At 71.1% G+C, this 113,605-nt stretch carries 106 protein-coding genes and 1 riboswitch (2 of these 107 cut by a window edge); of the genes, 44 read left to right on the top strand and 62 right to left on the bottom strand.

Annotated elements, in window-relative coordinates; translation table 11 throughout:
- The 6 genes from MQP27_RS39095 to MQP27_RS39120 all read right to left on the bottom strand — a co-directional run.
- On the bottom strand, positions 1-136 hold the 5' end (the start) of the coding sequence (locus MQP27_RS39095) for an enoyl-CoA hydratase/isomerase family protein (RefSeq protein WP_242774348.1). 668 nt of this gene lie to the left of the window's left edge; 136 of the gene's 804 nt are visible here — the first part of the coding sequence; it begins with the start codon at positions 134-136; its stop codon lies off the left edge, out of view.
- 122 nt (positions 137-258) lie between these two features.
- Entirely contained in the window at positions 259-477 is a 219-nt protein-coding gene (locus MQP27_RS39100) for a helix-turn-helix domain-containing protein (RefSeq protein ID WP_019758351.1), read from the bottom strand.
- Between the two features lie 323 nt (positions 478-800).
- Positions 801-2,399 carry an ABC-F family ATP-binding cassette domain-containing protein gene (locus MQP27_RS39105; protein WP_242774350.1) on the bottom strand — a complete coding sequence of 533 codons (1,599 nt, stop codon included), beginning with the start codon at positions 2,397-2,399 and terminating at the stop codon, positions 801-803.
- A gap of 147 nt (positions 2,400-2,546) precedes the next feature.
- Positions 2,547-3,956: a hypothetical protein gene (locus MQP27_RS39110; protein ID WP_242774352.1), complete on the bottom strand. Its 1,410-nt coding sequence runs from the start codon at positions 3,954-3,956 to the stop codon at positions 2,547-2,549.
- Positions 3,957-4,125: 169 nt separating this feature from the next.
- Complete coding sequence (locus MQP27_RS39115) at positions 4,126-5,244, bottom strand: alpha/beta hydrolase (RefSeq protein ID WP_242774353.1); 1,119 nt, start codon at positions 5,242-5,244, stop codon at positions 4,126-4,128.
- A 100-nt stretch (positions 5,245-5,344) separates the two neighbouring features.
- Positions 5,345-6,076 carry a class II aldolase/adducin family protein gene (locus MQP27_RS39120; RefSeq protein WP_242774354.1) on the bottom strand — a complete coding sequence of 244 codons (732 nt, stop codon included), beginning with the start codon at positions 6,074-6,076 and terminating at the stop codon, positions 5,345-5,347.
- A 196-nt stretch (positions 6,077-6,272) separates the two neighbouring features.
- Here MQP27_RS39120 and MQP27_RS39125 point away from each other — a divergent pair, with 196 nt between their 5' ends.
- The 10 genes from MQP27_RS39125 to cobI all read left to right on the top strand — a co-directional run bounded on the left by MQP27_RS39125 (position 6,273) and on the right by cobI (position 19,674).
- The gene (locus MQP27_RS39125; RefSeq protein ID WP_242774355.1) at positions 6,273-7,022 is read left to right on the top strand and encodes a lysozyme; all 750 of its coding nucleotides are present in this window, start codon (positions 6,273-6,275) and stop codon (positions 7,020-7,022) included.
- A 98-nt stretch (positions 7,023-7,120) separates the two neighbouring features.
- A complete protein-coding gene (locus tag MQP27_RS39130) occupies positions 7,121-8,356 on the top strand; it encodes an inorganic phosphate transporter (protein ID WP_242774356.1) in 1,236 nt (411 codons plus the stop codon).
- A 34-nt stretch (positions 8,357-8,390) separates the two neighbouring features.
- Positions 8,391-8,612, top strand: coding sequence for a hypothetical protein (locus MQP27_RS39135; RefSeq protein ID WP_242774357.1), 222 nt, complete (start codon positions 8,391-8,393; stop codon positions 8,610-8,612).
- Positions 8,613-8,672: 60 nt separating this feature from the next.
- A riboswitch (cobalamin riboswitch) is annotated at positions 8,673-8,812 on the top strand.
- Positions 8,813-8,913: 101 nt separating this feature from the next.
- Positions 8,914-9,855 carry a cobalamin biosynthesis protein gene (locus tag MQP27_RS39140; protein ID WP_242774359.1) on the top strand — a complete coding sequence of 314 codons (942 nt, stop codon included), beginning with the start codon at positions 8,914-8,916 and terminating at the stop codon, positions 9,853-9,855.
- Positions 9,852-11,360 carry a cobyric acid synthase gene (locus MQP27_RS39145; RefSeq protein ID WP_242774360.1) on the top strand — a complete coding sequence of 503 codons (1,509 nt, stop codon included), beginning with the start codon at positions 9,852-9,854 and terminating at the stop codon, positions 11,358-11,360. The genes MQP27_RS39140 and MQP27_RS39145 overlap by 4 nt, the downstream gene beginning before the upstream one ends.
- Positions 11,357-15,013 (top strand): cobaltochelatase subunit CobN, encoded by a 3,657-nt coding sequence (gene cobN, locus MQP27_RS39150; protein WP_242774362.1) that lies wholly within the window; start codon positions 11,357-11,359, stop codon positions 15,011-15,013. The genes MQP27_RS39145 and cobN overlap by 4 nt, the downstream gene beginning before the upstream one ends.
- Complete coding sequence (locus MQP27_RS39155) at positions 15,010-16,998, top strand: putative cobaltochelatase (protein ID WP_242774364.1); 1,989 nt, start codon at positions 15,010-15,012, stop codon at positions 16,996-16,998. The genes cobN and MQP27_RS39155 overlap by 4 nt, the downstream gene beginning before the upstream one ends.
- Complete coding sequence (cobO, locus tag MQP27_RS39160) at positions 16,998-17,597, top strand: cob(I)yrinic acid a,c-diamide adenosyltransferase (protein WP_242774366.1); 600 nt, start codon at positions 16,998-17,000, stop codon at positions 17,595-17,597. Before MQP27_RS39155 ends, cobO begins: the two co-directional genes overlap by 1 nt.
- Entirely contained in the window at positions 17,591-18,940 is a 1,350-nt protein-coding gene (locus MQP27_RS39165; protein WP_242774368.1) for a cobyrinic acid a,c-diamide synthase CobB, read from the top strand. Before cobO ends, MQP27_RS39165 begins: the two co-directional genes overlap by 7 nt.
- Positions 18,925-19,674, top strand: a complete 750-nt coding sequence (cobI, locus tag MQP27_RS39170; RefSeq protein ID WP_242774369.1) for a precorrin-2 C(20)-methyltransferase — start codon at positions 18,925-18,927, stop codon at positions 19,672-19,674. The genes MQP27_RS39165 and cobI overlap by 16 nt, the downstream gene beginning before the upstream one ends.
- Positions 19,675-19,685: 11 nt before the next feature.
- On the opposite strand, the gene MQP27_RS39175 is transcribed toward cobI, so the two are convergent.
- Positions 19,686-20,420, bottom strand: a complete 735-nt coding sequence (locus MQP27_RS39175; RefSeq protein WP_242774370.1) for a ZIP family metal transporter — start codon at positions 20,418-20,420, stop codon at positions 19,686-19,688.
- A 105-nt stretch (positions 20,421-20,525) separates the two neighbouring features.
- On the opposite strand from MQP27_RS39175, the gene cobM reads away from it, so the two are divergent.
- From cobM to MQP27_RS39215, 8 genes are all read left to right on the top strand, one after another.
- Complete coding sequence (gene cobM / locus MQP27_RS39180; protein WP_242774371.1) at positions 20,526-21,362, top strand: precorrin-4 C(11)-methyltransferase; 837 nt, start codon at positions 20,526-20,528, stop codon at positions 21,360-21,362.
- Between the two features lie 5 nt (positions 21,363-21,367).
- On the top strand, positions 21,368-22,669 hold the full coding sequence (gene cbiE, locus MQP27_RS39185) for a precorrin-6y C5,15-methyltransferase (decarboxylating) subunit CbiE (RefSeq protein ID WP_242774881.1): 1,302 nt from the start codon (positions 21,368-21,370) through the stop codon (positions 22,667-22,669).
- Entirely contained in the window at positions 22,666-24,366 is a 1,701-nt protein-coding gene (gene cobJ, locus MQP27_RS39190) for a precorrin-3B C(17)-methyltransferase (RefSeq protein WP_242774372.1), read from the top strand. The genes cbiE and cobJ overlap by 4 nt, the downstream gene beginning before the upstream one ends.
- Positions 24,363-24,953 (top strand): precorrin-8X methylmutase, encoded by a 591-nt coding sequence (locus tag MQP27_RS39195; protein WP_242774373.1) that lies wholly within the window; start codon positions 24,363-24,365, stop codon positions 24,951-24,953. The genes cobJ and MQP27_RS39195 overlap by 4 nt, the downstream gene beginning before the upstream one ends.
- Positions 24,947-25,870, top strand: a complete 924-nt coding sequence (locus MQP27_RS39200; RefSeq protein WP_242774883.1) for a sirohydrochlorin chelatase — start codon at positions 24,947-24,949, stop codon at positions 25,868-25,870. Before MQP27_RS39195 ends, MQP27_RS39200 begins: the two co-directional genes overlap by 7 nt.
- Positions 25,860-26,918, top strand: a complete 1,059-nt coding sequence (cobC, locus tag MQP27_RS39205) for an Rv2231c family histidinol phosphate aminotransferase CobC (RefSeq protein ID WP_242774374.1) — start codon at positions 25,860-25,862, stop codon at positions 26,916-26,918. Before MQP27_RS39200 ends, cobC begins: the two co-directional genes overlap by 11 nt.
- A gap of 172 nt (positions 26,919-27,090) precedes the next feature.
- Positions 27,091-27,531, top strand: a complete 441-nt coding sequence (locus tag MQP27_RS39210; RefSeq protein WP_242774376.1) for a DUF2690 domain-containing protein — start codon at positions 27,091-27,093, stop codon at positions 27,529-27,531.
- A 58-nt stretch (positions 27,532-27,589) separates the two neighbouring features.
- A complete protein-coding gene (locus MQP27_RS39215) occupies positions 27,590-28,318 on the top strand; it encodes a hypothetical protein (protein WP_242774378.1) in 729 nt (242 codons plus the stop codon).
- A gap of 19 nt (positions 28,319-28,337) precedes the next feature.
- On the opposite strand, the gene MQP27_RS39220 is transcribed toward MQP27_RS39215, so the two are convergent.
- The 5 genes from MQP27_RS39220 to MQP27_RS39240 all read right to left on the bottom strand — a co-directional run bounded on the left by MQP27_RS39220 (position 28,338) and on the right by MQP27_RS39240 (position 33,105).
- On the bottom strand, positions 28,338-29,264 hold the full coding sequence (locus MQP27_RS39220) for an SCO1860 family LAETG-anchored protein (protein ID WP_242774384.1): 927 nt from the start codon (positions 29,262-29,264) through the stop codon (positions 28,338-28,340).
- Positions 29,265-29,481: 217 nt separating this feature from the next.
- Entirely contained in the window at positions 29,482-30,573 is a 1,092-nt protein-coding gene (locus tag MQP27_RS39225; RefSeq protein WP_242774386.1) for an amidohydrolase family protein, read from the bottom strand.
- Positions 30,574-30,623: 50 nt separating this feature from the next.
- Positions 30,624-31,415, bottom strand: a complete 792-nt coding sequence (locus MQP27_RS39230; RefSeq protein ID WP_242774388.1) for an amino acid ABC transporter ATP-binding protein — start codon at positions 31,413-31,415, stop codon at positions 30,624-30,626.
- Positions 31,412-32,245: an amino acid ABC transporter permease gene (locus tag MQP27_RS39235; protein WP_242774389.1), complete on the bottom strand. Its 834-nt coding sequence runs from the start codon at positions 32,243-32,245 to the stop codon at positions 31,412-31,414. Before MQP27_RS39235 ends, MQP27_RS39230 begins: the two co-directional genes overlap by 4 nt.
- Complete coding sequence (locus MQP27_RS39240) at positions 32,242-33,105, bottom strand: transporter substrate-binding domain-containing protein (protein WP_242774390.1); 864 nt, start codon at positions 33,103-33,105, stop codon at positions 32,242-32,244. The genes MQP27_RS39235 and MQP27_RS39240 overlap by 4 nt, the downstream gene beginning before the upstream one ends.
- 105 nt (positions 33,106-33,210) lie before the next feature.
- Between MQP27_RS39240 and MQP27_RS39245 the strand changes: the two genes are divergently transcribed.
- From MQP27_RS39245 to thpD, 6 genes are all read left to right on the top strand, one after another.
- A complete protein-coding gene (locus MQP27_RS39245) occupies positions 33,211-34,257 on the top strand; it encodes a pyridoxal-phosphate-dependent aminotransferase family protein (RefSeq protein ID WP_242774391.1) in 1,047 nt (348 codons plus the stop codon).
- Between the two features lie 105 nt (positions 34,258-34,362).
- Complete coding sequence (locus tag MQP27_RS39250) at positions 34,363-34,887, top strand: DinB family protein (RefSeq protein WP_242774392.1); 525 nt, start codon at positions 34,363-34,365, stop codon at positions 34,885-34,887.
- Positions 34,888-35,205: 318 nt separating this feature from the next.
- Complete coding sequence (ectA, locus tag MQP27_RS39255; protein ID WP_242774393.1) at positions 35,206-35,724, top strand: diaminobutyrate acetyltransferase; 519 nt, start codon at positions 35,206-35,208, stop codon at positions 35,722-35,724.
- Between the two features lie 32 nt (positions 35,725-35,756).
- Entirely contained in the window at positions 35,757-37,028 is a 1,272-nt protein-coding gene (gene ectB / locus MQP27_RS39260) for a diaminobutyrate--2-oxoglutarate transaminase (RefSeq protein WP_242774394.1), read from the top strand.
- A gap of 31 nt (positions 37,029-37,059) precedes the next feature.
- The gene (locus MQP27_RS39265; protein ID WP_242774395.1) at positions 37,060-37,458 is read left to right on the top strand and encodes an ectoine synthase; all 399 of its coding nucleotides are present in this window, start codon (positions 37,060-37,062) and stop codon (positions 37,456-37,458) included.
- A gap of 2 nt (positions 37,459-37,460) precedes the next feature.
- Positions 37,461-38,348 (top strand): ectoine hydroxylase, encoded by an 888-nt coding sequence (gene thpD / locus MQP27_RS39270; RefSeq protein WP_242774397.1) that lies wholly within the window; start codon positions 37,461-37,463, stop codon positions 38,346-38,348.
- Between the two features lie 30 nt (positions 38,349-38,378).
- Here thpD and MQP27_RS39275 read toward each other — a convergent pair whose 3' ends face one another.
- The 6 genes from MQP27_RS39275 to MQP27_RS39300 all read right to left on the bottom strand — a co-directional run bounded on the left by MQP27_RS39275 (position 38,379) and on the right by MQP27_RS39300 (position 43,587).
- Positions 38,379-39,398: a maleylpyruvate isomerase family mycothiol-dependent enzyme gene (locus MQP27_RS39275; protein WP_242774399.1), complete on the bottom strand. Its 1,020-nt coding sequence runs from the start codon at positions 39,396-39,398 to the stop codon at positions 38,379-38,381.
- A gap of 58 nt (positions 39,399-39,456) precedes the next feature.
- Positions 39,457-40,074, bottom strand: coding sequence for an RNA polymerase sigma factor (locus tag MQP27_RS39280; RefSeq protein ID WP_242774402.1), 618 nt, complete (start codon positions 40,072-40,074; stop codon positions 39,457-39,459).
- Positions 40,075-40,119: 45 nt separating this feature from the next.
- Positions 40,120-41,223 carry an aminotransferase class V-fold PLP-dependent enzyme gene (locus MQP27_RS39285; protein WP_242774404.1) on the bottom strand — a complete coding sequence of 368 codons (1,104 nt, stop codon included), beginning with the start codon at positions 41,221-41,223 and terminating at the stop codon, positions 40,120-40,122.
- 59 nt (positions 41,224-41,282) lie between these two features.
- On the bottom strand, positions 41,283-41,999 hold the full coding sequence (locus tag MQP27_RS39290; RefSeq protein WP_242774406.1) for a DsbA family oxidoreductase: 717 nt from the start codon (positions 41,997-41,999) through the stop codon (positions 41,283-41,285).
- Between the two features lie 68 nt (positions 42,000-42,067).
- A complete protein-coding gene (locus tag MQP27_RS39295) occupies positions 42,068-42,574 on the bottom strand; it encodes a GNAT family N-acetyltransferase (protein WP_242774408.1) in 507 nt (168 codons plus the stop codon).
- Positions 42,571-43,587 (bottom strand): GlxA family transcriptional regulator, encoded by a 1,017-nt coding sequence (locus tag MQP27_RS39300; protein WP_242774410.1) that lies wholly within the window; start codon positions 43,585-43,587, stop codon positions 42,571-42,573. The genes MQP27_RS39295 and MQP27_RS39300 overlap by 4 nt, the downstream gene beginning before the upstream one ends.
- Positions 43,588-43,636: 49 nt before the next feature.
- On the opposite strand from MQP27_RS39300, the gene MQP27_RS39305 reads away from it, so the two are divergent.
- Positions 43,637-45,010, top strand: coding sequence for an MFS transporter (locus MQP27_RS39305; RefSeq protein ID WP_242774412.1), 1,374 nt, complete (start codon positions 43,637-43,639; stop codon positions 45,008-45,010).
- On the opposite strand, the gene MQP27_RS39310 is transcribed toward MQP27_RS39305, so the two are convergent.
- Both MQP27_RS39310 and MQP27_RS39315 read right to left on the bottom strand, forming a co-directional pair.
- Positions 44,985-45,593, bottom strand: a complete 609-nt coding sequence (locus tag MQP27_RS39310; protein WP_242774415.1) for a DUF1349 domain-containing protein — start codon at positions 45,591-45,593, stop codon at positions 44,985-44,987. The two genes, MQP27_RS39305 and MQP27_RS39310, sit on opposite strands and share 26 nt — an antisense overlap.
- 26 nt (positions 45,594-45,619) lie before the next feature.
- A complete protein-coding gene (locus tag MQP27_RS39315; protein WP_308290080.1) occupies positions 45,620-47,149 on the bottom strand; it encodes an aldehyde dehydrogenase (NADP(+)) in 1,530 nt (509 codons plus the stop codon).
- 153 nt (positions 47,150-47,302) lie between these two features.
- Between MQP27_RS39315 and MQP27_RS39320 the strand changes: the two genes are divergently transcribed.
- Together MQP27_RS39320 and MQP27_RS39325 are read left to right on the top strand one after the other, a co-directional pair.
- Positions 47,303-48,076: an IclR family transcriptional regulator gene (locus tag MQP27_RS39320; RefSeq protein ID WP_242774417.1), complete on the top strand. Its 774-nt coding sequence runs from the start codon at positions 47,303-47,305 to the stop codon at positions 48,074-48,076.
- A gap of 18 nt (positions 48,077-48,094) precedes the next feature.
- Complete coding sequence (locus tag MQP27_RS39325; RefSeq protein ID WP_242774419.1) at positions 48,095-48,574, top strand: GNAT family N-acetyltransferase; 480 nt, start codon at positions 48,095-48,097, stop codon at positions 48,572-48,574.
- Positions 48,575-48,728: 154 nt separating this feature from the next.
- On the opposite strand, the gene MQP27_RS39330 is transcribed toward MQP27_RS39325, so the two are convergent.
- Positions 48,729-49,040, bottom strand: a complete 312-nt coding sequence (locus tag MQP27_RS39330; RefSeq protein WP_242774422.1) for an ArsR/SmtB family transcription factor — start codon at positions 49,038-49,040, stop codon at positions 48,729-48,731.
- A 261-nt stretch (positions 49,041-49,301) separates the two neighbouring features.
- On the opposite strand from MQP27_RS39330, the gene MQP27_RS39335 reads away from it, so the two are divergent.
- On the top strand, positions 49,302-50,753 hold the full coding sequence (locus tag MQP27_RS39335) for a peptidoglycan D,D-transpeptidase FtsI family protein (RefSeq protein WP_242774424.1): 1,452 nt from the start codon (positions 49,302-49,304) through the stop codon (positions 50,751-50,753).
- Positions 50,754-50,772: 19 nt separating this feature from the next.
- Here MQP27_RS39335 and MQP27_RS39340 read toward each other — a convergent pair whose 3' ends face one another.
- Positions 50,773-52,224 (bottom strand): NCS2 family permease, encoded by a 1,452-nt coding sequence (locus MQP27_RS39340; protein WP_242774426.1) that lies wholly within the window; start codon positions 52,222-52,224, stop codon positions 50,773-50,775.
- 232 nt (positions 52,225-52,456) lie between these two features.
- Here MQP27_RS39340 and MQP27_RS39345 point away from each other — a divergent pair, with 232 nt between their 5' ends.
- The 3 genes from MQP27_RS39345 to MQP27_RS39355 all read left to right on the top strand — a co-directional run bounded on the left by MQP27_RS39345 (position 52,457) and on the right by MQP27_RS39355 (position 55,634).
- Positions 52,457-53,023 (top strand): SigE family RNA polymerase sigma factor, encoded by a 567-nt coding sequence (locus tag MQP27_RS39345; protein ID WP_242774428.1) that lies wholly within the window; start codon positions 52,457-52,459, stop codon positions 53,021-53,023.
- Positions 53,020-53,865: a hypothetical protein gene (locus MQP27_RS39350; protein ID WP_242774430.1), complete on the top strand. Its 846-nt coding sequence runs from the start codon at positions 53,020-53,022 to the stop codon at positions 53,863-53,865. The genes MQP27_RS39345 and MQP27_RS39350 overlap by 4 nt, the downstream gene beginning before the upstream one ends.
- A gap of 86 nt (positions 53,866-53,951) precedes the next feature.
- Positions 53,952-55,634 (top strand): rhamnogalacturonan lyase B N-terminal domain-containing protein, encoded by a 1,683-nt coding sequence (locus MQP27_RS39355; protein WP_242774432.1) that lies wholly within the window; start codon positions 53,952-53,954, stop codon positions 55,632-55,634.
- A gap of 92 nt (positions 55,635-55,726) precedes the next feature.
- Here the strand turns inward: MQP27_RS39355 and MQP27_RS39360 are convergent, their stop codons facing one another.
- Entirely contained in the window at positions 55,727-56,881 is a 1,155-nt protein-coding gene (locus tag MQP27_RS39360; protein WP_242774434.1) for a right-handed parallel beta-helix repeat-containing protein, read from the bottom strand.
- Between the two features lie 203 nt (positions 56,882-57,084).
- On the opposite strand from MQP27_RS39360, the gene MQP27_RS39365 reads away from it, so the two are divergent.
- On the top strand, positions 57,085-59,304 hold the full coding sequence (locus MQP27_RS39365; RefSeq protein WP_242774438.1) for a glycoside hydrolase family 43 protein: 2,220 nt from the start codon (positions 57,085-57,087) through the stop codon (positions 59,302-59,304).
- On the opposite strand, the gene MQP27_RS39370 is transcribed toward MQP27_RS39365, so the two are convergent.
- The 20 genes from MQP27_RS39370 to MQP27_RS39465 form a co-directional block, all read right to left on the bottom strand.
- The gene (locus MQP27_RS39370; RefSeq protein WP_242774441.1) at positions 59,297-60,094 is read right to left on the bottom strand and encodes an HAD family acid phosphatase; all 798 of its coding nucleotides are present in this window, start codon (positions 60,092-60,094) and stop codon (positions 59,297-59,299) included. The genes MQP27_RS39365 and MQP27_RS39370 overlap by 8 nt on opposite strands.
- A 109-nt stretch (positions 60,095-60,203) precedes the next feature.
- Positions 60,204-61,316 (bottom strand): right-handed parallel beta-helix repeat-containing protein, encoded by a 1,113-nt coding sequence (locus MQP27_RS39375; RefSeq protein WP_242774444.1) that lies wholly within the window; start codon positions 61,314-61,316, stop codon positions 60,204-60,206.
- 41 nt (positions 61,317-61,357) lie between these two features.
- The gene (locus MQP27_RS39380; protein WP_242774446.1) at positions 61,358-62,416 is read right to left on the bottom strand and encodes a dienelactone hydrolase family protein; all 1,059 of its coding nucleotides are present in this window, start codon (positions 62,414-62,416) and stop codon (positions 61,358-61,360) included.
- Complete coding sequence (locus MQP27_RS39385; RefSeq protein ID WP_242774448.1) at positions 62,403-63,440, bottom strand: pectinesterase family protein; 1,038 nt, start codon at positions 63,438-63,440, stop codon at positions 62,403-62,405. The genes MQP27_RS39380 and MQP27_RS39385 overlap by 14 nt, the downstream gene beginning before the upstream one ends.
- Before the next feature lies 1 nt (position 63,441).
- On the bottom strand, positions 63,442-64,572 hold the full coding sequence (locus MQP27_RS39390) for a pectinesterase family protein (protein WP_242774450.1): 1,131 nt from the start codon (positions 64,570-64,572) through the stop codon (positions 63,442-63,444).
- Positions 64,573-64,665: 93 nt separating this feature from the next.
- Positions 64,666-65,979, bottom strand: a complete 1,314-nt coding sequence (locus MQP27_RS39395) for a pectate lyase family protein (protein ID WP_372511427.1) — start codon at positions 65,977-65,979, stop codon at positions 64,666-64,668.
- 17 nt (positions 65,980-65,996) lie between these two features.
- Entirely contained in the window at positions 65,997-66,782 is a 786-nt protein-coding gene (locus tag MQP27_RS39400; protein WP_242774454.1) for a rhamnogalacturonan acetylesterase, read from the bottom strand.
- A 94-nt stretch (positions 66,783-66,876) separates the two neighbouring features.
- On the bottom strand, positions 66,877-68,214 hold the full coding sequence (locus MQP27_RS39405) for an ABC transporter substrate-binding protein (RefSeq protein ID WP_242774456.1): 1,338 nt from the start codon (positions 68,212-68,214) through the stop codon (positions 66,877-66,879).
- 65 nt (positions 68,215-68,279) lie between these two features.
- Positions 68,280-70,271 (bottom strand): pectinesterase family protein, encoded by a 1,992-nt coding sequence (locus tag MQP27_RS39410; protein WP_242774458.1) that lies wholly within the window; start codon positions 70,269-70,271, stop codon positions 68,280-68,282.
- A gap of 67 nt (positions 70,272-70,338) precedes the next feature.
- The gene (locus MQP27_RS39415; protein ID WP_242774460.1) at positions 70,339-71,838 is read right to left on the bottom strand and encodes a glycoside hydrolase family 43 protein; all 1,500 of its coding nucleotides are present in this window, start codon (positions 71,836-71,838) and stop codon (positions 70,339-70,341) included.
- Positions 71,835-72,680: a DUF6807 domain-containing protein gene (locus tag MQP27_RS39420; RefSeq protein ID WP_242774462.1), complete on the bottom strand. Its 846-nt coding sequence runs from the start codon at positions 72,678-72,680 to the stop codon at positions 71,835-71,837. The genes MQP27_RS39415 and MQP27_RS39420 overlap by 4 nt, the downstream gene beginning before the upstream one ends.
- Positions 72,680-73,825: a Gfo/Idh/MocA family protein gene (locus MQP27_RS39425; protein ID WP_242774464.1), complete on the bottom strand. Its 1,146-nt coding sequence runs from the start codon at positions 73,823-73,825 to the stop codon at positions 72,680-72,682. Before MQP27_RS39425 ends, MQP27_RS39420 begins: the two co-directional genes overlap by 1 nt.
- Positions 73,822-75,111, bottom strand: coding sequence for a pectate lyase family protein (locus tag MQP27_RS39430; RefSeq protein ID WP_242774466.1), 1,290 nt, complete (start codon positions 75,109-75,111; stop codon positions 73,822-73,824). The genes MQP27_RS39425 and MQP27_RS39430 overlap by 4 nt, the downstream gene beginning before the upstream one ends.
- A complete protein-coding gene (locus MQP27_RS39435; protein ID WP_372511428.1) occupies positions 75,108-75,992 on the bottom strand; it encodes a carbohydrate ABC transporter permease in 885 nt (294 codons plus the stop codon). Before MQP27_RS39435 ends, MQP27_RS39430 begins: the two co-directional genes overlap by 4 nt.
- Entirely contained in the window at positions 75,989-76,924 is a 936-nt protein-coding gene (locus MQP27_RS39440; protein ID WP_242774468.1) for a carbohydrate ABC transporter permease, read from the bottom strand. Before MQP27_RS39440 ends, MQP27_RS39435 begins: the two co-directional genes overlap by 4 nt.
- A gap of 132 nt (positions 76,925-77,056) precedes the next feature.
- Positions 77,057-78,793 (bottom strand): L-arabinonate dehydratase, encoded by a 1,737-nt coding sequence (gene araD / locus MQP27_RS39445; RefSeq protein WP_242774471.1) that lies wholly within the window; start codon positions 78,791-78,793, stop codon positions 77,057-77,059.
- Positions 78,790-79,701, bottom strand: coding sequence for a dihydrodipicolinate synthase family protein (locus MQP27_RS39450; RefSeq protein WP_242774474.1), 912 nt, complete (start codon positions 79,699-79,701; stop codon positions 78,790-78,792). Before MQP27_RS39450 ends, araD begins: the two co-directional genes overlap by 4 nt.
- Positions 79,698-80,378 (bottom strand): GntR family transcriptional regulator, encoded by a 681-nt coding sequence (locus tag MQP27_RS39455; RefSeq protein WP_242774476.1) that lies wholly within the window; start codon positions 80,376-80,378, stop codon positions 79,698-79,700. Before MQP27_RS39455 ends, MQP27_RS39450 begins: the two co-directional genes overlap by 4 nt.
- 427 nt (positions 80,379-80,805) lie before the next feature.
- On the bottom strand, positions 80,806-81,393 hold the full coding sequence (locus MQP27_RS39460) for a TIGR03086 family metal-binding protein (RefSeq protein ID WP_242774478.1): 588 nt from the start codon (positions 81,391-81,393) through the stop codon (positions 80,806-80,808).
- 101 nt (positions 81,394-81,494) lie between these two features.
- A complete protein-coding gene (locus MQP27_RS39465) occupies positions 81,495-81,929 on the bottom strand; it encodes a DUF6010 family protein (protein ID WP_242774480.1) in 435 nt (144 codons plus the stop codon).
- Between the two features lie 156 nt (positions 81,930-82,085).
- Here MQP27_RS39465 and MQP27_RS39470 point away from each other — a divergent pair, with 156 nt between their 5' ends.
- Positions 82,086-83,339 carry an MFS transporter gene (locus MQP27_RS39470; protein ID WP_242774482.1) on the top strand — a complete coding sequence of 418 codons (1,254 nt, stop codon included), beginning with the start codon at positions 82,086-82,088 and terminating at the stop codon, positions 83,337-83,339.
- On the opposite strand, the gene MQP27_RS39475 is transcribed toward MQP27_RS39470, so the two are convergent.
- Complete coding sequence (locus MQP27_RS39475; protein WP_242774485.1) at positions 83,276-84,439, bottom strand: hypothetical protein; 1,164 nt, start codon at positions 84,437-84,439, stop codon at positions 83,276-83,278. The two genes, MQP27_RS39470 and MQP27_RS39475, sit on opposite strands and share 64 nt — an antisense overlap.
- Positions 84,440-84,487: 48 nt before the next feature.
- On the bottom strand, positions 84,488-85,429 hold the full coding sequence (locus MQP27_RS39480) for a 5-dehydro-4-deoxyglucarate dehydratase (protein ID WP_242774488.1): 942 nt from the start codon (positions 85,427-85,429) through the stop codon (positions 84,488-84,490).
- A gap of 228 nt (positions 85,430-85,657) precedes the next feature.
- Here MQP27_RS39480 and MQP27_RS39485 point away from each other — a divergent pair, with 228 nt between their 5' ends.
- From MQP27_RS39485 to MQP27_RS39515, 7 genes are all read left to right on the top strand, one after another.
- Positions 85,658-86,482: an NAD-dependent epimerase/dehydratase family protein gene (locus MQP27_RS39485; protein ID WP_242774492.1), complete on the top strand. Its 825-nt coding sequence runs from the start codon at positions 85,658-85,660 to the stop codon at positions 86,480-86,482.
- Positions 86,483-86,788: 306 nt separating this feature from the next.
- Positions 86,789-87,556 carry a DeoR/GlpR family DNA-binding transcription regulator gene (locus MQP27_RS39490; RefSeq protein ID WP_242774495.1) on the top strand — a complete coding sequence of 256 codons (768 nt, stop codon included), beginning with the start codon at positions 86,789-86,791 and terminating at the stop codon, positions 87,554-87,556.
- Between the two features lie 77 nt (positions 87,557-87,633).
- Positions 87,634-89,007, top strand: a complete 1,374-nt coding sequence (locus MQP27_RS39495) for an ABC transporter substrate-binding protein (protein ID WP_242774498.1) — start codon at positions 87,634-87,636, stop codon at positions 89,005-89,007.
- On the top strand, positions 89,004-89,942 hold the full coding sequence (locus MQP27_RS39500; RefSeq protein ID WP_242774501.1) for a carbohydrate ABC transporter permease: 939 nt from the start codon (positions 89,004-89,006) through the stop codon (positions 89,940-89,942). Before MQP27_RS39495 ends, MQP27_RS39500 begins: the two co-directional genes overlap by 4 nt.
- A complete protein-coding gene (locus MQP27_RS39505; protein WP_242774504.1) occupies positions 89,939-90,766 on the top strand; it encodes a carbohydrate ABC transporter permease in 828 nt (275 codons plus the stop codon). The genes MQP27_RS39500 and MQP27_RS39505 overlap by 4 nt, the downstream gene beginning before the upstream one ends.
- Positions 90,763-91,752 carry a zinc-dependent alcohol dehydrogenase family protein gene (locus MQP27_RS39510; RefSeq protein WP_242774506.1) on the top strand — a complete coding sequence of 330 codons (990 nt, stop codon included), beginning with the start codon at positions 90,763-90,765 and terminating at the stop codon, positions 91,750-91,752. The genes MQP27_RS39505 and MQP27_RS39510 overlap by 4 nt, the downstream gene beginning before the upstream one ends.
- Before the next feature lie 71 nt (positions 91,753-91,823).
- Positions 91,824-93,035 carry a TerD family protein gene (locus MQP27_RS39515; protein WP_242774889.1) on the top strand — a complete coding sequence of 404 codons (1,212 nt, stop codon included), beginning with the start codon at positions 91,824-91,826 and terminating at the stop codon, positions 93,033-93,035.
- A 51-nt stretch (positions 93,036-93,086) separates the two neighbouring features.
- On the opposite strand, the gene MQP27_RS39520 is transcribed toward MQP27_RS39515, so the two are convergent.
- Positions 93,087-93,656, bottom strand: a complete 570-nt coding sequence (locus tag MQP27_RS39520; RefSeq protein WP_242774508.1) for a TetR/AcrR family transcriptional regulator — start codon at positions 93,654-93,656, stop codon at positions 93,087-93,089.
- 160 nt (positions 93,657-93,816) lie between these two features.
- Between MQP27_RS39520 and MQP27_RS39525 the strand changes: the two genes are divergently transcribed.
- Positions 93,817-95,250, top strand: a complete 1,434-nt coding sequence (locus tag MQP27_RS39525; protein ID WP_242774510.1) for an MFS transporter — start codon at positions 93,817-93,819, stop codon at positions 95,248-95,250.
- Positions 95,251-95,289: 39 nt separating this feature from the next.
- Here the strand turns inward: MQP27_RS39525 and MQP27_RS39530 are convergent, their stop codons facing one another.
- The 7 genes from MQP27_RS39530 to MQP27_RS39560 all read right to left on the bottom strand — a co-directional run bounded on the left by MQP27_RS39530 (position 95,290) and on the right by MQP27_RS39560 (position 104,304).
- Entirely contained in the window at positions 95,290-96,306 is a 1,017-nt protein-coding gene (locus MQP27_RS39530) for a 1-aminocyclopropane-1-carboxylate deaminase (protein WP_242774512.1), read from the bottom strand.
- Positions 96,307-96,325: 19 nt separating this feature from the next.
- On the bottom strand, positions 96,326-96,973 hold the full coding sequence (locus MQP27_RS39535; RefSeq protein ID WP_242774514.1) for a GntR family transcriptional regulator: 648 nt from the start codon (positions 96,971-96,973) through the stop codon (positions 96,326-96,328).
- Positions 96,974-97,056: 83 nt separating this feature from the next.
- Positions 97,057-98,637 (bottom strand): TROVE domain-containing protein, encoded by a 1,581-nt coding sequence (locus MQP27_RS39540; protein WP_242774516.1) that lies wholly within the window; start codon positions 98,635-98,637, stop codon positions 97,057-97,059.
- A gap of 313 nt (positions 98,638-98,950) precedes the next feature.
- Complete coding sequence (locus MQP27_RS39545; RefSeq protein ID WP_242774520.1) at positions 98,951-100,390, bottom strand: alkaline phosphatase PhoX; 1,440 nt, start codon at positions 100,388-100,390, stop codon at positions 98,951-98,953.
- A gap of 327 nt (positions 100,391-100,717) precedes the next feature.
- Positions 100,718-101,647 (bottom strand): hypothetical protein, encoded by a 930-nt coding sequence (locus tag MQP27_RS39550; RefSeq protein ID WP_242774523.1) that lies wholly within the window; start codon positions 101,645-101,647, stop codon positions 100,718-100,720.
- Positions 101,648-101,873: 226 nt separating this feature from the next.
- Positions 101,874-102,593, bottom strand: coding sequence for a Crp/Fnr family transcriptional regulator (locus tag MQP27_RS39555; protein ID WP_242774526.1), 720 nt, complete (start codon positions 102,591-102,593; stop codon positions 101,874-101,876).
- A 283-nt stretch (positions 102,594-102,876) separates the two neighbouring features.
- Positions 102,877-104,304 carry a hypothetical protein gene (locus tag MQP27_RS39560; RefSeq protein ID WP_242774529.1) on the bottom strand — a complete coding sequence of 476 codons (1,428 nt, stop codon included), beginning with the start codon at positions 104,302-104,304 and terminating at the stop codon, positions 102,877-102,879.
- Positions 104,305-104,598: 294 nt separating this feature from the next.
- Here MQP27_RS39560 and MQP27_RS39565 point away from each other — a divergent pair, with 294 nt between their 5' ends.
- Positions 104,599-106,425, top strand: a complete 1,827-nt coding sequence (locus tag MQP27_RS39565; protein ID WP_242774532.1) for a DUF8508 domain-containing protein — start codon at positions 104,599-104,601, stop codon at positions 106,423-106,425.
- 10 nt (positions 106,426-106,435) lie between these two features.
- On the opposite strand, the gene MQP27_RS39570 is transcribed toward MQP27_RS39565, so the two are convergent.
- The 7 genes from MQP27_RS39570 to MQP27_RS51235 all read right to left on the bottom strand — a co-directional run bounded on the left by MQP27_RS39570 (position 106,436) and on the right by MQP27_RS51235 (position 110,570).
- The gene (locus tag MQP27_RS39570; RefSeq protein WP_242774534.1) at positions 106,436-107,167 is read right to left on the bottom strand and encodes an SRPBCC family protein; all 732 of its coding nucleotides are present in this window, start codon (positions 107,165-107,167) and stop codon (positions 106,436-106,438) included.
- A gap of 13 nt (positions 107,168-107,180) precedes the next feature.
- The gene (locus tag MQP27_RS39575) at positions 107,181-107,777 is read right to left on the bottom strand and encodes an ArsR/SmtB family transcription factor (RefSeq protein WP_242774536.1); all 597 of its coding nucleotides are present in this window, start codon (positions 107,775-107,777) and stop codon (positions 107,181-107,183) included.
- 89 nt (positions 107,778-107,866) lie between these two features.
- Entirely contained in the window at positions 107,867-108,571 is a 705-nt protein-coding gene (locus MQP27_RS39580) for an antibiotic biosynthesis monooxygenase (protein ID WP_242774538.1), read from the bottom strand.
- Positions 108,572-108,739: 168 nt separating this feature from the next.
- Positions 108,740-109,234 (bottom strand): DUF3618 domain-containing protein, encoded by a 495-nt coding sequence (locus MQP27_RS39585; RefSeq protein ID WP_242774540.1) that lies wholly within the window; start codon positions 109,232-109,234, stop codon positions 108,740-108,742.
- Positions 109,231-109,650 (bottom strand): phage holin family protein, encoded by a 420-nt coding sequence (locus tag MQP27_RS39590; RefSeq protein ID WP_242774542.1) that lies wholly within the window; start codon positions 109,648-109,650, stop codon positions 109,231-109,233. Before MQP27_RS39590 ends, MQP27_RS39585 begins: the two co-directional genes overlap by 4 nt.
- Positions 109,651-109,749: 99 nt before the next feature.
- Complete coding sequence (locus MQP27_RS39595) at positions 109,750-110,445, bottom strand: hypothetical protein (protein WP_242774544.1); 696 nt, start codon at positions 110,443-110,445, stop codon at positions 109,750-109,752.
- A complete protein-coding gene (locus tag MQP27_RS51235) occupies positions 110,442-110,570 on the bottom strand; it encodes a hypothetical protein (protein WP_278197086.1) in 129 nt (42 codons plus the stop codon). The genes MQP27_RS39595 and MQP27_RS51235 overlap by 4 nt, the downstream gene beginning before the upstream one ends.
- A gap of 155 nt (positions 110,571-110,725) precedes the next feature.
- Between MQP27_RS51235 and dapA the strand changes: the two genes are divergently transcribed.
- The gene (dapA, locus tag MQP27_RS39600) at positions 110,726-111,610 is read left to right on the top strand and encodes a 4-hydroxy-tetrahydrodipicolinate synthase (protein WP_242774546.1); all 885 of its coding nucleotides are present in this window, start codon (positions 110,726-110,728) and stop codon (positions 111,608-111,610) included.
- On the opposite strand, the gene MQP27_RS39605 is transcribed toward dapA, so the two are convergent.
- Positions 111,611-112,822 (bottom strand): YncE family protein, encoded by a 1,212-nt coding sequence (locus tag MQP27_RS39605; protein WP_242774548.1) that lies wholly within the window; start codon positions 112,820-112,822, stop codon positions 111,611-111,613.
- Complete coding sequence (locus tag MQP27_RS39610; RefSeq protein ID WP_242774891.1) at positions 112,819-113,379, bottom strand: SigE family RNA polymerase sigma factor; 561 nt, start codon at positions 113,377-113,379, stop codon at positions 112,819-112,821. Before MQP27_RS39610 ends, MQP27_RS39605 begins: the two co-directional genes overlap by 4 nt.
- Before the next feature lie 166 nt (positions 113,380-113,545).
- Between MQP27_RS39610 and MQP27_RS39615 the strand changes: the two genes are divergently transcribed.
- Positions 113,546-113,605, top strand: the 5' end (the start) of a protein-coding gene (locus tag MQP27_RS39615; RefSeq protein WP_242774550.1) for a hypothetical protein. It continues 444 nt past the right edge of the window; 60 of the gene's 504 nt are visible here — the first part of the coding sequence; it begins with the start codon at positions 113,546-113,548; its stop codon lies beyond the right edge, outside the window.

Consider the following 113,605-nt stretch of genomic DNA (forward strand, 5'->3'; position numbering starts at 1 on the left):
CACGCCACATCGCGGGGCTCTGCGCGTTGCGCTTGGCCGGGTTGGTCAGGGTCACCGTGGCGATCGCGTCGTCGACGGTGAGCCGTACGCCGTCCTTGTCGAGTACCGGACCGAGGTCCTTCGCGGGCGTGGCCATGGAAGCCTCCGATGAGTGCGGTCAGCAGAGCAAAACTACTAGCTAAGCGACTGCACAGTAACCACCCGGCCGATCGGACGACCGACCGGGTGGCCACCATCGAAGCCGATGGCCGCCCGCGATCAGCCTGCGGCCTTCTTGCCCCGTGTAGCCCCGCCACGCCCACGCAGCGTGACGCCGGACTCGCTGAGCATCCGGTGGACGAAGCCATACGAGCGGCCGGTTTCCTCGGCCAGCGCCCGAATGCTCGCACCGGAGTCGTACTTCTTCTTCAGGTCTGCCGCGAGCTTGTCGCGCGCGGCGCCGGTTACCCGGCTGCCCTTCTTCAGAGTCTCGGCCACCCGTGCCTCCTCATGGGAAGTGCGCTCTGGTCTCCTCATGATCACCCCTCCCGGGCTTCATGGCCACCCATTCGGCAAGGTCCGTGAGACAGGGTTTTGACGACAGGAGCGCGCCCCCACAAGCGGAACCTGTAATTCCACCATGTGGCGTTCGTACCGCCGAACGGGTTCTTTCGCGAAGTACCAGGTCAGGGATGCGGGACGGCCGAGCCCTTGTCGATAAAGGACTCGGCCGCGAAATGGATGTAGGACACACCTCGGTACGAGGAGATCTCACACAGATGGTGGATCACCGATAAGCCGAATGATCCATACGCCGTTGATCAAGCAAGGGCGACGAGATCCGCGTAGTCGGCGCCCCACAGGTCCTCGACGCCGTCCGGGAGCAGGATGATCCGCTCCGGCTGGAGCGCCTCGACGGCGCCCTCGTCGTGGGTGACCAGGACGACGGCGCCCTTGTAGGTTCGCAGCGCGCCGAGGATCTCCTCGCGGGAGGCCGGGTCGAGGTTGTTCGTCGGCTCGTCGAGGAGCAGGACGTTCGCCGAGGAGACGACCAGGGTGGCCAGGGCGAGCCGGGTCTTCTCGCCGCCGGAGAGGACGCCGGCGGGCTTGTCGACGTCGTCGCCGGAGAACAGGAAGGAGCCGAGCACCTTGCGGACCTCGACGAGGTCCATGTCGGGGGCGGCCGAGCGCATGTTCTCCAGGACGGTGCGGTCGGCGTCGAGGGTCTCGTGCTCCTGGGCGTAGTAGCCGAGCTTGAGGCCGTGGCCGGGGACGACGGCGCCGGTGTCCGGGGTCTCGACACCCGCCAGGAGCCTCAACAGGGTCGTTTTTCCGGCGCCGTTGAGACCGAGGATGACGACCCGCGAGCCCTTGTCGATGGCCAGGTCGACGTCGGTGAAGATCTCCAGCGAGCCGTACGACTTCGACAGCCCCTCCGCGGTGAGCGGGGTCCTGCCGCAGGGCGCGGGCTCGGGGAAGCGCAGCTTGGCGACCTTGTCCTGCATCCGCACCGCCTCAAGGCCCGCGAGGAGCCTGTCGGCGCGCTTGGCCATGTTCTGCGCGGCGACCGTCTTGGTGGCCTTGGCGCGCATCTTGTCGGCCTGCGAGTGCAGGGCCGCGGCCTTCTTCTCGGCGTTCTGCCGCTCGCGCTTGCGGCGCTTCTCGTCGGCCTCGCGCTGCTGCTGGTAGAGCTTCCAGCCCATGTTGTAGATGTCGATCTGGGCGCGGTTGGCGTCCAGGTAGAACACCTTGTTGACGACCGTCTCGACGAGGTCGACGTCGTGGGAGATCACGATGAAGCCGCCGCGGTACGTCTTGAGGTAGTCCCGCAGCCAGATGATCGAGTCGGCGTCGAGGTGGTTCGTCGGCTCGTCGAGCAGCAGCGTGTCCGCGTCCGAGAACAGGATCCGGGCCAGTTCGATACGGCGGCGCTGGCCGCCGGAGAGGGTGTGCAGCGGCTGGCCGAGCACCCGGTCGGGCAGGTTCAGCGCGGCGGCGATGGTGGCGGCCTCGGCCTCGGCGGCGTAACCGCCCTTGGTGAGGAACTCCGTCTCCTGGCGCTCGTACTGCTTGAGGGCCTTCTCCCGGGTGGCGCCCTGGCCGTTCGCGATCCGCTGTTCGTTGTCGCGCATCTTGCGGATCAGTACGTCGAGGCCGCGCGCGGAGAGGATGCGGTCGCGGGCGAGGACGTCGAGGTCGCCGGTGCGGGGGTCCTGCGGGAGGTAGCCGACCTCGCCGGAGCGGGTGATGGTGCCGGCGGCGGGGATGCCCTCGCCGGCGAGGCACTTGGTGAGCGTGGTCTTGCCCGCGCCGTTACGGCCGACCAGGCCGATGCGGTCGCCCTTGGCGACACGGAAGTTGGCGGACTCGATGAGGACTCGGGCGCCGGCGCGCAGCTCGATACCGGTGGCGGAGATCACGGACAGACTCCAAGGCGGACATGAGGTTGACGGATGGGCGGCTGAGGCGTTCCCGCCGTCTAATGCGCGAGGAGAATGGCCATGGGACAAGTCTAACGGTGGCGTGCAAGCACTTTTTCTACGTCCGGGTGTTCGTTACGGCACTCCTCAGTTCCCCCCGGTGTGCACCTGGAAGGCCGCCCTGCGGACCGCCTTCGCCAGGGCGGGGTCGGGGTGGGCCGCGGCGAGGGCGACCAGGACCTGGACGGTGCGGGGGTGGCCGACGGCGCGCACCTCGTCGAGGAGCATCGGCACGGTGGGCTGCACCGCGGACTCCAGGTGCCGTACCAGCATCGGGGCCTCGCCGTGGTCGGTGACCGCGGCCGCCGTGTCGACCCACAGCCAGGTGGCCTCTTCCCGGGTGAGCACCTCGTGGGCGTCCTCCGGGTCGATGCCGTCGTGCTCCGCCAGCCAGAGCAGGGCGTACGGCCGCAGGGTGGGCTCGTCGGCGACCGCGCGGACGTCCGGCTCGGCGGGGGCGCCGACCACGCGCAGCGCCTCGAAGGCGAGGCCCCGCAGCAGGGCGTCGTCGCCGCGGGCGGCGTCGATGAGCTCGCTGACGGCGCTGGAGACGGTGCGGGCGGCGAGCCAGGCGCGGTACTCGGCGCGGGCCGCGTTCGGGCGCAGCTGGGCGCAGCCGCGGAGCATCTCCTCGGCTGCGACCTCGATGTTGCCGGCCGGGCTCTGCGCGGCCACGCAGATCTGCTCCAGCTTGACCCACACCGCCCAGCTGCCGAGCGGGGTGAGCGTGGCCTGCGCCGCGTCGTAGGTGAGGGCGCCGACGGAGGCGAGGGCGTGCAGGGCCCATTCGAGGAGGGGGGCGAGGGGGGCGAGCGGCGCGTCGGTGGGCGCCGGCTGCTCGACGGGCTCCGGCTGGGGGCCGTACGGGATCTCGCAGCGTTCCGTGCGCAGTTCTGTGACGCGCTGCTCCAGGAGGTCCAGGAGCTGCTCGACCGGGACCGGTCCGGCGGACAGCTGGAGGAAGGAAAGCACCTGCGGCATGGCCGAGACGACCTCGGCGACGGCGGCGGGCTCGTGGTCCGCGGGCTCCGGGTGGGCCAGCGACCAGGCGTCGAAGAGGGCGACCCAGCCGCGCAGTACGGCGCTGTCGTCGCGGTCCCAGGCGCGCAGCCGCCAGCCGGGGCGGGCGCTGTCGCCGTGCACCTCGACGAGTCCGGCGAGCCGGGCGGTGTCCCAGTCGGCGCGGACCTGAGCGGCGGTCAGGCCCAGGTCGGCGGCGGCCCGTTCGGCGGTGGCGTCGGAGAGGGTGGCCTTGCCGTCGGCGGTGGCGCCGTCCCGGCCCGGGCCGAGCGAGGCGTCGGCCCAGTGGGCGACGCGGGCCGCGGCGGCCAGTCGGGAGCGCGCCATTCTGGCCAGCTCCGCGGGGGCCGGTGTGCCCTCCGGAGGGCGGGGTGCGGGGCGGCGTGGGCGCCGCTGGTTCACAGCTGAGGGGGCGGCGGCCAGGGGTCGCGGGCGGACGAGTCGAAGCCTGGAGTCGCGCGGGATACGGGACGTCACGGGTGCAGTCTTCCGGTTGACGGTCCGAAAACCCAAACGGAATGTCACCGGGGGCGACGGGACTGGCCAACGCCGGGCCCTTGAGGGGGCCCCGGGGACGGGTTCAGGCCAGCGGTTCGGCGTTAAACGGAATCAGGGCGACCGTCCAGTGCGGCGCTGCCGCGAGGGCTCACATCAGGGGGGTCAGGAAGCGTCGCAGAGCCTCTTCGTACGCCTTCGGGTCGGCGTTCCACATGGCGCCGTGCGGGGCGTCGCGGACGGTGTGGAGGGCGACGAGGTTCGGGCGGGCGTCGGCGAGGCGGCGGGAGTACGCCCAGGGGGCGAGGTGGTCGTCGGGGCCGTGGAAGATCAGCGTCGGGACGGTCAGCCGGGTCGCCTCGCGGGCGCGGTCGCCCTCCAGGCCCGTGCGCCCCTGTGCGGCCCGGACGGCGAGCGGCAGCAGGGCGCCCGGGGTGCGGCGGGCCGAGGCGAGGGCGCGCAGGGTGGTCGGCCAGCTGAGCACCGGGGAGTCGAGGATCAGCCCGGAGACACGGTCGCGCAGCCCGGAGTGGGCGGCGGCGCGCAGGGCCATGGTGGCGCCGGTGGACCAGCCGTACAGGACGACCTCGTCGGCGCCCTGCTGGACGGCGTGGCGGATCGCCGCGTCCAGGTCGCGCCACTCGGTCTCGCCGAGGTGGTTCAGGCCGTCCGGGGAGCGAGGGGCGCCGGGGTCGCCGCGGTAGGCGAGGTCGAGTACCGGGAAGCGCTGCTCGTGCAGGAACTCCATGACGTTCATGGGGTGTTCGCGGGTGGCGCCGAGGCCGTGCACGGTGATCACCCAGGTGTCGCGCAGGCCGGGCACGAACCAGGCGGGCAGGGTGCCGAGTTCGCCGAGGATCTCGACGTCCCGGTGGTCGAGGCCGAGGGCGGTGCGCGGGGTGCCGACGTGGGTGTTCGGGGTGAGCCACACCTTGTCGCCGGGTTCGAGGGTGCCGGTCGTGACGCGTTCCAGGCGGCGTACGACGGTGTCGGCGGAGTGGCTGGCGGTGCCGAGGACTGGGCCGACCACGGCGTGGGTGGCGTCGCCGGTGAGGCCGTACACGCCGGGGCGCATTGCCGCCAGGTCGCGGGTGAGGGCGATCTGGCCGGCGGCCGTGGCGTGCACGGTGAGCCGGGGTTCGGTGGGCAGGGGCCGGCCCGGGGGCGCCTTGAGCGCGGCGTCGCTGGCGAACCGGCCGACCGCCACGGAGGCTGCGCCGGCGGCCAGGGCTACGGTGACGGCGGCGGCCGTCGCTTTGACAGTGCGCACCCGTCCAGTGTCCTGGCCAAGGGCGCGACCGGCCAGCGGGAGGGAGGGGCGGGGTGACGGGAGACGTGGTCTGCTCACGGGGTGCGGGTACCCCGCGACCTCACTTCCGCTGCCCGTACCCCCGTAGCTTCTCGCCCACCTCGGCCAGCTGTTCCCGGGACAGCAGGTGGGGCGTCAGCCCCGGTACCGAGGTCGCCGTCAGCCACAGCCGGCACATCCACTCCAGTTGGGCCGTGCGGTCGTAGGCCTGGTCGAGGGTGGTGCCGTACGCCATCGTGCCGTGGTTCTGGAGGAGGCAGGCCGTGCGGTCGGTGAGGGCACGGAGCATGTTCTCGGCCAACTCGTCCGTGCCGTACGTCGCATAAGGGGCGACTCGGACAGGTCCGCCGAGGGCGGCGGCCATGTAGTGGATCAGCGGGAGCTCGGGGACGAGGGTCGAGACGGCCGTCGCGTGCACGGCGTGGGTGTGGACGACCGCGCGGGCGTCGGTCGTGCGGTACACGGCGAGGTGCATGGGCAGCTCGCTGGTCGGGACCAGGGTCCCGAGGAGCTGTCGCCCGTCGAGGTCGACGCCGGTGATGTCGTCCGGCGTGAGCCGGTCGTACGGGACGCCCGAGGGTGTGACCAGCACGGTGTCGCCGACGCGCACGGAGACGTTGCCGGAGGTGCCGACGACCAGCCCGTCGGACACGGTGCGGCGGGCGGTCGCGACGAGCGTCTCCCAGGCGCGCGCCTCCTCGGGGAGCGCACCCCTCCCCCACTCCGGGGGCACATCCTGTGCGCCCTCCCCGGCACCCCGCCCGTCCCGCTGGTCCCGCCGCTGCTCAGCCATGCCGCGATCCTGCCAGGGACGCCCTCAAGTCGCCGTGGGGCGGGCGCACTTTAGGGCGGAGGGCGCACTTCCGGGAGAGGACGTTATCTGACATATCCCTCTCTTCTCATGCTTGGCCGGAGATCAGCAAGCATTCGACGATCTTCCAGTAATCTCCCCGTGATTTGTCGTGCACGTCGCCATTCCGGGGGGAAACATGGCCCGTGATCGCAAACCGTTCCGCCGCCGCACCCGCGTGATCGCGGTCGCCGTCGCGGCACTCACCGCCGGCGGGACCGCCCTCGCCGAGTCACCGGCCTCCGCGGCGAGCCTGCCGAAGGGGCACGACGTCTCCTCGCACCAGAAGAACGTCAACTGGTCCAAGGCGAAGGCCAAGGGGTCCAAGTTCGTCTACATCAAGGCGACCGAGTCCACGAACTACAAGAACCCGTACTTCGGGCAGCAGTACAACGGCGCCCGCGACGCCGGCATCATCCGCGGCGCCTACCACTTCGCCCTGCCGAACAAGTCGTCGGGCCGGACGCAGGCGGCGTACTTCGTACACAACGGCGGCGCCTGGACCGCGGACGGCTGGACGCTGCCGCCGGCGCTCGACATCGAGTACAACCCGTACGACAAGAAGCACAAGTGCTACGGGATCAGCAAGGCCGCCATGGTGAACTGGATCACCTCGTTCAGCAACGAGGTGAAGCGGCTCACCGGTCGTCGCCCGGTGATCTACACGACGGCCCACTGGTGGAACACGTGCACCGGCGGCAGCCGCGCCTTCGCCGCTAATCATGCGCTGTGGATCGCCCGGCACGACTCGGCGGACGCGGGGTCGCTGCCGGCCGGCTGGTCGTTCTGGACCTTCTGGCAGTACGACAACAGCGGCAGCCTGCCGGGTGATCAGAATCTCTTCAACGGGTCGCAGGCCCAACTGAAGCGGTTCGCGCGCGGTTACTGACGGGTCTGGACACCGCGAAGCCCGCCGCAGTTCATCTTCCGTTTACCCAGGTTGCCTACGGTCAACCGACCGATGACTTCGAACGATTGCCTGGGTAAATGGAAAACTTCTCGCTGATCCTCGCGATTGTGGTCGTAACCGCACTCGCGTTTGATTTCACGAACGGTTTCCACGACACCGCCAACGCGATGGCCACGACCATCTCGACCGGTGCGCTCAAGCCCAAGGTCGCGGTGGCCATGTCCGCCGTGCTCAACCTTGTGGGTGCCTTTCTCTCCGTGGAGGTCGCCAACACGATCTCCAAGGGTCTCGTCGACGAGACCGGCATACGTCCCGAGGTCATATTCGCCGCCCTGGTGGGCGCGATCCTCTGGAACCTGGTGACCTGGCTGGTGGGCCTGCCCTCCAGCTCCTCGCACGCCCTGATGGGCGGTCTGATCGGCGCCACCATCGCCTCCGCGGGCATGGGCGCGGTCCACGGTGACGTGCTGGTCACCAAGGTGCTGATCCCGGCGCTCGCCGCCCCGGTCGTGGCGGGCGTCGCCGCGATGCTGGCGACCCGCTTCTCCTACACCCTCGGCAAGAAGGCCGACGGCAAGGCCGCGGAGAAGGGCTACCGCGCCGGCCAGATCGCCTCGGCCGGCCTGGTCTCCCTCGCGCACGGCACCAACGACGCGCAGAAGACGATGGGCATCATCACCCTCGCCCTGGTCGCCGGCGGCGCCGTCGCGCCCGACTCCGACCCGCCCACCTGGGTCATCCTCTCCGCGGGCCTGGCCATCGCGCTCGGCACGTACATCGGCGGCTGGCGCATCATCCGCACGATGGGCAAGGGCCTGACCGACCTCCAGCCGCAGCAGGGCTTCGCCGCCCAGACCAGTGCGGCCACCGCCATCCTGGCCTCCTCCCACCTCGGCTTCTCCCTCTCCACCACGCACGTCGTCTCCGGTTCGGTGATGGGCGCGGGCCTGGGCCGCAAGGGCGGCGCGGTCCGCTGGTCGACGGCCACCCGGATGTTCGTGGCGTGGGGCCTGACGCTCCCGGCCGCGGCCCTGGTGGGCGCGCTGGCCGAGTCGGTCACCGACCTCGGCGACTGGGGCACGGCGGTCGTCGCCGTCTTCCTGGTCGCTTCGAGCGCCGCGATCTGGAAGGTCTCCCGCCGCGAGGTCGTCGACGCGTCGAACGTCGTCGGCACGGAGGAGCCGGCCGGCGTGGTCACCACGGCGATCGCGGCCGTCACGCCGCCGCCGGCGGGCTCGGTCGCCGAGGACCTGACGGCCACGATCCCCGCTCCCGCCACCACGACCCCGGCCACCCCGCCGGCCGCCGTCTGAGCCCCGCGCACCGGTAACGAAGGAAAGCAGCAGCATGAGCATCGACTGGTCCGCCCTGGCCTCCGTCTTCGGCGTCAGCCTCGCGGTCACCGTGGGTCTCGTCGCCCTGTTCACCCTCGGCGTCATGGGCCTGTCCCGCCGCGAGCGCGCGGTGGCCCAGGGCGACTCCGCGACTCTCGCGGTCACCGGCGCGTACGTCTGCTTCGCGGGGTGCGCGGCGGCGGTGGCGTACGGGATCTCACTGATCGTGGCCTGACTCGTATCGCTCTGTGGGCCTCAGCACACTCCCCCGTCGCAGGTCAACGGCAAGTTGACTGCCGTTCGGGGGCGTGGTGGACTGCCGGAGCCATGTACGGCGGCAAGGGAGGAAGCCGGTGTGAGTCCGGCGCGGTCCCGCCACTGTCACCGGGGTAGGTAGCCCCGGGAGCCAGGAACTCCCACCGCCGGTCTCGTCGAACCAGGGCGTGGACACCCTGAGTGAGGACATATCGCCATGCGCGGCTGCCTGTTGAGCGTCAACGCCCGAGCGCTGCCCCATCCCACGGCCGGTTGAGCCGATGCGTGCCGATCGCGTTTTCGCGTACGGCGCCGCTGCCGGACTCCTCGGTGACCAGCTGCTCGGCGATCCGCGCCGCGGGCATCCGGTCGCCATCTTCGGGCGGGCCGCGGGCGCCGTGGAGCGGGTGCTGTGGCGCGACCACCGCGGGTGGGGTGCGCTGCACACCGCCGTGTGCGTCGGCGGGGCGGTGGGGCTCGGTGCCGTGGCGGAGAGAGTCGTACGACCGTCCCGTACCGCCTCCGTCGCGCTGACCGCCGCCGCCACCTGGGCCGTTGTCGGGGGGACTTCGCTGGCGCGTGAGGCCCGGGGTGTCGGGCGGGCTCTGGAGGCCGGGGACGTCGAGGGGGCGCGGGCCCGGCTGCCTCACTTGTGCGGGCGGGATCCGCAGGCGCTGGACGCCGACGGGATCGCGCGGGCTGTTGTGGAGTCCGTCGCCGAGAACACGTCGGACGCCGTCGTCGGGGCGCTGGTGTGGGGGGCCGTCGGCGGGGTGCCGGGGCTCGTCGGGTTCCGGGCCGTGAACACCCTCGACGCCATGGTCGGACACAAATCCGCCAAGTACCGGCGCTACGGCTGGGCTTCCGCCCGGCTGGACGACCTCGCCGGGTGGCCGGGGGCGCGGCTGACCGCCGCCCTCGCGACCGTGGCGGGCGACGACCCCCGGGGTGCGGTACGGGCCTGGCGTGCCGACGCCGCCAAGCATCCGAGCCCCAACGCCGGGCCCGTGGAGGCCTCCTTCGCGGGGGCGCTCGGCGTGCGGCTGGGCGGGACGCTGTCGTACGGCGGCCGCGTCGAGCACCGGCCCGTGCTGAACACCCAGGGACGCGCCGTCGCCGTACACGACATCGAGCGGGCGGTACGGCTCTCCCGGCGCGTCGGTCTGCTCGCGCTCGGCGTCAGCGTCGCCGCGCGGCTGCTGCTGAAGGGACGTACGACATGAGCGGGGGGCTGCTCGTCGCCGGTACCACCTCCGATGCCGGCAAGAGTGTCGTCACCGCGGGGATCTGCCGGTGGCTGGTGCGGCAGGGGGTCAAGGTCGCGCCCTTCAAGGCGCAGAACATGTCCCTGAACTCCTTCGTGACCAGGGAAGGCGCCGAGATCGGGCGGGCTCAGGCCATGCAGGCGCAGGCCTGCCGGATCGAGCCGACCGCGCTGATGAATCCCGTACTGCTCAAGCCGGGCGGCGAGCAGAGCAGTCAGGTCGTGCTCATGGGCAAGCCCGTGGGCGAGCTGAGTGCGCGCGGCTACCACGGCGGGCGGCAGCGGCAGTTGCTCGGGACCGTGCTGGAGTGCCTCGCCGAACTGCGGGGCACGTATGACGCGGTGATCTGTGAGGGGGCGGGCAGTCCGGCCGAGATCAACCTGCGCCGGACCGACATCGTGAACATGGGGATCGCCCGGAACGCCGGGCTGCCCGTGCTCGTGGTCGGGGACATCGATCGCGGGGGCGTCTTCGCCTCCTTCTTCGGGACCGTCGCGCTGCTGTCGCAGGAGGACCAGAGGCTTGTCGCCGGGTTCCTCGTCAACAAGTTCCGGGGGGATGTCTCCCTGCTGGAGCCCGGGCTCGACATGCTGCACGGGCTCACCGGGCGGCGGACGTACGGTGTGCTGCCCTTCCGGCACGGGCTCGGCATCGACGAGGAGGACGGGCTGCGCGTCTCCCTGCGCGGGACCGTGCGGGAGTCCAGCACCGCACCGCCGGTCGGGGAGGACGTGCTGCGGGTCGCCGTCTGCGCGATCCCCCTCATGTCCAACTTCACCGACGTGGACGCGCTGGCCGCCGAACCGGGTGTCGTGGTGCGGTTCGTGGACCGGCCCGAGGAGCTCGCCGACGCCGATCTCGTCGTCGTTCCGGGGACCCGGGGGACGGTGAAGGCCCTGGAGTGGCTGCGGGAGCGGGGACTTGCCGACGCCCTGGTCCGCAGGGCCGCCGAGCAGCGGCCCGTGCTCGGCATCTGCGGTGGCTTCCAGATTCTCGGTGAGCGCATCGAGGACGAGGTCGAGAGCCGGCGGGGGCGGGTGGAGGGTCTCGGGGTGCTGCCCCTAAGGGTGCGGTTCGCCCCCGACAAGATCCTTACCCGGCCGGAAGGACAGGCACTCGGCGAACGGGTCGAGGGATACGAGATCCATCACGGGGTCGCCGAAGTCACAGGTGGGGAACCGTTCCTGGACGGCTGCCGGGTCGGGCAGACCTGGGGTACCCACTGGCACGGTTCGCTGGAGTCGGACGGGTTCCGGCGGGCGTTCCTGCGGGAGGTGGCGGCCGCCGCGGGCCGCCGTTTCGTGCCGGCCCCCGACACCTCGTTCGCCGCGCTGCGCGAGGAGCAGCTCGACCGGCTCGGCGATCTGATCGAACAGCACGCGGACACGGACGCGCTGTGGCGGCTCATCGAGTCCGGCGCGCCGCAAGGACTGCCTTTCATTCCACCGGGAGCGCCCGCATGAGCACAGTGTTGTTGTTGTCGACCGCCGACACGGACCTGCTGGCGGCCCGCGCCGCCTCCGGTGCCGACTACCGGATCGGCAACCCGACGCGCGTGGACGTCGAGGGCGAGCTGCCCGCGCTGCTCGACGGCGCGGACATCGCCGTCGTACGGCTGCTCGGTGGCAAGCGCGCCTGGGAGGACGGGCTGGCCGCGCTGAAGGCGTCCGGTGTGCCGACCGTGCTGCTCGGCGGGGAGGCCGTCCCGGACGCGGAGTTGATGGCCGAGTCGTCGGTGCCCGCGGGTGTCGTCGCGGAGGCGCTGAAGTACCTCGTCGAGGGCGGGCCCGCGAACCTGGTGGAACTCTCCCGGTTCCTCTCCGACACCGTGCTGCTGACGGGCGAGGGGTTCGTCGAGCCGCAGAAGATGCCGGAGTACGGCGTCCACGGCGAGCGGGAGTTCGTGGCGGGCCGGCCGACCGTGGGCGTGCTCTTCTACCGGGCCCATGAGCTGAGCGGCAACACCGCCTTCGTCGACACCCTGTGCGACGCGATCGAGGCGCGGGGCGTCAACGCCCTTCCCGTGTACTGCGGTTCGCTGCGCGGCGCGGACGCGGGGCTGTACGAGATCCTCGCCAAGGCGGACTCCCTGGTCGCCACCGTCCTCGCCGCGGGCGGCACGCACGCCTCGCAGGCCTCGGCCGGCGGCGACGAGGAGGCCTGGGACATCGGGGCACTCGCGGACCTCAACATCCCTGTGCTGCAAGGACTTTGCCTCACGTCGTCGCGGGCGGCCTGGGAGGGGTCGGATGCCGCCCTCTCCCCCATGGACGCGGCGATGCAGGTCGCGATCCCGGAGTTCGACGGGCGGCTCATCACCGTGCCGTTCTCGTTCAAGGAGCAGGGTCCGGACGACGTTCCGGTGTACGTCGCCGACCCCGAGCGGGCCGCGCGGGTCGCCGGAATCGCCGTACGGCACGCGCGGTTGAAGCACAAGCCGAACGCCGACAAGAAGCTGGCGCTGGTCTTCACGGCGTACCCGACGAAGCACTCGCGGGTCGGCAACGCGGTGGGTCTGGACACGCCCGCTTCGGCGGTGCGGGTGCTGGACGCGCTCCGGGATGCCGGGTACGTCGTCGAGGGGCACCCCGACAACGGTGACGAGCTGATCCACCGGCTGATCAACGCCGGTGGTCACGATGTCGAGTGGCTGACCGAGGAGCAGCTGGCCGCCGCGCCCGCGCGGGTGCCGCTCGCGGACTACCGGGCGTGGTTCGACAAGCTGGACCCGGAGCTGCGGGACGGGATGCTGGAGGCGTGGGGCGAGCCGCCGGGCAGTCTCTATGTCGACGGGGACGACATCGTGCTCGCGTCCCTGCAGTTCGGGAACGTCGTCGTGATGATCCAGCCGCCGCGCGGCTTCGGCGAGAACCCGATCGCGATCTACCACGACCCGGACATGCCGCCGTCGCACCACTACATGGCGGCGTACCGGTGGTTGGAGAACTCGTTCGGCGCCGACGCCATCGTCCACATGGGCAAGCACGGCACGATGGAATGGCTGCCCGGCAAGGGACTTGGGCTCAGCGGCGGCTGCGCGCCGGACGCCGTCCTCGGTGAACTGCCGCTGGTCTACCCGTTCATCGTCAACGACCCCGGCGAGGGCACCCAGGCCAAGCGGCGCGGGCACGCCACGGTCGTCGACCACCTCGTGCCGCCGATGGCCCGGGCCGACACGTACGGCGACCTGGCCAAGCTGGAGCAGCTGCTCGACGAGTACGCGCTCGTCTCCGACCTGGACCCGACGAAGGCGCCTGCCGTGCGGGCGCAGATCTGGACGCTGGTCAAGGCGGCCGAGCTCCATCACGACCTGCATGTCGACGAGCAGCCGGACGACGGTGACTTCGACGAGTTCGTGATGCACATCGACGGCTATCTGTGCGAGATCAAGGACGTGCAGATCCGGGACGGGCTGCACATCCTGGGTGGCGGGCCGGTCGGTGAGCCGCGGGTGAACCTGGTGCTCGCCGTGCTGCGCGCCTCGCAGGTGTGGGGCGGGCAGGCGAACGCGCTACCGGGGCTCAGGGCTTCCCTGGCGGCCCATTTCGGGCTCAGCGAGAAGGAGTTGCTCGCCGAGCCGGGCGCCGGGGTGAAGGTCCCGGTCGAGCTGACGGACCTCGTCGAGGGTCCGTCCCGTACGGCGGCTGACGCGATCGACCTGCTGGAGCAGCTGTGCCGGCGGATCGCCGAGGGGATGGAGGAGCGCGGTTGGGTCACGGCCGAGAGCCGTGCCCTCGTGTCCGAGGTCCTCGGCATCGAACTCCCGGACGCCGTGGCGGTGTTGGAGTTCGCGTGCAATGAGGTCGTGCCGCGGCTGGCGCGGACCTCCGACGAGATCGGCCACATCCTCAAGGCGCTTGACGGCGGTTACGTCCCGGCGGGCCCGTCCGGTTCGCCGACGCGCGGGCTGGTCAACGTCCTGCCGACCGGACGGAACTTCTACTCGGTAGACCCCAAGGCGATTCCTTCCAGGCTGAGTTGGGAGGTCGGTCAGTCCCTCGCGGACTCGCTGGTGCAGCGGTACCTCCAGGACACGGGCGAGTACCCGAAGTCGGTCGGCCTCACGGTCTGGGGCACCTCGGCCATGCGTACGCAGGGCGACGACATCGCCGAGATCCTGGCGCTGCTTGGCTGCCGGCCGGTGTGGGACGACGCCTCGCGGCGGGTGACCGGCTTCGAGGTCGTGCCGTTGGACGAGCTCGGGCGACCGCGCATCGACGTCACCGTCCGCATCTCCGGGTTCTTCCGGGACGCGTTCCCGCACGTCGTCGGGCTCATCGACGACGCCGTGCGGAAGGTCGCCGAGCTGGACGAGCCCGCCGACCGGAACTTCGTCAAGGCGCACGCCGACGAGGACACCGCCGCGCACGGCGACCGGCGGCGCGCCACCGCCCGTGTCTTCGGCTCGAAGCCGGGCGCGTACGGCGCCGGGCTGCTGCCGCTGATCGACGCCCGCAACTGGCGCTCCGACGCCGACCTCGCCGAGGTGTACGCGGTGTGGGGCGGTTACGCGTACGGGCGCGGACTCGACGGGCGGGCGGCGCGGGGGGACATGGAGACGGCGTTCCGGCGCATCGCCGTGGCCGCCAAGAACGTCGACACCCGCGAGCACGATCTCGTCGACGCCGACGACTACTTCCAGTACCACGGCGGCATGGTCGCGATGGTCCGGCATCTGACGGGCGCGAGCCCGGAGGCGTACGTCGGCGACTCGGCGACCCCCGACCAGGTGAAGACGCGCACGCTCGGCGAGGAGACGCACCGCGTCTTCCGCGCGCGGGTGGTCAACCCGCGCTGGATGGCGGCCATGCGGCGGCACGGCTACAAGGGCGCCTTCGAGATGGCGGCGACCGTCGACTACCTCTTCGGCTACGACGCCACGGCCGGGGTCGTGGACGACTGGATGTACGAGAAGCTCAGCGCCGAGTACGTGTTCGCCCCGGAGAACCGGGAGTTCATGAAGAAGTCCAACCCGTGGGCGCTGCGCGGGATCACGGAGCGGCTCCTTGAGGCCGCCGAGCGCGGGCTGTGGGCCGAGCCGGACGCGGACACGCTGGAGCGGTTGCGTGCCACGTATCTGGAGCTTGAGGGCGACTTGGAGGGCGACGACCAGTGACAACCCCCTTTCCCTTCACGGCCGTTGTCGGCCAGGACGATCTGCGGCTGGCGCTGCTGCTGAACGCCGTCTCCCCGGCGGTCGGCGGGGTGCTGGTGCGCGGCGAGAAGGGCACCGCCAAGTCGACGGCCGTGCGCGCCCTTTCGGCGCTGCTGCCCGAGGTCGCGATCGTTCCCGGGTGCCGTTTCTCCTGCGACCCCGCGGCGCCGGACCCGTCCTGCCCGGACGGCCCGCACGAGCAGGGGCCCGGGGCCCGACGCCCGGCCCGCATGGTCGAGTTGCCGGTCGGTGCCTCCGAGGACCGGCTGGTCGGCGCCCTGGACATCGAGCGGGCGCTGGCCGAGGGCGTGAAGGCCTTCGAGCCCGGCCTGCTCGCCGACGCGCACCGCGGGATCCTCTACGTCGACGAGGTCAACCTCCTCCACGACCACCTCGTCGACCTGCTGCTGGACGCGGCGGCGATGGGCGCCTCGTACGTGGAGCGCGAGGGCGTGTCGGTCCGGCACGCCGCCCGCTTCCTGCTCGTCGGCACGATGAACCCCGAAGAGGGCGAGCTGCGGCCGCAGTTGCTCGACCGGTTCGGCCTGACCGTCGAGGTCGCGGCCTCGCGGGAGCCCGACCAGCGGGTGGAGGTCGTACGGCGCAGGCTCGCCTACGACGACGATCCGGCCGGTTTCGCGGCGCGTTGGGCGGACGAGGAGACGGCGGTACGTCAACGGATCGTCGCCGCGCGGGAGTTGCTGCCGTCGGTGCGGCTGGGCGACGGGGCGCTGCGGCAGATCGCGGCGACCTGTGCCGCCTTCGAGGTGGACGGCATGCGGGCCGACATCGTGATGGCGCGTACGGCGACGGCGCTGGCGGCCTGGGCCGGGCGGACCGACGTGCTCGCCGAGGACGTACGGCAGGCGGCGCTGCTCGCGCTGCCGCACCGGCGGCGCCGTAACCCCTTCGACGCGCCGGGGCTGGACGAGGACAAGCTCGACGAGACGCTGGAGGAGTTCGCCGAGCCGGAGGACGACGACCCCGGTCCGGACGGTGGCCCCGGCGGCGGTGGCGGGCAGCCTCCGTCCGAGCCGGACGGTCCGCAGGGCGGCGACACCGGTGCCCGGCCCGAGGCCGGCGAGGACGGGCAGCCGCAGGCCTCGGGGGCTGCCGAGCAGTCCCCCGTGCGGGCCTCGGAACCGTTCCGGACGAAGGTGCTGAGCGTGCCCGGGATCGGGGAGGGTGCGGCCGGGCGGCGTTCGCGGGCGCGCACCGAGCACGGGCGGACCACCGGGGCCCGGCGGCCCCGGGGGGCGCTGACCAAGCTGCACTTGGCGGCGACCGTGCAGGCCGCGGCGCCGCATCAGCGGGCGCGCGGCCGGTCGGGGCGCGGGCTGGTGGTGCGGCGGGACGATCTGCGGCAGGCGACCCGGGAGGGCCGCGAGGGGAACCTCGTGCTGTTCGTGGTCGACGCGTCCGGGTCGATGGCGGCCCGGCAGCGGATGAGCGCCGTGAAGGGCGCTGTGCTGTCGCTGCTGCTGGACGCCTACCAGCGGCGGGACAAGGTGGGCCTGGTGACGTTCCGGGGGTCGGCGGCCGATGTGGCGCTGCCGCCGACCTCGTCCGTGGACGCGGCGGCCGTACGGCTGGAGTCGTTGCCGACCGGTGGGCGTACGCCGCTCGCGGCCGGGCTGCTGAAGGCGCACGACGTGCTGCGGGTGGAGCGGTTGCGGGATCCGGCGCGGCGGGCGCTGGTCGTCGTGGTGACCGACGGGCGGGCCACGGGCGGCCCTGAGCCGGTCGCGCTGGCCTCGCGGGCGGCGCGGCTGTTCGCGGCCGAGGGGGTCGCGTCCGTGGTCGTCGACTGCGAGTCCGGGCCCGTGCGGCTGGGGCTGGCCGGGCAGCTCGCGGGTGAACTGGGGGGCCCGGCGGTCACCTTGGACGAGTTGCGGGCCGACTCGATCGCCGGGCTGGTCAAGGACGTACAGAGGAGGGCCGCGTAATGCCGCAGGGGCAGCCGAGTGTCGTACCGGACGATGGACTGACGACCCGTCAGCGCCGTAACCGGCCGCTTGTGGTCGTGCACACGGGAGTTGGGAAGGGCAAGTCCACGGCCGCCTTCGGGCTCGCGCTGCGGGCCTGGAACCAGGGGTGGCCGATCGGGGTGTTCCAGTTCGTCAAGTCGGCGAAGTGGAAGGTGGGCGAGGAGAACGCGCTGCGGGTGCTCGGTGCCAGCGGCGAGGGCGGCTCCGTCGACTGGCACAAGATGGGCGAGGGCTGGTCGTGGGTCCAGCGCGACGCCCAGATGGACAACGAGGAGAAGGCCCGGGAGGGCTGGGAGCAGGTCAAGCGGGACCTGGCGGCACAGACGTACCGGCTGTACGTGCTCGACGAGTTCGCGTACCCGATGCACTGGGGCTGGGTCGACACCGACGAGGTGATCGACGTGCTGCGCGACCGGCCGGGCACCCAGCATGTGGTGATCACCGGGCGGAACGCGCCCGAGAAGCTCGTCGGCTTCGCCGACCTCGTGACCGACATGTCCAAGGTCAAGCACCCGATGGACGCGGGCCAGAAGGGCCAGAGGGGCATCGAGTGGTGACTGCCGTACCCCGGTTGGTGATCGCCGCGCCGGCCTCCGGCAGCGGCAAGACCACCGTCGCCACGGGGCTGATGGCCGCGTTCGCCGCGCGGGGGCTCGCCGTGTCCCCGCACAAGGTGGGGCCGGACTACATCGATCCCGGGTATCACGCGCTCGCGACCGGGCGGGTGGGGCGCAATCTCGACGCGTACATGTGCGGGCCGGAGTCGATCGGGCCGCTGTTCGCGCACGGCGCTCGCGGGTGCGACGTCGCCGTCGTCGAGGGTGTGATGGGGCTGTACGACGGGGCCGCCGGGGAGGGTGAACTGGCGTCCACCGCGCATGTCGCGAAGTTGCTGCGGGCGCCGGTCGTGCTGGTCGTCGACGCGTCGTCGCAGTCCCGGTCGGTGGCCGCGCTGGTGCACGGGTTCGTGTCCTGGGACCCGGAGGTCCGGATCGGGGGCGTGATCCTCAACAAGGTCGCCTCGGACCGGCACGAGGAGCTGCTGCGGGAGGCGCTGGACCAGACGGGGGTGCCGGTTCTCGGCGTGCTGCGGCGGGTGGCGCAGGTGGACACGCCTTCGCGGCACCTGGGGCTGGTGCCGGTCGCCGAGCGGCGGGCCGAGGCCGTGGACGCGGTGGCGGCGATGGCCGCGCAGGTACGGCAAGGGTGCGATCTGGAAGGGCTGTTGGAGCTGGCGCGGAGTGCGGGGGCGCTGTCCTGTGCTCCGTGGGAACCGCCCGTCGTCGAGGCGGAGCGGCGTGCGGTGGTGGCCGTCGCCGGTGGCCACGCCTTCACCTTCGCCTACGCCGAGCACACCGAACTGCTCACCGCCGCCGGTGCCGAGGTCGTCACCTTCGATCCGCTGCGTGACGAGCAACTGCCCGACGGGACACAGGGGTTGGTCATCGGGGGCGGGTTCCCGGAGGTCTACGCGTCCGAGCTGTCCGCGAACGAGCCGCTGCGCAAGGCCGTCGCCGCGCTCGCCGAGAGCGGTGCGCCCGTCGCCGCCGAGTGTGCCGGGCTGCTGTATCTGTGCCGGGAACTCGACGGGCGGCCCATGTGCGGGGTGCTGGACGCCACCGCGCGGATGAGCGAGCGGCTCACCCTCGGCTATCGGGACGCCGTCGCCGTCAGTGACAGTGTGCTGGCCGTCGCCGGGACGCGGCTGCGGGGGCACGAGTTCCACCGGACCGTCGTCGAGCCCGGCGCGGGCACGGCTCCCGCCTGGGGGGTGCGCGCCGCCGACCGGCGGGTCGAAGGTTTCGTGGAAAAGGGCGTGCACGCGAGTTATCTGCACACGCACTGGGCTGCCGAGCCCGGTGTGGCCCGTCGGTTCGTGGAGAGGTGCCGGACGTCATGAGCAACAGCAGCAGGCTGATCGGGGTCGGGGTCGGGCCCGGTGATCCGGAGCTGGTGACCGTCAAGGGCGTCAACGCCCTGCGCGCCGCCGACGTCGTCGTCGTACCCGTGATGGACAGCGGGGAGCAGGGGCGGGCCGAGGCCACCGTGCTGCACTACGTGCCCGCGGAGAAGGTCGTCCGGGTCGTGTTCGCGCTCAACGAGCGCAGTGACCGCGGGCGGCGGGAGGCCGCCTGGGACGCGGCCGGGGAGCGGGTCGCCGCGTTGCTGCGGGCCCACTCCGCCGTCGCGTTCGCGACCATCGGCGATCCCAACGTGTACTCCACCTTCACCTACCTCGCGCAGACCGTCGCCGAGCTCGTGCCGGGGACCGTGGTCGAGACCGTGCCCGGCATCACCGCCATGCAGGATCTGGCGGCCAGGTCGGGCGCCGTGCTGACCGAGGGGACCGAACCGCTCACGCTCGTGCCGGTCACCGCGGGGGCCGCCGTGCTCAAGGACGCGCTGGCCGGGCCCGGCACGGTCGTCGCCTACAAGTTCGGGCGGCAGGCCGGTGAGGTCGCCGAGGCGCTGCGGGAGACCGGGCGGATCGACGACGCGGTGTGGGGGTCGGCGCTCGGTCTCGACGCCGAGTCCATCCGGCCCGCCGCGGAACTCGACGGCACCCCGCTGCCGTACCTCTCCACGCTCATCGCGCCCGCGCGGCGCGACGGCGGACGGGGCGGCAAGTTGTGACCGGTCGCAGCTCAGCCGGCCAGGCCGACGACCAGCCAGATGAACGCCGCCCCGGCGACCGTGCACAGCAGGGTCGAGCGGGCGGGGTGTTCGTGGTGGGCCTCGGGGAGGATCTCGGCGGCGGCCAGGTAGAGCAGTACGCCGCCGAAGAGGCCGAGATAGCCGCCGAGCAGGCCCTCGGGGATGGTGACGAAGGCCGTGGAGGCGGCGCCCACGACGGGGGCCGCCGCGTCCGCGAACAGCATGGCCAGGGCCCTGCGGCGGGCGTTCCCGTACAGGCTCGTGATCGTGTACGTGTTGAAGCCGTCCGCGAAGTCGTGGGCGACCACGGCCAGGGCGACGGCCGTGCCCATGCCGCCGCCGACCTGGAAGGCCGCGCCGATCGCCACGCCGTCCATCGCGCTGTGGCCGACCATCGCGGCCGCGGCCGTCAGGCCCACCTCGGGCGCCCGGCCGTCGGCCTCGGTCTCCTCGCCGCCGTGCGCGGCCTGACGGGCGGCGAGCAGGCGTTCGACCAGGTGGGCGAGGAGGAAGCCGGCCACGAACAACAGCAGGGCGGCGGGTACGCCGAAGACCTCCTCGCCGGCCGCCTCCAGCGCCTCCGGCAGCAGATCCAGGCCGACCACGCCCAGCATCAGGCCACCGGCCAGACCCAGGACGAGATGGCGACGGTCGGTCACGCGCTGTGCCGTCCAGCCGCCGGCCAGCGTCATCAGGAACGCGCCGAGCGCGACGAAGACCGCCATGGGGCCTTGTTATCCGATCAACCGTCGTTCGCGCACATCGGACGGCCACGGCGGCAGCACCCGTAAGAGCTTTTGTACTACTTGTTCACGAGAGGACCGAATTCCATGGCCGACGCCGCCGTCTCGACCGGTGCCCCCACCGGCAAGGTGACCTTCGTCGGTGCCGGCCCCGGCGCCGCCGACCTTCTCACGTTCCGTGCCGCGCGCGCCATCGCCGAGGCCGACGTGGTGATCTGGGCCGCGAGCCTGGTTCAGGCGAAGGTCCTCGAACACGCGCGCGAGGGTGCTGAGATCCTCGACTCGGCGACGATGTCGCTGGAGGACGTGGTGGCCGTGTACGAGCGGGCGCGGGCGGAGGGCCTGCGGGTCGCCCGCATCCACTCCGGCGACCCGGCCCTGTGGGGCGGTACGCAGGAGCAGCTGGACCGGTGCGCGGGGATCGGAATCGCCACGGAGGTCGTGCCCGGTGTCTCCGCCTTCTCCGCCGTCGCCGCGCTCGCGCAGCGCGAGCTGACCATTCCCGAGGTCGCGCAGTCCGTGGTCCTCACCCGGCTCGGCGGCGGCAAGACGCCGATGCCGCCGGGCGAGGAGGTGCGGGAGTTCGCCAAGCACGGAACGACCATGGCGATCTTCCTGTCCGCGGCGCGCAGCGGGCAGCTGGTGCGGGAGCTGCTGGAGGGCGGCTATCCGACGTCCACGCCGGTCGTCGTCGCCTACCAGGCGACCTGGCCGGAGGAGCTGGTCGTGCGGTGCACGGTCGGGACGCTGGAGGAGACGGTCAAGGAGCACAAGCTCTGGAAGCACACGCTGTTCCTGGTCGGCCCGGCGCTCGACGCCGAGGGCACGCGTTCGCACCTCTACCACCCCGGCCACTTCCACGGGTACCGCAAGGCCGACCCTCAGGCCCGTCGGGCGCTGCGCGAGCGAGGGGCCAGTACGTGAGTGGCCTGATCACTGTCGTCGGTACGGGGACGGGGGCGCCGCTTCCCGCCGGGGTGCTGGCCGGTGCCCGCCTCGTCGTGGGCGGCCGACGGCATCTGACGGCCGCCCCGGTGCCGGAGGGGGCCGAGCAGGTCGTGCTCGGGCCGCTGGCGCCGGCGCTGGACGTCATCGAACGGCACCTGGAGAAGGACGGCCGGGTCGTGGTGCTGGCCTCCGGTGATCCCGGGTTCTTCGGGATCGTGCGGGTGCTGGCGGAGCGGTTCGGGCCCGGGGCGCTGGATGTACGGCCCGGTGTCTCCTCCGTCGCCGCCGCGTTCGCGCGGGTGGGGGTGCCGTGGGACGACGCGGTCGTGGTGAGCGCGCACGGGCGGGATCTGCGGACGGCTGTGAACGTGTGCCGGGCGCGGGCGAAAGTGGCGGTGCTGACGGGACCGGGGGCGGGGCCTGCGGAGTTGGGGGCTGCGCTCGCAACAGGGGGTGCCGAGGAATGCAGTCGGGCGGGTGCGGCAGCGTCGTGGCCGGTCGCGCAGTTCCCCGCGCCCCTTGGGCGCGTCCTTGTGGTCGCCTCTGATCTGGGTACCGGTGACGAGCGTGTCGAATGGGTCAGCCCCGCCGAGGCCGCGGCCCGGGACTGGGGTACGGCGGTCAGTGTCGTGCTGTGTCTCGACGAGTCGCGGGCTCTCGGTGTCGTGCGCACGGTTGCCGGGCCTGCTCCCGCCCCCTCCCGATGGGCCCTGGAAGAAAGCGAGTTCGCGCACCGCGACTCGATGATCACCAAGTCCGAGGTACGGGCCCTGGCGCTGGCCCGGCTGGGGCCGCGGCTCGGGGACCTGGTGTGGGACGTCGGCGCGGGGTCCGGTTCCGTGGCCGTGGAGTGCGCGCGGTTCGGGGCCGCCGTCGTCGCCGTGGAGAAGGCCGCCGACGGGGTGGAGCGGATCACCGCCAACGCCCGCGCGCACGGGGTGTACGTGGACGCCGTGCACGGCTCGGCGCCCGGCGCGCTGGACCGGCTCCCCGACCCCGACGCCGTGTTCATCGGCGGCGGCGGGCACGAGCTGCCCGGGATCGTCACCGCGTGCGCTCGGCGGGCCCGGCGGACGGTCGTCGTCGCCATGGCCGCGCTGGACCGCGTACCGGCCGCCCGTGCCGCGCTCGCCGATGCCGGATTCACCTGCGACGGCGTGCTGTTGCAGTCGTCGCGGCTCGCGCCCCTGCCGGGGGACGTGACGCGGCTGGCCGCGACCAATCCCGTTTTCCTGTTGTGGGGCGACCGAACCCCCGTATCCGACGAAGGAGTTGCTCAGTGATCGGCCTCATTTCCGCCACCGCGGCGGGGGCGGCTGCGCGCGACCGGCTGGCCGCGGCGTGGCCGGAGCGGACGCGTGTGTACGAGGGTCCCGTGGGGGACGCCGTACGGGCCGCGTTCGCGGAGTGCGAGCAGCTCGTGTGCTTCCTCGCCACGGGGGCGGTCGTACGGCTCCTGGCGCCGCTGCTGGCGGACAAGGCGACCGACCCCGGTGTGGTGTGCGTCGACGAGGGCGGGCGGTTCGCCGTGTCGCTGGTCGGCGGACACGGGGGCGGGGCCAATGAACTCGCCGGTGAGGTCGGGGAGTTGCTGGGGGCGACCCCGGTGGTGACCACGGCCACGGACGCGGTGGGCTTGCCGGGCCTCGACACGCTCGGGATGCCGGTGGAGGGGGACGTCGCCGGGGTGTCGCGGGCGCTGCTCGACGGTGAACCGGTGGCTCTCGACGCCGAGTCGGCCTGGCCGCTGCCGCCGCTCCGGGCAGCCGCCGAGGGTTCGTATGTGATCCGTGTGTCGGATCGTCTCGTCGAGCCCGCCCCGCACGAGGTCGTGCTCCGGCCCCGGTCCATCGTCGTCGGCGTGGGCGCCTCCAAGGGCGCGTCCGTCGACGAGGTGCTGGAGTTGGTCGAGGGCGCCCTGCGCGACGCCGGACTGTCGGCGAGGTCCCTCGCCGAGCTCGCCACCGTCGACGCCAAGGCCGCAGAACCCGGGATCGTCGAGGCCGCCGCGCGGCTCGGTGTTCCTCTTGTCACGTACTCCGCCGAGGAGTTGGCGAAGGTCGAGGTGCCCAACCCCTCCGACGCGCCGCTCGCCGCCGTCGGCACCCCCTCCGTCGCCGAGGCCGCCGCTCTCGTGCGCGGTGGTGAACTCCTGGTCCCCAAGCGGAAGTCGGCGCGTGCGGACGGGCACGCCTCGATGGCGACCTGTGCCGTCGTACGGCGGCCCGGGCGCGGGCGGCTCGCGGTCGTCGGGCTCGGGCCCGGCGCACGGGACCTCGTGACCCCGCGGGCCACGGCCGAACTCCGGCGCGCCTCCGTACTCGTCGGGCTCGACCAGTACGTCGACCAGATCCGCGATCTGCTGCGTCCCGGCACCCTGGTCCTGGAGTCCGGGCTCGGCGCCGAGGAGGAGCGGGCGCGGACCGCCGTCGCCGAGGCCCGCAAGGGGCAGGCCGTCGCGCTCATCGGCAGCGGGGACGCCGGGGTGTACGCCATGGCGTCCCCCGCGCTCGCCGAGGCCTCGGACGACATCGACGTGATCGGCGTACCCGGTGTGACCGCCGCGCTCGCGGCCGGGGCGATCCTCGGTGCGCCGCTCGGGCACGACCACGTCTCCATCAGCCTCTCGGACCTGCACACGCCGTGGGAGGTCATCGAGCGGCGGGTGCGCGCGGCGGCCGAGGCGGACCTCGTGGTCACCTTCTACAACCCCCGCTCCCGGGGCCGGGACTGGCAGTTGCCGAAGGCGCTCGCGATCCTGGCCGGACACCGGGAGCCGGGCACGCCGGTCGGGGTCGTGCGGAACGCGTCGCGGCCGGACGAGTCCAGTCGGCTGACGACGTTGGCCTCGCTGGATCCGGCGACGGTCGACATGATGACGGTGGTGACCGTGGGCAACACGGCGACCCGCGAGATCGCGGGGCGCATGGTGACCCCGCGCGGCTATCGCTGGCAGACGTCGGAGGAGGGCGCCAAGTGAACCGTGTCGTCCACCCGATCGAGCAGGAGTCGTACCGGCGGCTGCGCGCCCGGCTCGACACCTCGCGCTTTCCGCCGCTGACCCGGGCGGTCGTGGAACGGGTCATCCACTCCGCGGCCGATCTGGAGTACGCGAGCGATCTCGTCATGGACGAGGGCGAGTTGGCGACGGCGCATGCCGCGCTGCACGCCGGTGCGCCCGTCGTGGTCGACGTGGAGATGGTCGGGGCCGGGATCACCCGGCGCGAGACCGTCTGCCGGCTGCGGGACGCCAGGGCCGAGGCCGGGCTGACCCGTTCGGCGCACGCGATACGGCTCGCCTACGAGCAGGTCGGGCCCGGCGCCCTGTGGGTGATCGGCAACGCCCCCACCGCGCTGGAGGAGTTGCTGACCCTCGACGCCTCCCCCGCGCTCGTCATCGGCCTGCCCGTCGGCTTCGTCGGCGCGGTCGAGTCCAAGGCCGCGTTGCGCGAGAGCGGGCTGCCCGCCGTGAGCAACGTGTCCGAGAAGGGCGGCTCGGCGGTCGCCGCTGCCGCGCTCAACGCCCTGCTGTACCACCCCACTTCACCGTCCGAGGAGAAATCGTGACCACCCCGCCCGCCCTGCTCATCGCCGGCCACGGCACCCGGGACGAGGCCGGAGCCGAGGCGTTCCGCGACTTCGTACGGCAGCTGCAGCTCCGGCTGTCCGACGTGCCCGTCGCGGGCGGCTTCATCGAGCTCTCCCCGCCGCCGCTGGGCGACGCCGTCGCCGGAATGGTGGCCCGGGGCGTACGCCGTTTCGCCGCCGTGCCGCTGATGCTGGTGTCCGCCGGGCACGCCAAGGGCGACATCCCGGCGGCGCTGGCCCGCGAGAAGGAACGGCACCCGGGGATCTCGTACACCTACGGGCGTCCGCTGGGGCCGCATCCGTCGCTGCTCGCGGTGCTGGAGCGGCGGCTGGACGAGGCGCTGGGCGGCACGGCCCGTACGCCCGAGGACCGGGCCGACGTGACCGTGCTGCTGGTGGGGCGCGGGTCGACCGACCCCGACGCGAACGCCGAGGTGCACAAGGCGGCGCGGCTGCTGTGGGAGGGGCGCGGTTACGCGGGCGTGGAGACGGCGTTCGTGTCGCTCGCGGCGCCGGACGTGCCGAGCGGGCTCGACCGGTGCGCGAAGCTGGGGGCGCGGCGGATCGTCGTACTCCCCTACTTCCTCTTCACCGGCATCCTGCCGGACCGGGTGAAGCAGCAGACCGAGGGGTGGGCGGCCGCGCACCCGGACGTCGAGGTGCGGTCCGCGGAGGTCATCGGGCCGGAGCCGGAGCTGCTCGATCTGGTGGTGGAGCGGTACGAGGAGGCGGTGCGCGGTGATCTGCGGATGAACTGCGACTCGTGCGTGTACCGGATCGCGCTGCCCGGGTTCGAGGACAAGGTCGGACTGCCGCAGCAGCCGCACTTCCACCCGGACGACGACGGCCACCACCACGGGCACCACCACCACGGCGGTCACGCCCATGCACACTGAGCACGATCTGCGGCACCACGGCGACTCCGAGACGCGCGACGAGGGTTCCACGCTGGTCGACCTGGCCGTGAACGTCCGCGCGGACACTCCCCCGGCCTGGCTGCGCGAGCACCTCGCCCGCTCGCTGGGCGGGCTCGCCGCGTATCCCGACGGGCGCGCCGCCCGGGCCGCGGTGGCGGCACGGCACGGGCTCGAAGCGGAGCGGGTGCTGCTGACGGCGGGGGCCGCCGAGGCCTTCGTCCTGCTCGCACGGGCCCTGAAGGTCCGTCAGGCGGTCGTCGTGCACCCGCAGTTCACCGAGCCGGAGGCCGCGCTGCGGGACGCCGGGCACGCGGTGGAGCGGGTGCTGCTGCGGGCGGAGAACGGTTTCCGGCTCGATGCCGCGGCCGTCCCCGAGGACGCGGACCTGGTGGTGATCGGCAACCCGACGAACCCGACGTCCGTGCTGCACCCGGCCGGGTCGATCGCCCGACTGGCGAGACCTGGGCGGACGTTGGTGGTCGACGAGGCCTTCATGGACGCCGTGCCGGGCGAGCGGGAGGCGCTGGCCGGGCGGCGGGACGTGCCCGGTCTCGTCGTGCTGCGCAGCCTGACGAAGACGTGGGGCCTGGCCGGGCTGCGGATCGGTTACGTCCTCGCCGCCCCGGAGACCGTCGCCGAACTGGAGCGGGCCCAGCCGCTGTGGCCGGTGTCCACGCCGGCGCTGGCCGCCGCCGAGGCCTGCATGGGCGCTCGGGCGCAGGCCGAGGCCGGCCACGCGGCACACCGCATCGCCGCGGACCGGGCCCATCTGGTCGCGGGGCTCAGTGAGTTCGCCTCGGACGGGCTGCGCCTGACCGAGCCCGCCGAGGGCCCCTTCGTGCTCATACGGCTGCCCCGGGCCGCGGCCGTGCGCAGGCACCTGCGCGACCTGGGGTTCGCGGTGCGGCGCGGCGACACGTTCCCGGGCCTGGACGAGGAGTGGCTGCGGATCGCGGTGCGGGACCGGGGGACGGTGAACCGTTTCCTCCAGGCGCTCGACCAGGCGGTGACGCTGGCGCAGGGATGAGCGGGGGATTCCCGCGAGCAAAGCAAGTACACAGGCACTTCACAGTAAGTGCTGCCCCTTGATGGTCACTTGATCACGCACGGGGGCGGGAAAGCGCGTGATCTCCGGAGACTTGGCGTGCCGCCGCCCGCTGCAGGGATTCAACCGGTTTCCTCTGCGCAAAGGGTTGATCATGCTCTGGCGAAGACATTTACTCCGCTCCGTCCCGCAGACCGCGTCGGCGGTCGGCTGCGACGGGGCCGACTGCACGGGTCTGAGTCCGGTCACCGAAGGATGTGACGGGGACGCGCTGCTGCTCGACGAGTACGACCAGGGGACGTCGATCAGCGTCAAGTTCTTCCGCTCGCCCGCCTGCGACGCCTCCTGGGCGAAGGTCACGCTCGACACCACCGACGGAAGTCTGTACCGCCAGTACGTGAGTCTCTTCTACGTGCCGCAGCTCGGCGGCAGCGAGACCCTGCTCTCCGGTGGCTCGGTGTCATCGGACGGCTACATGCAGGCCGACAACACCTCCTTCCCGAGCCAGAGCGGCGATCTGGACGTCGCCTACGACGCGGTGGTCTTCCAGCCGTCCGCGGCACCCGTCGACGGCATCTGCTTCGACGGCACCTGATCCCGACCCGCACCGCCGTCCGCACAGCGACACGTCCCGCTTCCCGACGGAGCCCCCCATGCGCCTCCCGACCGTCCGCCGCCGGTACGCCACCGCCGTACTCGCCCTCACCGCGCTGTCCCTGACCGGCTGTTCGTCCGGTCATGACACCGACAGCACCGGATCGTCCGCCTCGCCGGGCGCGACCTCCACCGCTCAGGCCTCGCCCGGCGCCTCCCCGGTGGCCGCCGGTCCGTCGGCCCGCCCCACGAGCATCGACGACTGGCCGACGACCCCCGGGCCTCCGCCGAACTTCCCCGTGAGCGTGCCGACTTCCGTCATCGTGAAGGGCTACACCGGGCAGAGCTTCCTCAAGCGGCTCGCGGCCGACTGGGACATCACGCTCAAGAAGCGGGAAACGCTCACCGGTGCCGGCGCCACGGTCCGGCGCGTCCTGGGCGAAGGACACCCGACGAAGGACGGCGAGCTGACGGTGGCGGCCTTCTGGGACCTCTCCGGCGACCTCAAGTCGCTTGAGTGCACGACGACCGGGAACGCCCCCAGGTACGAGGAGTTCCTGCGCGCCTGCACCGGCCTCGACTTCCCGGGCGCCGACCCGAAGGCCGCGGCGACCTGGCTCGACGGTATGAAGCCCCGGGTGGACAAGGTGTACGCCAAGTCCAAGGTGCCCATCATGAGCCCGCTGCTGCGCTCGGGCCCCACGGCGACCAGCCTTCTGAAGGGCCCCTACTCCACGTCGGGCACGTACGAGCTGAGAGTCTTCGGCACCGCCGACGCCGAGAAGTGACCCGGGGCCCCACGCGGTCTCAGCCCCGCCGCCGCGCCAGTACGACCGCGCCCCCGCCGGCCACGAGCAGGGCGACGGCCCCACCCGCGAGATACGGCGTCATCGAGCTGCCTCCGGTCTCGGCCAGGCCCGCCTCCTCGGCGGGCGCCCCCTGCGCCTTGACGTCACCGGCGGGCGACTCGGACGGGTCCGCGCTCGGATCCGCGCCGGGCTGGGAGGCGGCCACCGCCGGAGACTCGCAGCTGGCCTTCGCGAGGGTCAGGGTGCCCTCGACCTCGGCCACGTTGAGCTTCAACGGGTTGACGGAGACGGTGAGTTGGAGGGCGGTCGCGGCGGCCGTACGCGAGGTGGTCTCGGTCTTCGACAGGTCGAGGCGGACCTCGCCGACGCCCGGCACCTTGACGTCGGTCGTGCCGCCGGTCGTCACCGTGACCTTCTTGCCGAGCACGGTGACCGCGCCGAGCAGGTTGGAGGTGGCGACCGGCTCCTTGCCCGCCTCACAGGTCGCCTTGGAGGTGACCTGGCCGACCTCGATGAGGGAGAGGAGCGGCAGGCCGGGGACGTGCAGCCGCGCGTGGGCCAGGTTGGTGTAGCCCTCGGCCTTCGTGGCGGTCGCGGTCGCCTTCGCCGTCGCCACCTCCGCGTCCAGCACGTTGAAGGGCTTTCCGCCGTCCACGCCGTCCAGCGTGGCGGTGAGCGCGGTCTTCTCGGCGCTCCGCGGCGCCTCGACCTGGTTGAGCGAGACCGCGAGCGGGACGTTCACGGTCTTGTTGAGCAGCGACACGTCGAGCCCGGTGCGCAGGACGACGGCGCTCGCGCGGCCCTGGTCGGTCGTCGCGTGCGCGGTGCCCGCGGCGGCCAGGGCCGCGGGACCTGCGGCCAGGGCCGTGGCCGTCGCGACGGTGGCGAGACGGCGTGCGGGCATACGGAAGTTCTTGCCGTTCAAGGTGGGGACCCCTCAGAGGAGACTTGCTCGGGACCCGACAAGAATTGCGTATGAGGGGTGAACTGATGGCGTTACAGCGCCAGTTCACCCCATCGTGCGTTCTACGCGCACGTTTTCGAATCGCCCGGCACGGCTGTTCCACTCTTTCACCGCGATATCGCCGCCTGTTCCACAGTCCGCGCCGCGGTGGCGCACAGGGCGGTGTGCAGGGCGTCGGCTAGTCGACGACCCGTCCGTTGAGCACTACCCGCCGTGGAGCCGCCAACACCCGTACGTCGGCCCGCGGATCGCTCTCGTAGACGACCAGGTCGGCCGGCGCGCCCTCCTCCAGGCCCGGCCGTCCGAGCCACTCGCGCGCACCCCATGTCGTCGCCGACAGGGCCTCCAGGGCGGGGATGCCGGCGGTGACCAGTTCCGCCACCTCGGCCGCCACCAGGCCGTGGGCCAGGTGGCCGCCGGCGTCGGTGCCGACGTACACCGGGATGCCGGCGTCGTAGGCGCCCCGCACGGTGTCGTAGCGACGCTCGTGCAGGCGCCGCATGTGCGCCGACCAGCGCGGGAACCTGCTCTCGCCGCCCGCCGCGAGCTGCGGGAAGGTCGCGATGTTCACGAGGGTCGGGACGATCGCGACGCCGCGCTCGGCGAACAGCGGGATCAGGTCGTCGGTGAGGCCGGTGGCGTGCTCGATGCAGTCGATGCCCGCCTCGACCAGGTCCTGGAGGGAGTTCTCGGCGAAGCAGTGGGCGGTGACGCGGGCGCCGAGCCGGTGCGCCTCCGCGATCGCCGCCTCGACCGCGCCGCGCGGCCAGCTCGGGGCGAGGTCGCCGAGGTCGCGGTCGATCCAGTCGCCGACCAGCTTGACCCAGCCGTCGCCCCGGGTCGCCTCCCGGGCGACGTACGCGACGAGATCCTCCGGCTCGATCTCGTGCGCGTAGCCGCGCATGTAGCGGCGGGTGCGGGCGATGTGCCGGCCCGCCCTGATGATCTTCGGGAGGTCCTCGCGGTCGTCGATCCAGCGGGTGTCCGACGGGGAGCCGGCGTCGCGGATGAGGAGGGTGCCGGCGTCCCGGTCGGTGAGGGCCTGCTTCTCGGCGACGTCCTGGTCGACCGGGCCGTGCGGGCCGAGGCCGACATGGCAGTGGGCGTCGACCAGGCCGGGGAGGGTCCAGCCCTCGACGGTACGGATGTCCCGGGCGCCGGCGGGGCGGTCGTAGGAGACACGGCCGCCCACCACCCACAGCTCGTCGCGGATGTCCTCGGGTCCCACGAGGACCCGGCCCTTCACGTGCAGCACCGCCTGATCGCTCATGGCGTCAGCCTAGGACGACGGGCGGTCCCTGCTCGATCCGGGCGCCCGGGTCAGGTCTCGTCCGCCTCCACCTCCTCCACCTCCGCCATCGCCGGGTCGAGCAGCCGGGACAGGAAGTGGCGGGTGCGTTCGTGGGCGGGGTTGCCGATGACCCGGGCCGGGGAGCCGTCCTCGACGACGACCCCGCCGTCCATGAACACGACCCGGTCGGCGACCTCGCGCGCGAACGTCATCTCGTGCGTGACGACCATCATCGTCATGCCCTCGTTCGCCAGCATCCGCATCACCGCCAGCACGTCCCCCACCAGCTCCGGGTCGAGTGCCGAGGTCGGCTCGTCGAAGAGCATCACCTCGGGGCCCATCGAGAGGGAGCGCGCGATCGCCACCCGTTGCTGCTGGCCGCCGGAGAGGGAGGCGGGGTAGGCGTCGGCCTTCTCGGCCAGGCCCACGCGCTCCAGGTTCTCGGCGGCCACCCGTGCCGCCTTCGCCTTGTCCCGCTTGAGGACCCGGCGCTGCGGCAGTGTGAGGTTCTCGGTCACCGTCAGGTGCGGGAAGAGGTTGAACTGCTGGAAGACCATGCCGATACGGCGGCGTACGGCGTCGATGTCGACATCGGGGTCGGTGAGTTCGGTGCCGCCGACGAAGACCTGGCCCTTGGTGGGCTCTTCGAGGAGGTTCACGCAGCGCAGCAGCGTGGACTTGCCCGAGCCGGACGGGCCGATGACGCACACGACCTCGCCCTGGCCGATCTCCAGGTCGATGCCGCGCAGCACCTCGTTGTCGCCGAAGGACTTGTGCAGGCCCCGCACTTCGATCTCCGGCCGGCTCGTGTCAGGGCTCATCTCACGGCCTCCTGGGCCTTCGCCTCCATACGGCGCACGACGAAGCCGAGCGGGATGGTCACCAGCAGGTAGCACAGGCCGGCGACCAGGATCGGCGTGGAGTTGGCGGTCGTACTGGCCAGGTCGCGGCCGTACTTGGACAGTTCGCGCTCCTCCAGGGTGACGCCCAGGAACAGTACGAGGGAGGAGTCCTTGAACAGGAGCACCAACTCGTTGGTCAGGGGCGGGAGGATGATCCGGAACGCCTGCGGGATGATGATCGAGACCATCGCGCGGGCGGGCGAGAAGCCCAGTGAACGGGCCGCCTCCATCTGGCCCTTGGGGACCGCCTGGATGCCCGCGCGGATCGTCTCGGCCATGTAGGCGGCGGCCACCAGACCGAGCGCCAGGGCCACCTTGCCGTAGGTGCCGCCGACGATCTCCGTGCCGGGGAAGGCCAGCGGGACGGCGACGCCGATGAAGATGAAGATCAGCAGGGCGGGCAGACCGCGGAAGATCTCGATGTAGACACCGGCCAGCCAGCGGTAGGGGCCCACCGACGACAGCCGCATCAGCGCGATCACCATGCCGAGCGCCAGGCCCACGACGAAGCCGGACAGCGTGTACAGCACGGTGTTCTTCAGCGCCATGGTGATGACGTCCGGGAACATCTGCTTGGCGATGGACCACTGCGCGAACTGGTTCTTCAGCCGCCCCCAGTCGGCGCCGACCGCGAAGGCGATCACGGCGGCGACGAAGACGACGTACTGCACACCCCGTGACAGGCTGCGCTTCTGACGTCGGGTCAGGCCCTTCTTGCGGGGCTGGAGTTGTGCGTCGGCCGCGGTCATGAGGCAGAGGGAGAGGCCGCGGACTCGTCGTACGGGCCGATCCACTTCTCGTACAGCTTCTTGTACGTCCCGTCGGCCTTCGCGTCCTTGATGGCCTTGTTGATGGCGGCGAGGAGTTTCGTGTTGCCCTTCTTGACCGTGAAGCCGTACTGCTCACCGGTGTTGATGTTGTCGGCGAGCTTGAAGGCGTCCGCGTTGGCCTTGTCCTTCAGCCAGCCCTGGACCACCGGGTAGTCGATGATCACGGCCTTGACCTGGCCGGTGCGCAGGCCGTTGAGGACCGCGTCGGAGGACTCGAAGGAGACGGGGTCGAAGCCCTGGCTCTTGGCGTAGTCCTCGCCGGTGGTCTGCGCCTGGGCGCCGAGCTTGACCTTCTTGGCCTTGGCGTCGGCGAGCGAGGTGATGCCGCTCTTCTTGTCGACGAGCAGGGCCTGGGTGGCGTCGAAGTACGGGTCGGAGAAGTCGACGTTCTTCTTGCGCTCGGCGGTGATGGTCATGCCGGCCGCGGCCAGGTCGCACTCGCCGGAGTTGAGGAAGGCGCCGGTCTTGAAGTTCTCGAAGGGCGTGTCGAGGATCTGCTGCTTCACCCCGAGGTCCTTGGCCACCAGGTCGATCAGCGAGACGTCGAAGCCCTGCACCTTGCCGTCGATCTCCGACTGGAACGGCGGGTACGGCAGGTGCGTGCAGGTGGTGAGCTGTCCGGCCTTGACCAGCTCGACCCCTCCGGCGGCGGTCTTGCTGCCGCTGCCTCCGCTGTCGCTGGAGGTGCAGGCGGCCACGAGCAGCAGCCCGGCCGTGACGGTGGTGGCGGCCAGGGCGCGGGGCAGGGCGTGGTTTCTGCGGCCGGGGACGGTGTACACGGGGACCTCCGGTGGGGCGGGAGTGCGCAGTCACCGGCAGGGATGGATGTGGGGTGCCGGTTACTCTCGACACCTGTACCCCATGACCGAGGAGAAGGCACCGCCGTGACACACCCGTTCCTTGACCTGGCCCCGCTGAGCGCCGCCCGTTTCGCCGAGATCGAGGACCGGGTCGCCCGTTTGCTGGACACCCGGCAGGACGTCGTGATCATGCAGGGCGAGGCGCTGCTGCCGCTGGAGGGGGCGATCCGGGGGACGGCCGGTCCCGGCAATACCGCGCTGAACGTCATCACCGGGCCGTACGGGCAGACCTTCGGGAACTGGCTGCGGGACTGCGGGGCGACGGTGATCGACCTGTCGGTGCCGTTCCACACGGCGGTGACCGCGGAGCAGGTCCGGGAGGCCTTCGCCGAGCACCCGGAGATCGACTTCGTGTCGCTCGTCCACGCGGAGGCGGCGACCGGGAACACCAACCCCGTCGCGGAGATCGGGGAGGTCGTACGGGAGCACGGCGCGCTCTTCTACCTGGACGCCGTGGCCTCGATCGGGGCCGAGCCGGTGCTGCCGGACGCGTGGGGTGTGGACCTGTGCGTGATCGGGGCGCAGAAGGCGATGGGCGGGCCGGCCGGGGTGTCGGCGGTGTCCGTGAGCTCGCGGGCGTGGGCGCGGATGGCGGCGAATCCGCGGGCGCCGAGGAGGTCGTACCTCTCGCTGCTGGACTGGAAGGAGCGGTGGGTCGACGGCGGCCGCAAGGCGCTGCTGCACGCGCCGGCGCAGCTGGAGATGCTGGCGCTGGAGGCGTGCGTGGAGCGGATCGAGACGGTGGGTCTTGAGGCGGTGATGGGCCGGCACCGGGCCGCGGCGGAGGCTGCGCGGGCGGGGGCGCCGGGGGTGGGGCTCGAACCGTATGTGTACGAGGCCCGGGAGGCGGCGCCGGTCGCGACGACCTTGCGGGCCCCTTCCGGGGTTGTGGCGTCGGAGTTGGTGGCTCGGGCGTTGGAACGGGACCCCGCGCTGCCGCTGGCCGCGGGTGGGGGTGCGTTGGCCAAGGAGATGATCCGGGTCAACCACTACGGGATCGATGCGCGGGTGGAGGTTGTGGAGGCGTGTCTGGCGGCGCTGGGTGGGGCGCTTGCGGTGGTGGGTGGCTGAGGTTCCTGGGGGCTGCGCCCCCAGACCCCCGTCGGCCCTGAAGGGGCCTCGTCCTCAAACGCCGGACGGGCTGATAAACGAATCGACCGATGACATGCTCGGCCCATGACCACTCCGACACTTCCCGACGGCCGTCCCATCCCCCACTTCTCCGGTGACGAGCGCGCCATGCTCGACAGCTGGCTCGACTTCCATCGGGCCACGCTGGAGCTCAAGGTCAGGGATCTGGACGACGCCCAGGTGCGGGCCGCCGTGGCCGAGCCGTCGGAACTCACGCTGCTCGGACTCGTGCAGCACCTCGCGGAGGTCGAGCGGAACTGGTTCCAGCGCACGGTGGCCAGGCTGGACGTGCCGCCGGTGTACGGGGCGGAGAACGAGAGCGGGTACGGGCTGGATCCCGGGCGTGGGCTCGACGAGGCGCTGGACGTGTGGCGCCGGGAGGTCGCGCGGGGGCGGGAGCTGTGTGGTGGGCTGTCGCTGGAGCACACGGGGCGGATCCCCGAGGGGCCGATGGCCGGTGTGGAGGTCAGCTTCCGGTGGGTGCTCATTCACCTGATCGAGGAGTACGCCCGGCACAACGGCCACGCGGATATCCTGCGCGAGCGTATCGACGGAGTGACCGGAGCCTGAATTCCGACCTATTGCTGGCTTTATTCGAGTATCCTTTTCCGGAGCAGCTTCCCGTCTTCTTCTGCCCGCTTTTCCCCGTCCTAAACGCAAAGATTCCGCGAACGCCGAGGGGGGTAATTCGGGCAGATCTCGTGAGGGTTACACGCCTGTGACGCGTTACACATCAGGCCCGTTTTGTACGGTATTTACCGGACAGAGCGGGCCATTTCGCGCCCCTGCCACACCCCTGCTCGCGCCCGCGTGATAACACATGCACCCCGCACACGTAACCCCATTCAGCCATGCATTTTTGAATTTCCCTCGGTAAGTTCAATTCGCATGACTGCCGCTCAAGCAGACACGTCAGCAGAACTTGAAATCGACCGTCCGTCGGTGACGGACGGTGCCTCGCTGTGGCGGATCGCCCGGGACTCGAAGGCACTCGACCTGAACTCGTCGTACAGCTATCTGCTCTGGTGTCGCGACTTCGCGGCCACCTCGGCCGTGGCGCGTGACGGCCATGGGCAGCCGGTCGGCTTCGTCACCGGTTACGTACGGCCGGACCGCCCGCGCACCCTGCTCGTCTGGCAGGTGGCGGTGGACGAGGCGTACCGGGGCCGGGGTGTCGCGGCCGCGCTCCTCGACGGGCTGGTCGCGCGGACCTCCGGCGAGCACCGGATCACCGCCGTCGAGACCACCATCACGCCCGGCAACACCGGCTCCGAACGCCTGTTCACCTCCTTCGCCGCGCGGCACGGCGCCGGGGTGGAGCGCGAGGTGCTGTTCGACACGCGCCTGTTCCCCGACGGGCCGCACGACCCCGAAGTCCTGTACCGCATCGGTCCCCTCTCCCTCTGACCCCCCACGCACCCAAAGAGGAGCGATTCGTCGTGACCATCACCCAGCCCGACCTCAGCGTCTTCGAGACCCTCGAGTCCGAGGTGCGCAGCTACTGCCGAGGCTGGCCCACCGTCTTCGACCGCGCGCAGGGCAGCCGCATGTACGACGAGGACGGCCACGAGTACCTGGACTTCTTCGCCGGGGCCGGCTCCCTCAACTACGGGCACAACAACCCCGTCCTGAAACGGGCGTTGATCGACTACCTGGAGCGGGACGGCGTCACGCACGGGCTCGACATGTCGACCACCGCCAAGCGGGCCTTCCTGCAGACCTTCCAGGACCTGGTGCTGCGGCCCCGCGACCTGCCCTACAAGGTCATGTTCCCGGGCCCGACGGGGACGAACGCCGTGGAGTCCGCGCTCAAGCTCGCCCGGAAGGTGAAGGGGCGCGAGGCGATCGTGTCGTTCACCAACGCCTTCCACGGCATGTCGCTCGGCTCGCTGGCGGTGACCGGCAACGCCTTCAAGCGGGCCGGGGCCGGCATCCCGCTGGTGCACGGCACGCCGATGCCCTTCGACAACTACTTCGACGGCACGGTCGAGGACTTCCTGTGGTTCGAGCGGCTCCTCGAGGACCAGGGCTCCGGGCTCAACAAGCCGGCCGCGGTGATCGTCGAGACCGTGCAGGGCGAGGGCGGCATCAACGTGGCGCGGCCGGAGTGGCTGCGGGCGCTGGCCGAGCTGTGCGAGCGGCAGGACATGCTGCTGATCGTCGACGACATCCAGATGGGGTGCGGAAGGACCGGTGCCTTCTTCTCGTTCGAGGAGGCGGGCATCACCCCCGACATCGTGACCGTCTCGAAGTCCATCAGCGGCTACGGACTGCCCATGTCCCTCTGCCTGTTCAAGCCCGAGCTGGACATCTGGGAGCCGGGCGAGCACAACGGCACCTTCCGCGGGAACAACCCCGCCTTCGTCACGGCCACCGCCGCCCTGGAGGCGTACTGGGCGGACGGCTCCGTGATGGAGAAGCAGACCCGCGCGCGCGGCGAGCAGATCGAGCAGGCGCTCGTCGCCGTGGCCGAGGAGAACCGCGCCGAGGTCAAGGAGCACCGCGGGCGCGGGCTCGTGTGGGGCCTGGAGTTCCACGACAAGGAGCGGGCCGGGCGAGTGGCGCGCCGCGCCTTCGACCTCGGGCTCCTCATCGAGACGTCGGGCCCGGAGAGCGAGGTCGTCAAACTCCTCCCGGCCCTGACCGTGACGGCCGACGAACTCGACGAGGGGCTCAGCGTCCTCGCCCGGGCCGTCCGCGAAACCGCCTGACCGCCATCCACCGAGGAGGAAGAGCAGCACCGTGATCGTCCGTTCGTTCAAGGAGATCGAGGGCACCGACCGGCATGTGAAGGCCGCGTCCGGCACCTGGGAGAGCAAACGCATCGTCCTCGCCAAGGAGAAGGTCGGCTTCTCCGTGCACGAGACGATCCTGTACGCGGGTACGGAGACGTCGATGTGGTACGCGAACCACATCGAGGCCGTCGTCTGCGTCGAGGGCGAGGCCGAGCTGACCGACGACGAGACCGGGCGGAAGTACACGATCACGCCCGGCACCATGTACCTCCTCGACGGGCACGAGCGGCACACGATGCGGATCAAGGAGGACTTCCGCTGCATCTGTGTCTTCAACCCGCCCGTGACCGGCCGGGAGGACCACGACGAGAACGGTGTCTACCCCCTGCTGACGGAGGAGGTCTGAGCATGACCACGATCACCGACCTGTACCCGAGCCGCGGCGCCACCGAGGTGTCGATCCCGCGCAAGGACCCCGTCGTCTGGGGCTCTCCGGACACCCCGGGCCCGATCGCGACCGCCGACCTGCAGTCCTTCGAGCGGGACGGCTTCCTCGCCATCGACCAGCTGATCGGCCCGGACGAAGTCGCCGTCTACCAGCGGGAGTTGGAGCGGCTCGTCACCGACCCGGCGATCCGCGCCGACGAACGCTCGATCGTCGAGCCGAAGTCCAAGGAGATCCGCTCCGTCTTCGAGGTGCACCGGATCAGCGAGGTGTTCGCGAACCTGGTGCGCGACGAGCGGGTCGTCGGGCGGGCCCGGCAGATCCTCGGCTCGGACGTGTACGTCCACCAGTCGCGGATCAACGTCAAGCCCGGTTTCGGGGCGAGCGGCTTCTACTGGCACTCGGACTTCGAGACCTGGCACGCCGAGGACGGCCTGCCCAACATGCGCACGGTGTCCGTCTCGATCGCGCTGACCGAGAATTACGACACCAACGGCGGGCTCATGATCATGCCGGGCTCGCACCGGACGTTCCTGGGCTGCGCCGGTGCCACGCCCGAGGACAACTACAAGAAGTCGCTCCAGATGCAGGACGCGGGCACGCCCTCGGACGAGGCGCTGACGGCCATGGCGAGCGAGTACGGCATCAAGCTCTTCACGGGCAAGGCCGGTTCGGCGACCTGGTTCGACTGCAACTGCATGCACGGGTCCGGCGACAACATCACGCCGTTCCCGCGCAGCAACGTCTTCATCGTGTTCAACAGCGTGGAGAACCAGGCCGTGGAGCCGTTCGCGGCTCCGGTACGGCGGCCGGAGTTCATCGGGGCGCGGGACTTCACGCCCGTACGGTGATCTCTCCCGGAGCGGGCGGCGTCACCGGCTTCACAGCCACGACAGTGACGCCGCCCGCTCCAGTACGTTCCTGACCGCGCCCTGGTCTCCCGCGGCGCGGCGCGGCACCTCGGCGGGGGTGTGGCGGCCGCCGACCAGGAGGCAGAAGTCGACCGGGTCCAGGGTGAGTTCGGCGCGTACCGGTTCGGCCTCGGAGCCGAGTATCCACTCCTCGCCGCCGGTGACCGCGAACAGCACCGGCGGTGCGGTGGGGCCGAGGGCCAGGCCGAGGATGCGGACGGCGAGGCGGACCAGCCGCCACAGGTGCTCGGCGGGCGGTGGCGGTACGGCGAGGCCCAGGGCGCGGCCGATGTCGTCGGTGTGGATCCACGCCTCGAAGGCCCGCACCACGAAGTGGTCGGCAACGGGCAGCCGTACCCCCATCAAGGTCGTGGCGCGAGCGGCCGGTTCGGGGTCGCGGGCCTCGGGCGCGGCGAGCAGCGCGGCGGCCTGCGCGGCCCAGTCGGCGACGGTCTCCTCGGGGGTACGGGCGTGCTCCTGCGCGATGACCTCGGCGGTACGCCGGTTCCAGGCGTCCGTCCAGTCCACCGACGCGTCTTCCCCGGCGTCCGGCACCCGCGCCCCGACACCGAGCCGCCCGGCCAACGGCTCGTCGGCGGCCAGCAGATGGGCGACGGTGGCGTGCACGTCCCAGTCGTGCACCACCGGCGTGGACCACCGCCCCTCGGCCTCGGGCAGCAGCGCCTGGAGCCCGGCGACCGAGGCGGCGTAGGCGGCGGCGTGCGGGGCGACCCGGGCGGCGCCGGGGCGGGCGCGCAGGGCGGCAGTCAGGGCACGGGGCGTACCACCGGCGGGCACCGTGCCCTCGGCCCGTCCAGCCCTCGGCGGCCCGTCCAACAGCCGTACCGTCTCCCGCAGTTGCTCCGCCTCCGCCGCGCAGCTCTCGCAGCGGGCCAGGTGGCGTGGGACCGCCCTCTGTTCCGCGGGGGGCAGGGCGCCGAAGGCCCAGGCGGCCAGCAGGTCGCGTACGCCGTCGTGGTCGTCGGTCATCGCGCGCCTCCTTCCGCCCGTTCCGTCGGGAAACAGCCTCCCATGCGCCTTCTCGCCATCATGCGCCCCTTTCCAGCGCGGGATCGGGCGGGTCGGCCAAAGACTCGGCCAAGGTGCGTAAGGCAGTGCGGAGCCTGGTCTTGGCCGTGCCCTCTGGAATGCCGAGTTCCACGGCGGCCTGGCGGTAGGTGCGGCCGGCGAAGTAGGCGAGGTGGATCACTTCCCGCTGGGTCTGCGGGAGTTCGGCGAGGGCGGTGTGCAGCAGGAGGGAGCGTTCGCGGTCGACGACCGTCTCGTCGGGGCCGGGCGCCGCGTCCGGGATGGCGTGCAGCGCGGAGTCGTCGGCGCGGGCGTCCTTGCGGTGCCGGGCCTCGCTGCGCACCCAGTCCACGGCCCGCCGGTGGGCCAGCATGGACAGCCAGGTGCGCAGCGAGCCACGGCGCGCGTCGAAGGCGTAGGGCCGGCTCCACAGCTGGGCGAAGACCTCCTGCGCCACGTCCTCGGCGGCGCCCGGACTGCGGGTGACCCGCACGGCGACGCGCCGCACCAGCTCGCCGTATGCCGTGTACGCCTCGGCCAGCGCGGACTCGTCCCCGTACACGAGCCGCCTGTGCAGCTCCGCGTCGACGGGAAGCTGGACGGACGTATCGCCCGTGGACTCCACCGGCACCACCACCCCTGGTGCCTTTCCTAGCGTCCCGGCGGGGCCCGCGCCAGTGGTTCAGGAAGACAGCACGTCCAGCAGGCGATCGACATCGGACGGTGTGTTGTAGAGGTGGAAGGCGGCGCGGAGGTTGCCCGCGCGGTCGGACACCTGGACTCCGGCCTCGCTCAACTCGCCCTGACGGTGGCCGAGTTGGGGCACGGAGACGATCGGTGAGCCCGGCGCCGGGACGGGCTCGTGGCCCAGGGTCGCGAGCCCGGCGCGGAAGCGGTCGGCGAGCTCCAGGTCGTGGGCGCGTACGGCGTCCACGCCGAGCTCCTCCAGGAGTTCGAGGGAGCGGCGGGCACCGGCGTAGGAGAACAGGGCGGGGCTCTCGTCGAACCGGCGTGCGGAACGGGCGAGTTCGGCGATCGGGCCGTAGCAGGCGTCCCAGGGATGCTCCCCCGCCACCCAGCCCGCGAACAGCGGAGTGAGCCGGCCGAGGTCCGCCGGGACGACCAGGAAGGCCACGCCCCGCGGCGAGACGAGCCACTTGAAGGCGACGCAGGCGGAGTAGTCGTACGCGTCCGCGTCGAAGTCCAGCCAGCCGGCGGCCTGGGACGCGTCGATGTACGTACGCGCCCCGTGCTCGCGCGCCGCGGCCCGGATCGCGGGCAGGTCGGCGACCCTGCCGTCGGCGGACTGGGCGGCGCTGACCGCGACCAGGGCGGTGCCGGGGCGCACGGACTCGGCGACGCGCTCCAGGGGGACGGTGCGCACCTTGAGGTCGGTGCGGACGTGGAAGGGGTTCACCACGGAGCTGAAGTCGCCCTCGGCGGTGAGGACTTCGGCGCCCTCGGGCAGGGAGGCGGCGATCAGGCCGCTGTAGACGGCGACCGAGGCACCCGCCGCCACGCGCGACGCCGGTACGCCGGCGAGCCGCGCGAAGCAGGCGCGGCTCGCCTCGACGTCCCCGAACATGTCGGTCGGCGCGCCCGCGGCCGCCGCCTCGACGGCGGTCCGCATGGCGGCGACGGTGCGGGCGGGCAGCAGCCCGGTGCTCGCGGTGTTGAGGTAGGTGTTCCTGGGGGCGAACTCGGCTCGGACGAGGTTCTCGAAGGTCTCCACGTTCTCCACGGTCTCCATGGGTCCACTGTGGGCCCGGGAGAACTCGTAGTCCATTGCCGATTTTTACGTGGATTCGCTAAGCGATCCTTATGGATCGGCCCCGACCTGCGCTTTTACTTCTGCGGTACGGCGCATCCGTCCGGGCCGCAGGCGTCCGCGTCGCCCTGGTCGAGCAGCTGGAGCGGGGAGCGCTCGCCCCAGGCCTGGGTCAGCGCCTGCTCGAAGACCTCGGCGGGCTGGGCGCCGGAGACGCCGTACTTGCGGTCGAGGACGAAGAAGGGCACGCCGTTGGCGCCGAGCTGAGCGGCCTCGCGCTCGTCGGCGCGGACCTCGTCGGCGTAGGCGGTGGGGTCGGCGAGGACCTTGCGGGCGTCGTCCGCGTCCAGCCCGGCGGCGACGGCGATCTCCACGAGCCGCTCGTCGCCCTCGGTGAACAGGGAGCGCTCCTCGGCGAAGTTGGCCTTGTAGAGGAGCTGGATCAGCTCGTCCTGGCGGCCCCGCTCCTTGGCGAAGTGCAGCAGGCGGTGCATGTCGAAGGTGTTGCCGTGGTCGCGGCCGCGGGTGCGGTACTCCAGGCCGATCGCGGCGGCCTGCGCGCCGAGGTTGTCCTCGCCGGCCTCGGCCTGGGCGGCGCTCATGCCGTACTTCTTGGTGAGCATGCTGATCACGGGCTGGACGTCGCCCTTGGCGCGGCCGGGGTCCAGCTCGAAGGAGCGGTGCACGACCTCGACCTGGTCGCGGTGCGGGAAGGCCTCCAGCGCCTGCTCGAAGCGGGCCTTGCCCACGTAGCACCAGGGGCACGCGATGTCCGACCAGATCTCGACCTTCATGTCCACTCCACCTCGTACGGTTACGGAGGCACCCTCCGCCAGAAGCGTGAACGTTCAAGCAGCCGCGATCATTCCCCGGCCACGGAGTACCTCAGGTACAGGTGATGGTCGTCCTCGGCGGGCGGGTTCTCCGGGTCCGGCACCCAGCCCTGGCGGGCGTAGAAGGCCTGGGCGCGCTCGTTGCCGGCATGCACGTCGAGTACGGCGGTGCGCCGGCCGTCGGCCCGCCACTGCTCGACACAGGCGGCGTGCAGGGCCGTACCGACTCCGCCGCGCCAGCGGTCGGGGTCGACGTGGAACTGGAAGAGCTTGACCGTTTCCGCGGAGGTGTCCGGCGGGGTGCGGAAGGAGGCGATCCCGATCAGGCGGGAGTCGCGGACGGCGCACAGGACGTGCCCGTCGGGGCGCTCGATGGCCTCACGCCACAGGGCGGGCCAGTCGAGGCCGTCGTCCGGGAGGCCGTCCGGGTAGTAGGTCGCCCGGGCCCGCAGGTGCAGCTCGGCCACGGCGGCCGCCTCGGCGGGCAGGGCCGTTCTGATCACCAGGGAGTCGACGGTTCGGTTCGCTTCGATCATGCAGCCGAGGACGAGTCCGCCTCGCCCACGGTTCCCAGGCGGCTGAACTGGGCCCGGTAGGCGCTCGGGGTCAGGCCCGTGCGGCGGACCACGTGGGCGCGCAGGGAGTCGGCGGTGCCCAGGCCGCAGGCGCGGGCCAGTTGGTCCATGGGGAGGGTGGTGGTCTCCAGGAGTTCCTTGGCACGCTCGATGCGCTGGTGGAGGAGCCACTGGAGGGGGCTCACGCCGCTCTCCGCGTGGAAGCGGCGGGTGAGCGTGCGCACCGAGACGCCCGCGTGGCGGGCCAGGTCGGCGAGGGTGAGCGGCTTGTCGAGGTTGCGCATGGCCCAGCCCCGGGTGTCGGCGCAGGCCGTGCCGCGCTCGGGCGGCAGCGGGGTGTGCGTGAACTGGGTCTGGCCGCCCGGGCGGACCGGTGCGACCAGGGCGAGCCGGGCGACCTCGTTGGCGACGGCGGCGCCGTAGTCGGTGCGGATGACGTGCAGGCAGAGGTCGATCCCGGCGGCGTAGCCGGACGCCGTGACGTAGGGGCCGTCCTGGACGTAGAGGACGTCTCCCTGGAGGTCGACGCCCGGGTAGCGGGCGCGCAGCGCCTCGGCGTGCGCCCAGTACGTCGTGGCCCGCCGCCCCTCCAGCAGGCCCGCCTCGGCGAGCTGGAAGGCGCCCGTGCACAGGGACGCGATCCGCTTCCCGGCCTCGGCCGCCTCGCGCACCGCGGCCACGATCCGCGGGTCCGGCTCGTAGGGCGCCCCGGTGCCGGCGACGACCACGGTGTCGGCCTCCCGCACGGCCTCCAGCCCGTGCCGCACGTACAGGTCGAGCCCGCCGCTGGTGGGCACGGGTCCCGGTTCGGCGGCGCAGATGACCACCTCGTAACCCGGCCGTCCGGCCAGCTCTACCTTGCCGAACAGCAGCTCGGGGATGGCCAGGTTGAACATCGAGACCGGCGAGGGCGCGATCACGGCGATGCGGTGCGGGGCGAGCCGCTCGGACATGGCCAGAACCTCCGGATGCATGGCATTCAGGTCACTACTGTACGCCGACGGAGATCCGCAGCATGGAGGCATGTCTACCGACCAGATCCTCGGGAGCGGACAACTCCCCCTTGCCGGGCGCGACTTGGCAGCCAAGAGGTCCTCCCCCGCGCTCACTCTCACCGCCGCGCTCCTCGGCTTCGCGCTGATCTGTCTCGACGCGTCCGTGGTGAACGTGGCCCTGCCCGCGATCGGCTCCACCCTCGGCGTCGGGATGTCGGGGCTCCAGTGGGTGGTGGACGCGTACACGCTGGCCTTCGCCGCGCTGATGCTGTCCACCGGGGCCTTCGCGGACCGGGCCGGGGCGAGCCGTGCGTTCGCGCTGGGGACCGCCGTGTTCACCCTCGCCTCGGCGGTCTGCGGGCTGGCGCCGAACCTGCCGTCCCTGATCGGGGCGCGGGTGGTGCAGGGCGTGGCGGCCGCCGTGGTGCTTCCGGCCTCGTTGGCGCTGGTGCGGCAGGCGTATCCGGAACCGGCGCGGCGGGCGCGTGCGGTGGCCGCCTGGGCGGCGGGCGGTTCGGCGGCGGTGGCGCTGGGTCCGGTGGCGGGTGGCCTGCTGACCACGGTGTGGGACTGGCGTGGGATCTTCTTCGTCAATCTGCCGGTGGGCGCGTTGATCCTGGCGCTGCTCGTCCGGGCCCCGCGCTCCGAACGCCGCCCGGCGCCGCTGGACCTGCCGGGGCAGGCGACGGCGGTGGTGGCGCTCACGGGCCTGACCTTCGCGGTGATCGAGGGCGGCACCGCGGGGTGGGCGGCCCTCGCGGTGGCCGTCGTGGCGGCCGTGGTCTTCTTCCGGGTGGAGGCGCGCAGCCCGCACCCGGTCGTCCCGCTCGGTCTCTTCCGCAATCGGACGGTGGCCGTGGCGGTGGCGGCGGGCGCGGCGGTGAGCGTGGCCTTCTACAGCGTGGTGTTCGTCTTCTCGCTCTTCTTCCAGCAGGTCCAGGGCCTGTCCGCGCTGCGCGCCGGGCTGGCGTTCCTGCCGATGACGGGCCTGATCGCGGTGACGAACGTGGTCGCGGGCAAGCTCGCGGGACGGTACGGGGCGAGGCTGCCGATGCTGATCGGGCAGGCCCTGGCCGTCGTGGGACTGCTCGTGCTGCTGTACGTCGACGCCGGGACGTCGTCCGCCCTGACGGCCGTGCTGCTCGTGCCGCTGGCGCTCGGGTGCGCGCTGACGGTGCCGCCCCTGACCGCCGCGATGATGGACGCCGTACCGGCGGAGCGGGCCGGACTCGCGGCGGGGGTGCTCAACTCGGCGCGGCAGGTGGCGGGCGGGCTGGGGATCGCCGTCTTCGGGACGCTGGTCTCCGGCGGTTTCGTCGACGGCATGCGGTTGAGCCTGGCCGTCGGCGCGGCCCTGCTGCTGGTGACCTTCGGGCTCAGCTTCCGTCTCGCAGGTCGCTAGGCCAGTTGGGCCGGAACTCGATGTGGTCGTACGTCACCACGCACCCCTCCCCCATCGGCGACTGCGTCATGAAGCCGACCAGGGCCGCGTCCGTCTCCTTCTCGCTGCCCAGGGTGAACAGGCGGACGAAGGTCCAGCGCCGGCCGTCGCGGGAGGCGTGGAAGGCGAAGGCACGCCCGGTGCGGCTGACCCGCAGCCACACCGAACTGCCGTCCACCGTGAAGGAGTTGGCGTCGTCGGAGTGTCCCCGGGTGACCACCGTGCAGACGGTGGGCACGTCCGGGGAGTTCTCCAGGCAGAGCTTGGCCCAGGCGTGCTCGCCGACATGGACGTAGAACACCCCCGCGTCGAAGGCCGCCGCGAAGCCGACGGTGACCCGGGCGATCAGCTGGAAGTCCCCTTCGGGCCAGCCCAGCAGCCGGGGCGCGTCGGAGGCGGGCTCCAGCGCCTCCCCGGTGGGCGGGACGAAACGGTCCTGCCGGGGTCCGGCCCAGCCGGTGAGGATGCCGTCCTCGTAGGACCAGTTGCCCTCGGGGCCGTATGTGCGGAGGGCGAAGGGGAGTTCGGGAAGTTCCACGTCCATGGAGGGAGTGTGTCAGGTGCCGGTGGTCACCGTTCCAGGCGGCCGTTGAATCGGCGCGGGAGGCCGAGCGGGTTGTCGTCGCGCAGCTCGGGCGGCAGCAGCGCCTCGGGGGCGCCCTGGTACGTCACCGGCCGCATCCACCGCTCGATGGCGGTGCCGCCGACGGAGGTGGAGGTCGAGGTCGTCGCCGGGTACGGGCCGCCGTGGTGCTGGGCCGGGGCCACCGCGACGCCGGTCGGCCAGCCGTTGACCAGCACGCGCCCGGCCAGCGGCGTCAGTTCGGCCAGCAGCTCGGGGCCGCGGCCCTCGCCGGCCGCCTCCTCCGTCGACAGGTGGACGGTCGCCGTGAGGTTGCCCGGCAGCCGGGAGAGCACGGCCTGAGCCTGGGCCTCGTCCTCGTACCGGGCGACGACGGTGACCGGCCCGAAGCACTCCTCCAGGAGCAGGTCGTACGCCCCCTCCTCGGCCAGCTTGTCCGCGCCCACCGTCAGGAAGCCCGCGCTCACCGTGTGCTCGCCGCCCGCCCCGGGGGTCACCGGCGACTCGACGTCGGGCAGTTCGGTGCGCTCGGCGACGCCGGCGAGGAAGTTGTCGCGCATGCGGTGGTCGAGCAGTACGCCCGCGTCGGTGTCGCTGACCGCGTCCGTCAGGGACTTGACCAGCCGGTCGCCGGCCGCGCCGCTCGGCGCGAGCACCAGACCGGGCTTCACGCAGAACTGTCCGACGCCCAGCGTCATGGACCCGGCCAGGCCGGTGCCGATGGCCTCAGCGCGCTCGGCCGCCGCGGCCTCCGTGACGAGCACGGGGTTGAGGGAGCCCAGCTCGCCGTGGAAGGGGATCGGGACCGGGCGCGCGGCGGCCGCGTCGAAGAGGGCGCGGCCTCCTCGTACCGACCCGGTGAAGCCGGCCGCGGCGACCAGCGGGTGCTTGACCAGCTCGACGCCCGCCTCGAAGCCGTGCACCAGGCCGACCACGCCCTCGGGGATGCCGTGCGCGGCGGCGGCGCGGCGCAGCACCTTGGCGACGTACTCGGACAGGGCCGGGTGGTCGGGGTGGGCCTTGACGACGACCGGGCAGCCCGCGGCCAGGGCGCTCGCGGTGTCGCCGCCGGCGACGGAGAAGGCGAAGGGGAAGTTGGAGGCCGAGTAGACGGCGACGACGCCGAGCGGCACCTTGTAGCGGCGCAGGTCCGGGATGGGCGGGGTCGCGGTGTCGTCGGGATGGTTGATGATCACGTCGAGGAAGGCGCCCTCGTCGACGATGTCCGCGAAGGCGCGCAACTGGTAGCAGGTGCGGGCGAGTTCGCCGGTGAGCCGGACCGGGCCGAGCGCGGTCTCCGCGTCGGCGGTCTCCACGAGCCCGTCCTTGGCGGCCTCCAGCTGCTCGGCGGCGGTGCGCAGGAAGGCGGCGCGGACGGCGCGGTCGGCGAGCGAGGAGCGCGCCGCGTGCGCCGCGCGGACGGTGGCGTCCACCTCCTGGGCTGTGGCCTCCACCGCAACCTGTTCCCGCTGCTTCCCGGTTCGGGGGTCGACACTCCAGACTGGTGCTGCTGCCACCGCGGGTCCCTCCACGTATGTCTTGCGCTCGTCATTGCCGCAGTATCGGGTCATCCACCAGGCTCGTTCGATATACTGAACGCTGTCTCTGATGATGAATATGCTGTCGGAGACTATAACTCTGTGTCTCGTCGAACGAAGGGGTCAAGGGCGATGTCGGCAGTCGAGACAGGCGGCGGGGCGCAGGTCAAGTCGGCGGTGCGCACCGTGGAATTGCTGGAGTACTTCGCCGGCCGCCCCGGTATGCACTCGCTCGCCTCGGTCCAGGAGGCCGTCGGCTATCCCAAGTCCAGCCTCTACATGCTGCTGCGCACGCTGGTCGAGCTGGGCTGGGTGGAGACGGACGCGACGGGCACGCGGTACGGCATCGGAGTGCGGGCCCTGCTGGTCGGCACCTCGTACATCGACGGCGACGAGGTGGTCGCGGCGGCCCGGCCCACCCTGGACCGACTCTCGGACGACACCACGGAGACCATCCACCTCGCGCGTCTGGACGGCACGAACGTGGTCTACCTGGCCACCCGCCAGTCGCAGCACTACCTGCGCCCCTTCACCCGGGTCGGCCGCCGCCTCCCGGCCCACTCGACCTCCCTCGGCAAGGCGCTGCTGAGCACGTACTCGGACGAGCAGGTCCGCAAGATGCTCCCGGAGACGCTGCCGGCCCTGACCGAGAACACGATCACCGACCGCGAGAAGCTGATCGAGGAGCTGCACCAGGTCCGCGAGCAGGGCTTCGCCGTCGACCGCGAGGAGAACACGCTGGGGCTGCGCTGCTTCGGCGTGGCGATCCCGTACCGCACCCCGGCCCGCGACGCGATCAGCTGCTCGGTGCCGGTGGCCCGGCTCACCCCGGCCCACGAGCAGATGGTGAAGGACGCCCTGTTCGACGCGCGCGACCGCCTCACCCTGGCGACCCGGAGGCTCTGACTCATAGGGTCGGGTCCCATGGACGTCGTACTCCGCGAAGTGCACGACAGCGATCTGCCCGTCTTCTTCCGGCAGATGAACGATCCCGAGGCCCTGCACATGGCCGCCTTCACCGCGAAGGACCCGGCCGACCGGGACGCCTTCGAGGCCCACTGGAAACGGATCCGGGCCTCCGAGGCCGTACTGCGCACGATCCTGGCGGACGGTGACGTGGTGGGCAGCGCGGCGGTGTACGGGGAGCCGGGCGAGCGCGAGGTCACCTACTGGGTGGACCGGGCGTACTGGGGGCGGGGCGTGGCCACGGCCGCGCTGCGGGGGCTGCTGGCGGAGGTGCCGGAGCGCCCGATGTACGCGCGCGCCGCCGCCGACAACACCGCCTCCCGGCGGGTCCTGGAGAAGTGCGGCTTCCGGATCACGGCCACGGCGACCGGGTTCGCGAACGCGCGGGGCGCGGAGATCGACGAGGTGGTGCTGACACTGAAGGCCGAGGACGGCTAGGGAGTGTCCGGCGGATCGGGCCGGCACCGAGCAGCGGTGGTTTGTCAGCGCACGTGAGCGGGGGCTGCAAGGCGGAGGACGGCGCCGACGCGGTGGGGCACCTCCCGGCCGAAGGCCAGCCCCCGCGACACCGGCATGATCCGCCGGACAGGCTCTAGCCCGCGGCCACGACCGCCTCGATCAGGCCCGGGAATCTGTGGTCCAGGTCCTCCTTGCGCAGGCGCATGTACAGCCCGTTGCCGGCGTCGCGCTGGTACACCAGGCCCGCCTCGCGCAGCACGCGCCAGTGCCGGGTGCGGCTGGACTTGCTCACCGGCAGGTCGAAGGAGGCGCACAGCCGCTCCTCGTCGGGGCGCTCGGCCAGTTCGGCCACGACGCGGCGCCGGTTCGGGTCGGCCAGCGCCAGGAGGACGGGCCCCACTTCGAGTTCCTCGGCGCGTGGATGCGCCAACTCGCCTTCTGTCATGCCGACTCCCTCGACAAGGTACGCACACGCGCGTACCTTCATAGAGGTACGCGCCTTGGCGTACCTTACCGCTTCCGGGGGAGTCATGTCCGCGCCCGTATCACCGCGCCGCCGTGTCCTGTCACGCATCGGCCTGTCGCTTCGCAGGCTCCTGCTCGCCGAGCACTCACCCTTCATGACCCTCTGACTTCCATGAACACCCGATGAGAAATCAGGTCGGACGGGAACGATCCGGACCGCACCGCTCGTCTTCCCAGCGGGATGAACAAGACGATCAGGCGGACCTCCGTCTTCGTGCTGCTGCTCGTGTTCGCGCTGCTGGTCAGGGCGACATGGGTGCAGTTCTACGACGGCAAGGCCCTAGCGGACGACAAGGACAACCGGCGCAACGCGATCGAGACGTACGCGGAGCCGCTCGGGAACATCATCGTGGCCGGGGAGTCGATCACCGGCTCGGCGCGCACCAGCGGCGGCGACCTCGCGTACAAGCGCACGTACAAGGACGGCAAGCTGTACGCGGCGGTGACGGGCTACGCCTCGCAGGCGTACGCGCCGACGCAGCTGGAGGGCATCTACCAGGACCTGCTCAACGGCACGGACAGCAGCCTGAAGACGGTCATGGACACGATCACCGACAAGCGCGCCGATCCGGGCAACGTGGTCACGACGATCGACCCGGACGTGCAGAAGGCCGCCTATGACGCGCTCGGCGACAAGAAGGGCGCGGCCGTCGCGATCGACCCCAAGACCGGCAGGATCCTGGGCGTGGTGTCGACACCGTCGTACGACCCCTCGTCGCTGACCGACGCCAACACGGCCGGTACCGCCTGGAAGAAGCTCAACGCCGACCCGGACAAGCCGCTCACCAACCGCGCGCTGCGGCAGCCGCTGCCGCCGGGGTCGACGTTCAAGCTGGTCGTGGCAGCGGCCGCGCTGGAGGACGGGCTGTACTCGTCGGTGGACGAGAAGACGGACAGCCCGGACCCCTACACGCTGCCGGGCACGGTCACGCCGCTGAGCAACGAGAGCAAGTCCGCGCCCTGCGAGAACGCCTCGATCCGCGTCGCGCTGCAGTACTCGTGCAACACCGTCTTCGCGAAGATGGCCGTCGACCTCGGCCAGGACAAGGTGCGGGCGATGGCCGAGAAGTTCGGCTTCAACGACACCGAGCAGGACGTGCCGGTGCGGGCCTACACCAGCGTCTACCCCAAGGACATGAACAAGTCGTCGACGGCCCTGACGGGCATCGGCCAGTACGACGTCACGGCGACGCCGCTCCAGATGGCCATGGTGTCCGCCGCTATCGCCAACGGCGGCAAGCTGGTCTCGCCGCACATGGTCTCGCAGATCACCGACAGCGGCGGTGACGTGCTGAAGAACTACGACGACAGCGCGAGCACGAAGGAGATCGTCAGCTCCTCGACCGCGGAGCAGCTCCAGTCGGCGATGCAGACGGTCGTCGAGCAGGGCACCGGTACGAACGCGCGGATATCGGGCGCGACGGTGGGCGGCAAGACGGGTACGGCCCAGCACGGCGAGAACAACAGCCAGACGCCGTACGCCTGGTTCACGTCCTACGCCAAGGCCGGCGACAAGGAGGTCGCCGTGGCGGTGGTGGTCGAACAGTCGAACGCGGCCCGCTCGGAGGTGAGCGGCAACGGACTGGCCGCCCCCGTGGCCAAGGCCATGATGGAGGCGGCGCTCAAGAACTAACCAGGAACTGTCCGGTCGCCTACTTCACGCCGAGGATCTGCTCCACCGGGTCGATCGCGAAGTACACCAGGAACAGGGCGGACACGCCCCACAGCAGCCAGTGCACCTCCTTCGCCTTGCCCAGGACCGCCTTGATGACGACGTAGGCCAGGAAGCCCGCGCCGATGCCGTCCGTGATCGAGTACGTGAACGGCATCGCGGCGATGGTCAGGAACGCCGGGATGGCGATCTCGTACCGGTCCCAGTCGATGTGCTTGACGTGGGTCATCATCAGGAACCCGACCGCGATCAGGGCGGGCGCGGCGGCCTGGAGCGGGACGATCGTCAGGATCGGTGTCAGGAAGAGCGCGAGGCCGAAGAGGCCGCCGGTGATCAGGTTCGCGAAGCCGGTGCGGGCGCCTTCGCCGACGCCCGCCGCCGATTCGATGTACGCGGTGTTGGAGGAGGCCGACCCGAGTCCGCCCGCGACCGCCGCCGCGCCGTCGATGAACAGCACGCGCCCGATCCCCGGCACCTGACCCTGCTCGTCGAGCAGCCCGGCCTCCGCGCTGATGCCGACGATCGTGCCCATGGCATCGAAGAAGTCGGACAGGATCAGCGTGAAGACGAGCAGTACGGCGGTGAGGATGCCGGCCTTCGCGAAGCCGCCGAACAGGCTGAAGTGACCGACCAGTCCGAAGTCGGGCGTGGAGACGATCTTGTCGGGCACGTGCGGGGTGGTCAGGCCCCAGCTCTTGATGTCGGCGACCGCGTCGATGATGATCGCGACGATCGTCATGGTGACGATGCTGATCAGGATCGCGCCCTTCACCTTGCGCGCGAGCAGCGCGATGGTGAGCAGCACGCCGAGACAGAACACGAGGACGGGCCAGCCGGTGAGCCGGCCGACCGCGCCCAGCTGCACGGGCACGGTGGTCTGCGCGGCGTCCGGGATCCGGCTGACGAACCCCGCGTCGACGAAGCCGATGAAGGCGATGAACAGCCCGATGCCGACGCCGATGGCCTGCTTGAGCTGCTGCGGAATCGCGTCCATGATCGCTTTCCGCAGCCCGGTGACGACCAGGACGCAGATCAGGATGCCCTCGAGGACGACGAGCCCCATCGCGTCGGCCCAGCTCATCAGCGGCGCCAGCTGGAAGGCGACGACGGCGTTCAGACCGAGGCCGGCGGCGATGGCGAGCGGGAGGTTGCCGCCGACGCCCATGATGATCGTCATCACACAGGCCACCAGGGCGGTGGCGGTGACGAGTTGGCCGGTGTCGAGGGTGTGCCCGAACTTGTCCTTCGCGCTGCCCAGGATGATGGGATTCAGGACAAGGATGTAGGCCATCGTGAAGAACGTGGCGAAGCCGCCGCGTATCTCCCGGCCGACGGTGGATCCCCGTTCGGAGATCCTGAAGAACCGGTCGACGCCGTTCACCCCTGGCGGCGCGGCACTTGGGCCGGCGGTCGCCCTCTTCGTCTCGGACATGGCGGGTGCTCCTAGGTGCCTGATTGATCGTGTGCGGATGCTGGCTGGATTGTTCCCGCGTTGAACGCGTTTCAGGTTTTCCCCGTGTTACGGAATCGGAGTCGACCCGTCAGACTGCGTTCGACAGCGCGTACGAACCATCGAGTCGATCACTGCTACGCTTCCGGATCTCGCCCGGACCACCTCCGGATGATCACATGTCATACACATGACACGCACAGGAAGGTCGCCCGTGGGCACTGTCGTCGACGACGCAGCCTCCGTGGAGTTCCATGCCTTCTTCGAGCGGCACTACGCCGAACTGTCCCGGCTCGCCCACCTGTTGACCGGTGAGGCGGACGCCGCCGACGACCTGGCGGCGGACGCGCTGCTGGCACTGTGGCACCGCTGGGACCGGGTGCGCGCCGCGGACCACCCGGTCGCGTACGCCCGTGGTGTGGTCGCCAACCTGGCCCGCACCCGCATCCGCAGCGCGGTGCGTGAGCGCCGGCGGATCTCGTTGTTCTGGTCGCAGCGCGAGGAGAAGACCGAGAATCCCGACATCGCGGGTGTGGTCGACGTCCAGGAGGCGCTGCGCCGGCTGCCGTTCCGGAAAAGGGCGTGTGTGGTGCTTCGGCACGCGTTCGACCTGTCGGAGAAGGACACCGCTCTCGCCCTGGGTGTTTCCGTGGGTACGGTTAAGTCCCAGACGTCCAAGGGGATGGCGGAGCTGCAGAAGCTGCTGGGCTCCCAGGGCGTCCCACAGAGGGTGCACGCGGCGATGGCGCGCGGCGGCGAGACCGGAGGACGGGACCGATGAGGCAGCAGGACGTGCACGACGAGCTGCGCGCCCGGCTGCACGAGGCGGCCGAGGCGCACGAGCCGGACCGGGCCAGGATCCTGGCCCGCGTCGAGCGGGGCATGGCCGGGCAGGACCGCCGCGACCACCGGGCGACCCGACCGCCGGTGTGGGGCTGGGCGCGCGTGGTCGGTGCCACGGCCGCGGTCGCGGGCATGCTCGCGGTCGGCGGCTACGCGGTGGCGTCGGCCGTCAAGGACGACGCCCACCCGCAGCAGCAGACCGTGGAGACCTCGCCGACGCCCACGCCGTCGCCGGACGCGACGAGCCGCGCGCCCGTCCCGCCGGTCAACCCGAAGCCGAGCCGGGCGCCGGAGACCGCCAAGGCGAGCAGTTCGCCCACCGCCCGCCCCTCGGCCTCCGTCTCCGTGCTGCCGTCGGCAGGCGGCGAGAGCGACGGCCCGCTGTGGTCGGACGGCTCGGTGGACCCGCACAGCAACGACTTCTGGGCGCAGAGCAACCTCACCCTGAAGACGAGCTCGCAACTCACCGCGCTCACCGTGCAGTTGAAGATCGCGCAGACCGGCGGGGTCAGCAACGCCGGCGCCTGGCGCTCGCTGCCGGAGCAGGACTTCGACCTCACGGTCGCCGAGCAGGACGGCTTCCTGGTCTATACCTGGACGCTCAAGCCGGGCAGCACGGTCGCCAAGGGCGAGTGGGTGTTCGCCGCGCAGTACAACCACGCGCGGGGCGGCCGGGACGCGAAGGACGACAGCTACACGATCACGGCGACGGCGGACGGCAAGCAGCGCTCGGTGGGCGGCGACTTCGCGGCCCACACGGACGGCGAGGGCGACTCGTAAAAAAGTTCCGCAGCCGCGGCAACTCTTTCCGCGCCGGTGGCGACCAGGAAACAGAAGGTTCCTCGAGTCCCCACGGAGCACGACCCTTGAGCACGCACAAGAAGCACCTCACCCGCAGACGTGTGCTGGGGGCCTCCGCGATCGGCGTGGCCGCCACCGGTGCCGCCGTCGCGGGCGGCACCGGCCTGCTGGCCTCCGCGTCCGCCGCGGGCTTCGGCTACAGCGACGACGGCGCGAACTACGTCGTGAACACCGGCTCCGCCCTCGTCTTCAAGGTCTCCAAGTCGACCGGCGACATCACGTCCCTGGCCTACAAGGGCAAGGAGTACGAGGGGTACGGCGGCAAGCACTCGCACGTCGAGTCGGGGCTCGGCGCCTCCACGGTCACGGTGAGGCAGTCGGGGTCGACGATCCTGATCAAGGTCGTGCACGGCTCGATCACCCAGTGGTACGCGGCCCGCAGCGGCCAGAACAACGTCTACCTGTGGACGAACAAGGCGGACGCGTCCTTCACCGCGACCCGCTACATCGTCCGCGTCAAGCCCGGCATGTTCCCCAACACCGGCTCGGACGCCTGGGACTCGACCAAGGACGAGATCATCGAGGCGGGTGACGTCTGGCGGGCCCCGGACGGCACGACCCACTCCAAGCACTACTCGGGCAAGCGGACCGTCGACTACGACTACGTCGGCTTCACCACGGGCTCGGTCGGCCTCTGGCTGGTCCGCTCCAACCACGAGAAGGCCTCCGGCGGCCCCTTCTACCGCTCGCTGCTGCGGCACTCGAACGAGGGCGGCGCGGGCCTGTACGAGATCCTGCACTACAACGAGGCCCAGACGGAGGCGGAACGCTTCGGCCTCCAGGGTCCGTACGTCATCTCGTTCACGGACGGCGGCGCACCCTCCTCCTCGCTCTTCCAGGCCGACCTCGACACCGGCTGGGTGGACGGCCTCGGCATCACCGGCTGGGTCGGCAGGGCGGGGCGCGGCAAGGTGGCGGGCGTCGGCCTGAAGGGCATGGACGCGAAGTACCCGTACACCGTGGGTTTCGCGAACGCGGACGCGCAGTACTGGGCGAAGGCCGCGGCCGGCACCGGGGCCTTCTCCTGCAAGGGGATGCTCCCGGGGACGTACACGCTGACCGTCTACAAGAACGAACTGGCCGTGCACACCCAGTCGGTGAAGGTCACGGCGGGCGGTACGACGTCCCTGCACACGCTCGCCATCACCGGTGACCCGTCCACCGCATCGGCCGTCTGGCGGCTCGGCGACTGGGACGGCACGCCGACGGGGTTCAAGAACGCCGAGCTGATGACGTACGCGCATCCGTCCGACGGGCGGGCGGCGAAGTGGACCGGCAACGTCACGATCGGCAGCGGCGGCGAGGCCGCGTCCTTCCCCGCGTACATCTGGAAGGACGTCAACGACGGGATCCTGGTCTACTTCAAGCTGACCAGGGCGCAGGCGGCCGCCGCACACACGCTGAGAGTGGGTGTGACCGACGCATTCTCCAACGGCCGCCCGCGGGTTACCGTGAACGAGTGGGTGTCCCCGATTCCCACAGCGCCCACACAGCCCTCAACGCGTTCCCTCACCACGGGTTCGTACCGTGGAAACAACCACACCTTCACTTTCAGCGTCCCTAGTAGTGCGTGGAAGACGGACACCTCCCAGTACAACGTCCTGAAGATCGACATCGTGAGCGGCTCGGGCGGCGCTGACTACCTCAGCGCCGGCACGTCGTTCGACTCCATGGACCTGCTGACCTGAGCCCCCCTCGGTCAGCAGCCGCCGACTGAGCCCCCCTCGTCGGCGACAGACGCCCCGCCGGTGACGACCGGCGGGGCGTTCGGTTTCCCGGTTCAGTTCATGGTGGCCCCGATGGTCGTGGACCCCGTGGTGAGGAACGTGGTCGCCGGGAGCGATCCGTCCGACTTGCGCGCCCCGTACGCGGTCGTCGCGTCCGTCGAGCTGAAGGCCGGTGTGCTCACTCCGCTGTCCCAGTTGTTCGCCGCGGACACCGTCGACGAACTCAGCTTGTCCAGACCGCCCTTGTTGCTCACCGCGAGGTTGCGCGCGAGCCGCGCCTTGCCCGTGGCGAAGTAGAACCCGGCCTCCGTGTTGGAGTACGCGGTGTTGCGGTTCAGGGCGATCGCGCCGGTGTTGGAGTTCTCGGTGAAGCCGTTGAGGGTGTTGTCCCAGGCCGCGTTGTCGTTGACGACGTGCGCGACCGCGACGCCTCCGCCGCCCAGCTTGAACCCGTTGCCGTTGCCCTCGAACGCGGAGTCGTTCCAGCGGTTCTTGCCGTTGCCGAAGGCCCAGCTGTGCTCGATGGTGACCGGTGAGGAGAACTGCCACAGGTCGAGGCCGTCGTCCGAGTTGTTGTAGAGGCGGGCCCCGGTGACCTTGTTGCCCGTGCCCGAGCCGAACTTGATGGCGATGCCGTCGGCGTTCTGGCCGTGCCCGGCCGCGTCGTAGTTGCCGTAACTGTCCAGGTTCTGGACGAGGTTGTTCACCGTGTTGTCGCCGCGCAGCGTGAAGCCGGAGTCGCCGTTGTTCGCGGTGACGAGGTTCTTGAAGACGCCGCCGGTGGAGGAGGTGACGACGAAGCCCTGGGCCGGGGAGTTCTGGAAGGTGAGGTTCTGGACGGTCCAGTAGCTGCCGTAGATCCCGGTGAGCCAGGAGCCGGCGGGCAGCTTGGAGCCGTCGATCTTCACCTTCTCGCTACCGTACGCCTGGAGCGTGATCCGGCTCGAACTCGTGCCGCTGGCCGTGGACTTGAGGGTGGTCGTCGGATAGTACGTGCCGGCGCGCACCTGGATGAGGGTGCCCGCGGCGGCGTTCTGCACGGCCGACTCCAGCTGGGCGGTGGTGGACACGGTGACGGTCGTCGTCGCGGCCTGGGCGCCGCCGTTCGACAGGCCGAGCCAGACGCCGCCCGCCCCGGCGGAGACGGCCACCGCGGCGGCGATCGAGAGCGTGCGCGTCCGACGGTGGCGTCCGGTGCTGAGTCGCACTGGCCGTTCCTTTCCTAGGGGATTGCCTACGCCGTCGAGTCGCCGCCATGGCGGGAAAGGTTGCCGCGCCCCTTCGAAAACCCCCGAAACTTTCGCCCCGCCCCATCCCCCGCCTACCGGTTGACGTGCTGTTTCCCACTGGTGACACTCCGAAGGCGCGCGCACCCCCCAACAGAAACCCCCACACTCCGACAGGACTGCCCATGCGCCCGAGAGCCGTGCTCGTCGCCTGCCTAGCCCTCCTGCTCGCCCTGTTCACCGCGCCACCCGGCACCGCAGCCACCGCCCCCTCAGGAGCCCCGCCCGTGAACCATCCCCGGTACGCCGGTTATCTCTTCGCCTACTTCACCGGCGAGGGCACCGCCGACGGCGAGCAGATCCGCTACGCCCTCAGCCGCGGCAACGACCCGCTGCACTGGCGGGAGTTGAACCAGGGCAAGCCGGTCCTGACCTCGACGACCGGCGAGAAGGGCCTGCGGGACCCGTTCGTGATCCGCTCCCCGAAGGGCGACAAGTTCTATCTCATCGCCACCGACCTGCGCATGTACAACGGCAGCAGCGGCAGTTGGGACTACGTCCAGCGGCACGGCAGCAAGTCCATCATGATCTGGGAGTCCACCGACCTGGTCCACTGGACCGACCAGCGCCTGGTGAAGGTCGCGCCGGACAACGCGGGCAACACCTGGGCGCCGGAGGCCTATTGGGACGACTCCCTCGGCGAGTACGTCGTCTTCTGGGCGTCGAAGCTGTACGCCGACGACGATCCCGAGCACACCGGATCGACGTACAACAAGATGCTGTACGCGACGACGAAGGACTTCCGCACCTTCAGCGAGCCGAAGGTCTGGGACGACCCGGGTTACTCGGTCATCGACTCGACGGTCGTGAAGTACAAGGACACCTACTACCGCTACACCAAGGACGAGCGCGACCCGTCCTCCAGCTCGCCGTGCTCGAAGTTCATCACCGGCGAGAAGTCGACGAGCCTGACCTCCACCACGTACGACCTCGTCTCGGACTGCATCGGCAGCGGCGCGATCGACCGCGGCGAGGGGCCGACGGTCTTCAGGTCCAACACCGAGAAGAAGTGGTATCTGTTCATCGACGAGTACGGCGGCCGAGGTTACGTCCCCTTCGAGACCACCGACCTCGACTCCGGCACGTGGACGCCGTCCACGAACTACCAGCTGCCCGCAAGTCCCCGACACGGCACGGTACTTCCGGTGACGCAGCAGGAGTACGACCGGCTGCTGGCCGCGTATCCGGCGACCCCGACCTCGGTCGTGGACGCGACGGCCAAGGACCAGAAGGGGTACGCCGTCGTCACCGAGGCCTCCTCGAAGGTCGTGCTGCCGATGCAGCCGGCCGCCGACCTGTCCCGCCTCGCGCCGAGGCTCGCCGTGGGCGAGGGCGCGAGCGTCAGCCCCAGGTCCGGTACGCACCGCGACTTCCGCACACCGCAGACGTACACCGTGACCGCCGCCGACGGCACCACCCGTACCTGGACCGTCGAGGCCGTCCGCACCCGCAGCCCGATCCTGCCCGGCCTCAACGCCGACCCGGACGTGCACTATCTCGACGGCCGGTACTGGATCTACCCGACGACGGACGGCAACCAGGGCTGGGGCAGCACGAGTTTCAAGGCGTACTCGTCACCGGACCTGGTCCACTGGAAGGACCACGGGGTCGTCCTCGACCTCGGCCCGGACGTCTCCTGGGCGGACAAGTACGCGTGGGCGCCGGCCGTCGCCGAGCGGGACGGCAAGTACTACTTCTACTTCTGCGCCGAGCAGCAGATCGGCGTGGCGGTGGCGGACTCCCCCGCCGGGCCCTTCAAGGACGCGCTGGGCAAACCCCTGGTGGCGAAGGGCGGTTCGCTGCCGGGCCAGATGATCGACCCGGCGGTCTTCACGGACGACGACGGGACCTCGTACCTCTACTGGGGCAACGGGCACGGGTACGTCGTACCGCTGAACGAGGACATGACCTCGTACGACCCCGCGAAGGTGAAGGACATCACCCCGGACGGCTTCCGTGAGGGGTCCTTCGTCATCAAGCGGAAGGGCACGTACTACTTCATGTGGTCCGAGGACGACACCCGCAGCGAGAACTACCACGTCGCCTACGCGACGGGACCGTCCCCGCTCGGCCCGTGGACCAAGCAGGGGACGATCCTGTCCAAGCGTCCCGAGTACGGCGTCCTCGGCACCGGCCACCACTCCGTGGTGAACGTGCCCGGCACCGACGACTGGTACATCGTCTACCACCGGTTCGCCCTGAACGGGCCGGGCACACCCGGCGGTGACGGCATGCACCGGGAGACGACCGTCGACCGGCTGTGGTTCGCCGCGGACGGTACCCTTCAGCCGGTCGTGCCGACCCTGGAGTCGATCAGGCCGGTACGGACCGACAAGCCTAGCTGACGAAGTACGTCGGGTTCGGCAGCTTGTAGGTGCGGTCGGCGTATCCGCCGTCGAGGTCCGAGTACTGGTCGCCGAAGTTGGCGACGATCTCGTACCCGAGGTCGTCCTCGATGTGCTTGCGGGTGCCGGACTTGTACTGCACGGTGGTGCAGTTCCAGGTGCCCGGGGTGGCGCAGGCGCTCAGGTAGGCCGGCGGGTTCGCCTTGTCCTTGAGGAACATGTGGTCGGCGTCGAGGTTCACATCGGCGCCGATCTTCTTCAGGTTGGCGACGGCGGCGGTGCGCTGCGCCTCGCTCAGACCGGAGTTGTAGAAGACCTCGACGCCCTTGGACTCGGCGTACTGGACCAGCTCGGCGCTGCCGAAGACACCCGGACGGTCCGCCTTGTTCACGTAGTCGGCCCAAGTGGTCGAGTTGTACGTGTAGTTGTACCGCTTCTCGTAGTCCAGGCTGAGCAGCAGCGTGTCGTCGATGTCGAAGACGACCGCGGGCTTCTCGTCGCGGTGGTGGGCCTTGCGGGCCGCCTGGTCGATGTACTTGCGGGCAGCGGCGTCGATGCGCGCGAGGTCATCGGCGTACGGGCTGTCCGGGGACGCCTGGTACACGCCGTTGGCGTCGGCCGTGGTGCCGTAATAGGTGTCGATGTCCTTCACCAGGAGCCCGATGTTGTAGGGCTCGTGGGTGGAGTTGGCCGTGGACTGGCCGGCCGTGGCGGCACCGGCGCCGTAGAGAGCGGCGCCGGTGACGGCACACGCTGCGGCGATCGCCGCGATACGCAGTGGCTTATGCATGACAAGGTTCTACGCGCGTCACCCCCGTGGGCGCGAGACCCGTTGCCCGATCGAGACCTATGTGTCGGGCAAAGAACGGGTCAAGCGCCCCGGACGGGCGGGTTCCGGTTCAGTTCATGGTGGCGCCGATCGTGCTGCTGCCCGTCGTCAGGAACGTGGTCGCGGGCAGGGTGCCGCTGGAACTGCGGGCGTTGTACGTGCTGCTCGCGTCCGTCGAGATGAACGCCGGGGTGGAGATCCCGGAGTCCCAGTTGTTGCCGGCCGAGGTGACTGCGGAGCCCTTGGTGACCGAGCCGCTGCCGTTGCCGACGGCGAGGTTCTTGCCGAGCTTGGCGGAGCTGGTGGCGAAGTAGTAGCCCCACTTGGAGTTGGCGTAGGCCGTGGTGCGGTTGATGACGATCGCGCCGGTGTTGGAGTTCTCGGTGAAGCCGTTGCCGGCGTTGCCCCAGGCCGCGGAGTTGTTGACGACGTGCGCGACGACCTCGCCGTCGCCGCCCAGCTTGTAGCCGTTGCCGTCACCCGCGAAGGCGGAGTCGGACCAGCGGTTGACGCCGTTGCCGAAGGACCAGGTGTGCTCGACGGTGACCGGCGTGGAGAAGGACCAGAAGTCGATCCCGTCGTCCGAGTTGTTGTAGAGCCGGGCGCCGGTGACCAGGTTCCCGCTGCCGGAGCCGAACTTGATGGCGATCCCGTCGGCGTTCTCGCCGTGGTTGGCGGCGTCGTAGTTGCCGTACGAGTCGATGTTCTTGACCGTGTTGTTGACGGTTCCGTCGCCGGTGAGGGTGAAGCCCGAGTCGCCGCCGTTGATGGTCTTGATGTTGTTCCAGTTGGTGCCGGTGCAGGACTGGCAGACGACCGCGCTGTCCGGGGAGTTCTGGAAGGTGATGTTGGAGACGTTCCAGTAGTCGGCGGTCAGCTTGAAGATCCAGTCGCCGGAGGGCAGCGAGGACCCGTCGATCTTCACGGTCTCCGAGCCGTACGCGGTGAGCGTGATCGGCGCGGAGGAGGTGCCGTTGGCCGTGGACTGGAGGGTGGCCGTCGGGTAGTAGGTGCCACCGCGGACCTGGATGACGGTGTCGGCGGTGGCGTTCTTGATGGCGTTGGACAGGTCGGTGGAGTTGCTGACGACCACGGTGGCGGCCTGCGCCTGGGTGGGCAGGACGGCGAGGCCGGCGCCGAGGGCGAGGGCCGCCGCGGTGGCGAGAGCGGTACGACGAGACATGGAGTGCGGTCCTTTCGTCGTGCGGGGATGGTCGGGGGGAATCACAGGACGCGGTCGAGCCAGGTGAGGACCTCGTCCTGCATGCGGTCGGTGAAGACATGGCCGAGGTCGGGCCAGGACTTCAGGTGCAACCGCTCCTCGGCGTGGCGGGAACGCCAGACGTCACGCAGCCGCTCGTGGGCTGCCCGGACGCCGTCGGCGGGGAACAGCGGATCGAGGCCGCCGTCGAAGAGGAGCATCGGCCTGGGTGCGGCGATGCTCGCCACGTCGGGGAAGTCGAGGAACCGGGACAGGCCCGGGTGGAGCATGTAGTACGCGGACTGCCCGCGCAGGATGTTGTTGCCGGGCACCGTCAGCTGCTTGAGGCCGCTCATCCAGCAGACGGCGGCGACAGCGGCGACGGCGTCGGTGAGCGCCGCGGTCTGCCAGGCACGGTAGGCGCCCATGGAGAAGCCGACGGCCGCGATCCGCCGGGGGTCCACCCGGTCGAGGCCGGCGAGGAACTCGGCGGCGCGGGCGTCCTCGCGGGCCATGAGTCCCGCGAGGGAGGAGCCGAGGTGGTAGAAGGTGCTTGCCAGGGCCTGCTGTTGCTCGTAGGCGACGGGCCCGCGGTCGCCCCAGCCGGGAGCGTCCAGGCACAGCACGACGTATCCGCGCCGGGCCAGCTCGTCACCGACGAACCGCCCGCTGAAGTGGCAGCCCGCCCAGTCCCGCGCGGAGGCGAGGCGGTCGTCGTCGTACCAGGGCCGGACGAACTTCTCCTTCCCGATGTCGAACCGGGCCCCGTGGTCATGCAGGAGCAGGACGGCGGGGAAGGGCCCGGGGCGGCCCCGCGGGGTGAGCAGGGCGCCGCGGACACGTTCGTGACGGGTGAGGGAGAGGGTGACCAACTCCCTCTCATATCCGTCGCCTTCGGAGATCCCGTCGTACTCGGGTGCGTACGGCGTCTCGTCCTGCCGCTCCACCAGCAGGTGCTCCTCGACCTTGGCGCGGGCGGTGTGCCGCCACTCCTCGAAGTCGCGGATGGGTGAAGTGCCCCAGGCGAGCGGGAAGTCGAGCTCCTTCTTCAGTGCTCGGTAGAGTCCGTCAGGAGCGCTCATACGGCCGCCAGTCGCCCAGGTAGGCCTTCCTGGTGTGCGAGCCGGCCTCCTCGGGCGTCAGCTGCGGCCGGTTCTCCGGCACCGAAATCACCGCGCCGGGCCCGGAGTTGGCGTACTCCCGAAAACGCATGGTCTGCCAGGGATAGGCGTCCCGCATGTTGGTGTAGGGCGCCACCGCGTCGATGCCGGGCCCGATCCAGGAGTCGCGGACGACCAGCGAGGGCCAGGCGGTCGTCTCGTACGACGGGACCCAGGGGCGGGCCAGCTTGTACGCCGCGTCCTCGGCGCCGGAGGTGATCCGGCAGCGGACGGCGAGGATGCCGTGCGGGTTGGCGCGGGCGGTGGAGGGGGCGAACACCATGCCTTTGGGGGTGAAGGTCACGTCCCGCTGGAGGGTGCGGAAGTGGCACTCGTCGAAGACGGCGGTGGCCCGCCCGAAGACGAAGTCGACGTCGCCCTCGATGTGGCAGCGGTGGAAGTACTGCCGGTCGAAGGCGTCGAGCGCGCTCGTGTCGACGAAGAGGGTGTCCTGGTGGGCCTGGAGGCGGACGTTCTCGAAGTACGACCGGTCGCCCGTGACGTAGGCCGCGACCGCCTGGGTGCCGGTGATGTCGGGGTGGTCGGCGCGTAGCCAGTCGTTGGCGAGGGTCAGGTCGCGGACGGTCAGGCCGGGCGCCGCGGAGGTGAAGGTGGCGGAGCCGGCCGTGCCGTAGGTGGTGCCGTCGGGCTTCTTCGTGCCGTTGGCGTTGTCGAAGACGAGGACGGCGGCGCGGGGGTCGCGGGTGGCGCCGCGGATCGTCAACCCGCCTTTGTCTGCCGGGATGTTGACGACCTCGCGATACGTGCCCGGGTGCACGACGATCGTCCGGCCGGGGCCGTCCACCGCGTCGACGGCCGCCTGTACGGAGTCGCCGGGGCGGACGTGCAGGACACGGCGGGCCGGGGTGGCCGCGAGGGCGGGCCCGGCGCCCGCGGCGAGCAGGCCTCCGGTCAGGCCCGCCAGGAGAGCGCGTCGGGTGGGCATCTCAGCAGCTCTCCTTCCAGGGCTCCCAGTCGCCGAGGTACGCCTCACGGGTCGCCGACTCGGCTTCCGCGTCGGTGAGTTGGGGCCGGTTCGCGGGGACGGTGATCCTGGCCCCCGGCCCGCTGTTGCGGTACTCGGCGAACCGCTGGCTCTGCCACGGATAGGTGTCCGACATGTTGGTGTAGGGCGCGACCGCGTCGATGCCGGCGCCGAGGTGGGTGTCCCGGACGGTGAGCATCGGGCGGGCGGTGGGGTCGGATCCGGGGACCCAGGGGCGGGCCAACTTGTAGTAGCCGTCGGGCGCTTGACTGCTTACGCTGCTCCGCGTCACCAGATAGCCGCGCGGGTTGGCGACCGCGGTGGACGGAGCGAAGACGAAGCCGTAGGGCGCGGCGGCGAGGTCGGTGCGGTTCAGCGTCCGGAAGTGGCAGCGGTCGTAGACGGCCGTGGCCCGCCCGAAGACGAAGTCGACGTCACCCTCGACGTAGCACCCCGTGTAGTACTGGCGGGCGAAGGTGCCGAGGCTCATCGAGTCGGAGTACAGGGTGTCCTGGTGGCCGAGGAAGCGGCAGTGCGCGAAGGCGCTGCGGTCGCCCTGCACCTTGATGGCCACCGCCTGGGTGCCGGTGATGTCGGGGTGGTCGGCGCGCAGCCAGTCGTTGGCGAAGGTGATCCAGCGGGCGGTGAAGCCGTCGGCCTGCACGGTGGTGGTGGCCGAGCCGGTGGTGCCGTAGGTGCCGCCGTCGGGCTTGGGGGTGCCGGCCGCGTTGTCGTACACGATCACGACATCGCGCGGGTCCTCGGAGGCACCGATCCAGGTCGCCTCCGTACGGGTGGCGTCGACGGCGACCGTCTCCCGGTAGACGCCCGGCGCGAGGACCAGGGTCCAGCCGCTGCCGGCGGCCGCGGTGACGGCGTCCTTGACGGTGGTGTGGTCGCCGCGGCCCCGGGCGTCGACGTACAGGGTCCGGTCGGTGAGGCGGGCGGCGGGCGATCCGAAGCGGCCGAAGGGGCGTCGGGGGCCGTCGGCCCGGGCCGGGGTGGACGCCAGGCCGAGCGCGGTGGCCGTCGCGGCGGTCGCGAACAGGAATCCCCTTCTGGACAGGGGGAGTTGGCGGTGGTGCGAGGACATGCGGGTGCTCCTTGGAAGTGCGGCTCAAGCAGGGGTTTCCTCGCGTGGGGGGATGGGGCCGGGGCGGCGGGCGCCCCGGCCGGTACGGCGGTGTCAGCAGAGGTTGCCGGCGCCCGCGCCGCGGTCGACGATGCCCGGCACCTTCTTCGCCGGGTCGATCCTCGTGCGCAGGGTGGGTGTCCAGCCCGCGCCCGACTGGAGGATCTCCGTGGGCACTTCGGCGTTGTGGACGGCGATCAGGTCGGTGAGCTCACCGTTCACGTAGTTGTCGTCGGCGGTCAGCGGCGCTTCCTTCCACTTCTTCAGGATCGAACCGGCGCTCACCCCGTCGGCCAGCGTGAACGCGTTGTGCTCGGCGACGAGTTGGGACTCCATGCCGATGCCGTAGCTGTAGGAGAAGCCGTCCTCGGCGACGAAGTGGTTGTTGTACGAGTCGACCTGGCCGAAGCGGACGCGCGGAGCCCGCTCCACCAGGTTCGAGAACAGGTTGTGGTGGAAGGTGACCTTCAGATGCCCCCGGTCGACGGCGGCCGTCGAGGCGCTGTCGCTGTTGCCGATCAGGATCGTCTTGTCGTGGTCCTCGAAGACGTTCCAGGAGGCGGTCACGTAGTCGGCGCCCTTGACGATGTCGAGCTCGCCGTCGTGCTGCTCGTAGATCCTTCCGAAGTAGTACGGCAGCGTGCTGTCCGGGTGGTCGCCGTCGGTGAAGGTGTCGTGGTCCATCCACACATGGGTCGACCCGTAGACGACGGCGCTGTCGTACTCGGAGTTCCAGTTGCCGTCGGCGGTGTCGGTCGGGTCCCACTGCGGGAAGCAGTCGAGCGGGCTCTCGAAGGCGAGGTTGCGCACGATGACGTTGTCGACGCCCTTGATCTGCAGGCTGGCGCCCTTGAAGCCGGCGTCCTTGCCGATGCCGATGATCGTGGTGTTGGCCGGGATGTCCGCCTTGATGTAGGCGTCTTGCTGGGCGGCGGAGGCGCGGCGCAGGCCCTCGGGGCTGTCGTCGGGCTCGGCGTCGAGCGTCTTGTCGTGGCCCCAGACGGCGGGGTCGTACGTGGCGAGGTAGGCGTCGAAGTCGTACCCGGCCACCGCGAACGAATCGCAGCTCGGCCCGTCGGCGTCGATGGTGCCCTTCACCTTGATGATCTTCGGCGCGCTGCCTCCGGCGGCGAGGGCGGCCCTGAAGCCGGCCCAGTCGGTGACGGTGTAGACGTGCGCGGAGTCGGCGGCCGAGCCGCCGGTGGTGCCGGTGCCGTAGGAGCCCCAGCCGTCGTTCGCGCCCAGCACCTGACGGGCGAGGTCCCGGGGCTGGGCCTCGGCGGCGGAGGTCCCGGTGACGCCGAGCACCAGGGCGGTGCATCCCACGAGGGACGCTATGACGCGTCCATGACATTTCTGTGTACGCACTGTGCGGCTCTCCTCAGCTATGCGGGTGGCCAGGTGATCCAGGAGGTGGGGATGGACTGGTGCAGCCGGATGACGTCGTGCCGGTCCAGCACCCGCGTGCGCAGTGACTCCCGCGCCACGAGCCGGGCCACGGCGATGGCCCCCGGCGGATTGAAGTGCGTGTTGTCCTGCTCGGTGTCCGTCCAGTTGAAGTACGTCTTGGTCGCCTCCACCCCGAGCGACTGCCACAGCGCGAGCGACAGCGCCTCGATGTCGAGCAGCGGGACCTGTTGCTGTGCGGCGAGCGCGCGCATCGCCGCCGGGTAGTCGCCGTGGGTCGGCACGGCGTTGCCGTCCGCGTCGAACTTCCGCCGCTCGACGGGCGTGGCGAGCACGGGCCGGGCCCCCTTGGAGCGGGCACCCTCGATGTACAGCCGCAGATAGTCCTGGTACGTGGTCCAGGGCTCGGTGTAGCGGGTGGGATCGGCGCTCTTCTCGTCGTTGTGCGCGAACTGGACGAGAAGGAGATCGCCGGGCCGGATGAGCCCGAGAATGGCGTCGAGCCGGCCTTCGTCGACGAAACTCTTCGAACTCCGCCCGTTCACGGCGTGATTGGCGACGGAAAGACCTTCCCGAAGGAAGAACGGGAGCGCCATGCCCCACCCGGTCTCCGGGGCGGCGTCGGCGTATTTCTGGGCGGCGGTGGAATCACCGGCGATGTAGAGAGTGCGGTGGCGCTGCGCTGCTTGAGCGGGACTGCCCGCGAGCGCGAGAGGAACGGCGGCAAGAGCGGCCGCGGTGATCTGTCGACGGGTAACTGACAAGACCGTGCACCTTTCCAAGCCAAGGGGCGCGGGGAACTGCGCGACCAGCCACAACCAACCGGCAGTCCCCCACAAACCGCATCCACCCGAAACCTCAGTGATTCTTCTTCCAGTCCGCCTGAGCCTTGTTCAGCTGATCGGCCAGCGTGTCCAGAAATTCCTTCACGCTCATCTTCCCGAGCAGCACCTTCTGGAAGTTCGGCTCGTTGTCGGCCTTGGAAATGGTGTTCCAGTCCGGCAGGTAGTACGGCAGCTGCACGATCTTCGTACCGTCACCGTTCAACGCCTCGGCCGCCAGCTTCGTCGGCTCGGCCTTCTGGATCCACGCGTCCTGCGCGGCCTCCGTGTTCGCCGGAATCTGCCCCGCCGACTCGTTGAACTTCGAGTTCTCCGCGTGCGACACGGCGAATTCCACGAACTTCCACGCGGCCGCCTTGTTCTTGCTGGACTTGAAGACACTCAACCCGTCGACGGGGTTGGATATCTGCACCCGGGTGCCGTCGTCCTGCGTCGGGTTGGGCAGCCCCCGGAACTTGTCGGCACCGAGCGCCTTCAGATGGTCCTGGTAGGAGCCGAGGTTGTGGCTCAGCATGCCGATCGTGCCGCTGTCCCACTGCGCGACCATCTTGGTGAAGTCGTTGTTGACGTCGGCGGACGGCGTGTCCTTCTTGTACAGCGCGACGTACTTCTCCAACGCGGCGACGTTCTTGGGGTCGTTGACGGTCGTCGTGTCGCCGTTCCAGAACGAGGTGATCCCGCTCTGGCTGTACGCGGCGTCCAGCGCCGGCGCGATCGACCCCTCACCGCCGCGGATCGTGAACCCGAACTCGTTCTTGCCCTTGTTCGTGAGCTTGTCGGCGGCCGTGTAGAACTTCGACCACGTGGTCGGCGCGTCGAGGCCGGCCTTCTTGAACAGGTCCGTCCGGTACCACAGCGTGCCGTTGTTCGACGAGGTCGGGATCTGGTACAGCTTGCCGCCGCCACCGGCGGCCCTGCTGCTGTCCAGCAGGTTCTGGCTCAGCTTGCCGTTGAGCGAGCTCTTCGCCAGCCGGCTGTCCAGCGGCTCCAGCGCCCCCTGGACGGCCACCTCGGCGAGCATCGCCGTGCCGACCCCGCCGACGTCCGGCAGGCCGCCGCCCTGGATGGCCGTGTCGTACTTGGACTGCGCGCTCGCCGCGGGGATGCCGACGTACTTGACCTTGATGTCCGGGTTGGCCTTCTCGAAGTCGGCGATGATCTCCTTCCAGATGTCGGTACGGACACCGCCGTTGTTGTCCCAGAAGGTGATCTCGCCCTTGCCGGAGCCCTCGTTCCCCTTGTCCCCCGCGCTGCCGCTGCCGTCGTCGCCGCAGGCGGTGGCGGTCAGCGCGAGCACGGAGCCCAGGGCGACGGCGATGGCGGCGCGCCTGCTTCTGCGGATGCTGCTCTTCATTGGTCGGCTCTCTTCTTCTGGATCCAGCGGAGATATGAAGTTGTGGGGGGTCTGCAACGCGCTGTTCAACGGCGGGCGTGGGGCGCCCAGTTGTCGCCGCCCTCGAGGTAGTCGGCGACGGTGTGGGTGCGCGCGTCGGCGTCGCTCATCTGCGGGCGGTCGGCCGTGACGCCCGCGCCCGGCCCGAAGTTCCGGTACTCCGCGAACCGCGCGTCCTTCCACGAGAACCCGCTCATGTCGGTCCACGGAGACGTCTTGACCGCGGCCGGCAGCTCGGTGTCCCGGATCAACACCTGTGCGACGGCGGCCGGTTCACCGCCTGGGTGCCACGGCCGCCCCAGGTGGAAGGACTGCTCCGGCGCGTCGCTCACGACCTTCGACCGGGTGATCAGGAACCCGTACGGGTTGCCCGCCCAGGTCGAAGCGGCCGTCATATAGCCGTTGTTGGTGCTGGACCCCCGGCTCAGCAGCCGGATCACCGACCGCTCGATCACGGTCGTGGCCCGCCCGTAGACGAAGTCGACGTCGCCCTCGATGTACGAGTCGCGGACGTAGACCCGGCTGATCGCGTCCAGCTTCGGGCTGTCGGTCATCAGCGTGTCCTGGTTGCCCAGGAAGGCCGTGTCCTCGAAGACGATCCGGTCGCCGGTCGTCTTCATCGCGAGGGCCTGCTCGCCGTTCAGGTCGACCGCGGCCTCGTCGAAGTCGTTGCTGAAGGTGAGGTGGCGGGCGGTGACGTCGTTCGCCGCGATCCGCACGGTCGCGCTGCCCGTCGAACCCCCGTACTCGGCGGGCGTGTCGTAGACGATGACGGTGTCCGAGCGGTCCCGGCCGGTGCCCTGCAGCACGAGGTTCGGCTTGGTCGCGGGGACGTAGACCTTCGCCCGGTACGTGCCGGGCGCGACGGCGATCGTCACGGGCACGGAGTTCCCGTCCGGCACGGCGTCCACCGCGGCCTGCACGGTCGGGTACTCCCCGGGGACGTGCAGCGTGACCCCGATCTGCCGCTGCGGCCCGGAGAAGCGCTTCACCAACGCCGGTACGGCGGCGGCCGGGTCTAGCCGGTAGTCGTAGAACTCCCGCGGATCGAAGGCGGCACCCCACTCGTCGGTCCGCCCGGTCGTGTTCTTCAGGATCGACCCGCGCTGCACCAACTCCGCGGTGGCGTCGGCCTGGTAGGGGTGCTGGATCCCGTCGTAGTAGCTGTTCTCGATGACCATCTTCGTGTGGCCGCGGGACCAGTTCCCGTACGTCCAGACCGGGTCGCCGTCGGCCACCTGGTTCGAGAGGTAGTTGTTGTAGAGGTGGGCGTAGGCGCAGTTGTCGGCCGACGGGTTGCGCTGCTTGGTGCCCGTGAACCAGTTGTGGTCGATGGTGACCTGTGTCATGACGTTCGTCGTCCAGCCGATCCCGAACGCCTTGTTGTGGTTGCTGAATTGGTTGTACGAGACGGTGATGTACTGGCTGTCCTTGCGCAGGTCGATCAGCCCGTCGCCCATGTGCGTGAGGCGGTTGTGGTCGATCCACACGTGGTCGACGGTGTCGAGCTGGATCGCGTCGAAGTCCTGCGTCTTGCCGTCCCAGTCGCCCTCGACGTAGGAGTCCCGGATCGTCAGGTTGCGGATGATGACGTTGTGCGTACCGGGGTTGAGATGCAGTTCCCCGTGCAGGATCTCGCCGCTGTCGCCGACGCCGATGATGGTCTTGTCCGAGCCGACGACGACGTTCGAGCCGAAGGGCTCGACGGCGATCGACCCCGACACCCTGATGACATACGGCTCTTCGGCCGCCGCGTACTTCACGAGTGAGGCCTGGTCGGTGACCGTCACGACCTCTCCGCCCGCGCCACCGGTGGTGCCACCGGCGAGGGAGGCGAAGCCGTGCGCCTGGTCGCTGAAACGGTCGGCGGCGACAGACGCCTTCAGCGGAACCGCGGCCCTGGCCTGTCCGATCGCCCCGAGGCTCAGCGCGGCCACCAGCCCGATCACGGCGGCCAGTACCCGGCCGGCTCCCGGTCTCGATCCTGGCAAGCGCTTGCTATGGAGGTGCTGCGTCATTGCGGCTCCCAACAGGCGTACAGATGCGGTGGGTTACTGGTGGGTCACTGCGCTGGGTGGCGCTGGGCTACAAGGAGTCGATCCTGAAGTGCGTGAAGGTTGCCGCCCCGGCGTGCCCCGACCCGACGGGCGCGAGCGCGAACAGCCCCAGCAGGGCGCCGACCCAGCGCCAGGGGGTGGCGGCGAAGACGGGCCCGGACGGCCGCGGGCCGTCGCCGACGTCGGAGAGGAACCGGCAGCGCGCCCCGGCCCCGATCTCGATCCGCAGCCGCACCCGCCCCTCGGGCGCGAGCCGCGGCAGGTCGGCGTCCCGCTCCCTCTCGGCGACGCCTTCCGCGAACCGGTGCACGACCTGGACCGTCCCGTCGGCCCCGCGCTCCAGCCCGATCCACCCGAACGCGTCCCCGAGCACCGCGAGCCCGGCCCGCGCCCCCGGCTCCTCGCTGTGCAGCTCCAGTCCGACCTCGACGGCGGACGGCGCCCCGGGCAGCCGCTGGGTGAGGACGTTCGGGAGTTTCCGCAGGTCATGGGCGTCGACCGAGCGGACGCAGGACAGCCGTAGCCCGTCCCCGGAGTGGTGCGGAGCCCAGCCGTCCTGGGGGTTGGCGGTCCAGCTCCACTGGCGGCCGAAGCGTCCCCCGGGGAAGTCGTCGTCGGTGGCGGGCGCGGCGGCCGGCTGCGGCGGAAGGGCGGGCTTGCGGTGTACGGCGACGGGGGCCCCGTCGTCCCCGAGCACGGGCCAGCCCTCCGGACCCCAGCGCATCGGCTGGAGGTGCACGACACGGCCGTACGCGCCCCGCTGCTGGAAGTGCAGGAACCAGTCCTCGCCCGACGCCGTGCGCACCCAGCCGCCCTGGTGCGGTCCGTTGACCTCGGTGTCCTTCTGTTCCAGGACGATCCTCTCCTCGTACGGCCCGAAGAAGCCGCGCGAGCGGAAGGCGCCCTGCCAGCCGGTCTCCACTCCCCCGGCGGGGGCGAGGATCCAGAACCAGCCGTCATGCTTGTACAGCTTGGGACCCTCAAGGGTGAACCACCCCGGTATCCGGTCGCCGTCGACGATCAGCTTGCCCTCGTCGAGAAGTGACGTCCCGTCAGGTGCCATGCGGTGGCCGGTGAGGCGGTTCTTGACGCCGGAGCGGGACTTGGCCCAGGCGTGCACGAGGTAGGCCTCGCCGGTCTCCTCGTCCCACAGGGGGCAGGGGTCGATCAGGCCCTTGCCCTCCTTCACCAGGTGCGGGCTGGTCCAAGGGCCCCTGATCTCGGGGGCGTTGATCTGCAAGATGCCCTGGTCGGGGTCGCCCCAGAAGATCCAGAACCGTTCGTCGTGATGGCGGATCGACGGCGCCCAGACCCCGCAGTCGTGCCGGGGGACGGCGAACTCGGCCGCGGGTTCCAGGTGTTGGAGGGCGTGGCCGACCAGGGTCCAGTTGACCAGGTCGCGCGAGTGCAGCAGGGGCAGGCCGGGGACGCGGCCGAAGCTGGAGGCGGTGAGGTAGAAGTCCTCGCCGACGCGGACGACATCGGGGTCGGACCAGTCGGCGTTCAGGATCGGATTCGTGTACGTCACTGGCTCACCGCCTTGCGTACCAGGGCCGTTGCCTCGTCGTGGCCGAGACGGCCGTCGGCGACGACGGTCACGACGCGCCGTACGACGGTGTCGCCCGGCTCGATCGGCAGCCGCTCGTCGTGCGCCAACGACGAGCCCACGCCCGGGTATTCGGCGGTGCGCACGAACCACGGGTCGCGGCGGGTCTGTTCGGTGGCGCCGGCGAAGACGAGGGTCCAGTTCGCGCCCGCGAGGGCCAGCCAGTCGGCGCGGGAGCCGTGGACCTCGCTCTCGCCCTCGCGGTCGGGAGTGAAGACGTCCGGTGCCCGCCGCTCCTTGCGGGCGCGCCAGAAGAAGCCGCCGTACGCGGCGCCGGGGCGGCCGTTGGTGGCCGGGCTGCCGATGGAGAGCAGGCCGCCCGTGACGTTGGTGAGGGAGAAGGTGAAGTCCAACGCCCAGGCGGAGTCGGTCAGTTCGGTGGCCGCGACGGTCCTGCGCTCGCGCAGCAGCTCGGCTCCCGAGGCGACCCAGCGCAGCTCCTCCACGAAGCCGTCGGGGTCGCGGAGCTGGAAGGAGCTGTGGCGCTGGGCGCCGTGGTTGTCCAGCTCGGTCGGGCCCTGCTCGCGGACGTACGTCCGGCCGCCCCAGAAGTTGTGCCCCTCGACGTCGGGAACGGCGACACCGACGCCGAGGTGGTGGATGTGGTCGACGGGGCTCAACTCGGTGACCGCCGTGCCGGCCAGGGTGGTGACGGGGTGGAGGTAGGGGCGCGGGGAGAGCCGGGCGGGAAGTTCGGGCCGGGTGACGTATCGGCCGACCGGGCGGCCCGCGACGCGCAGGACCGGCGAGTCGTTGGTCGTCATCAGGTGCTCACCTCTTTCGGTAGGGCCCAGGTGGCGCCGAGCTCGGAGTAGGTGGAGAGGGTGTCCGCGCAGGCCGCGACGAGTGCGTCGATGCCAGGGACGACCCTGCGGTCCTCGTCGGGGATCAGGTGCCAGGCCTCGGCCGGCATGGCGGTCGGGTCGGGGGACTGTCGAATCGCTTCAACAACCGTCATGAAAGCGCCCGTCGAGTCGGGTGTGACCAGGAGTTCCGTGCCGTCGGTGAGGTGGTCGGCGAGGTTCTCCAGCAGGTCGGTGCGGCCGTACTCGTACTCCTCGGGGCCGTGGTCGGCGCGCTGGAGCAGGACGCGGTCCTGCTTGTACCAGAAGGTGATCCGGCCGCGGGTGCCGTGCAGGAGGACGTACGGCTCGGCGTCGCGTTCGGCGCACAGCGTGGCGGCGACGGTGATCCGGCGGCCCTGCGCGGTGCTGACGCGGACGCAGGAGGTGTCGTCGGACTCGATGTCGTTGGCGCGCAGCAGCTCCAGCTCGATGTCGGTGACGTCCTCGGCGCGGGTGGAGCCGTTCAGCGCGAGGGCGGTGGCGACGGCGTGCGCGAGGGGGTTGGTCAGCACGCCGTCGATGACGTCCACGCCGTTCAGCCGCCGCTTACCGGCCCAGGGCGCACGCCGGTAGTACGCCTGGGCACGCACCCAGGCCCCGGCCCCGCCGATCCCGACGACCTCGCCGATCGCTCCCTCGTCGACCATCTCCCGGATCGCCGGCACGGCGTGCGAGCCCAGCGACTGGAAGCCGATCTGGCAGGCCACGCCCGCCGCGGCGACCCCGTCGGCCATCCGGCGGAACTCCGCGTACGAGGGCGCGGGCGGCTTCTCCAGCAGTACGTGCACGCCCTTGCGGGCGGCGGTCAGCGCCAGGTCGGTGTGGGTCGGGATCGGCGTGCAGATCACCGCGATCCGGGCCCCGGTGGAGTCGAGGAGCGCGCCGAAGTCCGGGGACTGCTCGGGTGTGCCGAGCCCGTCGGGGATCTCGTCGGCGGCGAGCGGGGTCAGCTCGCAGATCCCCGCCAGCCGGACGATGCCCTTGTCCTGGAGCCGGCGGATGTTGTCCAGGTGCCAGCGGCCGTGGCCGCGCGCGCCCGCCAGGACGATGTCTACGGTGCTCATGGGATCCTCCCCGCGCCCGCGCCGCGCGCCACCTCTCGGTCGGCCGTCGCGGCGCTGTCGATCTTTCCGTGCAGGGTAGGCGTCCAGCCGACGTCCGCGGTCAGGTCGCGCTCGCTGCCGGAGTTGTAGGCGTCGTAGATGGCCAGGAGGTCGACCGGGTAGCCGTTGAAGAGGGTGCCCGTCTGGTGGAGGGCGGTGCCGTTCCAGCTCTTCACGAGGTCGACGACCTCGATGTGCCCCGGGGTGTGGAAGGCGTTGTTCTCGGCGTAGATCCCGGACTCCGTCGACACGCCGAGCGAGTAGCGGTACTCGCTGCCCTCTGGGACCACGTACCGGTTGTCGTAGACGTGCACCTGCCCGAAGCGGACGCGTGGCGCGCGCTGGACGACGGACTCGAACTGGTTGTGGTGCAGGGTCACGCGCAGCTTGCCGCGGTCCCCGGTCGCCGAGTCGCTGTTGCCGATGAGCATCGCCTTGTCGTGGTCCTGGAAGCGGCTCCAGGAGACGGTGACCAGGTCGGAGCCGTTGGTGATGTCCAGCAGGCCGTCGTGGCGGAGGTAGTTGCGGGCGAAGTAGGTGGGCTCGTCGGCGTCCGGGTGGCCCTTGTCGCTCGCGGTGACGTGGTCGATCCAGACGTGTGTGGCGCCGGTCAGCCAGATGTTGTCGTACGACGTCTTCCAGTCGCCGAGGCCGCCGGTGTTGGGCTGCCAGACGGGGAAGCAGTCGTAGGCGTCGCGCAGGTCGAGGTTGCGGATGATGACGTTGTTCGCGTTCTTGACCTGGAGGTTCACCCCCTTGAGGACGGCGGAGTCGCCGAGGCCGACGATGGTGGTGTTGGAGCCGACGGGCAGGGTGACGCGCTCGGCCTGCCTGGCCGCGGAGGCCTGGCGGGCGTCCTCCTGGGCGCCGCTGGGCTTGGCGGAGCCCCAGGTGCGCGGGTCGTAGGCGGCGAGGTACTTCTTGAGGCTGTAGCCGTCGGTGGCGTAGTCGGCGCAGTCCAGGTGGTGGCCGTCGTCGTCGGTGTTGGCGTCGATGGTGCCGGCGACCTTGATGATCTTCGGGGTGTCGCTGCCGCCGTCGAGGGCGCGGACCAGGCCGGCCCGGTCGGTGACGGTGTGGACATGGGCGTCGTCGGCCGCGGATCCGCCGGTGGTGCCGGTGCCGTACGCCGCCCAGCCGTCGTTCGCGGGCAGGGTGTCGCGGCTGATGTCCCTCGCTTCCGCGTGCGCGGGGACGCAGAGCACTCCCAACACGACTGTCGCGACTGCGATCTGACGGAGCCTCATCCCTTCACCGCCCCCGCGCTGAAGCCGGTGATCAGCCACTTCTGGATGAAGGCGAACACGATCACCACGGGTACGGCGGCGATGATGCCGCCCGCCGCCAGGGCGCCCAGGTCCACGCTGTCCGCACTCATCAGGGTGTTCAGGCCGACCGGGATGGTCTGCTTGCTCTGGTCGCTCAGGAACATCAGGGCGAACAGGAAGTGGTTCCAGGCGTGCACGAAGGCGAAGGAGCCGACGGCTATCAACCCGGGCCGAAGCAGCGGGAGTACGACGATCCGGAAGGCCGTGAAGCGGTTGCAGCCGTCGACCCAGGCGGCCTCTTCGAGCGAGTACGGCACGTTCCGGATGAAGCCGCTGATCAGGATCATCGACAGCGGCAGCTGGAAGACCGTCTCGGCGATGATCACGCTCGCCAGGGAGTTGATCATCCGCAGGTTGGCGAAGATCTCGAAGAGCGGCACCAGGAGCAGCGCGCCCGGCACGAACTGCGTGCAGAGCAGGGCCAGCATGAACGCCTTCTTGATCCGGAAGTCGAACCGGGCGAGGGCGTAGCCGCCGGCCAGCGCGACCAGGGTCGTCATCACCAGGGTCGCGACGCCGACCAGCACGCTGTTCTGGAAGTAGGTGCCGAACGCCCGCTCGTTCCAGACCTTCTCGAAGTGGTCGAAGGTCATCGGCCAGGGCACGAGGGAGGTCGAGCCGGCCGGGCGGAGCGCGAAGAGCAGGATCCAGTAGAAGGGGATCAGGGTGAAGAGGAGGTAGATCGACAGGGGTACGTAGATGTGCCATCGGGGGACCTCGTCCCAGGCGCGGCGCTTTCCGCGTGACTTGGCCGGGCGGGGCTCCACTCGCTCGGGAGCGGGTGCGATCTCGGTGATCACTTCTCGTCGCCTCCGAACTTGCTCAGCCGCAGATAGACCATCGAGCAGAAGAGCAGGATCACGAACGCCACCGTGGTCAGAGCGGATGCGTAGCCGAAGTTGTGCGCGTCGACGCTGGTGTTGGCGATGTACAGCGGGAGGGTGGTGGTCTCCCCCGCCGGTCCGCCGCCGGTCAGGGTGTAGAGCAGGTCGACGTTGTTGAACTCCCACACCGCGCGCAGCAGCGTCGACAGGACGATGGCGTCCTTCAGGTGCGGCAGCGTGATGTGCCAGAACTGCTTGAGGCGGCTCGCGCCGTCCACCTCGGCGGCCTCGTACAGGTCCTTCGAGACGGACTGGAGGTCGGCGAGGATGAGGATCGCGAAGAAGGGGACGCCTCGCCAGAGGTCGGCGACGATCGCCGCGGGGAAGACGGTCGAGGTGTCCGACAGCCAGCTGGTGCCGTACGAGCCGATGCCCGCGTCGGCGAGGTAACGGGTGATGCCCGTCTGGGAGTTGTAGAGCAGCACCCAGATCGCGGAGGTCAGCACACCGGAGACGGCCCACGGGGAGAAGACCAGGGCCCGGCCGAGCGCCCGCCCCACGAAGGTCTGGTTGACGATGAGGGCGAGTGCCAGGCCGAAGAGCAGCTGGAGCCCGACCTCGACGATGACCCACTTGGCGCTGAAGGTGAGCGTGTCCCAGAACTGGGTGTCCTTGGTGAAGATCTGGACGAAGTTGTCGAAGCCCGCGTAGCCGTTGCGCCATGGCTTGGTGGGGTTGAAGTTCTGCAGGCTGTAGTAGAAGACGCTGAGGACCGGGTAGGCGATGAAGCCCAGCATCAGCAGGGCCGCCGGCGCGATCAGCAGGTACGGGAGCCTGCGGGGCGTGGCGGAGGCACGGCGCCGCCGGGGTGGCGCGGGCGGTTTCGCCACGGCTGCGGCTTGGGCCATGACAGGGTCTCCGTTCTCGGTACGGAAAGCGCTTGCTCGCTGTACGTGGGTGCCACTTGCGGTTTGTGTGGCGGGTGCGGCTATGGGTGTGGCTGGTCGCGCAGTTCCCCGCGCCCCTGGGGGTTGGCCCGCTCAGCCGGCGTACGGGTCCGGGACCTTGCCCGGGCCGGCCAGGAACTCGAAGTCGCAGCCGGTGTCGGCCTGGGTGATCTGCTCGTTGTAGAGCGCTCCGTAGCCGCGCTCGTAACGGGTGGGCGGTGGCGTCCAGTTCGCCCGGCGCCGCGCCAACTCCTCGTCGTCCACGTTGAGTTGGAGGGTGCGGGCCTCGACGTCGAGGGTGATGAGGTCCCCGGTGCGGACGAGGGCCAGCGGGCCGCCGACGTACGACTCGGGGGCGATGTGCAGCACGCACGTGCCGTAACTCGTGCCGCTCATGCGGGCGTCGGAGATGCGGACCATGTCCCGTACGCCCTGCTTGAGCAGGTGGTCCGGGATCGGGAGCATGCCGTACTCGGGCATGCCGGGGCCGCCCTTGGGTCCCGCGTTGCGCAGCACCAGGACGCTGTCGGCGGTGATGCCCAACTCCGGGTCGTTGATGGTGCGTTGCATGGTCCTGTAGTCGTCGAAGACGACCGCGGGACCGGTGTGCTTCAGCAGGTGCTGCTCGGCGGCGATGTGCTTGATGACGGCGCCGTCCGGGCAGAGGTTGCCGCGCAGGACGGCGACTCCGCCCTCGGCCGCGACCGGGTTCTCGCGGGTGCGGATGACGTCGTCGTCGTGGACGACGGCACCCTCCAGCTGCTCGCCCAGGGTGCCGTTGACGGTCGGCCGGTCCAGGTGCAGCAGGTCGGTGATCCGGGAGAGGAAGGCGGGCAGTCCGCCGGCGAAGTGGAAGTCCTCCATCAGGTACGTCCGTCCGCCGGGCCGGACGTTCGCCAGCACCGGCACGGTACGCGCGATGCGGTCGAAGTCGTCGAGGGTGAGCCGGACGTGCGCCCGGCCGGCCATGGCGATCAGGTGGATGACGGCGTTGGTGGAGCCGCCGAGCCCGAGCACCGTCGTGACGGCGTCCTCGAAGGCCTCGCGGGTGAGGATCGCGGACGGCCTGAGCCCGGTCCAGGCGAGCTCCACGGCCCGGCGTCCGGAAGCGGCGGCCATCCGCTCGTGCCCGGACTCGACGGCCGGGATCGAGGAGGCGCCGGGCAGGGTCATCCCCAGGGCCTCGGCCGCCGCGGTCATGGTGGACGCCGTTCCCATGGTCATGCAGTGACCGGGTGAACGCGCCAACCCGCCCTGCAGCTCCCGCAGTTCACAGTCCGTCAGATTGCCCGCGCGGTGCTCGTCCCAGTACTTCCACATGTCGGTACCGGACCCGAGGGTCTCCCCGCGCCAGTGCCCCGGCAGCATCGGTCCCGCGGGCACGAAGACGGACGGTACGTCGGCCGAAGTGGCCCCCATGAGGAGCGCCGGGGTCGACTTGTCGCAGCCGCCGAGCAGCACCGCCGCGTCGATCGGGTACGAGCGCAGCAGCTCCTCCGTCTCCATCGCGAGGAGGTTGCGGTAGAGCATCGGGGTCGGCTTCTGGTAGGTCTCCGACAGGGTGGCGACCGGGAACTCCAGCGGGAAGCCGCCCGCCTGCCACACGCCCCGCTTGACGGCCTCGGCGCGCTCGCGCAGATGCACGTGGCAGGGGTTGATGTCGGACCAGGTGTTGAGGATCCCGATCACCGGGCGGCCCAGGTACTCCTCGGCCTCGTAACCGAGTTGGCGCATCCGGGCGTTGTGCGACCAGGTACGCAACTGGGCCTCGGTGCCGTACCACTGATGGCTTCTCAGTTCCTCGGGGCTCATCCGCTCTCTGCCGGTCATAGCGACCACCCCGCGGCTATGGTCGCGACCTCCGCGCGTTCTTCCTCCGGCAGTTGCCTGCTCGGCGGGCGGACGTCGCGGCGGCACAGGCCCAGGGAGGCGAGGGCCTCCTTGACGACGGTGACGTTGTCGGCGGAGCCGTTCGCGGCGCGCAGTTCCTCGAAGCGGCGGATCTGCTCCCAGACCTTCATCGCGGCCGGGTAGTCGCCGGATCGAAGCGCTTCAATCATGTTCAGCGAAACGGACGGGGCGACGTTCACGAGTCCGGAGGTGAAGCCGGTGGCGCCCGCCGAGAAGTAGGAGGGGGCGTACGGCTCCGCGAGCCCCGCCACCCACACGAAGCGGTCGAGGCCGGCGTCCCGCGCGAAGGCGGCGAACTTGGCGGCGTCCGGGACGGCGTACTTGACGCCGATGACGTTCGGGCAGGCCTCGCCGAGCTGGGCGAGCCGGGCGCCGGACAGCTGCGCGTTGCGGATGTATGGGACGACGCCCAGCTCGGGGACGGCCTCGGCGATGGCGCGGTGGTAGTCGACCCAGCCGGCCTGGGAGACGTACGGGTGGACGGGCTGGTGGACCATCACCATCCCGGCGCCGAGTTCGCGGGCGTGCCGGGCGGAGGCGACGGCGGTGGGCACGTCGTGGCCGACGCCGACGAGGATCGCGGCGCGCTCGCCGGCCTCGTCGACGGTCAACTCCGTTACGAGGCGGCGCTCTTCGGGGGTGAGGGCGTAGAACTCGCCGGTGTTCCCGTTCGGGGTGAGGATCCTGATCCCGCCCTCCAGCAGCCGACGCAGCAGGGTCCGGTGGGCGTCGGCGTCGACGGAGCCGTCCTCGGCGAACGGGGTCACCGGGATCGCCACCACGTCGGCCAGGGCCGCCCGCTGGGACTCGAACGTCACGCTGCTCATTCCTTGCCTTCCTCTGCCTGGTCGAGGGCCTGTTCGTCGAGGCGGGCGCCGGGGAAGGCTCGCTGCACGAACGACGCGATGTGGTCGTGGAGGGCACGGCCGGCGCCCTCGGCGTCGCCCTCCAGGGCGAGCCGCAGGATCTCCCGGTGCTCGCCGGCCTCCCGTTCCCAGGAGGGCTGGGCGGCCCAGGCGACGGCGGAGACCAGGGCGGCCTGGTCGCGGACCTCGTCGAGCATCCGACCCAGCAGCGGGTTGCCGCAGGGCAGGTAGAGGGCGCGGTGGAACTCCCGGTTGGCGAGGGAGCGTTCGGCGGTGTCGGTGGCGTCGTCGGCCCTGGTCAGGGCGTCCCGCGCGGCATCGAGGGAGGCCCCTCGCCGCACGGCCCGCTTCAGCGCCTCGGGCTCCAGGAGCAGCCGTACGTCGTAGACCTCGCGCGCCATGTCCGCGTCCACCATGCGCACCGTGACGCCCTTGTACTGGCTCATCACGACGAGCCCGGTCCCGGCGAGGGTCTTGAGCGCCTCGCGCACCGGGGTCTTCGACACCCCGAACTGCGCGGCGAGCTCCGTCTCGACCAGGGCCTGACCGGGCGTCAACTGCCCGGTGAGGATGCGGTGCTTGATCGCGTCCAGCACGAACTGCGTGCGGGACGGGATCGGCATGGGCACAGAGGTCATGCGCGCCTCTCGGAAGTCACGTGTCTGATCTCGCGTATCTGATCTCGCGTATCGCGTCTCATATATGACGTACGAAGTACGACGCGTTGAAGGTAGGAGGGGGCGCATGTTTCGTCAATGCTTCTGACAGAGGAAGTTGGGGTTGCGGAGCGTACGCAGGAGATCGGCGCCGAGCCTCCCGCCGCCACCCCGGGCAGCCGCGAGTGGGAGCAGTGTGCCCGGGTGGCGATCGGACAGGCGCTGGACGATGCGGGCGCCGCCGGGTCGAGATCGCGTTGATCGACTATTTACGGACGGAAAGCTCCGCAGGTTCGTGGCCAACGAGGACCTCGACGTACGGCGCTGCCTCCTGCCAGGGCTCGCCCTCGACCCGCGTCGTCAGCCGCCGGAACCGCACGACCTCGTGGCTGAGGTGGTACGGGTCGGGCTAATGCCCCCACCCCGGGTCGCGCCCGCTCAGTCCCACCGCGCGGTCCAGCAGCGGTGCCCCGGCCGGGACCGGGACGACCGGGCCGAAAATGCCGCCGCCCCTGCTCGGGTCGTTCGCGGCGGTGAACAGGAAGTCGTGGGAGAGCTGCAGGGCGGCCGGGTCGGGGGTGTACGGCCGGCCGGTCGCGCGGGCCAGGTCCCAGCCGTGGACGACCAGTTCGTCGACGGCGACGGCCGCCGCGACCTCGCCGGGCAGGTCGATCCCGCCCGCCCGGGTCATGCCGGTCCAGGCGGCCGGGTCGCGCCAGGCGTCGGCGAGTTCGTCGAGGACCTTGGGCAGTTCCGCGCGCCAGTCCGAGCCGATGTCCGGGGTGAGGTCGCCCGGGTCGGTGTCGGTCGTGGGGCCCAGCTCCTTGCGCGCGGCGTCCCGGAAGGCGACGGACAGGCCGAGCACATGGCCCAGCATGTTGCGCACCGCCCAGTCCGGACACGGCGTCGCGTCCGCGAGCTGCCCGTCGCTCACCCCCTCCGCCAGCCGCGCGATCACACGGACCTGCGGTCCCAGGTCGAGGGTCGGGTCGGTCATGCGGTGCTCCTCACGGTCGGTTCCGCTTCCGCTCACGGCGGTGGCCGGGAGACAGACCGGCCCGGCACCCGAAAGTCATCGCACGCCGTGTCCGATCCCTGTCATCGCACCCCTGACCCGATCTCCGTCGACTCCGTCATACGCGTCGCCCGCGCACCGCGCAGCAGCTCCGCCGGAGTCCGTCCCCCGCCCAGGCACCACACCGCGATCACCGGGTCGCAGATGGCGCACCCCAGCGACGAACCGTGCGCGAACGGCACGATCGGGTTGCCCTTGAGGTGGTGCACGACGTCCCACGCGGTGTGCAGCAGCCAGCCGACGCCGACGAAGGTCCAGGAGTCGAGGCCGCGGTAGGCGACGTACGTGGACAGCGCGGTGAACGCGAACTCCCAGCCGCCCAGCCCGCCCCCGCTGAGGTAGGCGGCCCCGGCCCCGGCGACCATGACCGCGTTCAGCCGGCGCCGGTGCGGTTCGCGGACGAGGCACATGAGAAGGACGTAGGCGATACCGATGAAGATCGGGGCGACATAGCTCATGGACGTCGACGCTAGGGCCGGCCGGCGGTGTGTCCCATGGGGACAACCGACAGGTTCCGACGGGTTCCCGCCGCCCCGCCCGGCCGCCGGTTCTGCCGGTTTCTAAGGCACTTGCCTCATCCGCCACCGCGGCCCTTAGCCCCACGATGGCCAGGCATGACGACATCGACATCGGCAACGACATCGACATGGGCGGTCGTGCGGGTCCTGCGCGACCGCAACGCCGGGCTGTATCTCACCGGCGTCGTGGTCTCCGGCTTCGGCACGTCCGCGCTGTGGCTGGCCTCCGGCGTCTGGGTCAAGCAGCTGACCGGCTCGGACGGGCTGGCCGCGCTGTGCCTGCTCGCCATGTGGGCCCCCACGCTCGCCGGCCCCCTGCTCGGCACCCTCGCCGACCGGGTCCGCCGCAAACCCCTCCTCATCTCGGCGAACCTCCTGCTCGCCGCCCTCCTCCTCACCCTCTTCACCGTCGACTCCCCCGGCCGGCTGTGGCTCCTCTACACGGTCCTCTTCGTGTACGGCGCCGCAGGCGTCGTCCATGACGCGGCCGAGTCGGCGCTGGTCGCTGCCGCCGTCGACCGGTCGCTGCTCGGCGACTTCAACGGGCTGCGGATGACCGCGACCGAGGGCATGAAGCTGCTCGCCCCGCTGGCCGGCGCCGGCCTCTTCGCGGCGTACGGCGGCCCGAGCGTCGCCCTGCTGGACGCCGTCACGTTCGTACTGGCCACGGGCGTGTACGCGCTGCTGCGGGTCCGCGAGGAACCGCCCGCGCCACCGGCGGGCGGCTGGTGGGCGCGGACCGCGGAGGGCGCCGGCCATCTGTGGTCGCACGCGCGGCTGCGCCCGCTGGTCCTGGCGGGCGGCGCGATGATGTTCTGCGCGGGGCTGGCCGGTGCGCTGCTGTACGCCGTCATCGACGGCCTCGGCCGCTCCCCCGCGTACGCCGGTGTCCTGTACGCCGTCCAGGGCGTCGGCTCGGTAGCCGTCGGGCTGGTCTCCGGCCCGGCCCTGCGCCGGCTCGGCGAACGCCGGTTCGCGGCCTGCGGGATCGCCCTCACCGGCCTCGCGGTCGCCGCCCGGTCCGTCCCCGCCGACCCGGTGGCCCTCCTGTCGAGTTTCGCGAGTGGCCTCGGACTGCCCTGCGTCCTGATCGCCGCGCTGACCGCCGTGCAGCGCGAGACGCCGGACGCGCTGCTGGGCCGTACCGCCGCGACCGCCAACACCCTGATGTTCACGCCGAACGTGCTGGGGCTGGCCGCGGGGGCGGTCCTGGTCGAACTCGTCGGCTACCGCCCGGTGTTGCTCGCCCTCGGCGCCGTCCTGCTCGGCACGGCCGCCCCGCTGCTTCAGAGCCCGGCGAGCGCCGAGCGCACCTCCTCCAGGTCGCCGTCCGACGCCAACCCGGCGTGATACAGCCGCAGTTCGGTGGCCCCCCGGCCCCGGGCCGCCGCCGCGTCCGCGGCCAGTGTGCCCGGGCTGCCGCCCATCCCGGACACCACCGGGAAGTTGGCCGCGATCACGGCACCCTCGCGGCCCTGCTCGGCGAACGGCGTCAGCAGTTCCGTACCGCCCGCGCACGGCACGACCACGCCGTCGGCGACGGAGAGGACGTGCTCGGGGTCGACGCCCGCGTTGGCGCCCACGTGATACGTCACCGGGTCCGCGTGCAGCAGCACCTGGAAGCCCTCGGGGGCCGCCTCGCGCACCGCGCGGACCGCCGCCTCCTGGAGCGTACGAGCGGTTTCGTCACGCCACGCGCGCGTGGCCGCCGCCTTCGCCTCGCCGAGCAGCTTCTCCACCCCCGCCCAGCCGCCGTCGTCGGGCGCACCCCGCCACAGCGGCTCCAGCGCGTCGCGCACCGCGGCCGCCAACTCGTCGGCGTCCAGGCCCTGTTCGCCGTAGCCCTCCCGGCAAGTCGGGCAGAAGCAGAGGGCCATCAGGTAGTGGCCCGCGTCGCCGAGGCCGACACCGGCGGTCTTGTCGTGGGCGTGCAGATGCTGGAGGCCGTACCAGCCCAGGGATTCGAGTTCGGTGCCGCGCGCGCCCGGTCGTACGGCGGCCTCGGCGGCCAGGTCGACGAGGTACGCGCGCGTGGCGGGCTGGGCGATGCAGGGGGCCCACGGGTAGCGGTCGCCGTAGGCGTTGACGACCGAGGTGTCCGGATGCTCGGCGCCCAGGCGGGAGTTGTGGGCGAGGACGACCCAGGTGTGGACTTCGAGGCCGGCGCCCGCGAGCGCCTCGGCCGCCTCGCCGTACGCGTCGCCGGGCGCCCAGTCGCCGGCCGCGTACGGCCGCAGCGCCCGCCCCTGCCAGCGGCCGTCCGTCGGGTACAGCACGGCCGCGTGCTCGGCGGTGACGATGCGGTGGCGGGGGTGGCGGGGGGTGAGCGCGCGCGTGGAGTGGTACGCGGCGGCGAGCGTCACCTGCGACACACCGAGCGCGGCGATACGGGCCGCGGCCGCCGGGTCCCCGTTGACGTCCCAGGGATAGACGAAAGTCGACGCCTTCACTTGCCTCCCTCCTTCAGCGCCTTCACTTACCTTCCCCCATCAGCGCCTTCACTTGCCTTCCTCCAGCAGCCCGTAGCCGCGCTCGATCAGCTCGGCGAGTCGCTTCACATGGTCCTCGGTGGGCTCGTGCAGCGGCGGCCGGACCTCCCCCACGTCGAGCCCGCGCAGCCGTACCCCCGCCTTGACCAGGGAGACGGCGTACCCGCGGCCCTGGGCCCGCAGCTCCACGAACGGCCGGTAGAAGCCGTCCAGAAGCCGGTTCACCATCGACTCGTCGCCCGCCTCCAGCGCCTGGTGGAAGGCGAGCGCGAGCTCTGGGGCGAAGCAGAACACGGCGGAGGAGTAGAGCGGGACGCCGATGGCGCGGTAGGCGAGCTGGGTCTGCTCGGCGGTCGGCAGGCCGTTGAAGTAGAGGAAGTCGCCGGGGACCTCGGTGCGTACGGCGCTGACGACGCGCTGCATCAGGTCGAGGTCGCCGAGCCCGTCCTTGAAGCCGATGATCCCGTCCGTGCGGGCCAGTTCGACGACGGTCTCCGGGGTGAACACGGCGTTGTCGCGCTGGTAGACGATCACCGGCAGCGCGATCGCGGCGGCCACCTCCCGGTAGTGCCGCAGCAGCCCCTCCTGCCCGGCGACCACGAGGTACGGCGGCATGGCGAGCAGCCCGTCCGCGCCGGCGGCCTCGGCCACGCGCGCGTACCGCACGGCGAGCGCGGTGCCGTAGCCGGCCCCCGCGACGACCGGAACCCGCCCGTCCGTCGCCTCGACGGCTGCCCGTACGCACGCCTCGAACTCCTCGGGCGTGAGCGCGTGGAACTCGCCGGTGCCGCAGCACGCGAAGACCGCGGCGGCCCCGGCGTCGACCCCGCGGCGCACATGGGCGCGGTAGACGTCGAGGTCGGGCGAGCCGTCCGGGCCGTAGGCGGTGACGGGGAAGAACAGCGGCCCGCTGGGGATGCTGAGTCGAGCGGCGAGAGGGGCAGGCGTCACGGGCTCTCCCTGAGGCAGGCGCGTACGTTCTTCTGATCGGCGTCTATATTTCTGAACATCGCCACCCTAAGGAGCCGCCTTGCGGCAGGTCAAGCGCGCAAACCCCCATGGCACCAGCAGATTTCCGCCGTCCACGGGATACTTGACGAGCCCTGTTCCAGCTCCTTAGCGTGTCCACGGATGTGAATACCGTGCACGCATGCAGCCACCCATCGAAGGAGACGCGAGATGCCGGCCCCCCGCACCGTTCTGCTCACCGGCGCCGCCGGCGGAGTCGGCACCCTGATGCGGGACCTGCTCCCCGAGTACGGCTACGAGCTGCGCCTGCTCGACCTGCGCCCGATCGAGGGCGCGCCGGACGCGATCACCGCGGACCTCGCCGACAAGCAGGCCGTGCGCGAGGCCGTGCGGGGCGTCGACGCGATCATCCACCTCGGGGGCATCTCCCTGGAAGCCCCCTTCGAGAAGATCCTCAGGGCGAACATCGAGGGCACCTACAACCTGTACGAGGCCGCCCGCGAGGAGGGCGTCGCCCGGATCGTCTTCGCCTCCTCCAACCACGCGATCGGCTTCACCCCGCGCCCCCAGGGCGACACACCTCTTGATCCAAGCGCGCTCGTCCCGATCGACACCCCACGCCGCCCGGACACCTTCTACGGCCTGTCCAAGTCCTTCGGCGAGGACCTCGCCCAGCTCTACTGGGACAAGCACGGCCTGGAGACGGTCTCCGTACGCATCGGCTCCTGCTTCCCGGAGCCGACCAGCGTGCGCATGCTGTCGGTGTGGATGAGCCCGGCCGACGGCGCCCGCCTCTTCCACGCGGCGCTGACCGCGGAGAACGTGGAGCACACGGTCGTCTACGGCTCCTCGGCCAACACCCGCCTCTGGTGGGACCTCACCACGGCCCGCGCCCTCGGCTACGACCCCCAGGACGACTCGGAGCCGTACGCGGAGAAGCTGATCGCGGAACAGGGCGACCTGGACCCGGAGAACATCGCCCACGCCTACATGGGCGGCCACTTCGTGAGCGACCCACCGATCTGGCCGTACTGACCGGCTGATTCTCATGGGGGCGGGCACCGAACGGACCCACCGACAGTCGCGTTCGGGCATGCCCACGCCCCCCTGATGGTCGCGCGCCAGCGCACCATCAGGGGCGCGGGGAACTGCGCGACCAGCCACAACAAACCCGCAGCCGCAGCACAACCGCACTCACCGCCCCCGTAGGCGCACCCCGCCCGAACGGGCACACACGGACAGGATCACCCCCGCAACAGACCTGGTCACCACCCCCCACCCGCTGTACAACTTCCTGCATACGGCCCGAACGGGCAGCACGCCAGGAAAGCGGGTGACCGAATGACCAGTACCGCGGAAGAACGCCAGCGGGAAATCGTACGAGTCGCCCGCACAACCGGCGCCGTGGACGTCAACACCCTCGCCACCCAACTCGGCGTGGCGAAGGAAACCGTGCGCCGGGACCTCCGCGCACTGGAGGACCACGGCCTGGTCCGCCGCACCCACGGCGGCGCCTACCCCGTGGAGAGCGCCGGTTTCGAGACGACCCTCGCCTTCCGCGCCACCAGCCACGTACCCGAGAAGCGCCGGATCGCGACCGCCGCGGCCGAGCTGCTCGGGGACGCCGAGACGGTCTTCGTCGACGAGGGCTTCACCCCGCAGCTCATCGCCGAGGCGCTGCCCGGGGACCGGCCGCTGACCGTGGTCACCGCGTCCCTGCCGGTCGCGGGCAGCCTCGCCGAGGCCGGCAACATCTCCGTACTGCTGCTCGGCGGCCGGGTCCGCCCCGGCACCCTGGCCACCGTCGACCACTGGACGACGAAGATGCTGGCCGGCTTCGTCATCGACCTCGCCTACATCGGCGCCAACGGCATCTCCCGCGAACACGGCCTGACCACTCCCGACCCGGCCGTCAGCGAGGTCAAGGCGCAGGCGATCCGGGCCGCCCGGCGCACGGTGTTCGCGGGCGTGCACACCAAGTTCGGGGCGGTCAGCTTCTGCCGGTTCGCGGAGATCGGCGCGCTGGAGACGATCGTCACGAGCACGCTGCTGCCCTCGGCCGAGGCTCACCGATATTCACTGCTGGGCCCACAGGTCATCCGAGTCTGAGAACGCATTGCCCCCTTCACCGGGCTCAGCCACGCCAAGCTGCGCCCTTTATATCCCTCTATGTCCAGGAGCGATCCATGCGCACCCAGAGCCGACGACGGCCGCCGCGAGCGATGCTCGCCATGGCCGCCGCAGGGACGCTGCTCGCCCCGCTGCTCTCCGGCTGTTGGGTCGGGGCGGGCGGGTCCGGTTCCGGCGGTGACTCCGTCAACGTCCTGATGGTCAACAACCCGCAGATGGTGGAGTTGCAGAAGCTCACCAAGGCGCACTTCACCAAGGAGACCGGCATCAAGGTGAACTTCACCGTGCTGCCGGAGAACGACGTCCGCGACAAGATCAGCCAGGACTTCGCCAACCAGGCCGGCCAGTACGACGTGGCGACGCTCTCCAACTACGAGATCCCGATCTACGCCAAGAACGGCTGGCTGCACGAGATGAACTCGTACGTGGCCAAGGACCCGTCGTACGACGAGCAGGACGTCCTCAAGCCGATGCGCCAGTCGCTGACGGCCGACGACGGCAAGCTCTACGGGCAGCCCTTCTACGGCGAGTCGTCCTTCCTGATGTACCGCAAGGACGTGTTCGAGAAGAAGGGCCTGACCATGCCGGCCCACCCCACCTGGGACCAGGTGGCGAAGCTCGCCGCCGAGGTCGACGGGGCCGAGTCCGGGATGCGCGGCATCTGTCTGCGCGGCCTGCCCGGCTGGGGCGAGCTGATGGCACCGCTCACCACGGTCGTGAACACCTTCGGCGGCACCTGGTTCACCAAGGACTGGAAGGCACAGCTCGACTCCCCCGCCTTCGAGAAGGCGACGAAGTTCTATGTCGACCTGGTCCGCAAGCACGGCGAGTCCGGCGCGGCCCAGTCCGGCTTCGCCGAGTGCCTGAACAACATGACGCAGGGCAAGGTCGCCATGTGGTACGACGCCACGAGCGCCGCAGGTTCGCTTGAGGCGAGCGGCTCCCCGGTCAAGGGCAAGCTCGGCTACGCGCCCGCCCCCGTCGAGAAGACCGACAACTCCGGCTGGCTCTACACCTGGGCCTGGGGCATCCAGAAGGCCTCGCGCAACCCCGACAAGGCCTGGAAGTTCGTCTCCTGGGCCTCCAGCAAGCAGTACGAGGAGCTCGTCGGCGAGACCAGCGGCTGGCCCAACGTGCCCGCCGGCAAGCGCGCCTCGACCTACACGAACGCCGAGTACGTCAAGTCGGCCGCCGCCTTCCAGGAGATGACGAAGGAGGCCATCGAGGGCGCCAAACCCAACGACCCGGGGGTGCAGCCGCGCCCCGCGCCCGGCATCCAGTTCGTCGGCATCCCCGAGTTCACCGATCTCGGCACCAAGGTCTCCCAGGAGATCAGCGCGGCCATCGCCGGACGCCAGTCCGTCGACTCGGCCCTGAAGAAGTCCCAGCAACTCGCCGAGAAGATCTCGAAGGAGTACGAGGGGCGATGAGCGCCACGACAACGGCTCCGATAGCCGCAACTCCCGTACGCACGACGCACCAGCCGTCCACCCGGATGCGCGCCTGGGCCACCCGCGCCCCACTGCTGCCCGCACTGGTCTTCATGATCGTGGTGACCCAGCTGCCGTTCGTGGCCACGCTGATCATCTCGTTCTTCGACTGGAACGCCCTCTACCCGAAGGCCCGGCACTTCACCGGCTTCGACAACTACAAGGAGGTCCTCACCGACGCGGACCTGCGCCACTCGGTGTGGACGACGATCCTGCTGACGGTGACCGTGGTCCTGGTCAGCCTGGTCCTGGGCCTGGCGCTCGCACTGCTCCTCGACCGTAGGTTCCGGGGCCGAGGAATAGTCCGGACGCTGCTGATCGCGCCCTTCCTGGTGGTCCCGGTGGCCGCGGCCCTGCTGTGGAAGCACGTGCTGTTCAACCCCGAATACGGCCTGCTGAACGGGCTGTTGCACTACGTCGGCGGGCCACAGCCCGACTGGATCTCGAACAACCCGCTGATCGCGGTCGAGGCCTCCCTGATCTGGCAGTGGACGCCGTTCATGATGCTGATCCTGCTGGCCGGCTTGCAGAGCCGCGACAACGAACAGCTGGAGGCCGCCCGCGTCGACGGCGCCAACGACTGGCAGATCTTCCGCCACTTGACGCTCCCGCACCTGCGCCGCTACCTCGAACTCGGCGCCCTGCTCGGCTCGATCTACATCGTGCAGAACTTCGACGCGGTCTTCACGATCACCTCCGGCGGCCTGGGCACCGCCAACCTCCCCTACACCGTCTACCAGAGCTTCTACCAGGCCCACGAGAACGGCCTCGCCTCGGCCGCGGGCGTCCTGGTGGTCATCGGCTCGATCATCATCGCGACCTTCGCGCTGCGCGTGGTGTCGTCCCTGTTCCGCGAGGAGGTGTCCCGCGCATGAACGCGGTACTGCGCCGCAACGGGCTCGGCCTGGTGGCCTGGCTGGTCGGCATCGTCTTCTTCCTGCCCATCGCCTGGATGGCGCTGACGTCCTTCCACTCGGAGGCGGACGCGGCCACCAACCCGCCCTCCTTCGGGGCCGCCCTCACCCTGGACGGCTACCGCGAGTTCTTCGGCACGGGCGGCGGCGCGAGCCCCTGGCCCGCCCTGATCAACTCCACCGTGGCATCGGTGGCGTCGACGGCCTTCGTGCTGCTCCTCGCACTGCCAGCGGCGTACGCGCTCTCCATCCGCCGCGTGCGCAAGTGGACGGACGTCCTGTTCTTCTTCCTGTCCACGAAGATGCTGCCGGTGGTGGCGGGCCTGCTGCCGATCTACCTGTTCGCGAAGAACACGGACATGCTCGACAACATCTGGTTCCTGGTCATCCTCTACACGTCCATGAACCTGCCGATCGCGGTGTGGATGATGCAGTCCTTCCTCTCCGAGGTCCCGGTGGCCATCATCGAGGCGGCCCGCGTGGACGGGGCCCGGCTGCCGACGATCCTCGCGCGCGTGGTCGCCCCGATCGCCCTGCCCGGCATCGCCGCCACCGCCCTGATCTGCTTCATCTTCAGCTGGAACGAGCTGCTGTTCGCCCGGGTCCTGACGGGCGTGGTCGCCGAGACCGCCCCCGTCTTCCTGACCGGCTTCATCACCAGCCAGGGCCTGTTCCTGGCGAAGGTGTGCGCCGCGTCGCTCGTCATCTCCCTGCCGGTGCTCGCCGCGGGGTTCGCCGCCCAGGACAAGCTGGTCCAGGGCCTGTCACTGGGAGCCGTCAAATGAAGGCCGCCGTCATCGAGTCCGTGGGCCGCGCCGTCGTCGCCGAGGTCCCCGACCCGACACCCGGCCCGCGTGAGGTCGTCGTCCAGGTCGCCGCGTGCGGCCTGTGCGGCACCGACCTGCACATCCTCCAGGGCGAGTTCGCGCCCAAGCTGCCGATCGTGCCGGGCCACGAGTTCGCCGGCGAGGTGGTGGGCGTCGGCGCCCAGGTCACCGAGGTCGCGGTCGGCGACCGGGTGGCCGTCGACCCGTCCCTGTACTGCTACGAGTGCCGGTACTGCCGTACGGGCCACAACAACCTCTGCGAACGCTGGGCCGCGATCGGCGTCACCACCGCCGGCGGCGCGGCCCAGTACGCCCTCGCCCCCGTGGCGAACTGCGTGAAGCTGCCCGAACACGTCCGCACCCAGGACGCGGCCCTGGTGGAGCCGCTGTCCTGCGCGGTCCGCGGCTACGACGTCCTCCAGTCCCGTCTGGGCGCACACGTCCTGATCTACGGCTCCGGCACGATGGGCCTGATGATGCTGGAGCTCGCCAAGCGCACCGGTGCGGCGAGCGTGGACGTGGTGGACCTGAACCCGGCCCGCCTGGAGACGGCGGTACGGCTGGGTGTCTCGGCGTCGGCGGCGAACCCGGACGAGCTGGACCGGCCGCAGGGCTGGGACCTGGTCGTCGACGCCACGGGCAACGCGGCGGCGATCCAGGACGGCCTGGACCGGGTGGCGAAGGCGGGCACGTTCCTGCAGTTCGGCGTGGCCGACTACGCGACCCGCGTGACGATCGACCCGTACCGCATCTACAACCAGGAGATCACCATCACCGGCTCCATGGCGGTCCTGCACAGCTTCGAGCGGGCGGCCGAGCTGTTCGCGACCGGGGTGCTCGACCCGGAGATCTTCATCAGCGACCGGATCCCGCTGGAGCGGTATCCGGAGGCGCTGGACCAGTTCGCGGCCGGGGTCGGCAGGAAGATCGTCGTGGTGCCGTAGGCGTCCGGGGGAGCCGTCGAAGTTTAAGGGAACGGTAAAGCGAGGTCGTTCGTTCACCGGGCATGACAGCTATGACCCCAGGCTCGAACATCCCTCTCCCCACCGCCCGCGTGACGGTGGACGTCGCCGCCCCGGTGCGGCTGGACGTGTCGGGCCTGCTGCTCACGGGCGACGGCAAGGTGCGCTCGGACGACGACTTCATCTTCTACAACCAGCCGAGCGGCCCGGGTGTGACGTACCGCTCCGGCGGCGGTACGTCACCGGACGCGATCCTCGTCGACACGGCCGCGCTGCCGCCGGGCATCGAGAAGATCGTGGTCACCGCCAGCCCGGACGCCGCCGGGCAGACCTTCCAGGGCATCGAGCCGACGGCCACCGTCCGGGGCACGGACGACGGCTCGGTGCTGGCCACCTTCACCCCTCCGCAGCTGGGCACCGAGACGGCGCTGGTGGTCGTGGAGATCTATCTCCGGGGCGGCCAGTGGAAGGCCCGGGCGGTCGGCCAGGGATACGCCAACGGGCTGGCGGGCATCGCCACCGACTTCGGCGTCACGGTGGAGGAGCCGGCCCCGGCCGCCGCCCCCGTCGCCCCGCCCGCGCCCACCATCCAGACGCCGGTGGCGCCGCCGGCCCCGCCGCTGACCATGCCGCCGCCTCCCCCGGCCAACCCCGCGCCCGCGGGGGGTCCTCCGGCGCCGGGCGCCGGGAAGATCAACCTCGACAAGGGCCGGGTCAGCCTCCAGAAGAACCAGACGGTGTCCCTGGTCAAGGGCGGCCGCCCGCTGCTCGCCCAGGTCAAGATGGGCCTCGGCTGGGAGCCGGCCTACCGTGGCAAGGACATCGACCTGGACGCGTCGGTCATCGCGTACGGCCCGCAGCGCAACCACATCGACAGCTGCTACTTCGGCAAGCTGTCCATCCTGAACGGCGCGATCAAGCACTCCGGCGACAACCTCACGGGCGAGGGCGGAGGCGACGACGAGGTCATCGTGGTCGACCTCGGCCGGCTCCCCCAGGAGGTCACCGGCCTGGTCTTCACGGTCAACTCCTTCTCCGGCCAGAAGTTCACGGAGGTCGCCAAGGCCTACTGCCGCCTCATCGACGCGGCCAGCGGAGAAGAACTGGTCCGCTTCGACCTCACGAACGCGGAGGCGCAGACGGGCGTGATGATGGCGAAGCTGATCCGCCAGTTCTCCGGCGAGTGGGACATGACGGCGATGGGCGACTTCGTGAAGTCCCGCACGGTGCGGGGGATGGTGAAGCCGGCGGCACAGGCTCTCTAGTCGTACGACGTCCACGGGTGCCTCCGGCGGGAGGCACCCGACGCTCCTCGCTCACCCGGGCCGCAGCCCCTCCGTGAGCAGCGACAGGTACCGGCGGACGTGCGACCCCCCGCCCTTCGCCAGCTCCGAGGCCGTGGCGACCCCGTGGGCCAGCCGCAGTACGTCGATCGGCTCCACGTCCCGGCGCAGCGTCCCCTCCTCCTGCGCCGCCCCGACCAGCCGCTCCGCCGCCGCCTTCATGTGCGTGGCGCAGGCGGTCAGTTCGACCCGGCTCCCGTCCGTGACCGCCGATCCCAGCAGGGACTTCAGCCCCCGCACCTCGGTCGTCCGCACACAGACCTCGTAGAGCCACTCCACCAGGGCCTCCCCGGGCGACAGTTCCTTCGCGATCTCGTCGGCCCGCTCCCCCAGCGCCTCGATGCGATCGACGTACGTGGCCTCCAACAGCGCCTGCCGCGTGGGGAAATGGCGATACAGCGTGCCCGACCCGACGCCCGCCCGCTTGGCGATGTCGTCGAGGGACGCATTCTCCCCGTGCTCGGCGAAGGCCTCCGCCGCGGCCTTCAACAGCCGTTCGTAGTTGCGCCGAGCGTCCGCTCGCATGGGCTTGACCTGCGCCATTCAGATACTCCTTGCGAACCGGGGACTCTCTCCGTATCTTAGCGAGAGTTAAACGGAGACAGTCCCCGCTTTTCTTCGCGGGCCGCCCCGCCCTGCCCACATCCGTTGCTTCGTGCTGCCCGCACACATCCCACCGGGGACCTCGAAACGGGAGAACTCCATGTCCACCCCGTCCATGACCACCGGCACACGCTCCGCCCCACCGGACCATCCGGCCCGGCTGGGCGCGGTCCTCCTCGTCATCGTCACCGCCTACCTGATGGTCGGCGTCGACTCCACCGTCGTCAATGTCGCGCTGCCCGACATCCAGCACGACCTCGACTTCAGCCGCACCGGCCTGTCCTGGGTCCTCAACGCCTACACGCTCGCCTTCGGCGGACTGCTGCTGCTCGGCGGGCGCGTCGGCGACATCCTCGGCCGGCGCCGTACGCTCACCGCCGGCGTGCTGCTCTTCGCCGCCTCCTCCCTGCTCGGCGGGCTCGCCGCCGACAGCGCCTGGCTGCTGGCGGCCCGCGCGCTGCAGGGCGTCGGCGCCGCCCTCACCGCGCCCTCCACCCTCGCCCTGATCACCACCAACTTCCCGGACGGCCCCCGCCGCCACCATGCCCTGGGCATCTACTCCTCCATGGCCGGCATAGGCGCCTCCGTCGGCCTGGTCCTCGGCGGCATGCTCACCTCCTGGGCGTCCTGGCGCTGGGCCCTGCTCATCAACGTCCCGATCGGCGCCGCGGTCGCCCTCGCCCTGCCCCGCTTCGTCACCGAGACCCCGCGCCACGCGGGCAAGTTCGACGCGGCGGGCGCGCTCACCGGCACGGCGGGGATGACCTCGCTCGTCTACGCCTTCATCCGGGTCTCGGAGGCGGGCTGGAGCGACAGCCAGGCGATGCTCGGATTCAGTACGGCCGCCGCTCTGCTGGTCGCCTTCACCCTCGTCGAGTCCCGCGCACCCCAGCCGATCATGCCGCTGCGCCTCTTCTCCGACCGCAACCGCGCGGGCGGCTACGCGGGCGTCCTGCTGCTGCCCGCGGGCATGTTCGGCGCCTTCTACTTCCTCACCCTGATCAGTCAACAGGTGCTGGAATACAGCCCGTTGCGCGCCGGGTTCGCCTTCCTGCCCATGACCCTGGCGATGTTCACGACCGTGCGCTTCGTGCCGCGGCTGCTGCCCCGGTTCGGCGCCAAGCCGGTACTGCTCACCGGCATGGCGCTGCTCGTGGTCGCCGCCGCGTGGCTGTGGCGCCTGGAACCCGGCGACGGGTACGCGGCCGGTCTGCTCGGTCCGCTGCTGCTGATGGGGGCCGGCGTCGGCCTGAGCTTCATGCCGCTCAACGCGACGATCCTGGCCCGCATCGAGCCGCACGAGGCGGGCGCGGCCTCGGGCCTGCTCCAGACCCTGCAGTGGCTCGGCGGCACGCTCGGACTGTCCGTCCTGGTCACGGTGTTCGGAACGGTGACCCGGCACGCGTCCGGCACCCCGGCGGAGGTGCTCACCGAAGGCTCGGCGCGAGCCTTCGGTGTGGGCGCCCTGATCGCCGTGACCGCCCTGCTGGTGTGTGCGCTCGTGATCACCGGGCGGCGCAGGCCCGCCGCGTAGGTACGGCACCGGACAAGGCGATCGCCCGGTGCCTGCCCGCTAGAACAGGGCGCTGTAGGCGTTGAGTGCGGGCTGGCCGCCCAGGTGGGCGTAGAGCACCGTGGAGTTCCGGTCGATCTCGCCGCGTTCGACCAGATCGACCATTCCGGCCATCGACTTCCCCTCGTACACGGGGTCGGTGACCATGCCCTCGGTGCGGGCGGCCAGCCGCATCGCCGCCAGGGTGGTCTCGTCGGGGATGCCGTAGATCCCGGCGTGGTACCGCTCGTCCAGCTCCACGTCCGCCTCGGTCAGCTCCCTCTTCACGCCGATGAGTTGGCCGGTGTTGTGGGCGATCCGGGCGATCTGCTCGCGGGTGGCGGCGGGCTTGGCCGAGGCGTCGATGCCGAGCACCCGGCGCCGCCGGCCGCCCGCCTCCTCCAGTGCGCGGAAGCCGGCGACCATGCCCGCCTGGGTCGACCCGGTCACCGAGCACACCACGACCGTGTCGAAGAAGACCCCCAACTCCCTCTCCTGATCTGCGACTTCATACGCCCAGCCGGCGAAGCCGAGGCCGCCGAGCGGGTGGTCGGAGGCGCCCGCCGGGATGGCGTACGGCTTGCCGCCCGACTCCTCGACGTCCCTGAGCGCCTGCTCCCAGCTCTCCTTGAAACCGATGCCGAACCCGGCCTTGACCAGGCGTACGTCGGCTCCGGCGAGGCGGCTGAGCAGGATGTTGCCGACCTTGTCGTAGACCGAGTCGGGCCAGTCGACCCAACTCTCCTGGACCAGCACGCACTTGAGCCCGGCGCGGGCGGCGACGGCCGCGACCTGGCGGGTGTGGTTGGACTGGACGCCGCCGATCGACACGAGGGTGTCGCAGCCCTTGGCGAGGGCGTCGGCGACCAGGTACTCCAGCTTGCGGGTCTTGTTCCCGCCGTACGCGATCCCGGAGTTGCAGTCCTCGCGCTTGGCCCACAGGGCGGCGCCGCCGAGGTGTGCGGTGAGCCGCTCCAGCGGGTGCACCGGGGACGGGCCGAAGAGCAGGGGGTAACGGTCGTACGAGGAAAGGGACATGGGTCCTCCCGGGGTGGGATCAGTCGCCGTCGGCGAGGTCGGCGAGGGTGCGCCAGATCTCCGCGGTGACGCGGACCGCCTCGTCCACGCGGCCGGCCGCGCAGGCGTCGATCAGCTGCTCGTGCAGTCCGGCCGAACGGCAGTTGCCGCCCTCGCCGAAGCGGTGCCGCTCCAGCCGGCGGACGAGGGGGGTGTAGCGGGCCACGGTGGCGGCCGCCGCGTGGTTCCCTGCGACCCGCACCAGCACGTCGTGGAGTTCGTCGTCGGCGCGCAGGGCCCCTTCGACGTCGCCGGAGTCGACGGCGGCCGCGAACCGCTCGTTGGCGGCGCGCATCGCCTGGACGTCCGCGTCGAGGAGGCGGGGCACGGCGACCCGGGTGGCCAGCTCGTGCATGGCCCCGACGACGGCGGCCGCGTCCCGTACGTCGGCGGCGTCGACCGGCGTCACCCGGGTGTAGCTCTGCGGCTTGCTCTCCAGGAGTCCCTCGTCGACCAGCCGGGAGAAGGCCTCCCGCACGGGCGCCCGGGACAGCCCGAGCCGCTCGGCGAGGTCGGCGTCCCGCACCACCGCGCCCGGCTCGATCTCCCCGGCGACGATGGCGTCCCGGATGGCTTCGTAGGCGCGGTCCCTCAGCAGGGTGCGCCGGACGGGTCGTATGGACTCCACAACTGAAATGTTAGATGTCAGCCCCCTCGGGGGCAAGGGTGTGGCCCGCACCCCCGTAGAAGTGCGGGCCACGATCGGGTGGCTCAGGCGGCCCAGGGCCAGTCGGCGTCCCGTGCCGCCTCCAGCAGCGGAACCATCCGGAAGGCCGCGTCCGTCAGGCCGCCGAAGGTGTGCCGGTTGGCGCTGCCGGACGGGCCGTGGCCCGCGCGGTACCCGGCGAGGTTCCAGGTGTAGACGGGCACCTTCGCCGGGACCTGCTCGGTCGGGTCGCCGTACCGGCTGTGGGCGTACTGCTCGTCGGTGACGATCAGCACCCGGTCCTGCCCCCGGTAGTGCGCGCGGACGGCACTGACGGTGTCGGTGCCGCCCAGGTCGCCGAAGCGCCCGAGGATCTTCAGGACCGACTCGCCCTTGCCGTAGCTCAGCCGCCGGCTGCTGGTGCCGAACTCGACGAGATCCGCGTGCTGCGCCCGCAGCGCGAGCGCCGTACCGAAGACCGCCGCCGCGTCGGCCCGGTTGAGCTGCGAGCGGTCCGACAGCGGTGCCCACATCGAGCCCGAGCGGTCGACGAGCACCAGCGTGCGGCCGGGCAGCGCGGGCACGTTGGCCAGCGAGTGGCCGAGCGCCTGCTCCAGCGGGTACGACCAGCGCAGCGACGGCGCGTGCTGGTACGCGGCGAGGTACCGGAAGGGGAACTGCCGCGAGCGCGCGACCTCGGCCGGGTCACTGATCCTGGCCGCGACCAGGGCCGCGACCTCGTCCGAGACCCCGGCCTGGTCGAAGTTCCGCAGATTCCGTACGAGCGCCATCGCGCCCATGGACGGGATCACGGCCTCCCAGGCCGCCTTGTCCATCGGACCCTGCAGCCACCCGGCCAGTGCCTCCCAGGTGATACCGGCAGCCGCGAGCCGCTCCGCACCGCCCGGCGAGGTCACCACCGCACGCCGCTCGGCCGGCGGCAGCGCCATCAGCTCGCGGTGCGCGGTGAGCACGCGGTTCGACGCGGGCGGGAGCGCGGTGTCCGGGTTGTGCCGGCGGTCGAGGGCGTACCGGAACAGCTCGCCCTGCCACGGCTTGTCCGGGTCCGGGGCCGCGTGCACCAGGTTGAGGATGTCGCCGAACCGGTAGCCCTTGGACGCGGTGTCGTACTTCAGCAGCGACCTGCCGCTGTAGAGGCGGCGCACGGCGTCGGCGATCCCGCGCTTGACGGGCTTGGGGACGCTGCGGCCGTACATCGCCGTCCAGTACGCGAGGAACTCGCCGGGCTCGTCGGGGCGTTGCAGCACGGAGGCCACGACCTGGCGGCTTGCCGGGCCGGCGGTGGCGCCCGTGTCGAGGCGTGCCTTCACGTACTCGGCGGCACCGACGATCGAGGCGGTACGGAGGTTTCCCTCGCCGCGCAGCCAGCCGAGCAGGCCCGCGGTCCACTCCGGGTCCTCGACGGCGAGCCGCCGCACGAGCCGCGCGAACCGGTCGTCGCGGTCGGCGCCGGACTCGTAGAAGGTCTGCTGCGACACGAAGTTGGCGACGGCAAGCAGAAAAAGCTCGGAACGCGCGTCGCGCTCACGGCCGCGGCCGCCCTCATAGGAACGGAGAATGCGGCCGGTGGAGGTGACACGCGAAGTGGGCTGCGCACGGGCGGCCTTGCTGTTGAATCGCGTCATGGTGAATTCCCCCGAATTCCGGACCGTTTCGGAGGGAGACGCAGCAAAGGGAACACCATGAACTGCGCCCCCCGAGATCAAATGCTTCGCACCGGGAGGTGCATTGAGTTTTGGTGTCCAGAGATCGAGGTCGGCGGAACCGACGTAGGTGCTCTAACCCCTGAGCTACACCGGCCTGTTGTACCGGTGGCGGGACTCGAACCCGCGGCCGCCCCATTATGAGTGGAAGTAGGTCCTGCCTTCGCACCTGGACGTGCACAACTTTAGGAGGACGGCCGCGGGTCGAGCGAACGAATTAAATCACCGACGAAAATCAGCCGCGCTTCTGGCGCTTCCAGGGACCGGTGATGGCGAGCATGATGCCCGGCTCCTGGATGTTGGCGAACAGGGTGCTGCCGTCGGGCGAGAAGGTGACCCCGGTGAACTCGCTGTACTCGGGCTCCGCCTCGGTGCCGAGGTTGAGCTCGTTACGGGCGATGGGGTAGGTACGGCCGCTGTCGGTGGCGCCGAACAGGTGCTGAAGGCCCTCGCCGTCCTCGGCGATGACGAGCCCGCCGTACGGGGAGACGGTGATGTTGTCGGGACCGTCGAAGTTGCCCTCGACCGACGGGTCGGGGTTGACGCCGATGAGGACCTTCAGCGTCAGGGTCCGGCGCTTGGGGTCGTAGAACCACACCGCGCCGTCGTGCTGGACGGGGCTCTCCTCACGGGCGTACGAGGAGACGATGTACGCACCGCCGTCGCCCCACCACATGCCCTCCAGCTTGCGGGCACGGGTGACCTGCCCGGCGGCGAACTGCTTGCGCACGGAGGTGGTCTTCGCGTCCCGGTCGGGAACGTCGACCCAGTCCACGCCGTAGACCGTGCCGATCTTCGTGGCGCGGGAGAGGTCGTCGACGAACTGGCCGCCGGAGTCGAAGCACTTGAAGGCCTGCAGTACGCCCGCGTCGTCGGCGAGGGTGCGCAGCTTGCCGCGGCCGTGGCGGAAGCCCTCCGGCGGGGTCCAGCGGTACAGCAGCCCGTTCGGGGTCGCCGCGTCCTCGGTCAGGTACAGGTGCCCGCGCTTGGGGTCGACGACGACGGCCTCGTGGGCGTACCGCCCGAGCGCCTTGACGGGCTTCGGCCCACGGTTGGCCCGACGGTCCTCGGGATCGACCTCGAAGACGTACCCGTGATCCTTGGTCATGCCGTTCTGGCCGGCCTTGTCCTCGGTCTCCTCGCAGGTGAGCCAGGTGCCCCAAGGGGTGTTGCCGCCCGCGCAGTTGGTGGAGGTGCCGGCGATGCCGACCCACTCGGCGACGTGGTCGCGGCGCACCTCGACGACCGTGCAGCCGCCGGACGCGGCGGGGTCGTAGACCAGGCCCTCGGTCAGCGGGACCGGGTACTTCCAGTTCGCCCGCGGGCCCTTGAGCTCGTGGTTGTTGACGAGGAGGGTGGCGCCGCGGGGCCCGTCGAAGGTGGACGTGCCGTCGTGGTTGGAGGGCGTGAACTCGCCCGACTCCAGCTTGGTCTTGCCGCTGTACGTGATGATCCGGTACTTGAAGCCGGCCGGGAGGGCGAGGATGCCGTTCGGGTCGGAGATCAGCGGCCCGTACCCGACGCCGTGCCCGTCCGCCGAGTGCTCTGCGCCTTCCGTCTCCGTGGACGCAAGGGCGTTGGGGGCGGTGGCGAGGGCGCCGACGCTGCCCGCCAGGGCGACCCCGGCACCGGTGATCGCGGATTTCCTGGCGAAGTCCCTGCGAGTGAGCGACATGGTGTCTCCTGTGACGCGGTGGGTGTGCCGTGGAGGGTGGCGGACCTCGGGTCGGCGACACCGTCCCGCTCACGACTGAACGGGGGTTGAACACCGGGCGACTTCATGCCTCGCAGTTCCATGAATCCGTACGCACCCGACCACGGGAACCAAAAGTCTCCCCGGTTCGGGTAATGCCGTACAGCACCGGACCGTGGTGGCGCGGACCCCCGTCGCGCCACCACGTACCAGCAGAGTGCCCCGCCCCCGGCCGGACCCGGTCATCGCCCGTCACCTGACGGGGAGGCTCCGGCGCGAAAGGGAGGACACATGGGCGCATACGGGGGCTCAAGGCGCCGACTGCTCCCGTGCGCGACCTCCCGACCCACAGGTGTCCGACGTGGGCGACTGCCCTTCTCCGGGCGCGGACGACGCCGACGGGGCGGTCATCGGGGTCAGCGTGGGGCGCTCGTCCAGGGAGCGCGAGGTCGCCGGCCCGGGGCGCTCGTGCGCGGCGGGCGCCGTCGCCTCCGACCAGGCCGACCCGTCACCAGGTGCCTCACCACGGGTCGTGGAGAAGGCCACGGGGACGAGCACGGCGACCGCGCAGGCCGCCATGGCCGGCACGAGGGCGGCGGCGAGCACGAGCTTGGGCACCGACCGGACCGCGTGTACGACCTTGCCGACCCGAGGGCACACGGTCCTGCGGAAGCACCGCCTCATCCGCGTCAGCAGCGAGGGGCTCACGACGGCGCGCACCTCGTCCGCCGTGCGGCCGGGCACGGCGAGCTGGGCGTCATGCGTCTCGTCGTACTTGTCGCGCACCTGGACGGGGACGAAGCCGGACCCGTCGACACCTACGGCATAGCCGTCGCGAATCGTTTGTTCATGGACATTGGCGTCGAAGATCAAGACCAGCTGCTGCTCGGGGAACTCCGCCTGCAGCCGCTTCGCCTGTACCGCCTCGACCAGGCGTTCCGCCTTGATGACCGCCGGCCCCGTGATGCCGAGAGCACCCGGCCCGGCGAACCCCGTGGTCATGGCGAGACGGACGCGCAGCAGCACGCCGGGCTCCCGGTCCACGTTCCGCTTTGCCAGGCTGTCCTGGAAGACCTGGACGTAGCACGAGACCACCTCGGGGCTCAGGTCGCTGGGCCACATCAGCTGGAACCCGTCGCCGGTCTCCTGGAAGTGCTTGAATTCGCGCTTCAGTTCGTCGGGCATCTGCCCGAGCGTGTCGTCGTGCGCCCCGCGCAGCGCCGCCTGTGCGGGGCCCATGTCCGGGCCCTTGAACCGGCTGTAGCCACCGAGGTCAACCCGGACGACGACAGCATGGAAGCGATTCTCGACCGAATTCGATCCGGACTCGGACGCGTTGTCGTGCAACGTACGCCTGACCAATCCTGAAGCAGGAGAACGACCTACAAGTCGTGTAGCAGCTCGTGCCTACCACATCTGTCCGAGTGGTCGCCACCCGGCACCGCGTTACCTCCGGTACCGTTCTTCACACTCCGTCGGCGACTCTCCGAAGCCCCGTCAGATCCGTGACGATGACGCGCCGGTGATGGGCGTCCACAAGATCCCGTAACTCCCGCAGCGCCCGGTACGCCGTACTCTCCGAGACCCCGATGAGCTCGCCCCACTCCATGTGCTTGAGGTCGACCGGAAGGATGACCTCGCGTCCGCGCACCGACTGCCCGAAGTCGTCGGCCATTTCGACCAGCACTCGCGCCAACCGCACTGTCGGAGACCGGTGATGGAAGTCGACCCGGCGCCGCGTCGCCGCCGTCAGCTTCCGACTGACCGTCTCCTGCAACCGCCGCAACACCTCCGGATACCGCTCGGCGACGGCATCGAACTCAGACCAGTCGAGCCGCATCGCACTCACCGGCACAACACCGCACGCCCGCACGGAGGCACTGCGCGGCGCCCCGCTCATGCCCGCCAGCTCCCCCACCAGATCACCGCTCATCCGCACGGCGACCAACGTCCAGCCCCCGTCGGCAAGGGCCGCGGTCACCTTGACGTACGACGCGACCAACAGGAAGACCTCGGAGCTGACATCACCCTCCCTGATGAGCAGGGCCCCCGAGGCGAAGGAGACGAGCTCGGCCCGCTCGGCCAGGGCGAGTTGGGCCGCACAGCTCAGCCCCCCGAGAAAACTGTCGGCACGCCAGCCCCGCCGCCCGTCCCGCACCAGCCGCTCGGCCACAGCCCGGTCCATGCGCACCGCCGCCCCCCGCCATACGGTCAAGGCAAGCGTGCCCGCGAACAGCAGCGCTTTCACGCCGAACCCAGAGCCCACGCACCCGCGAGACCACAAGAGGGACGACGGCCCGCAGCCGCCGACGCACGGGAGCGGGTCGTGGTGGTACGGCGCAACCCGCCGCGTACGAGGCCACTCGGGCTCGCCCACCCCTCAAGAGACGGCAACCCCGTGGGCGGCGGGTTCGCCGTACCACCACGACCCCGACCCACAACGCACCCGCCCGCGCGGCGGCGCCCGCTCAACCCCCTTGCTGCGACCGGGCCTTGAACGCGGCCTTCCGCGCCTCCTTGGCGATCCGCTTGTCCGGATGCAGCCGCCCCATCGCCTCCAGCACATCCGCCGTGGCCGGATGCTCCACCCGCCAGGCAGCCGCGAAGAACCCCTGATGCTGCTGCGCCAGCCCCTCCACGAGCTCCTGCAACTCGTCGGAGTTCCCCTCGGCGGCAAGCTGCGCGGCAACCGTGTCGACGGTCAGCCAGAAGATCATCGCCTCCGACGGCGGCGGCACATCCGCGGCCCCCCGCTCGGCCAGCCACACCCGCGCAAGCCCACCCAGCTCGGCATCGCCGAGCACCTCCCGCAAGGCCGGCTCAGCCTCCGCCCCCACCAGCGACAAGGCCTGCTGACACCGTAGCCGCCGCAACGGCGCCCCCGCGTCCCCGCCCTTCGCCGCCGCCAGCAACTCCCGCGCCGCCACGAGCGGTTCACGCCGAGCCAGCCACGCCTCGGTCTCGGCCTGCGCGGCCCGCCGCGGAAACGCCGCCGTCCCGTCGAACAGCGCGTCGGCCCCCTTGTCCGCAAGCTCCCCCACCGCGGGCGCGGTGAACCCGGCCTCCAGCAGCCGCGCCCGCAGCCCGTACCGCCCGAGCGGCGTGAGCCGCACCATCCCGTACCGCGTCACATCCGTGTCGTCGACCGGCGCGGCGGGCTCCTCCTCGGCGTCCGCCATCAACGCCTCGTCGACCGGCTGGTACTCGACCAGCCCCACCGGTTCGAGCAGCCGGAACTGGTCGTCCAGTTTCATCATCGCGTCGGAGACCTGCTCCAGCACGTCGTTGGTCGGCTCCCCCATGTCGGAGGGCACGATCATCGACGCGGCGAGCGCGGGCAGCGGCACGGGGGACTCGCCGGGCCCGTCCTCGCTGACGGTGAGCAGATACAGGTTGCCGAGAACCCCGTCGAGGAAGTCGGCCTCCGCGTCCGGATCCCACTCCAGCCGCGAGAAGTCGATCTCGCCGCCCTCGTCAAGGGCGTCGTCCAGCCCGTCGATGTCCGGCACGCTCGCGTCGGCGAGCACCGTCTCAAGAGCGCCCTGCCACACGGCCAGCACATCGTGCGGCGACCCACCGGTCAGCAGCGCCAGCTCCTCCCCCGCCGCAACCGTCCCCTCGTCCTCGTCGACGACCTCGACGAGCCCGGTGTCCACGGCGACCCGCCACGCCTCGCTCGCGTGCGCCTCGGCGTCCTCACCGGTAAGCCCCAGCACCTCCGCGGCGGCCGGCAGCTGCTCGTCGACCAGCCCCGCCCCGGCGTCGACCCGGGTGTCCGGACCGGCCCAGCGGGCGAGCCGCGCGGCCCGGGAGAGCAACGGCGTGGACAGGGCGTCCCGCGCCAGCTCCGCTTCGGGGTGCAGCCGCACCGGCGGCAGGGGGGAGCTGTCTGACATCGGCTGGTTCTCCTAGGGCGCCTCAGTGTCCGTACGACCACCTGGACGCCGTACGACTCAATCGCTCAGCGTAGACGGATTTCACCCCATGCCGCCCGGTTCATCTGCTCCTCAAGGTCCGTACATGGCCGAAACCTTGACAACTGACCTGACCAGGCAGGAGATTGACGCGCGTAGAAATTCGGGGGACAACTGTTCACTCGGTTCTACACGCGTAATTCAGCACCACGCACCTGCACCACACCTCACACCTCGTCCCGGCGCCCAGCACAGCACGCCCCCGGAGGGATCCCGTTGCCGAGCAAGAAGTCCGCACGCCTCGCCGCACTCACCGTCGCCGCCGTCTGTTCCGCGGCGTCCGCCGTCGCCCTGACCTCCCCCGCGCACGCGGACTCCGTGCGCATCCATGACATCCAGGGCGCCACGCGCATATCCCCATACGCGGGCCAGAAGGTCGGCGACGTGGCCGGAATCGTCACCGCCACGCGTACGTACGGCTCGTCCAGAGGTTTCTGGATGCAGGACCCGAACCCGGACGACAACCCGGCCACGAGCGAGGGCGTCTTCGTCTTCACCAGCTCCACCCCGAAGGTCGCCGTCGGTGACTCCGTCACGGTCACCGGCACGGTCTCCGAGTACGTCCCGGGCGGCGCCTCGACCGGCAACCAGTCGCTGACCGAGATCACCAAGCCGACCGTCACCACGGTCTCCACGGGCAACGCGGTCCCGGCCCCGACGGTGATCGACGCGAAGTCGGTGCCGGACGAGTACACCCCGGCGGGCGACGCCTCCGCGAACAACTCGATCAACGGCCTGACCCTCGACCCGTCGAAGTACGCCCTGGACTACTACGAGTCCCTGGAGGGCATGAACGTCCAGGTCGCCGACGCCCGCGTGGTCACCGCGACCGACCCGTACAGCGAGCTGTGGGTCACGGTGAAGCCGCACGAGCACCGCACCCGCCGCGGCGGCACCCTCTACGGCTCCTACGAGTCCCAGAACACCGGCCGCCTCCAGATCCAGTCCCTCGGCGCGACCGCCGACTTCCCGGTGGCGAACGTCGGCGACACCCTGACCGGCACCACCACCGGCCCGATGGACTTCAACCAGTACGGCGGCTACACGCTCGTCGCCAGTCAGCTCGGCACGCTGAAGAGCGGCGGCCTGGAGCGCGAGACGACGAAGAAGCAGTCGCGCGGCGAGCTCGCGGTGGCAACGTACAACGTCGAGAACCTCGACCCGTCCGACACCACCTTCGCCGCGCACGCCGCCGCGATCGTGAACAACCTGCAGTCGCCCGACATCGTGTCCCTGGAGGAGATCCAGGACAACGACGGCGCGACGGACGACGGCACGGTCGCCGCCGACGTGACGGTGAACAAGCTGATCGACGCGATCGTCGCGGCGGGCGGCCCGAAGTACGACTGGCGCTCCATCACCCCGACCAACGACACCGACGGCGGTGAGCCGGGCGGCAACATCCGCCAGGTGTTCCTGTTCAACCCGGAGCGGGTCTCCTTCACCGACCGCGCGGGCGGCGACGCCACGACCGCGGTCGGCGTCACCAAGGTGCACGGCAAGGCCCGGCTGACGGCCTCGCCCGGCCGCATCGACCCGACGAACACCGCCTGGAACGCCAGCCGCAAGCCGCTGGTCGGCGAGTTCGTCTTCCGTGGGCAGACCGTCTTCGTGATCGCCAACCACCTCAACTCCAAGGGCGGCGACCAGGGTCTGACCTCGCAGTACCAGCCGGTGGTGCGCAGCTCGGAGACCCAGCGCCACGCGCAGGCGACGCTGGTCAACGCGTTCGTCAAGAGCATCCTCGACGTCCAGAAGAACGCGGACGTCATCGCGCTCGGCGACATGAACGACTTCGAGTTCTCCGACACCACCAAGATCATGGAGGGTGACGGCGAGCTCTGGTCGGCGATCAAGTCGCTGCCGAAGAGCGAGCGTTACACCTACGACTACCAGGGCAACCAGCAGGTCCTGGACCAGATCCTGATCAGCCCGTCGATCCGGCGCGGCTGCGACTTCGAGTACGACAGCGTGCACGTCAACTCGGAGTTCCACGACCAGATCAGCGACCACGACCCGCAGGTCCTGCGGTTCCGCCCGTAATCCCGATCGGTCAGGGCCGGCTGAACACGCCGTTCAGCCAGCCCTGCCAGGCGCTCTCGTTCGCCTCGGCATCGGCGTCCGGCGCGAAGTCGTGGACGCTGATGCCGACGGGGGCACCCCAGTGGTTGCGGCCGAAGAAGCGGATCAGCGCGGTCTCGGTGCGCAGCCCGATGAAGTACGGGTCGCGGTAGTCGACTACGGCGTCGAAGGCCGCCGGCCCGCGCACGCTCACCCGGGCGCCCGGACCGTCGTCGTCCGTCAGCCCGAGCGCCGGTGCCACGGCGGCGAACGCGTCCGCCGCCTGCGAGGCCTCGGGCCCGTTCAGCTGGGCGAAGGTCACCGGGCGGGGCGCGAAGTGCGTGAGGTACTCGCGCAGGGTGTGCAGGTAGAAGTCGGTGTGCTTGGCGGCTCCGTCGTACTGGTTGTCCCAGTCGTCGGTGAAGATCCCGCTGTGCACGTAGCGCACCCAGGCCCGCTTGCCGCCGTCGCGCGGTTCGATGGTGTGGTCGAGCTGGTTGGCGCTCTGGGTGGGGAAGCCGACGTCCTCGCTGCGCACGGTGAGGCGGTGCGGCGGGTCGTAGGCGGTGACCTTCGAGCCGAAGGCGGCCGCGCCGCCCACCCGGGGCTCGGGCGGGTCCATCGGCCACAGGTAGGCCCCGCTCGCCTGGGTGATCGCCTCCCACACCTCCTCCGGCGTGGCGTCGACCTCGAACTCGCGGACGATCTCGAATTCCTTGGACATGGTCTGCTCCTGGCTATTCCGACTCGGTCTGTTTGAGCGTGGGATGGACCGCCACGACGATCCGGTGGTCCCGGCCGCCCTCGGCGTCCGGGGCGTCGTACTTCTGGATCAGCGCGGTGACACCGGCCGTCAACTCCTGGATGAACGCGGCCCGTTCGGCAGCGGAGGCGAAGCGCACCTCGCCGTCCAGGGCGTAAGTGGCCAGCCGCTTGCGGGCCTTGGCCGCGCCGGTGATCAGTGAGCCGACGTCCCGCACGAGCCGCGCGCCGAGGGCGAGCAGCCAGCGGGCGGACAGCTGGTCGCGGAAGCGGTCCGGGTCCGGCTGCACGGAGGCGAGGGCGAGCGGGGAGATGACGTACGACGCCGCCGTCGCCCGCATCAGCCGCTCGGTGACGTTGCCCTTGCGGCGCTCGCCGGCCAGCTCGACCAGGCCGTGCCGCTCCAGCGCCTTCAGGTGGTAGTTCACCTTCTGCCTGGGCAGCCCGACCTTCCCGGCCAGCATCGCCGCCGACGCGGGTCCGGCCGCCAGCTCGGCGAGCAGCCGGGCCCTTATGGGGTCCAGCGAGACGGCGGCGGCCTCGGGGTCCTCGATCACGGTCACGTCCAGCATGCGTCCACCGTCCCACCGAAAACTTTTTTTGTCCAGACGGGAAGAGTTTTCGGCGAGTCGGCAGAGCGTCGGCAGAGCGGAGAGGGCCGTCAGTCGGGGACGAGGCCCAGGGCGTGGTCGTAGCGGCTGACCGTCGAGCTCTTCAGGCCCGGCCAGGTCTGGACGCGTTCCCAGCGGGCGGTGGCGGAGCCGATGCCGTCGCCCGGGGCCGCGAGGGCTTCCTGGTGGGCCTGGGCGCTCTCCCACTCGGCGTAATTGAGGACGCGGGTGCCGTCGGTGGAGAGGTGGAAGTGGGCCGCGATGCCGCCGGGATGCGGGGCGGGTTCGTTCTCCAGCGCCTCGAACACGGCGTCCACCCAGGCGCGTTGGCGCTCCGGGTCCGCCGACTCGAACTCGACGTCGACGAGGACGACGCAGCCCGGCGTGCGGGCGGCCCGGTCCTCGGGGACGCGGCTGCGGTAATGCCGGTAGCGGCCCAGGCCGAGGCGCTCGATGCCGGGGACGGCGGTGTCGATCTCGTCGACGCGCTCCAGCCGCTGCGTCCTGGCGAAGGCCGCGTGGGCCTGCTCGTCCGTCCACTGCGAGTAGTGCAGGACGGTGGAGGCGTCGTGCCCGGTGTAGAGGTGGTGGCCGAGAAGGGCGGGGGAGGGCCAGGGGCGGCGCTCCCAGGCGGCCGCGAAGGCCTCCACGGTCCGGCGCTGGCGGAGGGGAGTGCCCACGCGCCAGGTGCTGAAGAGGGGGGCGCCGATACGGGGATCGGCGAGGTCGGGGTGGGTGTCGGTACGGCGGGTCATACGGGTCTCCTGCGGTCGTCGCCCGGTGCCTGTCGCCCGGTGCCTGTACCGACCACCCTTCAACCTCGACCGCGATTCAGGTCAAGCGCCGGCCTCGACGACGGTTCGCGCCGGACCGGCTTCGAGCCGGGCCGAATCCCTGTCGGCCCGGCTCCGCGGCTCGGCCCGTCACCGCTTCGGGTAGCGCCACCCCACCACGACGACCACGGCCAGCGCCGCGCCGATGACCAGGGCGGGACGGGGGTGCCGCAGCGCCGCCCTCACGACGGGGCGGGCGGGCCAGGGCGTGCCGTGTTCCGCGCGGTGCTGCAGGGTCTGGCCCGTCTCCGTGGCCCGGTGGGTCAGGGCGTGCCCCTTCTCCGTCGCGCGGTGGGTCAGCGCCTGGCCCTTCTCGGCGGCCCGGTGCGTGAGGGCGTGGCCCTTCTCGGTCGCCTTGTCGTGCATGGTGTGCCCGGCCTGCCCCGCGGTGCTGCGCAGTTGCACCGTCAGGGCGCCGGCCTTGTCCCTGAGATCTGCCGCCCGGGCGCGGGCCCGGCCCTTCACGTCCATCTTTCCTGCCAACTCCTCGATGGTGTCGCCGAGTTCACCGCGGGTCCGCTCGATCTGGCGTCGCAGCTCCTCGGGGCCCTTGGCCCCCGTGCTCCCCGCCGCCTGCTCCGTCATCGGTGTGCCCTTTCCCTGATCTCCTCCACGTCGGCCCTGACGCTGCCGAGGGTCTCCTCGGGGGTGGGCGGTGCGGCCCGGCGCAGCTGGGCGCGGCCGGTCGCGCCGAGGACGGCCGCGATCACGAACAGCACGGCCGTAACGATCAGCGCCGCGGCCCAGACGGACAGCGTCAGCGAGAGGGCGGCGGTCGCCGTGCCGGCCAGCGCGAGCAGTCCGGCGTACGCGAACGCCCCCGCCGCGCCGAGCAGTCCGCCCCCGCGTCCGGCGCGCCGCCCTTTGGCCGCCAACTCCTCTTTCGCGAGGGCAACTTCCTGTCGTACGAGCCGGGACAGCTGTTCGCTGGCCTGGCCGACGAGATCGCCCACCGAGTGGTGCTCGTCGCGCACCGGCCGGGGGTGGGTGGTGCCGGTCACGGGGTCGCCTCCCTACGGGTTCCGTTCTTCCTCGACTCCTCCGCGCGTCTTGTGCGCCTCGTCGAGTGCGGAACACCCGGGTACCCGGCCCGGCCCGCGCTATCCCTGCCCGCCGCCGCCCGCTCCGGGCTCGCGCAGGCGGGCCAGTTGGGTCTGGAACCAGTCGAGTCGCGCCTGCAACAGGGCGGCCTCCGCGACCAGTTCGGGTACGCCGAGATCGTCGGGGCTCGTCCCGAGGTCGGCGACCTTGCGCGCCCCCTCCCTTCCGGCGACGACCCGCAGCCCCTCCCCCGCCAGCCGCGCGAACGCGGCGAGCGACACGGACGTACGGCCTCGGACGCAGCCCGCGCAGGACGGGGCGAGGGCGCGCCAGCCGGGGCGGCCCCAGCCCGCGTCGGCCAGGGCCGCGGCCACGGTGCCGCAGGCGCAGGGGCCGACGGTCGCCGTGCGGACGCGCTGGCGGGCGTAGCGGAAGCCGCGTTCGAAGCGGATGAAACGGCCGAGGACGGCGACCTCCAGCAGCACGGCCGCGCGGTGCTCGGCCGTGCACAGCAGTGCCTCGGCGGCCGTACGGTCGTGCACGCAGTGGAAGCCGCAGTCGCAGCGGCGGTGCGGGGCCCGGTGCCGCAGGCCGTAGACGCAGGCCGCGTCGGCCAGGACGCCGTACGGCAGCGCGCCGCCGAGCGAGACACCGGTGAACCCGGCCCGGGTGCCGTCCTGGGACAGCACCGGGTGGGCGATCTTGTATCCGGTCGGCGGCTCCGTCGGGCGTTCCTCCGGAAGCCGCAGCCTCATCGGGCCGCCGGGACCTCTTCGGGGACCCGCACGTCCTCGATCTCTTCGGGCAGTTCGAGTTCGGGCTCCTCGACGGGGGCCCGTTCTTCCGCGACTCCGGTGGCCAGTGCCTTGCCGAGCTTCATGACGCCTCCCACACACAGGGTCCGTTCTGGCCATGGTGACCCATGTGGGCCGTAATGCCCATAGGGCCTCCGACGGATCAATGAAGCTTTCCTTATCGATATCTCGTAGGAGAATTAAGTGGAGCTTCACTGTCGGCGGGCCGACACTACAGGGCATGACGACAGCGACCCCTTTCGGCCGCGCCCTCTGCGCGATGATCACTCCCTTCACATCGGCGGGCGCGCTCGATGTCGACGGCGCCCAGCGGCTCGCCGCCCGGCTGGTGGCCGAGGGGTGCGACGGCCTGGTGCTGTCCGGTACGACGGGTGAGTCGCCGACCACCTCGGACGCGGAGAAGGCGGCCCTGGTGACGGCGGTCCGGGAGGCCGTGGGCGACCGGGCGTCGGTCGTGGCGGGCGTGGGCACCTTCGACACCCGGCACACCGTCGAGCTGGCCCTGGCGGCCGAGAAGGCGGGCGCCGACGGCGTGCTGGTGGTCAGCCCCTACTACAGCAGGCCCCCGCAGGACGCCCTGGAGGCCCACTTCCGCGAGGTCGCGGACGCCTCGGGACTGCCGGTGATGCTGTACGACATCCCGGGCCGCACCGGCACCCGCATCGAGCCGGAGACCCTGATCCGGCTCGCCGGGCACCCCCGGATCGTGGCGGTCAAGGACTGCTCGTACGACTTCCTCGGCGCCCAGAAGGTGCTCGCCCGCACGGAGTTGGCGTACTACGCGGGGTGCGACGAGCACAATCTCGCGTTGTACGCGGTGGGCGGCGCGGGATACGTGAGCACGGTCGCGAACGTCGTGCCCGCTCAACTCCGCGCGGTCATCGACGCGTTCGACGCGGGGGACACGGCGGGGGCGGCCCGGTCGCAGCAACGGGCCACCGCCCTCATCGAGTTGATGATGTCGGCGGGGCTGCCCGGCACCGTCACCGCGAAGGCGCTCCTCAACGAACTGGGGCTGCCCGCGGGTCCGGTGCGGGCGCCGCTGCGGCCCGCCGACCGGGCCGCGGTCGACGGGCTGCTGGCGGAGTACGAGCTGCTGGTCTGATCAGGACCGGGCGAAGACCGGCGTCCACCCCTGGCTGGGGCCGTACGGCTCCACCTCGCCGCTGAGCGGGACGACCTTGTCGCTGCCGATCGTCACCACGACCAGCCGGGCCCGGTACGGCCCGTCGAGACCCGTGGTGCGTTCCCAGGCGATGAGCCGGTGGTCGTCGACCCAGGCGAGGAGCTCCGCCCCGCGCACCTTGGTGATCTCCCTGCCGGTGCGCGGGTCACGGATCGAGGAGTACGACTTTGCGGGCCCGACCTCCTTGGCCAGCCCCAGCGCGGCGAGTTCGCCGTTCGGGGACAGCCGTGCCGGCACGTCGGAGCGCAGGTACTTCTCGTCCGCGGGCGCGGCGATCATGTTGCCGTCCAGGTCGTAGAACTGCTGCATGCCGTCGCGGGATCCGGCGATCCGCGCGTACACCTGCTCGCCGGTGCGGCTGAAGGAGAAGTCATGGCGGTAGGTGACGTTCCGGTCGGCCGCCACCCCGCTCCAGGGGCCCTCTCCGGAGGCCACGTCCAGGACGAAGAAGCCGGTCCGGCTCACGTCGTCGAGGACGTTGAACGCGCCTGTGCCCTTCGTTCCGCTGCCCACGCGCACCAGATCGGGGTTCTTGTCGTACGTCGTCGCCACCAGCCGGCGCCCGTCCTCCGAGAACGCGAGCCCGGCGACCCCCCGGTCCACCGGGATCCAGCGCTCGACCTTCCCCGTCGTGAGGTCGAGCAGGCCGATCCGGTGGGCCGGGAGGGTCCGCTCCAGGACGGCGGCGGTGCGCAGGCCCGGGGCGACGGCCACGTCGGACCACCTCGTGTCCTTCGCGTAGCGGCCGGTCTCCGGGTCGAGCAGCCAGTACGTGCGCTCCGCGAGGTCCCAGCCCGCGGACTGCTTGTGGATCTTCAGCGAGTAGTACGCGGCGAGGGTGGCCCCGCCGGCCCCGATCTCCTTCCGCGGCGGCCACTGCTCCGTGTCGCCGTGGACCCCGTCCGGCTGGACGGCGTGCGCGGGGCGGGCGTGCTGCCTGCCCGCGTCCAGCAGGGGCACCCCGACGGCGACGGCCAGCGCGGTGGTCGTGGCGACGGCGGCCGCGACGAGCCGGCGGGTGCGCCGGCGCCGCCGGACGCCCAGGACCCGGTCGGCGAACTCCGGTGCCACGGAGGGTTCTTCGGCCGCCATGTCGCGCAGCGAGTCGCGTACCAGTTCCTCGACGTTCACGGGCGCACCTCCACGGGCGAGTAGTCGCGCGACGGCTGCTGCCGTTCGCCGGCGGCCGGGTCGAGCGCGGTCAGTTCGGGCGCGAGGGTGCGCAGCCGGGCCAGCGCGCGGTGGGTGGTGGAGCGCACCGTGCCGACGGAGCAGCCGAGGATGCGTGCTACGTCCGCCTCCGGGAGGTCCTCGAAGTAGCGCAGGACCAGTACCGTGCGCTGGCGGGCGGTGAGGCGGGCCAGTGCGCCGCGCATCAGCAGGCGCAGTTCGGTGGCGGACGAGGCATCGGGGCCGGTGCCGGTGTCCGGCGGTTCGGCGACGCTCAGTTCGCGTCTGCGCCACTTCAGGCGCCAGCGGCTGATCTGCTGGCGGTACAGGATCTGCCGTACGTACGCCTCCGGCTCGTCGATGCGGTGCCAGCGGCCGGCCGCCTTGATCAGCGCGTTCTGCAGCAGGTCCTCGGCGGCGTGCCGGTCCCCGCCGCTGAGCAGCACCGCGGTCTTCAGCAGCGCGGACGATCTGTGCGCCACGAACTCCCGGAAGCCGTCCTGCGCCTCGGCGTCCATCGTCACCTTCGCTCTCCCCCGGACGGAACCGTCGTCCGTCTCTTCCGGTCCCGCACTTCCGTTCCTGCTCTTCTGCTCCTTGTGACGCGTGCGGGTGTCCGTCGCTATGCCGGTCCCGGGAAGATATTCCGCCGGGCGCCGGGGCGGGCTGCCGTACGTTGGGTGGGTGAGCCGCCCTTTGCTGTTCCTCGACGTGGACGGTCCCCTGAACCCGTACGCCGCCCAG

Origin of the sequence: Streptomyces cylindrosporus (assembly GCF_022698165.1) — a bacterium.
GTDB classification, from domain to species: domain Bacteria; phylum Actinomycetota; class Actinomycetes; order Streptomycetales; family Streptomycetaceae; genus Streptomyces; species Streptomyces cylindrosporus.

Coding starts and splice junctions, on each gene's coding strand:
- MQP27_RS39120 (WP_242774354.1), bottom strand. CDS start 6,076: ATGGCTGAGCAGCGGCGGGACCAGCGGGACGGGCGGGGTGCCGGGGAG.
- MQP27_RS39125 (WP_242774355.1), top strand. CDS start 6,273: ATGGCCCGTGATCGCAAACCGTTCCGCCGCCGCACCCGCGTGATCGCG.
- MQP27_RS39130 (WP_242774356.1), top strand. CDS start 7,121: ATGGAAAACTTCTCGCTGATCCTCGCGATTGTGGTCGTAACCGCACTC.
- MQP27_RS39135 (WP_242774357.1), top strand. CDS start 8,391: ATGAGCATCGACTGGTCCGCCCTGGCCTCCGTCTTCGGCGTCAGCCTC.
- MQP27_RS39140 (WP_242774359.1), top strand. CDS start 8,914: ATGCGTGCCGATCGCGTTTTCGCGTACGGCGCCGCTGCCGGACTCCTC.
- MQP27_RS39145 (WP_242774360.1), top strand. CDS start 9,852: ATGAGCGGGGGGCTGCTCGTCGCCGGTACCACCTCCGATGCCGGCAAG.
- cobN (WP_242774362.1), top strand. CDS start 11,357: ATGAGCACAGTGTTGTTGTTGTCGACCGCCGACACGGACCTGCTGGCG.
- cobO (WP_242774366.1), top strand. CDS start 16,998: ATGCCGCAGGGGCAGCCGAGTGTCGTACCGGACGATGGACTGACGACC.
- MQP27_RS39175 (WP_242774370.1), bottom strand. CDS start 20,420: ATGGCGGTCTTCGTCGCGCTCGGCGCGTTCCTGATGACGCTGGCCGGC.
- cobM (WP_242774371.1), top strand. CDS start 20,526: ATGGCCGACGCCGCCGTCTCGACCGGTGCCCCCACCGGCAAGGTGACC.
- cobC (WP_242774374.1), top strand. CDS start 25,860: ATGCACACTGAGCACGATCTGCGGCACCACGGCGACTCCGAGACGCGC.
- MQP27_RS39210 (WP_242774376.1), top strand. CDS start 27,091: ATGCTCTGGCGAAGACATTTACTCCGCTCCGTCCCGCAGACCGCGTCG.
- MQP27_RS39215 (WP_242774378.1), top strand. CDS start 27,590: ATGCGCCTCCCGACCGTCCGCCGCCGGTACGCCACCGCCGTACTCGCC.
- MQP27_RS39225 (WP_242774386.1), bottom strand. CDS start 30,573: ATGAGCGATCAGGCGGTGCTGCACGTGAAGGGCCGGGTCCTCGTGGGA.
- MQP27_RS39230 (WP_242774388.1), bottom strand. CDS start 31,415: ATGAGCCCTGACACGAGCCGGCCGGAGATCGAAGTGCGGGGCCTGCAC.
- MQP27_RS39235 (WP_242774389.1), bottom strand. CDS start 32,245: ATGACCGCGGCCGACGCACAACTCCAGCCCCGCAAGAAGGGCCTGACC.
- MQP27_RS39250 (WP_242774392.1), top strand. CDS start 34,363: ATGACCACTCCGACACTTCCCGACGGCCGTCCCATCCCCCACTTCTCC.
- ectA (WP_242774393.1), top strand. CDS start 35,206: ATGACTGCCGCTCAAGCAGACACGTCAGCAGAACTTGAAATCGACCGT.
- thpD (WP_242774397.1), top strand. CDS start 37,461: ATGACCACGATCACCGACCTGTACCCGAGCCGCGGCGCCACCGAGGTG.
- MQP27_RS39275 (WP_242774399.1), bottom strand. CDS start 39,398: ATGACCGACGACCACGACGGCGTACGCGACCTGCTGGCCGCCTGGGCC.
- MQP27_RS39285 (WP_242774404.1), bottom strand. CDS start 41,223: ATGGACTACGAGTTCTCCCGGGCCCACAGTGGACCCATGGAGACCGTG.
- MQP27_RS39290 (WP_242774406.1), bottom strand. CDS start 41,999: ATGAAGGTCGAGATCTGGTCGGACATCGCGTGCCCCTGGTGCTACGTG.
- MQP27_RS39295 (WP_242774408.1), bottom strand. CDS start 42,574: ATGATCGAAGCGAACCGAACCGTCGACTCCCTGGTGATCAGAACGGCC.
- MQP27_RS39300 (WP_242774410.1), bottom strand. CDS start 43,587: ATGCATCCGGAGGTTCTGGCCATGTCCGAGCGGCTCGCCCCGCACCGC.
- MQP27_RS39305 (WP_242774412.1), top strand. CDS start 43,637: ATGTCTACCGACCAGATCCTCGGGAGCGGACAACTCCCCCTTGCCGGG.
- MQP27_RS39310 (WP_242774415.1), bottom strand. CDS start 45,593: ATGGACGTGGAACTTCCCGAACTCCCCTTCGCCCTCCGCACATACGGC.
- MQP27_RS39320 (WP_242774417.1), top strand. CDS start 47,303: ATGTCGGCAGTCGAGACAGGCGGCGGGGCGCAGGTCAAGTCGGCGGTG.
- MQP27_RS39325 (WP_242774419.1), top strand. CDS start 48,095: ATGGACGTCGTACTCCGCGAAGTGCACGACAGCGATCTGCCCGTCTTC.
- MQP27_RS39330 (WP_242774422.1), bottom strand. CDS start 49,040: ATGACAGAAGGCGAGTTGGCGCATCCACGCGCCGAGGAACTCGAAGTG.
- MQP27_RS39335 (WP_242774424.1), top strand. CDS start 49,302: ATGAACAAGACGATCAGGCGGACCTCCGTCTTCGTGCTGCTGCTCGTG.
- MQP27_RS39340 (WP_242774426.1), bottom strand. CDS start 52,224: ATGTCCGAGACGAAGAGGGCGACCGCCGGCCCAAGTGCCGCGCCGCCA.
- MQP27_RS39350 (WP_242774430.1), top strand. CDS start 53,020: ATGAGGCAGCAGGACGTGCACGACGAGCTGCGCGCCCGGCTGCACGAG.
- MQP27_RS39365 (WP_242774438.1), top strand. CDS start 57,085: ATGCGCCCGAGAGCCGTGCTCGTCGCCTGCCTAGCCCTCCTGCTCGCC.
- MQP27_RS39370 (WP_242774441.1), bottom strand. CDS start 60,094: ATGCATAAGCCACTGCGTATCGCGGCGATCGCCGCAGCGTGTGCCGTC.
- MQP27_RS39375 (WP_242774444.1), bottom strand. CDS start 61,316: ATGTCTCGTCGTACCGCTCTCGCCACCGCGGCGGCCCTCGCCCTCGGC.
- MQP27_RS39380 (WP_242774446.1), bottom strand. CDS start 62,416: ATGAGCGCTCCTGACGGACTCTACCGAGCACTGAAGAAGGAGCTCGAC.
- MQP27_RS39385 (WP_242774448.1), bottom strand. CDS start 63,440: ATGCCCACCCGACGCGCTCTCCTGGCGGGCCTGACCGGAGGCCTGCTC.
- MQP27_RS39390 (WP_242774450.1), bottom strand. CDS start 64,572: ATGTCCTCGCACCACCGCCAACTCCCCCTGTCCAGAAGGGGATTCCTG.
- MQP27_RS39405 (WP_242774456.1), bottom strand. CDS start 68,214: ATGAAGAGCAGCATCCGCAGAAGCAGGCGCGCCGCCATCGCCGTCGCC.
- MQP27_RS39410 (WP_242774458.1), bottom strand. CDS start 70,271: ATGACGCAGCACCTCCATAGCAAGCGCTTGCCAGGATCGAGACCGGGA.
- MQP27_RS39420 (WP_242774462.1), bottom strand. CDS start 72,680: ATGACGACCAACGACTCGCCGGTCCTGCGCGTCGCGGGCCGCCCGGTC.
- MQP27_RS39425 (WP_242774464.1), bottom strand. CDS start 73,825: ATGAGCACCGTAGACATCGTCCTGGCGGGCGCGCGCGGCCACGGCCGC.
- MQP27_RS39430 (WP_242774466.1), bottom strand. CDS start 75,111: ATGAGGCTCCGTCAGATCGCAGTCGCGACAGTCGTGTTGGGAGTGCTC.
- MQP27_RS39440 (WP_242774468.1), bottom strand. CDS start 76,924: ATGGCCCAAGCCGCAGCCGTGGCGAAACCGCCCGCGCCACCCCGGCGG.
- araD (WP_242774471.1), bottom strand. CDS start 78,793: ATGACCGGCAGAGAGCGGATGAGCCCCGAGGAACTGAGAAGCCATCAG.
- MQP27_RS39450 (WP_242774474.1), bottom strand. CDS start 79,701: ATGAGCAGCGTGACGTTCGAGTCCCAGCGGGCGGCCCTGGCCGACGTG.
- MQP27_RS39455 (WP_242774476.1), bottom strand. CDS start 80,378: ATGACCTCTGTGCCCATGCCGATCCCGTCCCGCACGCAGTTCGTGCTG.
- MQP27_RS39460 (WP_242774478.1), bottom strand. CDS start 81,393: ATGACCGACCCGACCCTCGACCTGGGACCGCAGGTCCGTGTGATCGCG.
- MQP27_RS39465 (WP_242774480.1), bottom strand. CDS start 81,929: ATGAGCTATGTCGCCCCGATCTTCATCGGTATCGCCTACGTCCTTCTC.
- MQP27_RS39470 (WP_242774482.1), top strand. CDS start 82,086: ATGACGACATCGACATCGGCAACGACATCGACATGGGCGGTCGTGCGG.
- MQP27_RS39485 (WP_242774492.1), top strand. CDS start 85,658: ATGCCGGCCCCCCGCACCGTTCTGCTCACCGGCGCCGCCGGCGGAGTC.
- MQP27_RS39490 (WP_242774495.1), top strand. CDS start 86,789: ATGACCAGTACCGCGGAAGAACGCCAGCGGGAAATCGTACGAGTCGCC.
- MQP27_RS39495 (WP_242774498.1), top strand. CDS start 87,634: ATGCGCACCCAGAGCCGACGACGGCCGCCGCGAGCGATGCTCGCCATG.
- MQP27_RS39500 (WP_242774501.1), top strand. CDS start 89,004: ATGAGCGCCACGACAACGGCTCCGATAGCCGCAACTCCCGTACGCACG.
- MQP27_RS39505 (WP_242774504.1), top strand. CDS start 89,939: ATGAACGCGGTACTGCGCCGCAACGGGCTCGGCCTGGTGGCCTGGCTG.
- MQP27_RS39510 (WP_242774506.1), top strand. CDS start 90,763: ATGAAGGCCGCCGTCATCGAGTCCGTGGGCCGCGCCGTCGTCGCCGAG.
- MQP27_RS39515 (WP_242774889.1), top strand. CDS start 91,824: ATGACCCCAGGCTCGAACATCCCTCTCCCCACCGCCCGCGTGACGGTG.
- MQP27_RS39520 (WP_242774508.1), bottom strand. CDS start 93,656: ATGGCGCAGGTCAAGCCCATGCGAGCGGACGCTCGGCGCAACTACGAA.
- MQP27_RS39525 (WP_242774510.1), top strand. CDS start 93,817: ATGTCCACCCCGTCCATGACCACCGGCACACGCTCCGCCCCACCGGAC.
- MQP27_RS39530 (WP_242774512.1), bottom strand. CDS start 96,306: ATGTCCCTTTCCTCGTACGACCGTTACCCCCTGCTCTTCGGCCCGTCC.
- MQP27_RS39540 (WP_242774516.1), bottom strand. CDS start 98,637: ATGACGCGATTCAACAGCAAGGCCGCCCGTGCGCAGCCCACTTCGCGT.
- MQP27_RS39545 (WP_242774520.1), bottom strand. CDS start 100,390: ATGTCGCTCACTCGCAGGGACTTCGCCAGGAAATCCGCGATCACCGGT.
- MQP27_RS39550 (WP_242774523.1), bottom strand. CDS start 101,647: ATGGGCCCCGCACAGGCGGCGCTGCGCGGGGCGCACGACGACACGCTC.
- MQP27_RS39555 (WP_242774526.1), bottom strand. CDS start 102,593: ATGGACCGGGCTGTGGCCGAGCGGCTGGTGCGGGACGGGCGGCGGGGC.
- MQP27_RS39560 (WP_242774529.1), bottom strand. CDS start 104,304: ATGTCAGACAGCTCCCCCCTGCCGCCGGTGCGGCTGCACCCCGAAGCG.
- MQP27_RS39570 (WP_242774534.1), bottom strand. CDS start 107,167: ATGTCCAAGGAATTCGAGATCGTCCGCGAGTTCGAGGTCGACGCCACG.
- MQP27_RS39575 (WP_242774536.1), bottom strand. CDS start 107,777: ATGCTGGACGTGACCGTGATCGAGGACCCCGAGGCCGCCGCCGTCTCG.
- MQP27_RS39580 (WP_242774538.1), bottom strand. CDS start 108,571: ATGACCCGCCGTACCGACACCCACCCCGACCTCGCCGATCCCCGTATC.
- MQP27_RS39585 (WP_242774540.1), bottom strand. CDS start 109,234: ATGACGGAGCAGGCGGCGGGGAGCACGGGGGCCAAGGGCCCCGAGGAG.
- MQP27_RS39595 (WP_242774544.1), bottom strand. CDS start 110,445: ATGAGGCTGCGGCTTCCGGAGGAACGCCCGACGGAGCCGCCGACCGGA.
- MQP27_RS51235 (WP_278197086.1), bottom strand. CDS start 110,570: ATGAAGCTCGGCAAGGCACTGGCCACCGGAGTCGCGGAAGAACGGGCC.
- dapA (WP_242774546.1), top strand. CDS start 110,726: ATGACGACAGCGACCCCTTTCGGCCGCGCCCTCTGCGCGATGATCACT.
- MQP27_RS39610 (WP_242774891.1), bottom strand. CDS start 113,379: ATGGACGCCGAGGCGCAGGACGGCTTCCGGGAGTTCGTGGCGCACAGA.